The following is a 115,343-nucleotide window of genomic DNA, read 5'->3' on the forward strand; positions in this document are numbered from 1 at the left end:
ATACCCCCCCCCCCCCCCGCTCCCAAACCCCCCCCAAACCCCCCCCCCCGGCGGCCCGCGGGGGCCACCGCGGGGGCCCCCCCCCGGCCGAAGGGGTGCGTCTTGACGTCAGCCGTTGACGCAGGTGTTGCCGAACGCCGGGTTCAGCAGGGCGACGACGTCGACGGTGTTGCCGCAGACGTTGACCGGCACGTGCACCGGAACCTGGGCGGTGTTGCCCGACAGCACACCCGGGGAGTTGGCGGCGGCGCCGGACGCGCCGCTGTCGGCGGCGGCAATGCCCGCGCCACCGGCGATGGCAGCGGCGGCGGCAGCGGTGGAAAGGACCAGGCCCTTCGCGATACGCGACATGGAGAAATGCTCCTTGGGAGTCGAGACAACTTCGGGCGGGGATGCCCGGCGCAGTGTCAACGCCTCGCTCCGCCAAGGGTTGTGCCGCCAGTGGAGTGATCTCGCGAGGGGGCCGGCTTCACAATTCCGACATAGTTGCCCTGTTTATCCGTATTAGCACGTATGCCAGCTAGAGTTGCGGGCCTTGCGAAGCACCGCTGCAGCCAGCACATCGCATGGGGTGACCAGCTGACCTTCCGGCTCGTTTCCATCCGGGACGCGGCGTGGACCGGCGCACTCCTCGTCGCCCTCGACGCGCGGCAGTACGACGCGTACCCACCCGCAGTCCCGAGCGCCCCCGTCAGCGAGGAAGCCGCCGTATGCACCACTCAGCACCCGACCCTCGGCCGCCGGTCCTCCACCTCGCGCAGCCCGTCGACGGCGGGGTGGCCCGCGTGGTCCTGGACCTGACCCGGGCCCAGCTCGCGGCCGGCCTCGACGTCGTCGTGGCCTGCCCCGGTGGCGAACTGGCCGCCGGCGCAAGGGCGCTGGGCGCACGGGTACGGCACTGGCGGGCGAGCCGCGCACCGGGACCGTCGCTCCGGCGGGAGGTACGGGACCTCGCGCACCTGGTCGAAGAGGTACGGCCCGCACTGGTGCACGCGCACAGCGCCAAGGCCGGACTGGCCGGACGGCTCGCGGTGCGCGGGCGGATCCCGACCGTGTTCCAGCCGCACGCCTGGTCGTTCGAGGCGGTCGGCGGGTTCACCGCGCGACTGGCGCTGAGGTGGGAGCGATGGGGCGCGCGATGGGCGCACCGGGTGGTGTGCGTGAGCGACGCGGAGCGCGCGACCGGCCTGCGCGCCGGGATCCGCGCGGACTTCGCCGTCATCTCCAACGGCATCGACCCCGACCGCTTCCGCCCCGCGGCCACGGCCGCCGTACGCAGCGCTCCGGGCCTCGAACTCGCCCCGGCGGCACCGCTGGTGGTCTGCGTGGGACGGCTGTGCCGGCAGAAGGGCCAGGACGTCCTGCTCGCGGCCTGGGACGCCGTCCTGCGGGACCTGCCCAACGCCCGGCTCGTCCTCGTCGGCGACGGACCCGACCGCGAGGAACTGCGGGCCCGCGCCCCCCGGTCCGTGCTGTTCGCCGGCGCCGTGGCCGACCCCGCCCCCTGGTACCGGGCCGCCGATCTGGTCGTCCTGCCCTCGCGCTGGGAGGGCATGGCGCTGGCCCCGCTGGAGGCCATGGCCTGCGGGCGGCCCGTGGTGGTCACGGACGTCGACGGCGCCCGCGAGAGCCTGCCCCCCGCGCTCACCCGGCACTGCCTGGTCCCGCCGGAGTGTCCGGCGGCGCTGGCCGAGGCCGTCGCCGCGCTGCTGCCCGACGCCTCGCTGCGCGCATGGCTCGGTGACCGGGGGCGCCGGCACGTCCTGTCCACGCACGACGTGCGGCACACGGCCGAGGCGGTCGCGGACCTGTACCGCGAACTCCTCGGCGCCGCCGCCGTGTCCCCCGAGTGCAGGGAGTCCATCCACTCGTGACTGCGGAAAGCACCGTCCCCTCCCCCGGCGCGCTGCCGCGGGACCGCGGATTCCCGGCCGTCTCGGTCGTGTCGCAGCGCCTCGGCGGCGGCTTCCGGCTGCCCGCCCGGCGGCCGCCCGCACGGCCCGTGTCGGGGGTGCCGCTGCTCGCCGCGGATCTGACCGCCGCCCTGTGCGGCGCCGCGGTCCTCACCGCCGACCGGCCGCGCCCCCTGCTGGTGGCCCTGCTGGTGACCGGGGCGATAGTGCTGCGCCCGCGGCCCGTGCGGTGCCTGCCGATGGTCCTGGACGAACTGCCCGCCGTCTGCGGCCGGATCGCCGTGGTCTGGCTGGGGCTCACCGCGCTCGTGGCGGCGTACGCCCCGCAGCGCGCGCTGTCGGCCCGCGGCCTGCTCCTGGGCTGTGCGCTGCACGCGGCGATGAGCGGCGCGGGCCGCGGCCTCGTGCACTGGCGGCGGCGCCTGGCGCTGTGCCGCGACCCGCGCGCCGCCCTGGTCGTCGGCCCGGCCGCGACCGCGCAGCGGGTGGCCGCCGCCGTCCTGCGCCACCCCGGCTCGGGCGTACGGCCCGTCGGTGTCGTCGCCGGGCACCGTGACGGCCTGGCCGGCGGCGAGGGCCTGCCCGTGCTGACCACCGGCGAGGAGGTCGAGCGGGCGCTCATCCAGAACGGGGTGCGGGCCGTGCTGACCGTCGGGCCCGCCGTACGCGCCGAACAGGGGTCGCTGCTGCGGGCGTTCGCCGAGTCGGGCTGTGTGATCTGGGAGGTGGACGCGGACTCCCCGGCGTACGGGACACGCGACCGGATCGCCGGATACCCCTGCCGGCGCCTGGAGTTGGGCGCCGGGCGGCGCGGCGGCGCGGGCAAGCGGGTGCTGGACGTGCTGGTGTCCGGGACGCTGCTGGTGCTGGTCAGCCCGCTGCTGCTGGTGTGTGCGGCGGTACTGCGGATCACCGACGGGCCCGGGGTGGTCTTCCGGCAGGAGCGCATCGGCAAGGACGGGCGCCCCTTCACACTGCTGAAGCTGCGCACGCACCGCCCGGCCGACGCGCACGAGGCGGCCACCCGGTGGAGCGTGGCCGACGAGCGCGAGATGGGCCGCTTCTGCCGCTTCCTGCGCCGGACCTCGCTCGACGAGCTGCTCCAGCTGTGGAACGTCCTGCGGGGCGACATGAGCCTGGTCGGGCCGCGCCCCGAACGACCGTACTTCGTCGCGCAGTTCGACCAGGCCCACCCCGGCTACGCGGCCCGCCACCGGATGCGGACCGGCATCACCGGCCTGGCCCAGGTCCACGGACTGCGTGGTGACACCTCCATCGAGGACCGTGCCCGCTTCGACAACGCCTACATCGACGACTGGTCGCTGTGGCAGGACGTCTGCATCCTGCTGCGCACGGCGGCCGCGCTGGTGCGTTCGGCGGGGAGCTGACCGATGACGCTCGCACTGTCGCTGCCGTCGCGCCGGGCCGTCCGACTCTCCCCCGTGCTGGCCGTGGTCGCGGTGATCGCCCTGCTCGCGCTGCCGCTCTCGGCCGGCGAGGAGGGCGGCGCGGGCCCGGCCGACGTGGCCTCCGCGCTGGTCGTGCTCTGCTGCGCCGTGCGTCTGGTACGAGACCGGCGGCGCCCCCTGTCCCGTACCGCCTTCGTCCTGCTCGGCCTGCCGGTCGTCGGTCTCGCGGTCGCCGCGGCCGGGGCGTCCTCGCCGGGCGCCGGGATCGCCGGCCTCGGCCGCTACCTCCAGGTCTTCGTCCTCGTCCCGGCCGCCGTGCTCCTGCTGATCCGCGGCAGGTCCGACTTCCGGCTGCTGGCCTGGTCGTTCGTCGCGCTGGCCGGATGGCAGGGGGCGATCGGCGTCCATCAGTACGTCACCGGGACCGGCGCCTCCTACCAGGGCCAGGACCTCCGGGCGGTCGGCACCTTCGGGGCGCAGGACGTGATGGGGATGGCGACGGTGGTGTCGTTCGGGGTGGTGTGCGCGGTGGGCCTGGCGCTCGGCCGGGTCTCCGTCCGGGACCGGGTGGTCGCCACCGTGTGCGCCCTCGCCCTGCTGCTCCCGCTCGCCCTGTCCTTCAGCCGGGGCGCCTGGCTCGCCACGGCGGCGACCTGCTCCGTCCAGCTGGTGCTGGCCGGACTGCGGCGGGCTCTGAAGGTGGGGGCGGCGGTGGCGGCCGCCGCCGTGATCCTGGTGGGCGGCTTCGGGGTCGGTACGGCGATGCTGCAGGAGCGGATCAACAGCATCACGCAGGTCGTCGACGCGCCGGACCAGTCGGTGGTCGACCGGTACACGATGTGGGCGGCCGCGACCGGCATGTGGCGCGAACACCCGCTGACCGGCGTCGGTCTGAAGGGCTTTCCGGAGTACCGCGACGGCCATGCCTCGCTGGCGCTCTCCTCCGGCAGCGACACCGCGGGCGCGGGCGAGGCCTACCGCAGGCAGCCGCTGCTCTCCCCGCACAACATGTACCTGCTGGTCCTGAGCGAGCAGGGCCTCATCGGCCTGCTCACCCTCGCGGGCAGCTGGTCGGCCCTGCTGGCATGCGCACTGCGCAACCTGCACAGCCTGAGGCGGCCGCGCGACACCACCGGCTCCGGCCCCGCCCCTGCCCCCTCCCTCGACTGCGCCCTGATCTCCTGCGGCCTACTGATCTGGCAGCTGATCGACTTCGGCTACGCCGACATCGGCGGCCCGTCGACGGTACTGACCGCCGTGGGCTTCGGGCTGGCCGGGTGGTGGGCGCTGGCCGGGGACGGCGCCGAGGGACGTACCGGAACGGGACGCGGAGGCACCGGAACCGCACGGGACGACGCCGGGAACGGACTGGGCGGCGGCGGGACGGGACTCGGTGGCGGCGGGCGCGGACTCGGCCGTGGCGGCCGGGGTTTCGGGGACGACGGTGGTGTCCGGGAGGCCGCGGTCCGATGACGGTGTCCCCTTCGCACAGTTCACACGCTCCCGAACCGGAAACCGACGACGCGACGGGCGTGCCCTCGGCCCGGGGTGAGGCGGGTGCCGAGTCCGGGACGGGTGCCGAGTCCGGGACGGGTGCCGAGTCCGGGACGGAGGCCGACGAAGGTGCCGGGGCCGTCACCGCCCAAGTCGCCCCGTCCGCCCCGGTCTCGCGTGGGTTTCTGGCGCGGGCCACCCTCATCACCGCGTCCCTGTCGGTCGCCGGGGCGTTGCTCGGGCTGGTTCGGGATCAGTCGCTCGCCCGGTTGTTCGGGGCGGGGCGGGACACGGACGCCTTTCTGGTCGCCTGGACCGTGCCGGAGTTCGCGGCCACGCTGCTCATCGAGGAGGGACTGGCGTACGCGCTGATCCCGGCGTTCAGCCTGGCGCTGGCCCGCCGAGCCCGGGGCGCCCCCGGCAACCCCGTCCGCTCGCTGGTCGCCGGCACGCTCCCGAAGCTGTCGCTGGCCTTCGTCGCGGTGTCCGCGGTGCTCATCGGTGCCGCCCCGCAACTGGTCGCGATGCTGGCGCCGGGCCTGCCCGACCCCGCTCTCGCCGTCGACTGCACCCGGCTCACCGCGACCTGCGTGCTGAGCTTCGGGCTCGCCGGCTACTGCAGCGCGGCCCTGCGCGCACACCGCCGCTTCCTCGCGCCGGCGGCGATCTACGTCGCCTACAACACCGGCATCATCACGACGATGTTCGTCCTCGGCGGCCGCTGGGGGGTGCGCGCGGCGGCGCTCGGCGTCGCGATGGGCGGCCTCCTGATGATCGCCGTACAACTTCCGTTCCTGTGGCGGAGGTTGAGCCGTGCCGCGACACCCGCCCCGGCCGGTGACACGGCCGCCGGGGCACAGCCCGTGGGCGTGGCCCTGATCGCCACCGTGCTGCTGTTCGCCCTGTGCCGCCAGTCCCAGGTCCTGATCGAACGCTTCCTCGCCTCCCCTCTCCCGCCGGGCGCCATCTCCCACCTGAACTACGCCCAGAAGGTGGCCCAGATCCCGATGACGCTCTCGTTGATGCTGTCCACCGTCACCTTCCCGGTGGTGTCGCGGGCGCTCGCCGAGGGCGACACCGAGCGGGCCCGCACCCGGGTGGAGCGCGACCTGGCGCTGGCCTCGACCCTGGTGCTCGGCGGCGCCGCGGTCGTCGTGGCCTGTGCCCCGCAGATCGTCGAACTCCTCTTCCAGCGGGGCGCGTTCACGGCCCGGGACACGGCCGCGACCGCACAGGTGATGCGCGTGTACGCGCTCGGGCTGCTCGGCCAGACCCTCACCGGTGCCCTGGTCCGCTCCTACTTCTCGGCGGGCCGGGCCACCTGGTACCCGGTCGGCGCGATGGCCGCGGGCATCGCCGTGACCGCCTGGGCCGGCGCCCTGGCCGTGGGCCCCTGGGGCGTCACCGGGATCGCCGCCGCCAACGCCCTGGGCATCACCCTCACCGCCGCGCTGCTGCTGGCCGGCATACGCGACGCCGGACACGCCACCCCGCGCGGCGTCGCGATCCGTACCGGGACCGTGCTGCGCGAGCTGAGCCGCCCGTTGTGGGCCGCCGCCCTCGCCACGGCCGCCGGGGCGGTCGCCGCCGCGGCCCTCCCTACTCCCTCGGCCGGTCTCGCCGCCGGCGGCCTGACCACGGCCGCCGTTTTCGTCCTGCTCGGCCGGGTCCTGGGCGCCCTGGGCTTCGCCCCCGCGCTGCGTTCCCTGCGTTTCCTCCGTACCGTCACCCGAAGGGTCGCCGATGGCCTCTTCCGCTGATCACCCCCGCGTCGCCCGGCGCGCCGCCCCGCGCCCGGGCCCGGTCCCCTGGGTGGCGATGTACCACTCGGTGGGCGACTGCTCCTGCGACCCGTACCGGATCACGGTCACCCCCGACCGCCTCGACCAACAGCTGGCCTGGCTGCGCCGGCGCGGACTGCGGGGCGTCTCGGTGGCCGAGCTGCTCGCCGCCCGCGCCCGCGGTGAGGCGCGCGGCCTGGTGGGGCTGACCTTCGACGACGGGTACGCCGACTTCCTCGACCACGCCCTTCCGGTGCTGCGCCGCCGGAACTGCAACGCCACCCTGTTCGTCCTGCCGGGCAGACTCGGCGGGGACAACGCCTGGGACGTACTCGGCCCGCGCAAGCCGCTGCTGACCGCGGACGGCATCCGGCGGGCCGCCGCCGAGGGCGTGGAGATCGGCTCGCACGGCCTGACCCACGTCGACCTCACGCGCGCGGACGACCTCACGCTGAAGGCCGAGACCGTCGAGAGCCGGGCGGCCCTGGCGGAGCTGACCGGCACGCCGATCGAGGGCTTCTGCTATCCGTACGGCACGGTCGACCGGCGCGCCGTCGACGCCGTACGGGACGCCGGATACACCTACGCCTGCGCCATCGACCCGCGCCCCCTCAGCGGCCTCCACGCCCTCCCCCGGGTCCACATCGGGCAGAACGACACCGCCGTACGCCTCCTCCTCAAGTACCGGCTGCACCGGCTGCGCCGCCGTCCCGTCGAGGGGCTGCGGTGAAGGCCCTGCACATCATCACCGGCCTCGGCACCGGGGGCGCCGAGCAGCAACTGCGGCTGCTGGTCGGCCATCTGCCGGTGCAGAGCGACGTCGTCACGCTCACCAACCCGGGCCCGGTCGCCGAGGGGCTGGTCGCCGACGGCGTGCGGGTGGTCCACCTCGGCATGACCGGCAATCGCGACCTGGCCGCGCTGCCCCGCCTGGTCGGGGTGGTGCGCCAGGGCCGCTACGACCTCGTCCACACCCACCTGTACCGGGCCTGCCTGTACGGCCGGATCGCCGCCCGGCTCGCCGGGGTCCGCGCGGTCGTCGCCACCGAACACTCCCTGGGCGACTCGCAGATGGAGGGCCGGCGGCTGACGGCGGGCGTGCGCGCGCTGTACCTGGCCGGGGAGCGGCTGGGCCGGACGACCGTCGCCGTCTCCGCCACGGTCGCCGACCGCCTGGAGCGCTGGGGCGTGCCCGGCCGGCGCATCGAGATCGTGCCCAACGGCATCGACCTGGCCCGCTTCCGCTTCGACCCGGTGCGCCGCCTGCACACCCGCCGCCGGCTCGGCCTGCCCGACGAGGCGTACGTCGTCGGCGGTATCGGACGCCTCACCCCCGGCAAGCGCTTCGACGTGCTGATCCGGGCACTCGCCCGGCTCCCCGCCGACTGCCGGCTGCTGCTGGTCGGCGGCGGCCCCGAGGAGAGCGCCCTGCGCGCCGTCGCCCGCGAGGCGGGGGTCGCCGACCGGGTGCTGTTCACCGGCGAGCGGCCCTACGCCCCGGACGGCTCCCCCGGCCCCGACCTGCCGTCGCTCACCTCGGCCATGGACGTGCTCGCCTCCCCCTCCCCGGAGGAGGCCTTCGGACTCGCGGTCGTCGAGGCGCTGGCCGCCGGACTCCCGGTGCGCTACGCCTCCTGCCCGGCCGTCGAGGACCTGCCGCCCGCCGCCGCCCCGGACGCCCGCCGGGTCCGCGGCGGCCCCGACGAGTACGCCCGCGCGCTCGCCGCGACCCACACCGCCGGGCCCGGCCCCCGTACCGCCCCGGACGCCGCCCGCCACTACTGCGTCACCCGCAGCGCCGCCCGGCTCATGGACGTCTACACGGCGGCCGTCGCCGGCGGGATCCCTCCGACCCGATCCCCTCAGGGAGTCAGTTCCCCATGACCGAGAACACCAGCAGACAGCGCCGCGCCGCCCGCTTCCCGCGTGCGGTCCCGCCCTGGTCACTGCTCGCGGCCGGTGCCGTCCTCGGCGGCGTGCTCGGCGGCGCGTACGGGATGCTCAGGACGCCGACGTACACGGCCACCAGCTACCTCGTCGTCGTACCGACCGAAAGGTCCGACCCCGCCGACGCGCTGGGCTTCGCGCAGGCCTACGGGCGAGTCGCCACGCAGCTCGCCGTGCTCGGGGACGCGCAGCGGTGGGCCGGGGTGCCGGTGAGCACCCTCCAGAGCAGCGTGCGGACGCAGACCTCGCCGGACGCGCCGATGGTCTCGGTCTCGGCGACCTCCGCCCGCCCGGAGAGGGCCCGGGACATGGCCAACGCCGTCGCCCGCTCCCTGACCCGGCACGCCGACGCCACCAAGAGCGGCACGCACGTAGAAATCCTGCAGTTCTCCCGCGCCGTCGAGCCCACCACGCCGACCTCGGCCTCCCCGGAGGTGACCGGCCTGGTGGGCGCGAGCGCGGGCGGGCTGCTGGGCGGCCTGGTGCTCCTGGTACGGCCCCGGCGCGCCCCCGAGGAGGAGGAGATTCCCCGCGCGGTGACCGTGCCCGCCCCGGCCGTCGCCGCCGACGCGCACCGACACCTGTGACGACGACGCACGCACCCGCCGCGACCCGCACCATCGAGCTGGTCACCGACGACCGCGCCTTCGCCGCGCTGGCCCCGGCCTGGGACCGGCTGTACCGGCGGTGCGCGGCGGCGACCCCGTTCCAGAGCCACGCCTGGCTGTACTCGTGGTGGCTGTCGTACGGCAGACCGGGACGGCTCCGGCTGGTGCTGGTGCGGTCCGGCGGTGAACTGGTGGCCGCCGCGCCGCTGATGCTCGTGCGCCGCCCCCTGCCCACGCTGGTGCCGCTCGGCGGGGCGATCTCCGACTACGCGGACGTGCTGCTCGACGACACGGCCGGCTGGCAGGCCGTGGCCGCGCTCACCGAGGGGCTGTCGGCGGCCGCCCGCACCGCGCTGATCGACTTCCGCGAGGTACGGCCGGGCGGCGCGGTGGAGCGGGTCTTCGACCGCTGGAACGGGCCGCGCCGCCGGGTGCGGGACTCGGTGTGCCTGGAGCTGCCCGCCGTCCCCATGGACGAGCTGGTCTCCCGGCTGCCCCCGGGCAAGGCCCAGCGGGTGCGGGCCAAGCTGCGCAAGCTGCGGGCGCTGGGCGTGCAGCGGCACGTCGTGCGCCCGGACGGGGTGGACGCGGCGCTGCGCCGGTTGCTGGAGCTGCACCGGTTGCAGTGGCAGGGGCGGAAGGTGACGTCCGAGCACCTGCACCACCGGTTTCGCGAGCATCTGGTGCGGTCGGTGGGGCCGATGGTGCGGTCCGGGGACGCGGTGGTCACCGAGTTCCGGCTCGACGACGAGGTGGTGGCCGTCGATCTGACGCTGCTGTCGCGGCGCCTGGCGGGCGGCTATCTGTACGGCGCCGACCCGCGCCTGCGGGAACGCAAGGCGGACGTCGCGGTAATGCTGCTGGACGCCTGCGCCGAACACATCGGCACGGGCGGGCACGGCACACTGAGCCTGTTGCGCGGCAACGAGCCGTACAAGCAGCACTGGCGCCCCGAACCGGTCGCCAACCAGCGGCTGTTGCTGGCCCGGCGGCGCACCGCCCCGCTGCTGTCGGCGGCGCTGTGCGACGCCGCCGCGCGGCAGCGGGGCAAGACGGTCCTGCGCCACTGGAAGGAGCGCGTGGGGGGCGGCGGCCCCTGACCCGGACCGCGGTCCCTGGCTCGGGCGCCGCCGCCTGGCAGCACTACCCGTTGCGGGACCATCGGTTGACGGGGAAGCACAGCTTCCCGCCGAGCCAGTCCTCCAGCCAGTCCCCGAGGTCCGCCGGCGAGCACTCGGCCGGGGACTGCGGGGTCGGCTCGTCGGTGCGGCTGCCGGACAGGACGGACCGGTAGACCTCGGACGACTCGGGGTTGGCCCGGCACTGCCACACACCGTGCGGGCAGTAGTCGGTCACCGTGTTGTACAGCGGCCTGTGCTCGTCCATCCAGGCGAGCATGCGCCGTACGTACTCGGCGTTGTCGCCGTTGCGGAAGAGCCCCCATTCCGGATACGAGATGGGCTTGCCGTGGGCCTTCGCGAAGTCCACCTGATGCTGCAGGCCGTAGGGCTCACTGACCTGCTCGTCGAACGACAGCCCGGTCGGCTGGTCGTAGGAGTCCATGCCGATGATGTCGACCGTGTCGTCCCCGGGGTAGCACTCCGTCCAGGGAACGGCGTCCCGGCCACGGCTCGGCGCGAAGTCGAACCGGAACTTCTGCCCGGGCACCGACCGCATGGCGGTGACGATCCTGTTCCAGTACGCCTTCCAGGCCTCCGGGTCCGGCCCGCAGCGGTGGGTGTAGGTGATGCCGTTCATCTCCCAGCCGAGCACGACGATCGTGTCCGGCACCCGCAGCTCCACCAACCGTTCGGCCAGGGTCCGGAAGTGCTGGTCGAACTGCCCGTCGGCGCCCTGTCGCAGCAGTCGGCGGACCTCGTCGTCGGAGACGTCGTCCTCGTTGCGCTCCATCATCGGCACGTTGAGGACGAGCATCCGGTCGTCCTTCTCGCGCCGCCACTGCGCCCAGGGGTCCAGGAAGCCGGGCTCACCCTCGATGTCGCTCCAGTGGTTGCCCGGCAGATACGTGTGGGCGACCCGCAGCTCGGTCCCGCCCAGCCACTGGCTCATCTCGGCCATTCGGGAGAGGCCCAGGGGGCCGGAGTCGAGGAAGGCACCGAAGGCGGGGTGCGTCCCCGGGGCGGTCGTGGGGGCCGGGGTCCCGATCGGGGCCGAAGCCGGAGCCGGGGGGTCGGCGACCCGCACCACCCCCGCACCGGCGGCGAATACGGGCCCGGACGCCAGGGCCACCGCCGCCGCGACCGCCGCGACGACCGCTGCCGTCCGACCGGACCGGGGCCCTCGCTGCTGTGGAGCCATGCCCGCTCCTCTCTCCACTCGGCTCGGCGTGCCGCCCAGCCCGGTCCGTGACTGACACTCAGTCACTACTCAGCCGTATTCATACGATTTCCGCCAATGCGGATACGGCTTTCGTGTGTTTCGAGCGCCTGCACGGGTGACCGGCCTGGAAGAGAGAGATCCGGAAGAGAGAGGAGGCATCGGGGCGCGGGTGCCGGGCGACGGCGGCGTCCGGCACCCGACGCGCTACCGACGGGACGTGGCCCGGCCTCGCCGGTACAGGATCGTCCCGCCCACGATCAGCGCCGCGCTGACGGCCGAGGTCGCCGGCATGGCCTCACTGCCGGTGTGCGCCAGGGAGGGCGGCGAGCCGTGCTGGCCGTCGCCGGACGGGGTGTCGTCGCCGTAGCCGTAGACGGGCGGTTGGGTCGTGAACGGAGGCGCGGTGGGCGGTGAGCCGTGCTTATGCCACCCGCGGGCGTGGGCACGGCCGGAGGCGTGGAGGATGGCGCGGCGGGCAGGTCGACGTCGCCGGGGTGGTTCGCCCGGGGGGGCAGAGGCGCCGGGCAGCCCGGCTTTCGGCGGGATCTGCTGCGTACTCGACGCACTGGCACAGGAGTTGGCGAACGCCGGGTTCAGCGCGGACACCACGTCGACGTAGTTGCCGCAGGTGTTCACCGGCACGTCCACCGGGACCTCGACGTTGTTGCCGGACACGACGCCGGGCGAGCCACTGGCGCCTCCCTCCGCGTCCGCGTCGTCTTCCTGCTCGAAGAAGTGGGAAGGCCGGCCCCGGATCGAAGGATCAACGGTCCTAGGCCGGCCATGGCACAGCCGGAGCTGATGCCGGGGTGTCGTCAGTCGTTGGCGCAGGCGTTGCCCAGCGCGGGGTTCAGCAGGCCGACGACGTTCACCGTGTTGCCGCACACGTTGACGGGAACGTGGACGGGAATCTGGATGGTGTTGCCGGAGACAACACCCGGCGAACCCGTGGACAGCCCCTCGGCCCCGGAGTCCGCGAAGGCCGGGGCGGCCCCGCCCAGAGCGAGGACGGCGCCCGCGAGGACGGCAGCGCTCTTCTTCATGAACTTTCCCTTCTCTGCGGTCATGCCCCAATCGACGGTCGAAACCGAGCGAGCGCGGCTGGATCGGCTCGCACCATGACCCGCAGGCTGTAAAACGAGGGATAGACAAACGAAGAAACTACGGAACGCGCGCTGTCCGAGAATTCACTCGAACGCCTTCGGAGATTGACAGAAATGCACTAGAGGAAACGCTTCTTCTGGAAATGGAAAAATCCGCTCGGGCCGCCGTGTGTGAACTGCACGGCGGCCCGAGCGGATTGTGCCGGAGCGTGGCTCAGCCGGTGTTGCCCGAGAGGGCCGAGATGTCGTCCAGGATGTGCGAGAGCGGCTCGTCGCCCTTGGCCTGGGTCGAGTTCTCGGTGCACTGCTGGTTCTGCGGGGCCGACAGGACGGGGATGTCCTGGACGCCGACGTTGGCGATCACGGCGGCGACGCTCTGGACGTCCGCCTTGGCCGGGAGGCCGACACAGGGCTTGTTCAGCGAGCCCTGGACCAGCGAAAGCTGCGGGCTCATGTTGCCCTGGGTCACCGAGTTGCCGAACGACTCCGAGGCCCCGACACCGCTGGCGGAGGTGGTGCCGTTGTCGTCACCGATGGCAAGCGCCTGCGGCGCGATGGCCACCGACGCACCGACGACGGACGCGACGACCGCTGCCACGGCCATTGCCTTCTTGAGCATTTCACTGTCCTTTCCTGGCTCCCGGCCAATGCTGGCCAAAGAAGCACGTTCCTGCCACCGCATCAACCGGGTGTCCGAGGATTGGTTGCGCGGCGTCACCCGTTCGGATCGCGGGGGCCCATTCCCGCGTATGGGCCAATGGGGTGAATGCCAGCAACCAATGGCGGGCGGGGTCAGTTGAAACAGGACGCTCCGGTGGACGGGGTTTCTCCAGAAGGGAACAGCAAGTGATCAAGAAGGTTCTGGCTTCGGCCGCGGTCGCCGCTTCGTTCGCGGGCGTCGCTGCCGGCGCGTCTCCGGCGCTCGCCATCGGTGACGACAGCGGCACCACCTCCGCCAGCGGCGTCGGCGCGTCGCAGTCGTTCGGCAACTCCGCCACGTACGGCTCCATGAGCCCGCAGCTCGCCCTCATCCAGGGCTCGTTCAACAAGCCCTGCATCGGCCTGCCGGCGAAGGCGAACGTCCAGAGCCTGCTCGCCCTCGCCAACGTCGGCGTCCAGGACATCCCGATCCTGTCGGCTCCGCAGAACCAGCAGTGTGTCGAGAACTCGACCCAGGCCAAGGGCGACGAGCCGCTGTCGCACATCCTGGACGACATCTCGGCCCTGTCGGGCAACAGCTGACCGGACGTCAGCCGGGCCCGCCCACGGGCCCCGACCAGCGGGCCGCCGAGTTCTCGGCGGCCCGTTGTCGCGTTCCGGCCCGCTCGGGCGCGACGGTCGGCGCCGGCCGCACCCCCCTCCAGGGGCGCTTGTCCCTTGATCGGACTGCGCTGGTCCGAACGGGGCAAAGGCCGCATCCTCCGGCCCGCTCGGACCGTTGACGATCATGTATCTCCCTCCCCGGAGTTCCGCTTTTCGAAGGGAAAGAACATGAAGAAGCTGTGGGCCTCTGCGGCCATCGCGGCGACGGTCGCCGGCCTCGCGGCCACGGCCGCTCCCCAGGCGCTCGCGATCGGTGACGACAGCGGCACCACCTCCGCCAGCGGCGTCGACGCCAAGTCGGAGTTCGGCAACTCGGCCACGTCGGGTGACCTGAGCCCGCAGCTCTCGCTGGTCCAGGGCTCGCTGAACAAGCCCTGTGTCGGCCTCCCGGCCAAGGCGGACGTCCAGAGCGTCGCCGCCGTGATCGCCAACGTCGGCGTCCAGGACATCCCCGTCCTGTCGGCCCCGCAGAACCAGCAGTGCACCGAGAACTCGACCCAGGCCAAGGGCGACGAGCCGCTCTCGCACATCCTGGACGACATCTCGGCCCTCTCGGGCAACGGCGCCTGAGTCAGAGCTCACTCGCCACGGCGGGTCACCGGTCCTCCGGTGGCCCGCCGTTCGCGTGTCACTTGCGGTACAGCGCCTCGATCTCCCGCGCGTAGGCCGCCGTGACCGCGTGCCGCTTGACCTTCAGGGACGGCGTCAGCAGTCCGTTGTCCTCGGTGAACTCCCCCTCGACCAGGGTGAAGGCGCGGATCGACTCGGCGCGCGAGACGGCCTCGTTGGCGTAGTCGACGGCCCTTTGCACTTCGGCACGCAGCCGCGGGTCCCCCACGAGCTCGGACAGCGGGGTGTCGGTGGGCAGCTTGCGCACCGACAGCCAGTGGGCGACCGCCTCGGGGTCGAGGGTGACGAGGGCGGCGATGAAGGGGCGGTTGTCGCCGACGACGACGCACTGGCCGACCGGCGGGCGGCTGCGCAGCCGGTCCTCCAGGACGGCCGGGGAGACGTTCTTGCCGCCGGTGGTGACGAGGATGTCCTTCTTGCGGCCGGTGATGGTCAGATACCCGTCGTCGTCGAGGGAGCCGAGGTCGCCGGTGGCGAACCAGTCGTCCGTGAGGACCGCGTCCGTGGCCGCCGGGTTGTTCCAGTACGCGCCGAAGACCAGCCCGCCCTTGATCAGCACCTCGCCGTCGTCGGCGATGCGGACGGCCGCGCCGGGCACCGGCTGGCCGACCGTGCCGGGGCGGGGTTTCAGCGGAGGCACGATGGTGGCGGCGGCGGTGGTCTCGGTGAGGCCGTAGCCCTCGTAGACCATGATTCCGGCCGCGTAGAAGAACAGGTTGAGGTTGCGGTCGAGCGGGGAGCCGCCGCTGATGGCGTACCGCATGCGGCCGCCGAGTTCCGTGCGCACACGGCGGTAGACCAGCAGGTCGTACAGGGCCCAGGCGGCGTAGAGACCCGGCCCCGGGCCCTTGCCGGTGCCCAGGAACTTGTTCAGGTAGGCCTCGCCGAAGCGTACGGCGATCCGGTCGGCGCGGTCGAAGGAGGCGCCGCGGCCGATCTTCTCGGCGGTGGCGCGCCCGGTGTCGTGGATCCGCTCGAAGAGATAGGGCACCCCGACCAGGAAGGTCGGCCGGAACTCCTTGAGCGCCGGGCGCAGTTCGTCGGGTTTGACGCTGGGGAAGTGGCCGATCTCGATGCGTGCCATCAGGCAGGCGATCTGCAGGGTGCGGCCCATGATGTGGGCGAGCGGCAGGAAGAGCAGGGTCGAGGCGGTCTGGCCGGTGACCGCCTGGAAGACCGGGTGCAGCAGCTCGACCGTGTTGGCGGCCTCGGCGTGCAGGTTGGCGTGGGTGAGGACGCAGCCCTTGGGCCGCCCGGTGGTGCCGGAGGTGTAGCAGAGGGTGGCGACGGTGTCGGGGGTCAGGGCGGCCCGGCGCTTGCCGACCTCCTCGTCGGGAAGGTCCCGGCCGAGCGTGGTGAGGTCCTCGACGGCACCGGCGTCGAGGGTCCACACGCGCGGGGGTTCGGCGTGCCGGGCGGTGCCGGCGACGACGGTGGCGGTGTTGGCCTCGGTCTCGGTGACGACGTACCGGGCGCCGGAGTCGCGGACGATCCACTCCACCTGCTCGGCGGAGGACGTGGCGTAGATCGGGACGCTCTGGCCGCCGGCCGCCCAGATCGCGAAGTCCAGGACGGTCCACTCGTAGCGGGTACGGGACATGACGGCGACCCGGCCGCCCGGTTCCAGGCCCGCCGCGACGAGGCCCTTGGCGGTGTCCATGACGTCCCGGGCGAAGGCGGCGGCCGTGACCGGGCGCCAGCCGCCCTCCGTCCGGCGCCGCAGGACCACGGCGTCCGGTTCCTCGGCCGCGTTGATGAACGGCAGGTCGGCCGTCGACCCGGTGGTCCGGTCCGGTGCGAGGGCCGGGGTGCGGGCCTCGCGTACGACGCCGTGCTCGTCCCTGACGATCTCCACCCTGGTACGGGCCGCCAGGTCGGTGCGTTGCCCGGCCCGCTTCAGATCCTTGCGTACGCCCATCACGGCTCCCGGTCGCGACTGGTGCTGACGTGCTGCCGAACGTACTTACCGGATCGTCAACTTACTCGTGCGTAAGGGAGGGTCAAGGGATCCGACACCGCCGGTTCGCGTGTGCTACCCGCGGCCTCGGTCCGCCTCCTCGATCGCCCGGGCGAGTTCGCCCACGGCCTTGTCCTCGGTGCTGCGTGCCAAGTCGGTGGCGTGCCGGTGGAGTTCGCCCGGTCCGGGGGCGCCGGGCAGCGCGCTCCAGCGCTCGTCGCCCTGGCGCAGGGCGTCGGCGAAGTAGGCGGCGACCGCGGTGACCTGGAAGCGGGGGCTCGCGCTCCAGACGGAGTCGGCCAGGGAGCCGGTCTCCAGGGCGCCGGTCGCCTCGTGCGGGTCGCGGGTCTCGGGGTCGAGCCAGCGCACCGTGGCCGTGGCGAGGTGGCCGTCGGTGCCGGGCTTGGTGCGCACGGCGTACAGGGCGGTGACGGTGTGACCGGGGCCGACCTCGCCGCCGTCGACGTGGTCGTTGCGGAAGTCGTCGTCGGCGACCTGGCGGTCGTCGTAGCCGACGAGGCGGAAGTCGGCGACCGTGTGCGGGTCGAAGGCGACCTGGGCCTTGGCGTCGCGGGCGGTCAGCTCGATGTTCTGCGGGAGTTGGGTGCAGAAGACCTTGCGGGCGCTCTCGTCGTCGGACACGTACGCCGTGTGCCCGTCGCCCTTGTCGGCGAGGCGTTCCATCAGCGCGTCGCCGTAGTCGCTGCCGACGCCGACGCCGAAGAGGGTGATGCCGTGTTCGCGGCGGTCCGTGGCGATGCGCTCCAGGATCGAGTCCGGGTCGGTGTCCCCGTCGTTGGCGAGCGCGTCGGAGACCAGGACGACCCGGTTGGTCGCGCCCTTGCGCAGGCCCTCGACGGCGGTGGCGTAGCCGGTCTCGACGCCCGCGCCGAGGTTGGTGGAGGCCTGTGCCTCCAGGCCGCCGATCGCGTCGTGGATCTCCCCGCGGTGGCCGCCGAGCCGCGTCATCGGCAGGACCGTCTCGGCTTCCTCGCTGAAGGTGACGATCGCGACCGAGTCGTCGTCGCGCAGTTGGTCCGTCATCGTGTCGAGGCCCTGTTTGGCGAGGTCCAGGCGGCCGGGCTCGTCCATGGAGCCGGAGACGTCGATGACGAACGTGAGGGCGGCGGGCGGGCGTTCGCCGGTTCGCTGGGCGATGGGGGTCCCCCCTGTTCGAGCGGAGTCGAGAACTTGGGGGCGGGTGGCGAGGCCGACCCGGACCAGGGACCAGTTCGGCTCGCTGGTGCGGGCCCCGTCGACGGTGACGGAGAAGCCGTTGCCGTCCGGGCGGCGGTAGTCCTGGCGGAAGCTGTTGACGAACTCCTCGGGGCGGATCGTCGACGGGTCGGGCAGCCTGCCGTCGGCGAGCGTGCGGCGGGCGTAGCCGTAGGAGGCGGTGTCGACGTCGAGGGCGAAGGTGGAGAGGTGGTCGGTGACGGGCGCGTCGCTCTCGATGCCCTGCCCGAACCGGTTCTCCGCCGAGCCCTGCTTCTCGGCCGGGCCGGGGGCCGGATACCCCGTGTGGTTCGGCCCGTCGACGGAGCTCTTCTCACTGCTGCCGCCCCCGCCGGCGCAGGCCGTGAGCAGCAGTCCGCCCGCCGCCGCGAGCGCGACCAGCGCACTCCGTGTCCGCCGTGCTCGGTACCACTCCATCGCAGCTGCCCCCTGTGGGTCGACGTCGACTTCTGTGACTGTGACGTCGCGAGGGGCCGGATCGTGCGGCACGGGGCGTTGCGGATGCGTCTCGAAGCGGCCACGGACAGGGCCCGTCGAGACCGGTGGGTGATCCTCCGGTGACCTAGGAGACGATGTCCTTGCGGGCGAAACCCCGGAAGGCCAGGGCGAACAGCACGAGTGCGTACGTTATGGAGAGCGCGGTGCCCTGGATCATCCCGGACCACTCGGGGTGCGCCTGGACGGCGTCGGCCCAGGCGAACTGCCAGTGCGCGGGCAGGAAGTCGCGCCAGTGGCCGAGGGCGGTGACGGCGTCCAGGACGTTGCCGACGATGGTCAGGCCGACCGCGCCGCCGACCGCGCCGAGCGGGGCGTCGGTCTTCGTGGACAGCCAGAACGCCAGCCCGGCGGTGACCAGTTGCGACACGAAGACGTACGCCACGACCGCCACGAGGCGCTGCGCGGCGGTGCCCGGGTCGAGCGCGCCGCCGGTGGGGATCTCCAGCGGGCCCCAGCCGTAGGCGGCGGTGCCGACGGCGAGCGCGACCAGCGGCAGCAGCACCATGGCGGCGAGGCTGAGCCCGAGTCCCACGACGAGCTTGGACCACAGCAGCCGGGCCCGGGGCACGGGCGCGGCGAGCAGATAGCGCAAGGATGACCAGGACGCCTCCGAGGCCACCGTGTCCCCGCAGAAGAGGGCGACCGGGATGACGAGCAGGAAGCCCGCGGAGACGAACAGGTTCACCGCGGCGAAGTTGGCGCCGGACGCGGTGGCCGTGTCCAGCAGCGTCACCTGGTTGTTGCGGGCGCCCGGCTCGCCGCCGATGGCGAAGGCGACGAGCAGCACGAACGGCAGGGCGGCGAGGATCCCGCCCATGATGAGGGTGCGGCGCCGCTTCAGCTGCCGGACCAGCTCCACCCGCAGCGGCAGTGTGCGCCCGGCCCGGTAGCCGGAGGCCACCTCGACCGGCTCGGCGAGCGTGCTCATGACGTACCTCCGATGAGGGTGAGGAAGGCGTCTTCGAGGCGGCGGTGCGGGCCCACCGACTCGACGGGCACGTCGAGCCGGACGAGCTCGGCCACCAGACGCGATGCGCTGCCGCCGGGTTCGAGCCGGACGAGCAGCCCGTCCTCGGTACGGACGGCCGAGGCGACCCCCGGCAGCGCGCCCACCTTCTCGACGACCGGCTCCTCCGGCGCAACGGCGGTGCCGACCAGCAGCGTGTCTCCGGAGCCGACTATCTCCCCCACCGGGCCGGCCTGGATCAGCCGGCCCCGGTCCATCACGACCAGGTGCGTGCAGGACTGTTCGACCTCCGCGAGCAGGTGGCTGGAGACGATCACCGTCCGGCCGGCGGCCGCGTAGCGGATCATCACCTCGCGCATCTCGCGGATCTGGGGCGGGTCGAGGCCGTTGGTGGGCTCGTCGAGGATGAGGAGGTCGGGCAGGCCGAGCATGGCCTGGGCGATGGCCAGGCGCTGGCGCATGCCCTGGGAGTAGGTGCGCACCGCGCGGGCGAGCGCGTCGCCGAGGCCGGCGATCTCCAACGCCTCGTCGAGACGCGCGTCCTCGGCCGGGCGGCCGGTCGCCCGCCAGTAGAGCTCCAGGTTCTCGCGGCCGGACAGGTGCGGCAGGAAACCGGCGCCCTCCACGAAGGCGCCGACCCGGGACAGCACCGGCGCGCCGGGCCGGATCGCGTGGCCGAAGACGCGGATCTCGCCGCCGTCCGGCTTGATCAGGCCCATCAGCATGCGCAGGGTCGTCGTCTTGCCCGCGCCGTTGGGCCCGAGCAGGCCCAGCACCTGGCCCTTCTCCACGCGGAAGGACAGCTCGCGCACCGCGTACCGGTCCGCCGACTTCGCGTACCGCTTGCTCAGGTCGGTGATCTGCAGGGGGACCTCGGCCAGTGCGGGGTCGGGCGCGGGGCCCGCCGTGCGGCGGCGGCCGGTCAGCAGCAGGGCGAGCGCAACCGCGGCGCCGGCCGCGGGCAGCCACCACACCCAGGACGGCAGCGCGGCGGCCGCGGTCGTCACGCCGGGGGCGGTGGGCACGCTCAGGTCTCCCTTCAGGGAGACGGTGTACGTCGCCGGGGCGGCCGGGGAGGCGTAGCCGAGGTCCGTGGAGGCGAGGACCAGGCGCAGCCGGTGGCCCTTCTGCATCTCGTGGTCGATCGCCGGGAGGGTGACCGTGACGTCCTTGCCGGACTTGGCGCCCTCGATGCGCAGGGGTGCGACGAGCTGGGAGGGCAGCACCTGTCGGGTGCCGCCGGGCCCGACGTCGTACACCTTCCCGAAGAGCACGGCGTCGTCGCTGGTCGAGGTCACGTGGACGGTGGCCGTCGGCGATCCGGTGACCCTGAGGTCGGCGCGCAGCGGGGCCGAGTCGAACCGGGCGTACTGGCCGGGGAAGTCGAGGGAGACCCCGATGCCGAGCGCGGACAGCTGAGCGAGGCCGCCGGTGCCGCCGAGGCCGGGCAGGGCGGAGACGCCGGGCGGGCTGGCGCCGGCCGGGTTGGCGACGCGCTGCTCGCCGCCGGTCAGCGCGACGGCCCGCCTCCGGCTCGACAGGCCGGGGTAGGTGTCGGCGCTCGCGCCCCGCAGCTGGGCGGCGCCGTCGGTGGAGTCGATGCCGCCGGTGCGGGTGATCCGGAAGGCCGGGCCGGTGCCGGTGCTCCTGTCGCCCTTCAGATACCGGTCGAACCAGTGCGTCACGCGCGTCTGGACGCGCCCGGCTTCCAGGTCGCCGCCGTCGTGCCCACCGGCGAGCCAGTCGACGTCCACCGGGGCGCCGCCCGCGCGGATCGCCCGCGCGGCGGCGTCGGACTGGGCGAGGGTGAACAGGGAGTCGGTCTGACCCTGGATCAGCAGGGTGGGCACCTTGATGCGGTCGGCGACGGCGGACGGCGAGCGCTGCTCCAGCAGGGTGCGGGCGGCCGCGTCCGGGGTGCCCGACTCGGCGACGCGGTCGTACATCCGGCACAGCGCGGTCTCGAACTTGTCGCAGCCGCCGCCGGTGTTGAAGAAGATCCCGGCCCAGAGCTTCTTGAAGACGCCGTCGGGGAACAGGGCGTCCGCGAGGTTCCAGTACGTGATGGCCGGGGCGATGGCGTCCACCCGGTGGTCGTACCCGGCGGCGAGCAGCGAGATCGCGCCGCCGTACGAGGCGCCGGCCACGCCGAGGCGGGGGTCGCCCGGCCTGTCGAGCCGCACCTGGGGCTGCCGGGCGAGCCAGTCGATGAGGCGGGAGACGTCGGCGACCTCGTACCGCGGGTCGTTCAGCCCGATCTTCCCCGTGGACCGGCCGAAGCCGCGGGCGGACCAGGTCAGTACCGCGTACCCGTCCCGGGCGAGGTCCTCGGCCTGTTCCCGTACGTCCTTCTTGCTGCCGCCGAAGCCGTGCGCCAGCAGGACGGCGGGGCGGCGGCCGGCGGCGGTCGAGGTGAAGTACGAGGTGTCGATGCGCACCCCGTCGGGCATCGTCATGACCCGGTCGGCCCGGCGTACCCCGGGGGCGTCGTCGGAGGCGACGGCCGTCCAGGTACCGGCTCCGGCGAGCACGACGACGGCGGCCGCGGCGGCCAGCAGCCTCCGCGGCGCACGCAGCAGCCCCCGGAATCCGGGCACTCGAAGATCCATGCCTCAACGGTACGGGCCGCCACCGACATCGGCTCCAGCCGCCGGGCTGAACCCCCGCCCCTCCCCGAGGAGTAGAGGCCCGCTCCCGCATACCGCGAACGTGGTACGAAGGCACATGACAAGCTTCGCGATTCGCCCTGCCGGTTCCGTCGCCGAAGTCGCCGCCGCCGAGCACCTGTTCGACCAGCCGGTCCGCACCGAGTGGGCCGCGCGCTTCCTGACGGCGGGCGGTCACCATCTCTTCCTGGCCTACCCGGACGGCGAGCAGGCCCCCGTCGGTTTCGTCAGCGGCGTCGAGACCGTCCACCCCGACAAGGGCACCGAGATGCTCCTGTACGAGCTCGCGGTGGCGGAGCCGTACCGGCGCCGGGGCATCGGGCGAGCGCTGGTCGGGCGGCTCGCGGCGCTGGGCCGGGAGCTGGGGTGCTACGGGATGTGGGTCCTGATCGACGCCGGGAACGACGCCGCCCTTGCCACCTACCGCAGTGCGGGTGGCAAGGACGACGGGACGTGCTCGGTGGTGACGTGGGACTTCGTCTGAGGGCCGGTCAGGCCTGCGCGTCCTCCGGGATCGACACCAGCCAGCGGGTGTCGCGGCGCGGCCGGAGGTAGAAGGCCCAGTAGAGGGTGGCGACGGCGGTGATGCCGCCGGTCCACAGCAGGTAGGCGGTCTCCTGCTGGCTGAGGATGTACGCCAGGACGGCGATCAGCACGACCGGCATCGCGGGCCACAGCGGCATGCGCCAGGCGGGCGTGTGCTTGTGCGCGCCGCGGCGGGAGAGCAGGGCGGCGACCGCGACGAGCAGGTACATCCCGGTCACCGAGACGCCGGTGACGCCGTAGAGGGTGTCCAGGTTGACGAAGCAGAGCAGCGCGCCGGGGACGCCCACCGCGAGCGTGGCGACCCAGGGGGAGCCGAAGCGGCCGAGCTTGGAGAAGACGTTGTTGACCGGCTCGGGCCAGGCCTTGTCGCGGGCCGAGGCGAACAGGACCCGGGAGTTCTGGATGACCATGACGATGCCCGCGTTGATGATCGCGAGGGCCACGCAGAGGCTGACGAAGGTGCCGACCGCGGAGTTGGACCAGGCGGTGACCATGGAGCTGATGTCTCCGCCGGTCAGCTCCTTGATGTCGGAGGCGCCCATGGTGATGGCGACGACCGGGACCAGGATGATCACGGAGGAGATGGCGAGGGTGGCCAGGACCGTGCGGGCGACGTTGCGGCGCGGGTGCTCCAGCTCCTCGGAGAGGTAGACGGCGGTCGAGAAGCCCTGGGTGACGAAGAGGGCGATCGCGAGCCCGGAGACGACCAGCATGGCCGTCACGGTGTCCGTGTGCCCGTTCTCGCCCACCACCTGCATCGAAGTGAGGCTGCCGAGGCCCCGGTGGCCGTGCGTGAAGCCGAGCATGGCCACGACGCCGGCGGCGATGACCTCCAGGACCAGGAAGATGCCGGTGATCCAGGCGTTGGCGCGCAGGTCGAGCAGGCCGGCGAGGGTGGCGAGCAGCATCACGCCGGCGCCGGTCATCGCCGGGTCGAGGTGGACGATCGGCGCAAGGTAGTCGGCCGTGCCCATCGCGATCACCGGTGGCACGATCATGACGACCAGCAGGGACAGCACGAAGACCAACCAGCCGGCCAGCCGGCCGGCGAGCGTCGACACCATGGCGTACTCGCCGCCCGCGCTGGGGATGAGGGTGCCCAGCTCGGAGTAGCAGAACGCCACGGCGATACAGAGGAGGGAGCCGATGGCGATCGTCAGGGCGGTGGCGGTGCCGAGCGAGCCGAAGAGGTCGGGAACCACCACGAAGAGCGTGGAGGCGGGCGTCACGCACGACAGCGTCAGCAGGGTGCCGCCGACCACGCCGATGGAACGCTTGAGCTTCTGAGGACTGTCCGTGGTCCCCGCCGGGACGGCGGTCTCGACGGGGCGGAGCGTGTCGGTCATGCGGCGGTTCCGATCGACTCGTGCGGTGATGGTTCGGTAGGGAGCGCTATCGCCTCCGGCGGCTCGCGTCGTACGTCATTTCTCTCGCTCCCGGTGCCGAATGGAACCCCGACGAAAACCAGCGCGTCAATGGGTGTTTACCTACGAAATCCGAAGGTCAACCACGCCTGTGATCACGTTTCCGACGGTTTCCCTATGCCCCTGGCCCACTTGGGCCCATACGAGAATCGCAGGGTGGGCGTCAAAAAAACGTCAGTACGTCCGCTATCCGGACGCGGAAAATCCGGTCGCACCGGTGTCGGTGGGCCCCGATAGAGTCGCCGGGCACATACAACACACAGGAACATCGGGGTGGGGACACATGAAGCTGCGGCACACCGCGGCCTGCGTGGGCTTGGTGACGGCGGCACTGGTGACGACGTCCGCCTGCGGGGCCGAGGGCGCGAAGACGGCGGCCAAGGCCGTGGACAGCGCCGACAAGGTCATGGCGGCGCTGGCCCGGGCGACGGACCGGACGGAGAACCTCGGCTCGGCCAAGGTGCGGATCAGCACCGACCTGGGCTCGCCGACCGGTCCGATCGCCATGGACGGCACGTACTCCTGGGGCGACGGCTTCGCCTTCGACGTCGAGACGGACACCAAGGCAGCCCGGATGCAGTCGCTGACCAGCTCGCCGAAGGTCCGCACGCTCTTCGTGGGCGGCGCCTACTACTACGACATCGACCCGCAGCCCTCCGGCCCGCTCAAGGGCAAGGAGTGGATGAAGATCGACGGCTCGGCCTTGTTCGGCGAGAAGGGTGCCCAGGCGCTGGCCGGGGGCGCCGGCGGCGGCAGCCCGGTGGCCTCCATGAAGGCCCTGAAGTACGCCAGCGACGTCGACGACCTCGGCAAGGAGACCGTCGACGGGCAGAGCACGACCCACTACCACGCCGTGGTCAGGGCGGACCAGATGGGCAAGCTCAAGGACGTCTACGGCGACCAGGGCAACATTTTCAACCAGACGACCGGCGCCAATGGCCGGCTGGTGCTGGACGTCTGGGTGAACGGCAAGGACCTGCCGGTGCGCATGAAGGAGGTGATCGGGTCCGCGACCGTCACCATGGACTTCGAGAAGTTCGGCGGGACGGCCACGGTCAAGCCCCCGCCGGCCGCGCAGACCGGTGACCTCACCGAGACGATCAAGAAGCTCCACCAGCAGCAACAGCAGGGCTGAGCCCGACACGGCGGCGCCCCGTCCTCTCCCACGCGGAGGACGGGGCGCGCCGGACTGGCTCAGTGGTTGCGCGGGAAGCCCAGGTCGACGCCCGTCGGGGCCTCGGACGGGTCGGGCCAGCGCGTGGTGACGACCTTGCCGCGGGTGTAGAAGTGCGTGCCGTCGTTGCCGTAGATGTGGTGGTCGCCGAAGAGCGAGTCCTTCCAGCCACCGAAGGAGTGGTAGCCCACCGGCACCGGGATCGGCACGTTCACGCCGACCATGCCGGCCTCGATCTCCAGCTGGAAGCGGCGGGCGGCGCCGCCGTCCCGGGTGAAGATCGCGGTGCCGTTGCCGAACGGCGAGCTGTTGATGAGGGCCACGCCCTCCTCGTAGGTGTCCACGCGCAGCACGCACAGCACCGGGCCGAAGATCTCGTCCTGGTAGGCCTTCGCGCTGGTCGGGACCTTGTCGAGCAGCGAGATGCCGATCCAGTGGCCGTCCTCGTGGCCCTCGACCGTGTAGCCGGTGCCGTCGAGCACGACCTCGCAGCCCTCGGCCGCCGCGCTCTCGACATAGGAGGCCACCTTGTCGCGGTGGACCTTGGTGATCAGCGGGCCCATCTCGGAGGTCGGGTCGTTGCCGGGGCCGATCTTGATCTTCTCGGCGCGCTCGCGGATCTTCTCCACCAGCTCGTCGCCGACGGCGCCCACCGCGACGACCGCGGAGATGGCCATGCAGCGCTCGCCCGCGGAGCCGTAGGCGGCCGAGACGGCGGCGTCGGCGGCCGCGTCCAGGTCGGCGTCCGGCAGCACCAGCATGTGGTTCTTGGCGCCGCCGAGGGCCTGTACGCGCTTGCCGTTGGCGGAGGCGGTGGTGTGGATGTAGCGGGCGATCGGGGTCGAGCCGACGAAGGAGACGGCCTTGACGTCCGGGTGCTCGAGGAGGCGGTCGACGGCCACCTTGTCGCCGTGCACGACGTTGAAGACGCCGTCGGGCAGACCGGCCTCGGCCAGCAGCTCGGCGATCTTGAGGGACGCCGACGGGTCCTTCTCGGACGGCTTCAGCACGAAGGTGTTGCCGCACGCGATGGCGATCGGGAACATCCACATCGGGACCATCGCCGGGAAGTTGAACGGCGTGATGCCGGCGACGACACCCAGCGGCTGGCGGATCGAGGCCACGTCCACGCGGCTGGCGACCTGCGTCGACAGCTCGCCCTTGAGCTGCACGTTGATGCCACAGGCCAGGTCGACGATCTCCAGGCCGCGCGCGACCTCGCCGAGGGCGTCGGAGTGCACCTTGCCGTGCTCGGCGGTGATCAGCTCGGCGATCTCGTCGCGGTGGGCGTCGAGCAGCGCGCGGAACTTGAACAGGATGGTGGTGCGCTGGGCCAGCGAGGACTGGCCCCAGGTGGCGTAGGCGTCCTTGGCGGCGGCCACCGCCGCGTCGACCTCGTCCACGGAGGCGAACGCGACCTTGGTGGTGACCGCTCCGGTCGCCGGGTCCGTGACCGGCCCGTACGTACCCGAAGCGCCTTCGACGGTCTTACCGCCGATCCAGTGGTTGACGATCTTCGTCATGCCCGGTTACTCCTTCACAGATGGCGGCGTCGGGTAAAGACGTGCCGTTCGTACAGCTCACGTGCCTTGACCGCGGAGGATCGCGTCGCGGTCTCGGCCACAGGAACATCCCACCAGGCCTGCGCCGGAGGCGCGCCCGACACAGTGTCTGCGGTTTCGGTCTCCACGTAGACACAAGTGGGAGTGTCGGTGGCCCGCGCCTCGGCGAGTGCCGCGCGCAGGTCACGGACGGTCTTCGCGCGCAGAACGCGCATGCCGAGGCTGGCCGCGTTGGCGGCCAGGTCGACGGGGAGCGGGGCGCCTGTGTAGGTGCCGTCCTCGGCCTGGTAGCGGTAGGCGGTGCCGAACCGCTCGCCGCCCACCGACTCGGACAGCCCGCCGATCGAGGCGTACCCGTGGTTCTGCACGAGCAGCAGCTTGATCGCGACGCCCTCCTGCACGGCGGTCACGATCTCCGTCGGCATCATCAGATACGTCCCGTCGCCGACCAGCGCCCACACGGGCCGGTCGACAGCGGCGAGCTTCACACCGATCGCGGCCGGGATCTCGTAACCCATGCAGGAGTAGCCGTACTCCAGGTGGTACTGGTCCGCCGAGCGCGTCCGCCACAGTTTGTGCAGGTCGCCGGGGAGGGACCCGGCCGCGTTGATGATGATGTCGCTCTCGTCGACGAGCGCGTCGAGCACGCCCAGCACCTGCGGCTGGGTCGGCCGTATGTCCGGCTCGTCGGCCTCGTAGCAGGCCTCGACGCGCTGCTCCCAGCGCTCCTTGTCCTCGGTGTACTCGGCGACGTACGGGTCGGCGACCCGGTGCCGGTGGATGTCCAGCGCCTCGGTCAGCTCCTGCAGGCCGCTGCGGGCGTCCGCGATCAGCGGCGCGCCGGCCAGCTTGTGGCCGTCGAAGGGGGCGATGTTGAGGTTGAGGAAGCGGACGTCCGGGTTCTCGAAGAGGGTGCCGGAGGCGGTGGTGAAGTCGGTGTAGCGGGTGCCGACGCCGATCACCAGGTCGGCGGTGCGGGCGAGCTCGTCCGCGGTCGCGGTGCCGGTGTGGCCGATGCCGCCGACGTCCTGCGGGTGGTCCCAGCGCAGGGAGCCCTTGCCGGCCTGGGTGGCGGCGACCGGGATGCGGGTCGCCTCGGCGAACTCGGCGAGCGCGCCCTCGGCCCGGCTGTGGTGGACGCCGCCGCCGGCGATCACCAGCGGCCGTCGCGCCGCCCGGATCGCCCGTACGGCCTCGGCGAGCTCGGCCGGGTCCGCGCCCGGACGCCGTACGGCCCACACGCGCTCGGCGAAGAACTCGTCCGGCCAGTCGTACGCCTCCGCCTGCACGTCCTGCGGCAGGGCGAGGGTGACGGCGCCGGTCTCGACGGGGTCGGCGAGGATCCGCATGGCCTGGAGGGCGGCCGGGATCAGCGCCTCCGGCCGGGTGATCCGGTCGAAGTACCGGGACACCGGGCGCAGGCAGTCGTTGACCGACACATCGCCCGCGTACGGCACTTCGAGCTGCTGCAGGACCGGGTCCGCCGGGCGGGTCGCGAAGACGTCGCCGGGCAGGAGCAGGACCGGGAGGTGGTTGATGGTGGCCAGGGCGGCGCCGGTCACCAGGTTGGTGGCGCCGGGGCCGATGGAGGTGGTCACCGCGTGCGTGGACAGGCGGTTGGACTGGCGGGCGTAGCCGACGGCCGCGTGCACCATCGCCTGTTCGTTGCGGCCCTGGTGGTACGGCATGTCGGCGGCGTACTCGATGAGCGCCTGGCCGATCCCGGCGACGTTGCCGTGGCCGAAGATGCCCCAGGTGGCGCCGATCAGCCGGTGCCGGACGCCGTCCCGCTCGGTGTACTGGACGGACAGGAAACGGACGAGCGCCTGCGCGACCGTGAGCCTCGTCGTTGAGGTCATCGGTAACCCTCTGCACTTTCTAGGTGGGCCGGGTGGAAGCAGATCCGCCACTCCCGCGTCTCACCCGGACCGGACATCACGTTCAGGTAGTACATGTCGTGCCCGGGCTGCGCGATCGACGGGCCGTGCCATCCGTCGGGGACGAGGACGGCGTCGCCGGAGCGGACCTCGGCGAGGACGTCGGATCCGCCCTCACGGGAGGGGAATACGCGCTGGTACCCGAAACCGTTCGGGCCGTCGATCTCGAAGTAGTAGATCTCCTCCAGCTCCGACTCCTCGCCCGGCCGGTACTCGTCGTGCTTGTGCGGCGGGTACGAGGACCAGTTGCCGCCGGGCGTGATCACCTCGACGGCGATCAGCCGGTCGCAGTCGAAGGAGTCGGCGGAGGCGAAGTTGCGCACCCGCCGGGCGCAGGTGCCGCTGCCGCGGACCTCGACGGGAACCTCCGGCGCGGGGCCGTAGCGGGCGGGGAGTCGTCGCTCGCACTTCGCTCCTGCCAGGGCGAAGCGGCCTCCCGCGCCGGAGGCGATCTGGACCCGGGCGTCACGGGGCGCGTACGCGAAGTCCGAGACCTCGGCGAACACGTTCTTCCTGCCCAGGAGTTGGAACTCATTTCCCTCAGTGCGGACGGTACATCCGCCTTCCAGCGGAAGCACGATCCATTCGCTGTCACCGGTGGTGAACAGGTGCGTTCCGCCCGGGTCCAGCTCGACGATCCGCAGACTGCTGTGTGCCCATCCGGCCCGCTCGGGGTCGATGTCGACCACATACTGGGCGCCCGCGGTCGAGCCCTTGCACAGGTGCAGGTGATTGCTGGTCATGCGGCCCTCACAGCAGTCCTACGGCGGTGTCCACGGCGGCGGCCACGTCGCCGTCCGCCGGGTACAGCAGCGAGCGGCCGACCACCAGGCCGCGCACGGTGGGCAGTTGGAGGGCGCCGCGCCACTTCTCGTACGCGGCGTCCTGGTCCTCGGGCGAGTCGCCGATGTCGCCGCCGAGCAGCACGGCGGGCAGCGTCGACGTCGCCATGACCTGTGCCATGTCGTCGGGGTTGTCGGTGACCGGCACCTTCAGCCAGGTGTAGGCCGAACTTCCGCCCAGGCCCGAGGCGATGGCGATGGACCGGGTCACCGCCTCGGCGGACAGGTCGTTGCGGACCCTGCCCTGCGGGGTGCGGCCGCTGATGAACGGCTCGACGAAGACCGGGAGCCGCCGGGCCGCCATGTCGTCGATGGCGCGGGCGGTGGACTCCAGGGTCGTCAGGGAGCCCGGGTCGTCGTAGTCGATGCGCAGCAGCAGCTTGCCCGCGTCGAAGCCCAGGCGCTGGATGTCCTCGGGGCGGTGGCCGGTGAAGCGGTCGTCGAGTTCGAAGGTGGCGCCCTGCAGGCCGCCGCGGTTCATCGAGCCCATGACGACCTTGTGGTCGAGGGCGCCGAGCAGCAGCAGGTCGTCGAGGATGTCGGCGGTGGCGAGGACGCCGTCCACGCCGGGCCGCGACAGCGCCAGGCACAGCCGCTCCAGCAGGTCGGCGCGGTTGGCCATGGCCAGCCTGCGGTCGCCGACGCCCAGGGCGCCGCGGGCCGGGTGGTCGGCTGCGACGATCATCAGCCGGCCGTTCTCCTTGACCAGCGGTCTGCGGGCGCGGCGGACGGCGGCCTCGGCGATCGCCTCGGGGTGGTGGGTGCGGGTGTGCACCAGCGCGGACACGTCCACGCGCCCGTGCGCGGCGGCGTCCCCGCCCTCGTGGTGGGCGCCGCCCACCTTGCCGGCCCTCACAGCACCGCTCCGGCTTCGAGCGCGGCGGCCACCTCGTCGGGGGTGGGCATCGCGGAGGAGCATTCCAGGCGGGAGGCGACGATCGCGCCGGCCGCGTTGGCGTGTCGCATGATCGTCTCCAGGTCCCAGCCGGCCAGCAGTCCGTGGCACAGGGAGCCACCGAAGGCGTCTCCGGCGCCCAGGCCGTTGAGCACGCTCACCGGCAGCGGCGGCACCTCGGCCGACTCGCCCTCCCGGTTGACGGCGAGGACCCCCTTGGGCCCCTGCTTGACGACGGCGAGTTCGACCCCGGCGTCGAGCAGCGCGCGGGCCGCCGCATGGGGTTCGCGGACGCCGGTGGCGACCTCCACCTCGTCGAGGTTGCCGACGGCGACGGTGGTGTGGCGCAGTGCCTCGGCGTAGAAGGGGCGGGCCGCGTCCGGGTCGCTCCAGAACATGGGGCGCCAGTCGAGGTCGAAGACCGTCGTACCGGACTTGGCGCGGTGGGCGAGGGCCGCGAGGGTCGCCGTACGGCTCGGCTCCTCGCTCAGGCCCGTACCGGTCATCCAGAAGATGCGCGTGTCCCGGACGGCGTCGAGGTCCAGCTCGTGGGCGTCGATCGCCAGGTCGGGCGCCTTGGGCTGCCGGTAGAAGTACAGCGGGAAGTCGTCCGGCGGGAAGACCTCGCAGAAGGTGACCGGTGTGGGCAGCCCGGGGACCGGGGTGACCCAGCGGTCGTCGACACCGAAGCCGCGCAGGGCCTCGTGCAGGTAGGTACCGAAGGCATCGTCCCCGGTGCGGGTGATCACGGCGGTGTTCCTGCCCAGGCGGGCTGCGGCGACGGCGACATTGGTGGCCGACCCGCCGAGGAACTTGCCGAAGGACGACACCTGGGCAAGCGGGACCCCCGTCTGCAACGGATACAGATCCACTCCGATCCGCCCCATGGTGATCAGGTCGTACGCCATTCGGCTTCCCTTCGTCACGGCTCTCCCCCCGGTTTGTAGTCCCGCACCCTGAGCCCTGTCAATGTTTTGTCCAGACATTCGGACCAGAGCTTGACACCCCTTCCTCGGGAGCCGCACGCTGACGGCCATGACGCCGTTGTCACCGCAGTCCTCACTTTCCCGCATCCGCATCGGATCGGCCCCCGACTCCTGGGGCGTGTGGTTCCCCGACGACCCCAAGCAGGTGCCCTGGCAGCGCTTTCTCGACGAGGTCGCCGCGTCCGGGTACGAGTGGATCGAGCTGGGCCCGTACGGGTACCTGCCCACCGACCCCGCCGTGCTCGCCGAGGAGACGACACGGCGTGGCCTGAAGGTGTCGGCGGGCACGGTCTTCACCGGCCTGCACCACGGCGAGGCCGTGTGGGACAAGACGTGGGCGCATGTCGCGGACAACGCGGCGCTCGCCCAGGCGATGGGTGCGCGGCACCTCGTCGTCATCCCGTCCTTCTGGCGGGACGACAAGACCGGTGAGGTGCTGGAGCCGTCCGTGCTGACGCCGGAGCAGTGGCGCAACCTGACCTCGCTGACCGAGCGGCTGGGCCGGGAGGTGCGCGAGCGCTACGGCCTGGAGATCGTCGTGCACCCGCACGCCGACACCCACATCGACAGCGAGGAGAACGTCGTCCGGTTCCTGGACGGCACCGACTCCTCCCTGGTGTCGCTGTGCCTGGACACCGGGCACTACGCCTACTGCGGCGGGGACAGCGTCAAGCTGATCGAGACCTACGGCGAGCGGATCGGCTATCTGCACCTCAAGCAGGTGGACCCCCGGATCCTGGCCGAAGTGCGGGCGAACGAGACCCCGTTCGGCCCGGCGGTCGCGCGGGGCGTGATGTGCGAGCCGCCGTCCGGCGTGCCCGCGCTCGGCCCGGTCCTGGAGGCCGCACAGCGCCTGGACGTCGACCTGTTCGCGATCGTCGAGCAGGACATGTACCCCTGCGAGCCGGACAAGCCGCTGCCGATCGCGCGGCGGACGCGCGCGTTCCTGAGGTCCTGCGGGGCCTGACTCCCGCTTCCGCCGCATCCCGTGCCGTAGCACCCTGGGTGGTCCGGCGCGGGGTGCGGGAGGGCCGATGGCTGGTGGGATCGGGGCGCTGTCCGGGCAAGGGCCGGGCGGTAGTTGGGAGACCGTGACCGCCTCGCCGCATCCCGGTCTGCGCCCCGGGGTGATCAGTTACCGCGGGATCCGGCTCGCGCTCGACCGGCCGCGCCGGGCGCCTGGAGACACCCATCGGCGCGGCCACGCTGCTGCTCGGCTTCGAGCATCCCGTACGCATCTCACGCGTCGGCCGGCCGTCGGCGAGCACGGCGGCCGGTTCTTCGGCATCGAGGTACTGCTCGCCCCCTGGGCCGCGTTCACCCTGTTCGGCACGCCCCAGCACGAGTTGACCAACCGGTCCGTGGATCCGAATGAGTTGCCGCATCCGCTGGGTCACCCGGGCCATGGCACCGGCCCAAGTTCCGGGCGTCGGACGGGCGTCGGTGAACTCGCCTCCGTACTGGCCGTGTTGCCCACCTGGCCGGAGCGCTTCGACCTGCTCGACGACGCGCTGTCGCACCGGCCCCGGGCGGGCAGCCCCGCCTCGCCGAGGAGATCGGCTGGAGCGTACGGCACCTGGAGAACCGGTTCCGGGAGCAGATCGGGCTGGGGTCGAAGGCGGCGGCCCGGGTGCTGCGGCTGCAGCGGGCGCGGCGGATGCCGGCGGCGGGCCGCGGCCAGGCGGAGACGGCGGCGGTCTGCGGCTTCTACGACCAGGCGCACCTCAGCGGCGAGTTCAAGGCGATGACGGGCTGCACGCCCGGGGAGTTCGCCGCGGCCCGGCAACTGCCCCCGCGGTGCAGTTGCCGGCGCCGGACCGGATCCGGGGCGCGGCGACGAGGCTGGTGCTGGCGCCCGCACGTGGCCGGGGTGCGCGCGGTGCGGTTTTTCCAAGACCGGCGGGCACCGATCCGTGCAGGCTGATCACCCGACCGGCTGAAACCGGGGGACGCGGGGAGGCCGGCGGGTCGGGTTCGACGCGGCGGGCCCGGCCCGCCCCCGCTGTCAACGCGACGCGCCCTTGTACGGCCATACGCCTTTGCTTCACCTCTGTCACAAACACCCCTCTCCTGTCACACATGTCCCGGGTACGCGGGACCCGGGTCACACCCGGTCGACAGCTGCTTGCCCACGCTCACTCCGCGTCGTTCACGGGGCACAGGCTTTGTGATCGCCAGCGCAGCGCCCGGCTCCCCCGACGACCGCCCCTTGGTCGCCCCCGCGGTGCGCGCGGGGAGGTGCACGTCATGACCGACCGAAGGCTCTGGTCCTACAAGGAGATCGCCGCACACATCCGCGTGCAGCCGGACACCGTGCGCTCCTACCGCAAGCACGGTCTGCTGCCCCCGCCCGACCATGTGGAGGGCGGCAAGCCCTTTTGGTACGCCGACACCGTCCGGGCCTGGGTGGCGTCCCGGCCCGGCAACCGCGGCCGAAGAGGGGGCTGACCCACCGCCTACGGCACCGGGCCCCGCTCCCCCGCGGGGCACCGGCACCCCGGTCGGCCCCGTCCGGCGCCGCTCAGCTCCACGGCTCGATGACCGTGACACCCGCGCCGGGTGCCGTGCCCATCGCGGCGAGGGCGGCCGGGGCCGCGTCCAGGGGGATCGTCGAGGTGACCAGCAGATCGGGGCGCAGGACGCCCGCGCGGACCAGTTCCAGCATGCCGGGATAGGTGTGGGCCGCCATGCCGTGGCTGCCGAGGATTTCCAGTTCCAGGGCGATGGCGCGGGCCATGGGGACGGGGGTCGTGCCGTCCGGGGAGGGCAGGAGGCCCACCTGGACGTGCCGGCCGCGGCGGCGCAGGGAGTTGACGGAGGCCGCGCAGGTGGCGGGCGAGCCGAGCGCGTCGAGGGAGAGGTGCGCGCCGCCGCCGGTGAGGTCGAGGATCGCTGCCGCGGTGTCCGGGGTACGCCTCGCGTCCACGCACTCCGCCGCCCCGAACGTCCGCGCCAGGTCCATGGCTTGCGGCGAGACGTCCACCGCGACCACCCGCGCTCCCGAGGCCGCCGCGATCATCACCGCCGACAGTCCGACGCCCCCGCAGCCGTGCACCGCGACCCACTCCCCCGCCGCCACCCGGCCCTGCCGCACCACCGCCCGGAACGCGGTGGCGAACCGGCAGCCCAGGGAGGCGGCGGTGGCGAAGGACATCCCGTCCGGGACCTCGACCAGGTTCACATCGGCGTGGTCCAGCGCGACGTACTGCGCGAAGGAACCCCAGTGGTCGAAGCCGGGCTGGGTCTGCCGCTCGCACACCTGCTGGTCGCCCGCCGCACAGGCCGGGCAGCTGCCGCAGGCGCAGACGAAGGGCACGGTGACCCGGTCGCCGGGGCGCCAACCGGTCACCCCGGCGCCGGCCGCCTCGACGACACCGGCGAGTTCGTGCCCGGGGACGTGCGGGAGGGTGATGTCCGGGTCGTGGCCCATCCAGCCGTGCCAGTCGCTGCGGCACAGCCCGGTCGCCTCGACGCGCACCACGACCCCGTGCTCGGCCGGCCGCGGGTCCGCCACCTCCCGTACCTCGGCCGGCTCCCCGTAGCGCTCGAACACCACAGCCCGCATCGTCGTCGCCCCTCTGTCGGCTCGCTCGGCGAAACGCTAGCCGCGTGCGGTGACCTTGTCCTCCGTCTCTTCCGTCTCCTCCGTGTCCGCTGAGTTCTCCGTGTCGACTGAGTTCTGGTTCGACTCCCCCGCGACCGGGGCCGACTCGCCCTCGCTCAGTCCGAAGCGCTCGTGGAAGCGGCGCAGCGGGGCCGGGGCCCACCAGGTGGCGCGGCCGGTGAGGCGCATGATCGCCGGGACGAGCAGGCTGCGGACGACCATCGCGTCCATCACGACGGCCAGCGCGATGCCCAGGCCGAGCATCTTGGTGTTGGTCACGCGCGAGGTGCCGATCGCGACCATCACCACGGCCAGGATGACCGCCGCGGCGGTGATCAGCCCGCCCGTGCGCTGAAGCCCGTGGCGCACCGCCTCGTTGTGGTCGCCCGTGCGGTCGTACTCCTCCTTGATGCGGGAGAGCAGGAACACGCCGTAGTCCATGGAGAGGCCGAAGGCCACGCAGAACATCAGGACGGGCAGGGTCGTCTCGATGGAACCGGGGCTGGTGAAGCCGAGCGCGCCGGAGAGATGGCCGTCCTGGAAGACCCAGACCACCGCGCCGAACATCGCCGTCAGGCTGAGCGCGTTGAGCACCACCGCCTGCAGGGGTATCAGCACGCTGCCCGTCAGCAGGAAGACCAGGAACAGGGTGACGATCGCGATGAACGCGCCCGCCCACGGCAGGCGTTCGCCGATCGCATGCTTGGAGTCGACCAGGACGGCGGCGGTGCCGGTCACCTTGGTGTCGAACGGGGTCTTCAGATCCCGCAGGTCGCCCACCAGTCGCTGCGCCCCGTCGTCGACGGCCTCGCCCCTGGGCACCACGGTGAAGTAGGCCGCGTCGCCCTTGACCAGCGGGCCGTCGACCCGCGCCACCTCGGGCAGGGCGGCCACCTTCTGCTTGTACGCGCCGTACTGCGCCTCGGTGGCCTTGCCCTCGGCCAGGACTTCGAGGCCGCCGCCGGGACTGCCCGGGAAGCCGTCCCGGATGTGCTGCTGCACGACGTGGGACTCGGCCCCCGTGGGCAGCTGGCGGTCGTCCGCGGTGCCGAACTTCACCCCGAGGAAGGGCAGCCCGAGGATGATCAGGAGGGCCGTGGTGCCGATGGCGAAGAAGGGGGCGCGACGCATCACCAGCGTCGCCGTGCGCGCCCAGGCCGTGCCCTCCTCGCCGGAGGCCTTCGGCTCGCGCCCGCGGCGGAACAGGCGGCGCAGGTCGAGTGCGTTCACCCGGTGGCCGAGCAGCATCAGTGCCGCCGGGAGCAGGATCAGGGCGGCCGCGGCGGCCAGCAGCACCACCGCTATGCCCGCGTAGGCGAAGGAGCGCAGGAAGTACTGCGGGAAGAGCAGCATCGCCGCCAGGGACACCGCGACCGTGAGGGCCGAGAAGAGCACCGTACGGCCGGCCGTGCGCAGGGTGGTGCCGACGGCCGTCAACGGCTCGGCGCCGGTGGACAGTTCCTCACGGAAGCGGCGGACGATGATCAGGGCGTAGTCGATGGCGAGGCCCAGGCCGAGGGCCGTGGTGAGGTTCAGCGCGAAGACGGAGACGTCGGTGAGCTCGGTCAGGCCGCGCAGCACCGCGTTCGTGCCGAGGATGGCGACGATGCCGATGCCCAGCGGCAGCAGGGCGGCGATCGCGCTGCCGAAGACCATGACCAGCAGGACCAGGGTGATCGGCAGGGCGATCACCTCGGCCCGGGTCAGGTCCTCCTTGATGATCGTCTGCATCTCGTGCCGCACGGCGACGATGCCGCCGACCTTGACCCGCACCGGCCCGTGCGTGCCCCGGAAGGAGGGCGCGATGCGGTCCAGGGTCTCGCCCATCGTCTTCTCGTCGCCCGTGATGCGGGCGGCTATCAGCGCCTCGTGCCCGTCCGTGGCGCGCAGGGCCGGAGCCGACGAAGGATCGGCCTGCCAGTAGGAGCCGACGCCCGTGACGCCCTTCTCCTCGGACAGGCGCGCGACGAGGCGCTTGGCTTGGGCGGCGACCGCCGGATCGTCGACCGAGGCGCGGCCCGAGTCGACGAGGAGCAGGAGGTTGGGCTGGGAGTCGGGGAACTCGCGCTCCAGCGCCTTGGTCGCGTACGTGGACTCGGCGGCCGGGTCCTCCCAGCCGCCGCTGCCCAGTCGGTCGGCGACTCCGCTGCCCGCCAGCACCGCGAGCACGGTGAGGACGAGGGCCGCGAGCAGCGACAACCGGGGCCGGGCGGTCACGAGGCGAGTCCAGCCGCCGACCCGGGGCGGCTCGTCCCCGGTCCGCGGTGGCTTGTTGACTTCGGTCATCGTGGGGTGTCCCCTTCACCGTGACCTGTGCCTCCGTGCGCACACGGCTGCAGGGGTCGGCCATAGCCATAGACTGGCAAACACGAGAGATCGCTCGCGTTTCTCCAGAATGCGAGCGACCACTCGCGTTTGTCAATCGCGTCCGGAGAGCTGGGGACAACCACGTGCCCGACACCGAGAAGCCCGCGAGCCCGGGCAAGGAACAGCCGCGCCGCCGGCAGGCCCGGGGCGAGCGGCGCATCGCCCAGTTGCTGGAGGCGGCCGCCTCGGTCTTCTGCACGAGCGGCTACAGCGCCGCCAGCACCAACGCCATCGCCCGCGAGGCGGGCGTCTCGCCGGGCACGCTCTACCAGTTCTTCCCGAACAAGGAAGCGATCGCGATAGAGCTGGGCGACCAGCTCATGCACCGGATGCGCGAGACGTACGGCGAGGCGCTCGCGCCGGTCGACCCCGCCACACCGCTGGCGGAGGCCGTCGCCGCCGCCGTCGACCGCTTCATCGCCTTCAACACCGAGCACCCGGTGTTCTTCACGCTGATGCACGGCACCGACATCCCCGGCCGGATCGCCGAGGAACACGACGCCCTGCACTCGACCCTGGTCGGCCGCATCGAGGGACTGCTCTCCTCGCTCCTCCCCGACACGCCCCAGGAGGTCGTCACGCGCACCGCGCACGTCTGCCTCGGCATCTACAAGGCGGGCCTGGAACTCGTCCTCACCCACGAGGGCGCCGAGCGCGAGGCGTACATCCAAGAAGTGAAGAACGTCCTGATCCGCTACCTGGAACCGCTGGTCGGCGACCGCCTGGGCCGCGCCTGACCGCCAGAGCACGCGGCGCGCCCCGCAGTACGGCCCGGATCCTCTTGGGAAATACCCCCTAGGGGTATAGTGTGAGAAGTGCGGGCCCCACCGTGGGTCGCACCGGCACCACACGCCTCGACGAGGAGCAACGACATGACCGCACAGACCGAAACCCCGGGCTCCGTCACCACCGTCTACAAGGTGAGCGGGATGAGCTGTGGACACTGCGAGGGCTCCGTCTCCGGCGAGATCTCCCAGATCCCCGGCGTGAGCTCCGTGACGGCCGTGGCATCCAGCGGTGAGGTCACCGTCGTCTCCGCCGCCCCGCTCGACGAGGAGGCCGTCCGCGGCGCCGTCGACGAGGCCGGCTTCGACCTCGTCGGCCAGGCCTGAGACGCGTCGTCCCAGGTCTGAGACGCGGCGCCCAGGCCCGAGAAAGGCCCGCACAGCACGTCCCGCACCTGTTCTCCGACCGGGCCGCACCGACCAGCTCATACTGGCTCCGTACGGCCCGGTCCGTTGTCTGGAGTCCGGACATGACCAGCACCACCGCCCAGCCACCGATACAAGCCCAGACCCCCGACACCTCCGAGGTCGAGCTGCTCATCGGCGGGATGACCTGCGCCTCCTGCGCGGCCCGCGTCGAGAGGAAGCTCAACCGGATGGACGGCGTCACCGCCTCGGTGAACTACGCGACGGAGAAGGCCAAGGTCAGTTACCCCCAGGGGGTACAGGTCGCCGATCTGATCGCCACCGTGGAGAAGACGGGATACACGGCCGAGGAACCCCCGCCGCCGGAGCCCGAGACGTCGGCCGCCGCACAGACCCCGCAGGACCCCGAGCTCACCGCGCTGCGCCACCGGCTGGTCGTCTCCGCCCTCCTCGCCGCCCCGGTCGTCCTGCTCGCGATGGTCCCGTCCCTCCAGTTCGACTACTGGCAGTGGCTCTCGCTGACCCTCGCCGCCCCGGTCGTCGTCTGGGGCGGCCTACCCTTCCACCGGGCCGCCTGGACGAACCTGCGGCACGGCGCGGCCACCATGGACACCCTCGTCTCGGTCGGCACGCTGGCCGCGTTCGGCTGGTCCCTGTGGGCACTGTTCTTCGGCGACGCGGGCATGCCGGGCATGCACGACGAGTTCCGGTTCACGGTCTCCCGCATGGACGGCGCGTCCACGATCTACCTCGAAGTCGCCGCCGGCGTGGTCGCGCTGATCCTGCTCGGCCGCTATCTGGAGGCCCGCTCCAAGCGGCGCGCGGGAGCGGCGCTGCGGGCGCTGATGGAGCTGGGCGCCAAGGACGTCGCCGTACTGCGCGACAGCCGTGAGGTGCGCGTGCCGGTGACCTCCCTGGCCGTCGGCGACCGGTTCGTCGTACGGCCCGGCGAGAAGATCGCCACCGACGGCGTCGTGGTCGAGGGCGTCTCCGCGGTCGACGCCTCCATGCTGACCGGCGAGTCGGTGCCGGTGGACGTGAGCGCCGGCGCCACGGTGACGGGCGCGACGGTGAACGCCGGGGGCCGGCTGGTCGTCGAGGCCACCCGGGTCGGCGCGGACACCCAGCTGGCCAGGATGGCGATGCTGGTGGAGGACGCGCAGAACGGCAAGGCCGAGGTGCAGCGGCTGGCCGACCGGATCTCGGCCGTGTTCGTACCGGCCGTCATCCTGATCGCGCTCGGCACCTTCGGCGCCTGGCTGGCCGTCACCGGCGACACCGGCGCCGCCTTCACCGCCGCCGTCGCCGTCCTGATCATCGCCTGCCCGTGCGCGCTCGGCCTCGCGACGCCGACGGCGCTGATGGTCGGCACCGGGCGCGGGGCGCAGCTCGGCATCCTGATCAAGGGCCCGGAGGTCCTGGAGTCCACCCGTCGCGTCGACACGGTCGTCCTGGACAAGACCGGCACGGTCACCACCGGCCGGATGATCCTCCAGGAGGTGTACGCCGCCGAGGGCACCGACGAGAAGGAGGTGCTGCGGCTCGCCGGCGCCCTGGAGCACGCCTCCGAGCACCCGGTCGCCCGCGCGGTCGCGGCCGGCGCCGAGGCGCGGACCGGCACGCTGCCGGACGTCGAGCACTTCGAGAACGTCCCCGGGCGTGGCGTACGCGGCCGCGTGGCAGGCCACGAGGTGGCCGTGGGGCGCCTCTTCGACGGGCTTCCGGAGGAGTTGGCCCGCACCAAGGAAGAGGTCGAGAGGAACGGTCGTACGGCCGTCGTGGCCGGCTGGGACGGCATGGCACGCGGTGTCCTCGCCGTGGCCGACGCGGTCAAGGAGACCAGCGCCGAGGCGGTGCGCGACCTGCGCGCGCTGGGACTCACGCCGGTGCTGCTGACCGGGGACAACCGGGCGGTGGCCGAGGCCGTGGCCCACGCCGTGGGCATCGACGAGGTGATCGCCGAGGTGCTGCCCGAGGACAAGGTCGACGTCGTACGGCGACTGCAGGACCAGGGCCGGACCGTCGCCATGGTGGGTGACGGCGTCAACGACGCGGCCGCGCTCGCCACCGCCGATCTGGGTCTCGCGATGGGTACCGGCACGGACGCGGCGATCGAGGCGGGCGACCTGACCCTGGTGCGCGGCGACCTGCGGGTGGCGGCGGACGCCATCCGGCTGTCGCGGCGGACGCTGACCACGATCAAGGGCAACCTGGTGTGGGCTTTTGGATACAACGTGGCCGCGCTGCCGCTGGCCGCCGCGGGGCTGCTGAACCCGATGATCGCGGGGGCCGCGATGGCGTTCTCGTCGGTGTTCGTGGTGACGAACAGCCTTCGGCTGCGCAGCTTCCGCTGAGGCCGCCCGAGGTTACCGACAGTTCGTCGAAGCCGAAGTAAGAGTCCCCCTAGAGTCCAACGCGCGCCTCACATAAGCTCTTCACAAGGCTCGCGCATCATCCTTACGCTTGAGCTCCGATCGTCGTATCGGGGCTCTTGCGCATCTATCGGACATATGCAAGAGACGCAGATCACAGTGATGTGAACGTAACCATCGAAGGGGTTCGAAGGTCTAAGTTGACGGTGTCAGACAGCGTCTTGGGGGAGGCTGACTGGCATCTGAGGATGTCTTGGGGGACTTCCTCGGAGTTGCGTTGCCGGGGCGCGTACATCGGGAAGCTTTGAGCGGCCCTCCCGATCCGTGCGGGTCCCGGCAGATCGCACCGCATCACTGGAGCACGACCCGAGTACGGCGAGTTTTGCTCGTTGTGCTCACAACAGCGATTCAGGCGCTGTCCTCGCAAGCGCCCGGCCGGATCCCGTGGGGGGAATCCGCACCGGGACATGGGAAGGCGCCCTGGACGTCGGCCCGTGGGGGGACCGGCGCCAGGGCGCCTTCTGTTTTGTTTATGGGCTCGGTTCGCCTCCGGGGCGCCAAAGCCTGTGTCGAGAACGCGAGCGCACGGAGGCCCGAAGGGCTGAGCACGGTCGCGTTCTCGACACAGGCGCGCCCCTTCGGCTCACTCGCCGGGTTGGCCGCGGTGGCCGTACAAGAATTAGGCGGAGCCTTTGGCTCAGCGCTCCTCGACCGGAATGAAGTCGCGCTCGACGACGCCCGTGTAGATCTGGCGCGGGCGGCCGATACGGGAGCCCGGCTCCTTGATCATCTCGTGCCACTGGGCGATCCAGCCCGGGAGGCGGCCGAGGGCGAACAGGACCGTGAACATCTCGGTCGGGAAGCCCATGGCGCGGTAGATCAGGCCGGTGTAGAAGTCGACGTTCGGGTAGAGGCTGCGCGAGACGAAGTAGTCGTCGGAGAGCGCGTGCTCCTCCAGCTTCAGCGCGATGTCCAGCAGCTCGTCGGACTTGCCGAGGGCCGAGAGGACGTCGTGCGCGGCGGCCTTGATGATCTTGGCGCGCGGGTCGAAGTTCTTGTAGACCCGGTGGCCGAAGCCCATCAGACGGACGCCGTCCTCCTTGTTCTTCACCTTGCGGATGAAGGAGTCGACGTCGCCGCCGGAGTCGCGGATGCCCTCCAGCATCTCCAGCACGGACTGGTTGGCGCCGCCGTGCAGCGGGCCCCACAGCGCGTTGATGCCGGCCGAGATCGAGGCGAACATGTTGGCCTGCGACGAACCGACCAGGCGGACCGTCGAGGTCGAGCAGTTCTGCTCGTGGTCGGCGTGCAGGATCAGCAGCTTGTCGAGCGCGGCGACCACGGTCGGGTCGAGGTCGTACTCCTGCGCCGGGACCGAGAAGGTCATGCGGAGGAAGTTCTCCACGTAACCGAGGTCGTTGCGCGGGTAGACGAACGGGTGACCGATCGACTTCTTGTACGCGTAGGCAGCGATCGTCGGAAGCTTGGCGAGCAGGCGGATCGTCGAGAGGTTGCGCTGCTTCTCGTCGAACGGGTTGTGGCTGTCCTGGTAGAAGGTCGACAGCGCCGAGACGACCGAGGACAGCATCGCCATCGGGTGGGCGTCGCGCGGGAAGCCCTTGTAGAAGTTCTTGACGTCCTCGTGCAGCAAGGTGTGCTGCGTGATGTCGTTCTTGAAGACGGTGAGCTCGTCGATGGTCGGCAGCTCACCGTTGATCAGCAGGTAGGCCACCTCCAGGAACGTGGAGCGCTCGGCCAGCTGCTCGATCGGGTAGCCGCGGTACCGGAGGATGCCCGCCTCGCCGTCGAGGTAGGTGATCGCGGATTTGTAGGCGGCCGTGTTGCCGTACCCGCTGTCCAGAGTCACCAGACCGGTCTGGGCGCGGAGCTTCCCGATGTCGAAGCCCTTGTCGCCGACGGTGCTGTCGATCACCGGGTAGGTGTACTCGCCGTCGCCGTACCGCAGTACTACAGAGTTGTCGCTCACGTCTTCCCTCACCGACGTAGTGCCTCATCTTCGAGGTGCCCTGACTGTCTCTACCATCCCCCATTTGGCTCAGGAGAGTGCACTCGGGGTCGACCATTGGGCCTATTGGCGGCACTCAGTGCCGCCAACCTGCTCATCCTGCCCGGTTGTTTCCCCAACTGGAAGGTCTCTGTGACCTTCACGACTCATTTGATCGATCATTTTTTGCGATGCGGGAGTCGAGGCCGAGGTCAGCGGCCGTCCAGGCGGAAATCGAGGGCCGTACAACGGCGTCCCGCCGACACCGTGCGCACCGCCTGACCGATCGCCTTGCGTGAACCCACGAGGACAACCAGCTTCTTGGCGCGGGTCACGGCGGTGTACAGCAGGTTCCGCTGGAGCATCATCCAGGCGCCCGTGGTGACCGGGATCACCACGGCAGGATATTCACTTCCCTGCGAGCGGTGGATGGTCACCGCGTACGCATGCGCCAATTCATCCAGTTCGTCGAATTCGTACGGAACCTCCTCGTCCTCGTCCGTCAGCACCGTGAGGCGCTGGTCGACCGGGTCGAGCGAGGTCACCACGCCCACGGTGCCGTTGAAGACACCGTTGCTGCCCTTCTCGTAATTGTTGCGAATCTGGGTGACCTTGTCGCCGACGCGGAAGACCCGGCCGCCGAACCGCTTCTCGGCGAGGTCGGGGCGACCGGGCGTGATGGCCTGCTGGAGCAGGCCGTTCAGGGTCCCGGCACCGGCGGGGCCGCGGTGCATGGGCGCCAATACCTGTACGTCCCGGCGCGGGTCGAGACCGAATTTGGCCGGAATCCGACGGGCGGCGACGTCCACGGTGAGCCGCCCAGCCGCCTCCGTGTCGTCCTCGACGAAGAGGAAGAAGTCCTTCATCCCGTCGGTGACCGGATGCTGCCCGGAGTTGATCCGGTGCGCGTTCGTCACCACGCCCGACTCCTGGGCCTGGCGGAAGACCCTGGTGAGGCGGACGGCCGGGATCGGGCCGCCGTCGGCCAGCAGGTCCCGCAGCACCTCGCCGGCGCCGACGCTGGGCAGCTGGTCCACGTCCCCCACGAACAGCAGATGACCGCCCGGCGGCACCGCCTTCACCAGCTTGTTGGCGAGCAGCAGGTCCAGCATCGAGGCCTCGTCGACGACCACCAGGTCGGCATCGAGCGGGCGGTCCTTGTCGTACGCCGCGTCGCCGCCCGGCTTCAGCTCCAGCAGCCGGTGGACGGTGGAGGCCTCGGCCCCGGTGAGCTCGGCCAGCCGCTTGGCGGCCCGTCCGGTGGGCGCGGCCAGCACGACCCGGGCCTTCTTCGCGCGGGCCAGCTCCACGATCGAGCGGACGGTGAAGGACTTGCCGCAGCCCGGCCCGCCGGTCAGCACGGCCACCTTCTCGGTGAGCGCCAGCCGGACGGCGGCCTCCTGCTCGGGGGCGAGCTCGGCGCCGGTACGCCCCTTGAGCCAGGACAGGGCCTTGTCCCAGGCCACGTCCCGGAAGCCGGGCATCCGGTCCTGGTCGGTGCGCAGCAGCCGCAGCAGCTGGGCCGAGAGGGAGAGCTCCGCGCGGTGGAAGGGGACGAGATAGATGGCCGTGACCGGCTCCCCGCCGTCGGGTCCGGGCACCTTCTCCCGTACGACACCCGGATCCGCGCCCTCCTCCGGCGGCTCGGCCAGCTCGGCGAGGCACTCGATGACCAGGCCGGTGTCCACCTGGAGGAGCTTCACCGCGTCCGCGATCAGCCGGTCCTCGGGCAGGAAGCAGTGGCCCTGGTCGGTGGACTGCGACAGCGCGTACTGCAGCCCCGCCTTCACCCGCTCCGGGCTGTCGTGCGGGATGCCGACGGACTGGGCGATCTTGTCGGCGGTGAGGAAGCCGATGCCCCACACGTCGGCGGCCAGCCGGTAGGGCTGGTTCTTGACGACCGAGATCGAGGCGTCGCCGTACTTCTTGTAGATGCGCACGGCGATGGACGTCGACACCTCGACGGTCTGGAGGAAGAGCATGACCTCCTTGATCGCCTTCTGCTCCTCCCAGGCGTCGGCGATCTTCCTGGTCCGCTTGGGGCCGAGCCCCGGGACCTCGATGAGCCGCTTGGGCTCCTCCTCGATGATCCGCAGGGTGTCCAGGCCGAAGTGCTGCGTGATGCGGTCGGCGAAGACCGGCCCGATGCCCTTGACCAGCCCGGAGCCGAGGTAGCGTCGGATGCCCTGGACGGTGGCCGGCAGGACGGTCGTGTAGTTCTCCACCGTGAACTGCTTGCCGTACTGCGGGTGGGAGCCCCAGCGGCCCTCCATGCGCAGGGACTCGCCGACCTGCGCGCCGAGCAGCGCGCCGACGACCGTGAGGAGATCGCCGCCGCCCCGGCCGGTGTCGACCCGGGCGACCGTGTAGCCGTTCTCCTCGTTGGCGTACGTGATCCGCTCCAGCACGCCTTCGAGCACGGCAAGCCGACGCTCCGCGGTCCCCGCGTCATTGGACATGATCCGACCGTACCGCCAGGGTCCGACAGCGGTGGGGCACGTCGGCGGCGGGGGTCCGCTGCCGGGCCGCGATACGGCAACCTGACAAGGGTCGGCGGGCGGGCGGTCCGGGCGACCGCCGCCTCAAGTCAACTCTCAGGGGAGCCATTTCATGGACGACTACGACCTCCTGGTCGTGGGATCGGCCAACGCCGACCTGGTGATCGGCGTCGAACGGCGCCCGGGCGCCGGGGAGACGGTGCTCGGCGGCGACCTCGCCGTGCACCCGGGCGGCAAGGGCGCCAACCAGGCGGTCGCGGCCGCCCGGCTCGGGGCCCGTACGGCCCTGCTGGCCCGGGTCGGCGACGACGCGCACGGCCGGCTGCTGCTCGACGCACAGCGGGCGGCCGGGGTCGACACGGCGGGCGTGCTGGTGGGCGGGGCGCCGACCGGGGTCGCGCTGATCACGGTGGACCCCTCCGGTGACAACAGCATCGTGGTGTCACCGGGTGCGAACGGCCGGTTGACGCCCGGGGACGTACGGGCCGCGGCCGGCCTGTTCCGCGCCTCCCGGGTGGTCTCGGCGCAGTTGGAGATCCCGCTGGAGACGGTCGTGGAGGTCGTGCGCGCTCTGGCCCCGGGCAGCCGCTTCGTACTGAACCCCTCCCCGCCTCGCCCGCTGCCCCCACAGGTGCTGGCGGCCTGCGACCCGCTGATCGTGAACGAGCACGAGGCGAGGGCCGTCCTGGACGGGTCCGGGGTGGGCGAGGAGCCCGAGGACTGGGCGCGGTCGCTGCTCGCGCGGGGCCCGCGGTCGGTGGTCGTGACGCTCGGCGCACGGGGAGCGCTGGTCGCCTCCGCGGAGGGCATGACACGGGTGCCGTCCCTGCCGGTGGCCGCCGTGGACACCACCGGCGCGGGCGACGCGTTCACCGCGGCGCTCGCCTGGCGGCTCGGGACGGGCGCCACCCTCGCGGAGGCGGCGGGCCATGCGGTCCGGGTCGGGGCGGCGGCCGTGACGAAGCGGGGGGCGCAGGAGTCGTTCCCGACGGCTGCGGAGGTTGACGCACTGGGGGCGGTGGCTGAGGTCGAGGCGCTGTGACGGGGTGAGCTTCGGGGCCGCACTCCGGCCATCGAGAACCGTGCCGCACACCGGCCGCAAAAGCTTCGAGGGGACCCGGTCCGTCGACCAGGTCCCCTCGGCTCTTCCCCTCCGTATCAGAACCCCCGCGATCCCCCCGGATCCCCCTCCAGAAGTTCTGATGCCAGGTACGACCCACCATCCGCGGGAAGGGTTGCACGGGATTCCGAAGATTTTTTCAGGCGGCCGCGACCCTGTGCAGGCGGTCCAGCAGGGCCAGGTCCTCCGGTGTCAGACGCAGTGCCCCGGCAGCCACGTTCTCCTCCAGGTGGGCGGGGTCGCCGGTGCCGGGGATGGGCAGCACGTGAGGGCCTCGGTGCAGGGTCCAGGCCAGCCGGATCTGTGCCGGGCTCGCCCCGTGGGCGCGGGCGACGGAGCTCAGCTCCTCGGAGTCGGGGGCGTTGCGCGCCCCGGCGGTCCGGCCGGGCCCGGCCAGGGAGTAGAACGGGACGAAGGCGATGCCCAGGTCGCCGCAGTCGCGCACGAGGTCGTCGTACTCGGGCCGCACGCCCAGGCCGTACATGTTCTGCACGCACACCACGGGCGCGATGGCCCGCGCCTCCGCCAGCTGGTCGGGGGTGACGTTGGAGAGGCCGAGGTGGCGGACGAGGCCGGCCGCGCGCAGCTCGGCCAGGGTGCCGAAGCGCTCGGCGATCGAGTCGGCGCCGACGACGCGCAGGTTCACCAGGTCGAGGTGGTCCCGGCCGAGCTGACGCAGGTTCTCCTCGACCTGGCCGCGCAGCTCGCCGGGGGTGGCGTCGGGGAGCCACTGGCCGGAGGGGTCGCGGCCGGGGCCGACCTTGGTGGCGATGAAGAGGTCATCGGGGTAGGGGGCCAAGGCCCGGTTGATCAGCTCGTTGGCGGAGCGCAGGGCGGAGAAGTAGAAGGCGGCGGTGTCGATGTGGTTCACCCCGAGGTCGACCGCCCGGCGCAGCACGCCGAGCGACTGGTCGCGGTCGCTCGGCGCGGCGCCCGCGGCGAACGCCTCGCCGTCCTGTGTCAGCCGCATCGCGCCGAACCCGATCCGGTTGACCCACTGGTGGCCGAGCCGCCAACTGCCCGCCGTCGCAGCGGTGATCGTCTGTTCCGTCATGGTGCAAGGGTGTCCGGGGCGTAGGCTCGCCGCCATCGATTCGGGTATGGGTGAATCCGAGGGCGGACATGGAGACCGAACTGGCCTTCTCGGCTGCCGATCTGGCGCGGCTGCGGTTCGCGGTCTCGCCGATGTGGGAGATCGGCACCAGCTTCAAGCTGCTGTCCTCCGGCCGCGCGCACCCCGTGCACCGTCCCTGGACCGAGCAGGTGCGGCCCCGGGTGGCGGCGGCCGGCCTCGACCGAGGCTGGCTGACCGAACTCGTCCCACTCTCCGGTTACGTCCCGGACTTCCTCAACCCGACACTGGCCGGCCCCGCCCCCGCGCTGACCGACGAACTGACCGCCGTGGGGGCGACCCCCGCCGACCGGGTGCGCCAGGACCTCGAACGCCTGGAGCGCGAACAGGGGCGCCTCGGCCCCCGGCTGCGCGCCCTGCACGCCGATCCGCCCGCCCGCCTCCCCCGTCTGACGGAAGAGATCGCGGCCTACTGGGAGCTGGCGCTCGCCCCCTACTGGGCGCGGATACGGTCCGTGCTGGACGCCGACGTACGGCACCGGGCCCGCCAGGCCGCCGAGCACGGCACCGCGCACACCCTCAACGACCTGCACGAAACGGCGCGTTGGGACCAAGACCGGTTGCGGTTGCGGCAACGGCGTCGGGGCGGGTCGCGGGCCGTCACGGGCGCCGGGCTGGTGCTGATCCCCTCGGCCTTCAGCGGCCCCGGCCTGCTCACCCGGGTGGCGCCGCCGGATCCGCCCCAGCTCGCCTATCCGGCGCGCGGCACGGGCGCGTTGTGGGAGTCGCGGCCCGTCACCGGCACCGGCGCCCTGGCCGCCGTACTCGGCCGCTCTCGCACCCGCCTGCTGGCCGAGCTGGACGCCCCGGCCTCCACCACCGAACTCGCCCGCCGCACCGGTCTCTCCCCCGCCGGTGTCTCCCAGAACCTCACCGCCCTGCGCGACGCGGGCCTGGTCAGCGCGCACCGGGCGGGCCGCGCCGTGCTCTACGCCCGCACCGGGGTGGCGGACGCCCTGCTGGCCGCGTCCGCCTAGGCCCCCGCGGGTTCGTGTCCCTCGCCCGCTCGGCGGACGACGTGCTCCACGAACCGCGCCGCCGTCTGCGCCAGCACCTCCCTGCCGTCCCGTTCCCACAACTCCTCGTTGAACAGCTCGACTTCGACGGAGCCGGTGTATCCGGCCGCCGCCACGTACCCCGTCCACTCCCGCAGGTCGATGGCGCCGTCGCCGATCTGTGCGCGGCCGTTGAGTATGCCCGCCGGCAGGGGGGTGGTCCAGTCCGCGAGTTGGAAGGAGTGGATGCGGCCGCCCGCGCCCGCCCGCGCGATCTGCGCAGGGGCGGTGTCGTCCCACCAGATGTGGTACGTGTCCACGGTCACGCCGACCTGGTCGGCGGGGAAGCGCTCGGCGAGGTCGAGGGCCTGGGCGAGGGTGGAGACCACGCAGCGGTCGGCGGCGTACATGGGGTGCAGGGGCTCGACGGCCAGCCGCACCCCGTGCTCGCGTGCGTACGGCCCCAGTTCGGCCAGCGCCTCCGCGATCCGCTCCCGGGCCGCGCGCAGGTCCTTCGACCCGGCCGGCAGGCCGCCGGAGACCAGCACCAGGGTGTCCGTGCCGAGCGCGGCCGCCTCGTCGACGGCCCGGCGGTTGTCGGCCAGGGCCGCCGCGCGGGCGTCGGGGTCGATCGCCGTGAGGAATCCCCCGCGGCACAGGGTCGTCACCGTCAGGCCGGCGTCGCGGACCAGTTCGGCCGTGGCCTCGACCCCGTACTCGCGGACCGGCTCCCGCCACAGCCCCACCTGGCTCACGCCCAACCCACGGCAGGCGTCGACCAGTTCGGGCAGCGACAGCTGCCTCACCGTCATCTGGTTGACGGAGAAGCGCTCCAGGCCGGTGGTGGCCGCGTTCACTGGGTCACCCCGTACAGGGACAGCAGGGTCTTCATGCGCTCCTCAGCGAGCTTCGGGTCCGGGAACAGGCCGAGTCCGTCGGCGAGTTCGTAGGCGCGGGCGAGGTGTGGGAGGGAGCGGGCCGACTGGAGGCCGCCGACCATCGTGAAGTGCGTCTGGTGGCCCGCGAGCCAGGCCAGGAGGACGACGCCCGTCTTGTAGAAGCGGGTCGGGGCCTGGAAGAGGTGCCGGGACAACGCGACGGTGGGGTCGAGGAGTTCGCGGAAGCCCGCCGTGTCGCCAGTGTCCAGGACGCGGACCGCCCGCGCCGCCGGCGGCCCCAGCGGGTCGAAGACGCCTAGCAGCGCGTGGCTGAAGCCCTGCTCGTCGCCCGCGATCAGCTCGGGATAGTGGAAGTCGTCCCCCGTGTAGCAGCGCACGCCCTGCGGCAGTCGGCGGCGCAGGTCGATCTCCCGCGCGGCGTCCAGGAGGGAGATCTTCACGCCGTCGACCTTGTCGGGGTGCGCGGCGACGACCTCCAGGAAGGTGCCGGTGGCCGTGTCGAGGTCGGACGAGCCCCAGTAGCCCGCCAGCACCGGGTCGAACATCGGGCCGAGCCAGTGCAGGATCACGGGCTCGGATGCCTGGCGAAGGAGGTGCCCGTAGACGTCGAGGTAGTCCTCGGCGCCCCGGGCCGTGGCGGCCAGCGCGCGGGAGGCCATCAGGACGGCCCGCGCGCCCGCCTCCTCGACGAGCGCGAGCTGCTCCTCGTAGGCGGCCCGGATGTCGGCGAGGGATCCGCCGGTGATCTGGTCGGTGCCGACGCCGCAGGCGATCCGGCCGCCGACCGCCCTCGCCTCGGCCGCCGACCGCCGGATCAGCTCGGCCGCGCCCGCCCAGTCCAGCCCCGTCCCGCGCTGGGCGGTGTCCATCGCCTCGGCGACCCCGAGCCCGTGGGACCACAGATGGCGGCGGAAGGCGAGGGTGGCGTCCCAGTCGAGGGCGGCGGGCGAGTCCGGGGAAACGTCGGCGAAGGGGTCGGCGACGACATGAGCCGCCGCGAAGACCGTACGGGAGGTGAAGGGGGTGCCCGGTGCGGTCGCGAGCGGCTCGGTGCGCGGTGCGTAGGTGCGCAACCCGCCGTGCTCGTCGGGGAGTCGGACGGTCACGGCGCGATCTCCGGTACCTCGATGCGGCGACCCTCGGCCGAGGACCTCAGGCCCAGCTCGGCGAGCTGGACGCCGCGGGCGCCGGCGAGCAGGTCCCAGTGGTAGGGGGCGCCGGCGTAGACGTGTTTGAGGAACAGCTCCCACTGGGCCTTGAAGCCGTTGTCGAACTCGGCGTTGTCCGGCACCTCCTGCCACTGGTCGCGGAAGGCCTCGGTGGCCGGGACGTCGGGGTTCCAGACGGGCCTGGGGGTGGCGGAGCGGTGCTGGACGCGACACCCGCGCAGGCCCGCGACCGCCGAGCCCTCGGTCCCGTCGACCTGGAACTCGACCAGTTCGTCGCGGTCGACCCGGACCGCCCAGGAGGAGTTGATCTGGGCGACGGCGCCGCCCTCCAGCTCGAAGATGCCGTAGGCGGCGTCGTCGGCCGTCGCGTCGTAGGGCTTGCCCCGCTCGTCCCAGCGCTGCGGGATGTGGGTGGCGGCGAGGGCCTGGACGGAGGTGACCCGGCCGAACAGCTCGTGCAGGACATACTCCCAGTGCGGGAACATGTCGAGGACGATGCCGCCGCCGTCCTCGGCGCGGTAGTTCCAGGAGGGGCGCTGGGCGGGCTGCCAGTCGCCCTCGAAGACCCAGTAGCCGAACTCGCCGCGGACGGACAGGATCCGCCCGAAGAAGCCGCCGTCGACGAGCCGCTTCAGCTTCAGCAGTCCCGGCAGGAACAGCTTGTCCTGGACGACGCCGTGCCGGACGCCCTTGCGGCGGGCCAGGCGGGCGAGGTCCAGCGCGCCCGCCAGTCCGGTGGCGGTGGGCTTCTCGGTGTAGATGTGCTTGCCCGCGGCGACGGCCTTCCTGATCGCCTCCTCGCGGGCGGAGGTGACCTGGGCGTCGAAGTAGATGTCCACGGTCGGGTCGGCGAGCACCGCCGCCACGTCCGTGGACACGTGCTCCAGCCCGTGCCGCTCGGCGATCTCGCGCAGGGCGTGCTCCCGGCGGCCGACCAGCACCGGCTCCGGCCAGAGCACGGTGCCGTCGCCGAGGTCGAGGCCGCCCTGGTCGCGCAGGGCGAGGATCGAGCGGACGAGGTGCTGGCGGTAGCCCATCCGCCCGGTCACGCCGTTCATGGCGATACGCACCGTCTTGCGTGTCACGGCATTCCCCTCTCTGGCGTGCGACGCCTGGATTGCCCGGTCTTCCCCGATGTCCCCGGTCTTGCGGACGACGAGTCACGCAGCAAGCGCTTTCTAGCCAGGCAAACTAGCCTCGGATCCGTGACCCGGACAAGGCCGTGTCCACATCGAGTTGTTCGAGGGGGCGAACAACGAGGGTCGAGGGCCGTAAGGTTCGCTCGAACTGCACCTACCGAGGCCGTGCAACCGAGACCTGTGCGCGGCCTGTGTAAGACGTCGTACGCCGCACGTGGACGTACGACGAGAAGCGCGACCAAAGGACGACGAGATGACGGTGACCCTGGCGGACGTGGCGGCCCGCGCCCAGGTCTCGCCCGCGACGGTGTCGCGCGTGCTGAACGGCAACTACCCGGTGGCCGCCTCCACGCGCGAGCGGGTGCTGCGGGCGGTGGACGAACTCGACTACGTCCTCAACGGCCCGGCGAGCGCGCTGGCCGCGGCGACCTCGGACCTCGTCGGCATCCTCGTCAACGACATCGCGGACCCCTTCTTCGGCATCATGGCCAGCGCGATCCAGGGCGAGATCGGCGGCCCCGGCGGGCGCGCGGGGGGCGAGCGGCTGGCCGTCGTCTGCAACACCGGGGGCTCGCCGGAGCGCGAGCTGACCTATCTGACCCTGCTCCAGCGGCAGCGGGCCGCGGCGGTGGTGCTGACCGGCGGGGCCGTGGAGGACGCCCCGCACGCGGCGGCGGTGGCGGCCAAGCTCCGCAAGCTGACGGAGGCGGGTACGCGGGTCGTGCTCTGCGGACGCCCACCGGCCCCCGACACCCAGGCCGTCGCCCTCACCTTCGACAACCGCGGCGGCGCCCGGCAGTTGACCGAGCACCTCATCGGCCTGGGCCACCGGCGCCTCGGCTACATCGCGGGCCCCGAGGAGCGGACCACGACCCGGCACCGGCTGGAGGGACACCGGGCCGCCCTGGAGGCCGCGGGCATAGCCGAGGACCCACGCTGGACGGTGCACGGCCGCTACGACCGGCGCTCCGGCTACGAGGCGACGCTGGAACTGCTGCGCAGGGACCCGTCCCTGACCGCGGTGGTCGCCGCGAACGACTCCGTCGCCCTGGGCGCGTGCGCGGCCCTGCGGGACTCCGGCCTGCGCATCCCCGACGACGTCTCCGTCGCCGGCTTCGACGACCTACCGTTCAGCGTCGACACGGTGCCGTCCCTGACGACGGTGCGCCTCCCGCTGTCCGAGGCCGGGGCCCGCGCCGGCCGCATCGCGATGGGCCGCGAGCAACCGCCGCCCGGGGGGATCGCGACGGTGCGCGGGGAACTGATGGTGCGGGGGTCCTCGGGCGGGCCCCGGAAGTAGCGGGCCCCGGAAGCAGGCGCGTACCGAGCCCGAGCGAGGACGAGGCCGTCATCGGCGTGTTCCTTCAGTCCCTCACCGAGTCCGTCGACTGCGCGGACTGCGGTGCCGTCGCCCGGTGGCACGGCGTCCACGTGCTGCTCGACGACGACACGCTGCGGTGGGACACCGAGGTCGCCTGCCCGGAGTGCGGGGCGGCGATGGTCGTGTGCGGCAGGCGGATACCGGGCGAGGTGCGGGAGCGGATGCTGGCCGCGCAGGGGAGGGCGGTGCTGCGGCTGGGGGCCTCTCCGGTCGACCGGAGGGCCGTCCTGCGGGTGCTCCGGAAGACCCTCGGGCTCGGGTTGGCCGAGGTCAAAGGGGTGCTGGAGCAGGTGCTTGGCGGGGAGTACGGCGGGACCCGGCCCGAGACGGAGCTGCTCGCGCGGCGGCTGCGGGCCGCGGGCGTCGACGCCGTCGCGGACGACCGGGTGTCCCAGCCCCACGACGCCGAAGACACCCACGACACCCGCTGACGCCGACGGCACCCCACGGCACCCACCGCACCCACCGCACCCACCGCACCCAGTAGACCGCCGCACGGGCATGGACGCGCCGGGCCCCGGCGGCTTAGCCTCGGAGCGACGGTATCTCTGACTGAGTCAACCATCCGGGGAGCCGACCGACCATGAGCGTCCAGGACATCCGCGCCTTCAACCGCTTCTACACGAACGTCATCGGCGCCCTCGACTACGGCCGCCACCTCTACGCCCCGTACACCCTCACCGAATCCCGCGTGCTGTACGAACTGGCGCACTCCCCACGTACCGACGCGGCGGACCTGCGCGCCGAGCTCTCGCTGGACGCCGGCTATCTGAGCCGGATCCTGAACAAGTTCGAGCAGGACGGGCTGGTCGAGAGGTCGGCCTCGGAGAAGGACCCGCGCCGCCGGCACATCGCGCTCACCCCGCGCGGGCGGGAGGCCGCCGAACTGCTGGACGAGCGCGCGCGGGAGACGGTCGGCTCGCTGCTGGGGACCGTGCCGCCGGCCGACCGGCCCCGGCTCGCGGAGGCGATGCGCACGATCCGCGCCATCCTCGGCGAGGGGCGCGGCGGGGAGCCCCAGGACGTCGTGCTGCGCGAGCCCGGCCCAGGCGACCTCGGCTGGATCGTGCAGCGCAACGCCGCGCTGTACGCCGCCGAGTACGGATGGAACGCCGACTACGAGGGGCTGGTCGCGCGGATCGTCGCCGACTTCGCGCAGGACCACGACCCGCATCTGGAGCGGGTCTGGATCGCCGAGAGCGGGGGCGGGCGGCCCGTGGGGTGCGTGATGTGCGTACGGGACGAGGCCCCGGGCACGGCCCGGCTGCGGCTCCTGCTCGTCGAGCCCGACGCGCGCGGGCTCGGCATCGGCGACCGGCTGGTCGAGGCGGTCGTCGACTTCGCCCGCGGCGTCGGCTACCGCGAGCTGGTCCTGTGGACCAACGACGTGCTGTCCTCCGCCCGCCGTATCTACCAGCGCCACGGCTTCGCCCTCGTCGGCGAGCAGCCGCACCGCTCCTTCGGAAAAGACCTGAACGGTCAGGACTGGCGCCTGGATCTGCACGAATCGGGCGAGTGACCGGTAGTGTCGCTGAGCATGAAGCTGGCCTTCTCCACCCTCGGTGTCCCCGGCCTGCCCGTACCGGAGGTACTGGCGCTCGCGACCGCGCACGGCTACCACGGAGTCGAGCTGCGCGCCCATCCGGAGGAGCCGGTGAACCCGGGCCTCGGACCGGCCGAACGGGCGGACGTGGCCGCCGAGTTCAAGGCCGCGGGGGTCGAGATCCTCTCGGTCGCCGGATACACCCGCGTCGCCGCGCCCGGCGAGGACGGACCCGTGGTCGAAGAGGTCCGGCGGCTCCTCGACCTGGCCCACGACCTGGGCGCCCCCTTCGTCCGCGTCTTCCCCGGCGCCGCCCCCGACCAGTCGCGCGAGGACGCCGACGCCACGGCCGCCCGCCGGCTGGGCACCGCCGCCGAGCACGCCTCCGCCCTCGGCGTCCGCATCCTCGTCGAGACCCACGACTCGCACCGCACCGGCGCCGACGCGATCCGCGTCCTGGGCCGGGTCGGCCACCGCCAGGTCGGCGCGCTGTGGGACGTGATGCACACCTGGCTGGGCGGCGAGCAGCCCTCGGAGACGTACGCGGCGCTCTCCCCGTACCTCGGATACGTCCAGGTCAAGGACATCGCCTCGGCCGAGGACACCACCCCGCTGCCGCTCGGCCGGGGCGTGCTGCCGCTGACCGAGTGCGTGGACGTGCTCTCCCGGCACGGCTGGGACGGCTGGCTGTGCTGGGAGTACGAGAAGCGGTGGTACGAGGCGGTGACCCCGCTTCCGGAGCTGCTGGGCGCGGGCCGGGACCACCTCGCCCGGCTGCTCAGCGACGCCGCCTGAGGCACTCCCGGGGCCGTCACACGAATATCGGCTGGTCGGGGCGGCGGGTGCCCGGTTAGTCTCCGCCGGTGACTCAGCCACCCTCCGCGCCGCGCCCCGTCATGCCCTCATGAGCCTGACGCGTTCCCTCATCGACGTCGGGCCGCTGCGCACCTCCCCCGTCTTCCGGCGGCTGCTGATCGGCCGGACGGTGTCCTCGCTCGGCGGCTTCCTGACCATGGTCACCGTCATGTACCAGGTTTGGGACATGACCCGCAGCACGGCGTGGACCGGTGCGGTCGGGCTGGCGCAGGCGCTGCCGATGGTCGCCTTCGGCCTGTTCGCCGGGGCGTGGGTGGACCGGGCGGACCGGCGGCGGATCTATCTGACGGCGACCACCGGCCAGGCGGCCTGCTCGGTCCTGCTGGCCGTGCAGGGCTTCACCGGCCACGTCCCGGTCGCCGCCGTGCTCGCGCTGGTCGGCGCGCAGTCCTGCTTCGGCGCGCTCGGCGCCCCGGCGGCGGGCGTGTTCGTGCCCCGGCTGCTGCCCAAGGACCAGGTGGCCGCCGGACTGGCCCTCAACCAGATCACCGCCCAGTCGATGATGCTGGTCGGCCCCGCGCTGGCGGGCGTCCTGCTGGGCTGGCTGGGCATCGGCGCCTGCTATCTGCTGGACGCCCTGAGCTTCGGTCTCTCCTTCTACGGCGCCTTCGGCCTGCCCGCGCTGCCGCCCGAGGGCGAGCCGTCGCGGTCGGGGCTGCACGGTGTGCTGGACGGGCTGCGCTTCCTGGCCGGGCACCGGGTGGTGCGCGGGGCGCTCGTCACCGACCTCGCGGCCACCGTCCTGTCCTTCCCCGTCAGCCTCTTCCCGCTGGTCAACGCCGAGCGCTTCGGCGACGACCCCCGCACGCTGGGCCTGTTCCTGTCGGCGATGGCGGTCGGCGGCATAGGGGCGACGGCCCTGTCCGGCGCGGTGACCCGGCTCGGCCGGCCGGGCGCGGTGATGCTGTGCGGGGCGGGAGCGTGGGGCGCCGCGCTCGTCCTGTTCGGGCTGTCCACCGACCCGTGGGTGGGCCTCGGGCTGCTCGTCCTGGCCGGCGCGGCCGACGCCACCTCCGTGGTCTCCCGTTCCACGATCGTGCAGACCCGTACCCCCGACGCCCTCCTGGGCCGGGTCACGGCGGCCGAGACGATCGTCGGGCAGGCGGGCCCCAGCCTCGGCAATGTCCGCGGCGGTCTGATCGCCGGCTGGTCCTCCGGCACCACCGCCCTGATCAGCGGCGGCCTGATGTGCGTGCTGGCGGTCGCGGCGGTGGCCGCGTCGACACCCGAACTGCGCGACGGGGCCACGCCCGGGTCGTGAGCCGCGGCCGGACTCAGGCGGCCGCCAACCGCCCGAACGCCTCGTGGAACCCCGGGAACGTCTTCCGTACGCACCCGGGGTCGTCGTAGGACATCCCCGGCACCCGCAGCCCGGTCACCGCAAAGGACATGACGACGCGGTGGTCGCCGTACGAGGTGATCCGCACGTCGGGCCGGGGCTCGCCCGGCCGGATCTCGATCGTCCACCGATCGGATCACGCGCTCCACAACACCCGCCGACCGGACCGCACACCAGTGCCTCCATCGACCGAACCGCACGCCGAGCCTTCCGCCGACCAGCCCACGCACCGAAGCCCCCACCAACCGGGCCGAGCCCGCCGCAACCCCGACCGAGCGGCCCGCCTGGTGTCGCAGGCGTCTCCCTCGGCTCCCCCTCACCAACTTCCGGGAATCGGGGCGTGGTGGGGAACCCGGGCCCGTTCGGGGGCGTCGAATCGGCAGGCTGTCGGACGAGTCTTCGCAGTACGGTGTCGGCCCTCGCTGCTGGCTGCGATCGCTGACCACCCTCTCCGCCGTACTGCGGCCGACAGCACGCCGTCATCGGCGCGCCCCCCTCCAACTGCGCCGATGGCGGCCCCTCGACGGTTACTGTGCGGTGCCTTGACTGGCAGAAACTTCCCGGATATTGGTGATTCCTCGGAAGTTTCCTTCAGCGTTCTCCTCCGGAAGGAGCGCACGTGCACGACTCCGGCACGGGAAGCACCGCGACCCCCTCCAGACGCGCCGTCCTCGCCGCGACCGCGGGCCTCACCGCGGCCCTGGGCGTCGGCGGAGCCGCCCACGCGGCCACCACCTACGCGACCACCCACACCGACCGCCGCCTCCGCGTCGTCATCGCCCGCATGAGCCTGGAGGAGAAGGTCGGCCAGCTCTTCGTGATGCGGGTGTACGGCCACTCGGCAACCGCCCCCGACCAGGCCGACATCGACGCCAACCTCAAGGAGATCGGCGTACGCACCGCCGCCGAGCTCATCGCCAAGTACCGCGTCGGCGGCATCATCTACTTCACCTGGACCCACAACACCCGCGACCCGCACCAGATCGCCACCCTCTCCAACGGCATCCAGAAGGCGTCGCTCGACCAGCCGCGCGGCCTGCCCCTGCTCATCGCCACCGATCAGGAGCACGGCATCGTCTGCCGGGTCGGCAAGCCGGCCACCCTCTTCCCGGGCGCGATGGCCATCGGCGCCGGCCGTTCCCGCGGCGACGCCCGCACCCTCGGCCGGATCTCCGGCACCGAACTGCGCGCCATGGGCATCAACCAGGACTACTCCCCCGACGCCGACGTGAACGTCAACCCGGCCAACCCTGTCATCGGCGTACGCTCCTTCGGCGCCGACCCGGACGCGGTCGCCGGTCTGGTGGCGGCCGAGGTGAAGGGATATCAGTCGTCCCGGGTGGCGGCCACCGCCAAGCACTTCCCCGGGCACGGCGACACCGCCGTCGACAGCCACTACGGCTTCCCGGTCATCACGCACAGCCGCGACCTGTGGGAGCGGCTGGACGCGGTGCCCTTCCGGGCGGCGATCGAGGCCGGCATCGACTCGATCATGACCGCGCACATCCAGTTCCCGGCCCTCGACGACTCCGGCGACCCGGCCACCCTCTCCCACCCGATCCTCAGCGGCATCCTGCGCGAGGAACTCGGCTACGACGGAGTGGTGGTCACCGACTCGCTGGGCATGGAGGGCGTACGGACGAAGTACGGCGACGACCGGGTACCGGTGCTCGCCCTGAAGGCGGGCGTCGACCAGCTCCTCAACCCACCGACCCTGGACGTGGCGTGGAACGCCGTGCTCAAGGCCGTGCGCGACGGTGAGCTGACCGAGGCACGGCTGGACGAGTCGATCCTGCGCATCCTGCGCCTGAAGGCGAAGCTCGGCCTGCTCGACGACCCGTACGTGAGCGACGCGCGCGTCGACCGGGTGGTGGGCACGGCCGGACACCGGGCGGCGGCCGACCGCATCGCCGAGCGGACCACGACCCTCCTGGTCAACGAGGGCGGGATCCTTCCCCTCTCCCGCAGTACGCACCCCAGGATCCTGGTCGTCGGCGCCGACCCGGCCTCCCCCTCGGGCACCACGGGCCCGCCGACCACCGTCCTGGCCGGCGCCCTGACCGAACTGGGCTTCACGGCCACCGCCCTGTCGACCGGCACGGCCCCCTCCGCCGCGACCATCGCCAAGGCCGTGGCGGCCGCGCAGGACGTGGACGCGGTGGTGGTCGGGACGTACAACGTCACGGCGGGCGGCAGTCAGAAGACGCTGGTGGAGCGGCTGCTCGCGGCGGGACGGCCGGTCGTGGCGATCGCCGTCAGAAACCCCTACGACGTGGCCCAACTCCCCACCGTGCAGGCGTTTGTGGCGACCTACTGCTGGACCGACGTCGAACTGCGCGCGGCCGCACGGGTGCTCGCCGGTCGGGTCGGCCCGCGCGGGCGGCTGCCGGTGCCGGTACAGCGGGCGGACGATCCGACGCAGGTGCTGTATCCGATCGGCCACGGACTGACGTACCAGACGTACGCCACAGACCGGGCGTAACGCCGCCAACTGGCGGAAACCCTCCCACTTGTCTGGCGTGTGCCCGCCGACGCGGGCCACGCTGGGCAGGGGCGTCTGGGGGGATGGCGATGCGCGGGACGTATTCCGTGGGGGCGGTGTGCGCGCTGCCGGTACTGCTCGTCGCCCTACTGACGGGCTGCCAGCGCGGAACCGGCTCCGCCGGTCAGGACGGGCCGGTCGGCAACCCGGCGACCGGCGCGTCCTCCGCCGGCTACGGCGCCCAGTTCCTCGCGGTCGACGAGTGCAGCTCCTTCGGCACCACGAGCTTCGGCGAGGTGCCGTGCACCAGCGAACGCGCCGCCGCCCGCGTCATCGCCCGCTACGACGGCGCGGTGGGCGACGGCCCCCTGTGCCCCGCGACCACCGACTTCGTGCTCCACATCAGCGAACAGCACCCCTCCCGCGACGAGGACGGCGACGGGGCGGTCCCCCAGGGCTACGCCTGCATGCGCAACCTGGAACCACCGCACCCGGGCGACCCCGGCGGCGGGGGCGGCCCCCGCACCATCGTCGGCGACTGCGTCTACGGCTCGGGCGGCGGCCAGGTCCGCGAGACGGCCTGCGACGGATCGGGCCCGCACAAACCCCAGTACAAGGTCACCGCGGCGGTGGCCGACCGCCCCCAGTGCCCGGACTCGACCTCCCTGTACGTCCAACTCGGCGGCGCGGAGCCGGTGGGCTGCGCGCGGCGGGTGTGACCGGGCCGGTTCACGTGCCGGGGAACGCGCGGCGGCCGACCCCGGCGGCGTGTTCCGCTGACGATCGTGCAACCATCCGACATACGTCGTGCGTCCGTACATCAGTACGTTCATAGCTGGAGCGCGGCTGGTGCAGCGCCGCGGTACGGGAGGGACGACAAGTGAACAGTGGTGGCAGTAGTGACAGGGGTGGCATACGGCGACGGCTCGCGCTCGTCATGGCCGTGCTGGCCGCGTCCGGAGTGCTCGCGCTCGTGGCACCGGGCAGCGCCCAGGCGGCCACGGAGGGCGCCTGCACCGGACGCAAGGTCAAGACACTGCCCTTCTCCACCGGCACCGTCGCCGTCTACAAGCACGACGGTTACGTCTGCGCGGTCACCTTCCCGAAGAACCCCGGCAGCCGGCGCCTGATGTCGGTCAGCGTGCAGGCGCGCGGCAACCGCCCGGTCGTCGACAAGGGCCGCTTCACCCGCCGGGCCGGCCCGGTGACGGTGCACGCCGGCCACCGGTGCGTGTGGGTGAAGGGCTCGGTGGGCCAAGGGACGGTCAGCTCCGGCTGGATCCTGTGCTGAACCTGCGGCCTGCCCTGCGATAGCGCAATTCCCCCTGGTGTGACGGCAGTTGCTCCGATAGCTTCCGGCGCACATATGTCTCACAGGGGAGTGTGCATGCGCAAGGCGCTCAGATGGCTGCTCGCGCTCATGGTGTTCATAGGCACGCTGAGCACGGCGGGGGCGGCCACCGCGGCCCAGCCGGAGGCCACCGACATCAAGGACCGCCTCCTGGCGATACCGGGCATGAGCCTGATCCAGGAGAAGCCCTACACCGGATACCGCTACTTCGTCCTGAACTACACCCAGCCGATCGACCACCGGAACCCGTCCAAGGGCACGTTCCAGCAGCGGATCACCGTGCTGCACAAGGACGTCAGCCGCCCGACGGTCTTCTACACCAGCGGCTACAACGTCTCCACGACCCCGAGCCGCCGTGAGCCGACCCAGATCGTGGACGGCAACCAGGTCTCCATGGAGTACCGCTTCTTCACCCCGTCCCGCCCCGATCCGGCCGACTGGTCCAAGCTGGACATCTGGCAGGCGGCGAGCGACCAGCACCGCATCTTCGCGGCGCTGAAGTCGGTCTACTCCAACAAGTGGATCGCCACCGGCGGTTCGAAGGGCGGCATGACCGCCACGTACTACGAGCGCTTCTACCCGCGGGACATGGACGGCGTGGTCGCTTACGTCGCCCCCAACGACGTCGTCAACAACGAGGACTCGGCCTACGACCGCTTCTTCGCGAACGTCGGCACCAAGGAGTGCCGCGACCGGCTGAACGCCGTCCAGCGGGAGGCGCTGGTGCGCCGCGAGCCGCTGGAGAAGAAGTACGCGCAGTACGCCGCCGACAACGGCCTCACCTTCACCACCGTCGGCAGCCTCGACAAGGCGTACGAGGCCGTGGTCCTCGACTACGTGTGGGGCTTTTGGCAGTACAGCCTGCTGAAGGACTGCGACACGATCCCCGCGAAGGCGGCGACCGCGACCGACGACGAGATCTGGAACTCGGTCGACACGATCTCCGGCTTCTCCGCCTACGCCGACCAGGGACTGGAGCAGTACACGCCGTACTACTACCAGGCGGGCACCCAACTGGGCGCCCCCACCATCCACTTCCCGTACATCGAGAAGGGCCTGATCCGCTACGGCTACCAGCCGCCGCGGAACTTCGTGCCGCGGTCGATCCCGATGCGCTTCCACCCGGGCGTGATGCGGGACGTGGACACCTGGATCCGGCACCACGCCACGCACATGGTCTTCGTCTACGGCCAGAACGACCCGTGGGGCTCGGAGCGCTTCCGCCCGGGCAAGGGCGCCCGTGACGCGTACGTCTTCACCGCCCCCGGCCTGAACCACGGGGCGAACGTCGCCGGCCTGGTCCCCGACGAGAAGGCCCTCGCCACGGCGCGGATCCTGCAGTGGGCGGGCGTCGCCCCGGCCGCGGTCCGGGCGAACCCGTCGGCGGCCAGGCCGCTGGCCCGCTACGACGCGAAGCTGGACGTGCGGGACGTGGAGCGCGAGCCCGCGCTGCGCCCGTAGGTCCCCGCCCCGGCGCGGCGGTCACCTCGTGGCCGTCGCGCCACCGCGGTCAGCCGGCCACGCCCACCGGCTCCTCCGGCTCCTCCGGTTCCGCCTGGCCGACGAAGCTGTGCCACAGGTCGGCGTAGCGGCCGCCGCGGGCCAGCAGGTCCTCGTGGGTGCCGTCCTCGGCGACCCGGCCGTGGTCCATGACCACGACGCGGTCCGCGCGGGCGGCGGTGGTGAGGCGGTGGGCGACGACGAGGGTGGTACGGCGGCCGGTCAGCCGGTCGGTGGCCTGGTTGACCTGGGCCTCCGTGGCCAGGTCGAGGGCCGCCGTCGCCTCGTCGAGGAGCAGCACGTCCGGGTCGACGAGTTCGGCCCGGGCGAGCGCGATCAGCTGGCGCTGGCCCGCCGAGAGGTTGCGGCCGCGCTCGGCGACCTCGTGCAGATAGCCGCCGTCCAGGGTGGCGATCATGTCGTGCGCGCCGACCGTCCGGGCCGCCGCCTCCACCTCGGCGTCGGTGGCGTCGGGGCGGCCGTAGGCGATGGCGTCGCGGACGGTGCCCTGGAAGAGGTACGCCTCCTGCGGGACCACGCCGAGCCGGTGCCGGTACGAGGTGAGGTCCAGGGCCCGCAGGTCCTGGCCGTCGGCCGTGACCCGGCCGTCGGTCGGGTCGTAGAACCGGGCCACCAGCTTGACCAGCGTCGACTTGCCGGCGCCGGTCTCACCGACGAAGGCGACCGTCTGGCCGGCCGGAATCGTCAGGTCGATGCCGGTGAGCGCCGCCTCGTCGTCACCGTAGGCGAAGCTCACGTCCTCGAAGGCGATGTCCCCGCGCAGGGAGGGGACGTCGAGCGGCCGCTCGGCGGACTTCGTGGACGTCGGCTCCACCAGCAGCTCCTGGATGCGGCCCAGCGACACCGTCGCCTGCTGGTAGCCGTCGAAGACCTGGGAGAGCTGCTGGACGGGGGCGAAGAACAGGTCGATGTAGAGCAGATAGGCGACCAGCGCGCCGGTCGTCAGCGTCGCCGCCTCCACCCGGCTCGCGCCCGCGATCAGCACCGAGGCCGCGGCCACCGAGGACAGCAGCTGGACGAAGGGGAAGTAGACGGATATCAGCCACTGGCCGCGGATACGGGCGGCGCGGTAGCTGTCGCTGCGCTCGGCGAACCGCCGGCCGCCGTCCCGCTCGCGCCGGAAGGCCTGCACGATCCGCAGCCCGGACACCGTCTCCTGCAGGTCGGCGTTGACCAGCGACACGCGTTCGCGGGCGAGTTCGTACGCCTTCACGCTGGCCCGGCGGAAGAAGTAGGTGGCGACGACCAGCGGCGGCAGCGTCGCGAAGACGACGAGTGCCAGCTGCACGTCGAGCACCAGCAGGGTGCCCATGATGCCGAAGAAGGTGACGACCGAGACGAACGCGGTGACCAGGCCGGTCTGGAGGAACGTCGACAACGCGTCGACGTCCGTCGTCATCCGGGTCATGATCCGGCCGTTCAGCTCGCGCTCGTAGTAGTCGAGGCCGAGGCGCTGGAGCTGGGCGAAGATCTTCAGCCGCAGGGAGTACAGGACCCGTTCGCCGGTGCGGCCGGTCATCCGGGTCTCGCCGATCTGTGCCGCCCACTGGACGAGCACGGCGAGCAGGCCGAGCAGCGACGCCGCCCAGACGGCGCCGAGGGCCATCCTGGTGACGCCCTGGTCGATGCCGTGCCGGATCAGGATCGGCAGCAGCAGGCCCACGCCCGCGTCCACGGCGACGAGCACCAGGCTGGCCAGGAGCGGGAGGCCGAAGCCGCGCAGCAGCCGGCGCAGGCCGTAGGAGCTCTCCGGCCGGAGTGCGTGTGCCTCGTCGATGTCGGGGGTGTCGACGGCGGGGGGCAGGGCGTCGACCAGGGCGAGGAGTTCCGGGGTCGCCGGGGTCCCGGACAGCGCCAGGTCCTTGCGCTCGCGGTCGCCGGTCCACAGGCGGGGGGTCACCCCCCGCTCGGCGTCGAACTCGGCGTCCAGCTCCTCGCGGACCGAGGTGTCCTCCGCGGGGGCGGCGGGCAGGGTGTGGCCCGGGGAGACGCCGCCGAGCTCGTCGGGGTCGGTGAGCAGGCGGCGGTAGAGGGCGGAGCGTTCCTGCAGTTCCTCGTGGGTGCCGATGTCGGCCAGGCGGCCGGCGTCGAGGACGGCGATGCGGTCGGCGAGGTTCAGGGTGGAGCGGCGGTGGGCGATGAGGAGGGTGGTCCGGTCCCGCATGACGTGGCTGAGCGCCTCGTGGATCTCATGCTCGACGCGGGCGTCCACGGCGGAGGTGGCGTCGTCGAGGACGAGCAGGCGCGGGTCGGTGAGCAGGGCGCGGGCGAGCGCGATGCGCTGGCGCTGGCCGCCGGAGAGGGTGAGGCCGTGCTCGCCGACCGTGGTGTCGTAGCCCTCGGGCAGCTCGGCGATGAAACGGTCCGCCTGGGCGGCGCGGGCGGCCTTCTCGATCTCCTCCTGGGGCGCGTCCGGACGGCCGTAGGCGATGTTGGCGCGGACGCTGTCGGAGAAGAGGAAGGAGTCCTCGGGTACCAGGCCGATCGCGGCCCGCAGGGAGTCCAGGGTCAGCTCGCGCACGTCGTGGCCGCCGACCAGGACCGCGCCGTGGGTGACGTCGTAGAAGCGGGGCAGCAGCAGGGAGACCGTCGACTTGCCGGAGCCGGAGGAGCCGACCACCGCGAGGGTCTCGCCGGGGCGGATCTCGAAGCTCAGGCCCCTGAGAACGGGGCGCTCGTGGTCGTACCCGAAGGACACGTCGTCGAACTCGACGGTCGCCGGGGCGTCGGCGGGCAGTTCCTTGGTGCCGTCCTTGATGGTCGGCTCGGTGTCGATCAGCTCCAGGACCCGCTCGGTGCCCGCACGGGCCTGCTGGCCGACCGTGAGGACCACGGCCAGCATGCGGACCGGTCCGACCAGCTGGGCGAGGTAGGTGGAGAAGGCGACGAAGGTGCCCAGGGTGATGTGCCCGCGTACGGCGAGCCAGCCGCCCAGCGCCAGCATGGCGACCTGGCCGAGCGCGGGCACGGCCTGCAGGGCGGGGGTGAACTTGCTGTTCAGGCGTATGGTGCGCAGCCGCCCGGCGAACAGGCGGCGGCCGACCTCGCGCAGCTTGCCGGTCTCCTGCTCCTCCTGTCCGAAGCCCTTCACCACGCGTACGCCGCTGACGGAGCCCTCGACCACGCCCGCGACGGCCGCGGCCTGGGCCTGCGCGTACCAGGTGGCGGGGTGCAGGCTGGTGCGGCTGCGGCGGGCTATCCAGCCCAGCGCGGGGGCCACGGCGAGGGCGACCAGCGTCAGCGGGAGCGACAGCCAGGCCATGATCACCAGGGAGATCAGGAAGAGCAGCAGGTTCCCGATGGTCATCGGGAGCATGAAGAGCAGGCCCTGGATCAGCTGGAGGTCGCTGGTGGCACGCCCGACCACCTGGCCGGTGGACAGCTCGTCCTGACGCCGTCCGTCGAGCCGGGTGATGGTGTCGTACATCTCCGTCCGCAGGTCGTGCTGGACGTCGAGGGCGAGACGGCCGCCGTAGTAGCGGCGGATGTAGGCGGAGGCGTAGACGAGGACCGCGGCGCCGATCAGGGCGCCGGCCCAGGGAGCCATGGCGCGGGTGTGGTCGCCGATCACGTCGTCGATGATCACCTTGGTGATCAGCGGGACCAGGGCCATGACGGCCATGCCGGCCAGGGAGGAGCCAAGCGCGAGGACCACGTCCTTCGGGTAGCGCCAGGCGTAGCCCGCGAGTCTGCGCGCCCAGCCCTGTGTCTCCCCCTGCTGCGCTGCCACGCCGATGCCCTCCGTTGGTTGTGGTCTCCCGGAAGACACCAACGCACAGCGAAGCGGATTTCATCCCTCCGCAACAAATCGCTCCGCTGGGTCCGGCCGTTTTCACAGCGCGGCACCGTTGTGGCTGGTCGCGCCCGCGCGGCGGAGCCGCACATCGATACAGCCCCGCGCCCCTAGGGAGTTGTCCTTACCCGCAGGTAGGAGAACCGCGTCGTCTGCGCGGCGTTCTGGTTGTCGTCGCTGACCAGCAGGACCTTCAGACGGCCGGTGTGGTCACGTCCCGTGATCGTCATGCCCTCGATGTTGTCCAGCAGGGGGTTCGGCTGGGTCTGTTTGGCGGTGGCGCCGAGGGAGGGGCAGTCGGCGATGTCCGCCAGCAGGGTCTTCTTGATCAGCCGGGCGCCGTCCTGGCCGGTCAGGTTCTCGACCCCGCTGGTGTCCGTGGCGTGCCGCGGGTCGGCGAGGTAGAGGCGGACCGTGTTGCCGACGCCCGCGGTGAAGCCGCGCTCCAGGACGAGGAGCCGGACGTCGGGGTGGCCTGGATCTCGGGGACACCGAGACCGGCGTCGGTGCGGTAGGCGTACTGGGCGGCGAGCTCGAAGCGGCCGTGGTCCCGCTTCCAGGTCTGGAAGCGGACGATGCCCGCGGAGTCACCGGAAATCGCGTACTCCATGGAGGCGAGGAGCGTACGTCCGCCGGGGAGCAGGGTCAGGCCCTCGAAGGTCTGGTTGCCGGTGGCGCGGCCGGCCGGGGCGACCTGGAGCGAGGCCGGGACCGGGAGGCGGTCGCGGATCTTGCCGTCGCGGGAGTAGCGGCGGACGGAGGCTCGGTCTCGGAGGTGATCAGTCGGGTGCCGTCCCGGTCGATGACGAGCCCCTCGGAGTCGAGGTCGGCGCCCTTCTCGTCGGCCAGGTGGACGGCCGAGGTCGGCCGGAGGGTCTTCCGGTCCAGGCCGAAGAGGCAGGAGCGGTCCTCCAACGCGGCCAGCGATCCGTCGCTGTCCACCGCGAGGGCGGAGAAGTTGCCGACGAAGGTGCCGTTGTACGTCGTCTTGTCGAGCGCGTCGGAGAAGCGGTCGATGGAGACGGCGGGCGAACAGGCGTTGTTCGCGACGGAATCGGCACTGGCGGGCCCGGCGGCGGACAGGCAGGTGGCCGCCGCCAGGCCGGCGGGGAGCGTGGCGAGTACGGTTCTCGGGCGCATGGGCGTCACCGTAGGGCGGCCCGATGACGGGCAGGAGACCGCCTCATAAAGCGTCAGCCCTGCGGCGGCACCGCCACGTGGGCCTCGCTCGGCGAGCTGGTCGGGGTGTAGCGCGCGGCGGCGGACGTCGTCGGCACCAGGTCCTTGTGGATGGCCTTGGCCACGTTCTGGATGGTGGTGACGCCGTAGTCCATGGTGCTGTTGTCCTGCGTCAGCACGGTGATCATGTAGTCGTGGCCGGCGCCGTTGAAGGTGCCCAGGCTGTGCACCCGCCAGCCGTGCGTGGAGCGCTGCAGCCAGCCGTTCTTGACGTGCACCGCGACCGAGGAGGGCGCCCCGGCGGGCGTGCCCCAGCGCTGCGACGAGATGACCTGGCCCATCAGCTTCAGGATGTAGGCACGGGAGTTGTCGCTCAGCACGGTGTTCTTGGCGGTGACGAGCTTGAGCAGCTTCTGCTCGTCGGTGACGTTCTCCTGGGTGAGACCCCAGTAGCCGTCCGTGCCGGGCGTGGTCCTGGTCATGCCGGCGGCGGCCAGGAAGCCCTTGATCTTCGTCATACCCAGCTGCTTCCACAGCCTGCTGGTCGCGGTGTTGTCCGACTTGGTGATCATGGCCGTGGCGAGCGACTGCTCGGTACTGGTCAGGTACCGGTTGTGCTTCTTGGCGTCCCACAGCAGCGTGGCGAGAACCGTGACCTTGACCGTGCTGGCCGAGTCGTACGCGGTGGTCGGGCGCAGGGTGCAGGTGGTCTTGGTGGAGCGGTCGTACAGGCCGACCGCGACCGTGCCCCGGCGGTTCGCGAGCGCCGCCGTGATGTCCTTCTTCAGCTTGTCGGCCAGGCCCGCCTTGGCGGAGGTGCAGCTGACCGTGGGCGTCGCCGCGACGGCCGGCGCGGCCGCCGCCACGCCCGATATGAACATCCCGGCGGCAAGGCCCGTGCCGAGCACACGGGTACGCCGGGACATGCGGTGAGTCATGGAGGTTCCCCATCCCCTTGAACGTCATCGAGCGCACCCCTGCACGCTCGTCTCCCATGACTCGCTGACGCGGTCGAAAGTTGTACGCGCGTTCCCGATGCGCGAGTTCGATCGAGAGGATGCGGCAATGATTTGAACATGCCAGAGGAGAGAGGGACCGGTGAGTCCGGTCACAAGGTGGCGGGGCGGCTGTACGCGGCACTGAGCGTCCTGCACGTGGTCGCCGCGTCCGGGCGCAGGCTGCCCGGCGCGGAGAGGTTCACGGGCAAGGACAGTCCGCAGGGGCGGATACAGGGCCTGCGGTCGGATCCGTACGACGACCTGCTGAGGGCGCACGGCCGGCCGGGCGACCACGGGAAGGCGGCGGCCGAGGCGTTCCGGGCGATCCCGGGCCTCCTGCCACCGCGGAGCGCGCTCCACGACACCATCGGCGCGAAGGAACTCGACCAGTTCACGGCCGGGTACGAGACCCAACTGGCGGAGTACCGGAAGAGCTACGGGGCCCTGCTACCGGACTGACCTCCCGGCCCCCGCCAGCCCTTGCCAACGCCGCAGCGTCGCCGCCGGACGGGCCGAGACGCTCAACCCCCGTGGGGCGCCGGTAAGACGGGCACGCGAGCCCGTGCAGCGCGGTGAAGCAGGAAGCCCCCGGAAGGTCGGACGACCCAGGCCGGTACCCCTGGCCTTCGGGCCAGGGAGCACGTCAATTGGCGAGCACCTCGTTGGCATCTCCCGCCGATCGCACTAGTGCTACTTGTTCGCTCACACCGGTGAAGTCGATCTTGGGTCCGGGCGTGTCCGGCTCCGCCGACAGGAGCATGGGAAACGCCTCGGCGCATCCGTCGAGGCGTCCCAACTCCCTTTCACGGAGAGCCACATGAAGCTTCGTTCCTGGTCCCTGGCCGCCGCCCTCGCCCTGACCGCCCTGGTCGCGCCCGCCCACAGCGCCGCCGCGGCGGCCGCCCCCTCGTGCCCCGACGGCTCGGTGTGCTTCTGGAGCGACGAGGACTTCGACGGCGACTACTGGGAGTGGACGTCCCGCAGCGGCTACCGCGACATGCCGCCCAACCTCCATGACCACGTGGGCTCGTTCGTCGCCTCCACCCGCGCCTGCTTCATCAACTGGTCCCCGGTCGAAAAGCGCGACGTCTTCAACGGCGACTGGCGCTCCCGCTACCAGGGCGACTTCGGCGGGCGTATCGACGGGGTGGGGCCGGGGGCCTGCTGAACCGCCGGAGCTGATCCGCTGCCGGGCGAGAAACTCGCCCGGCCTTCTCCGCTGGTCGATCCGGGCGCGTACGAGGGCGTCGACGGCCCCGCGCGGAGCCACCTTCGGTCTCTCCCGCTCGTCGCGTACTCGGTCGACTTTCCTGCCGGACGCCTGATAGGCGGCCTCGAACGCGATCCACGCCTCGTAGGCCACGAGCATCCCCTCAAAGGGGCCCGGCTTCGCTCGGACTGTTGCCGAAAGACCAGGGGTGGTTCGTGACTCCCGATCCACAGTTCGAGCCGGGCATGTTCGGCCCTGTATTGCGCGGCCAGTTCGACCACGTCGTTGCCGACGATGTTGCTGCCGATGACCTGCACCCCGAGGTTGAGTGCGGGCGATGCCGTCGGGGTGCACAGCCGATCAGGCAGCCCGCTGGACGGCTGCAGACCTCTCAGCCACTCCCAATCCTCCGCCACTACAACCTTCTTCGTCCCGCGGGCTCTCCCCGGAGCCCGCTGTGAAGTCGAGGTGCCCACCAGGTCAGTTCAGGTGCGTCGGCGCGAACATCCGCAGCAGCGCCGGGAGTACGACCACCGAAGGGCCCGGTGACGACAGCGCCTTCGCCAGGTCGGACTCCAGGGTCTCGGGGGTCGTGCGGATGCCCGGGACGCCGAAGGACTCGGCGAGTGCCGCGTAGTCGGGGCGGGTCAGCTCCGTCGCCGTCGCCTCGCCGAAGGCGTCCGTCATGTACTCGCGCAGGATGCCGTAGCCGCCGTCGTCGACGATCAGCCAGGTGACCGGGAGGCCGTACTGCTTCGCCGTCGCCAGTTCGGCGATCGAGTACAGCGCGCCGCCGTCGCCGGACACCGCCAGCACGGGGCGGGTCGGGTCGGCGGCGGCCGCGCCCAGCGCCGCCGGGAAGCCGTAGCCGAGGCCGCCGGCGCCCTGGGCCGAGTGCATCAGGTTCGTGTGCCCCGGGTCGAAGGCCGACCAGGCCCAGTAGGACAGGATCGTCATGTCCCAGAAGGACGGGGAGCCGGCCGGCAGGGCCCGGCGGACGGACGCCAACAGATCCTGTTCCAGGGTGAGTTCCTGGGACGCGATGCGCTCCGCGACGCGGGCGAGCACGTCCCGCACCCGCTCGGGGGCCGTCGGGTCCGTGCGCTCCGGCACCGTCTCCAGCAGCGCCTGCAGCGCGAGGCGCGCGTCCGCGTGGATGCCGAGCGCCGGGTGGTTGGACTCCAGCTTGCCGAGGTCCGCCTCGATCTGGATCACTCGGCCCCTGGGCTTGAACGTGTAGTAGTTGGAGGAGAGTTCACCAAGGCCCGAGCCGACGACGAGGAGTACGTCGGCGTCCTCCAGGAAGTCCGTGGTGTGGCGGTCCTCCAGCCAGGACTGCAGGGACAGGGGGTGCGTCCAGGGGAACGCCCCCTTGCCGCCGAAGGTGGTGACGACGGGGGCGTCGAGCCGCTCGGCCAGCTGCCTCAGCTTGCCGGACGCGTCCGCCCGTACCACTCCCCCGCCCGCGATGATCGCCGGCCGGACGGCACGCGCGAGCAGGTCGGCGGCCACGGCGGTCAGTTCGGGGCGCGGGGCCGGCTGGTCGGGGGTCGCGTCGACCCCCGTCACCACCGGCAGCGAGGTCTCGGCGAGCAGCACGTCCTGCGGTATCTCCACCCACACCGGCCCGTGCGGGGCGGTCAGCGCCGACTTCCAGGCCGCCGCTATCGCGGACGGGATCTGGGACTGGGTGCGGACCGTGTGAACCGACTTGACCACGCCCCGGAACGAGGCTGCCTGGTCCGGGAGTTCGTGCAGATAGCCGTGCCGGCCGCCGCCCAGGCCGGCGGTGGGGATCTGGCTGCTGATCGCCAGGACGGGGGCGCTGGCGGCCGCCGCCTCCTGGAGCGCGGCCAGGGAGGTGAGGGCTCCCGGGCCGGTCGACAGCAGCAGTGGCGCGGCCTCACCGGTGACCCGGCCGTACGCGTCCGCCGCGAAGCCCGCGTTGTTCTCCACCCGCAGACCGATGTACCGCAGATCCGAGCGGCGCAGCGCGTCGAACATGCCGAGGGCGTGCTGGCCCGGCAGGCCGAAGACGGTCGTCGCGCCGAGACCGGACAGGGTCTCCACGACCAGGTCTCCGCCGTTGCGGCCAGTCGTCACGTGGCGCGAAGCGCCTCCATGAGGGGTGGCGGCCGGGCGACGGGAGGGAGGGTTGAGCGCGGCCTCCGTCTGCGCGGGCGTCGGGCGAAGCACCAGGTCGTGGTCGTGGGTCACTTGGTCTCGGTCTCCTCGGGAATCAGGAGTTGCGGGCCGCCGCGATCTGGCGGCTCATGATGGTGGTCAGTTCGTACGCCGTGTGCGAGGCCGCCACCGACGTGATCTCCGCGTGGTCGTACGCGGGGGCCACCTCGACGACGTCCGCCGACACCAGGTTGCACGACGCCAGACCGCGCAGGATCTCCAGGAGCTCGCGGGAGGTCATGCCGCCGGCCTCCGGGGTGCCGGTGCCGGGCGCGTGCGCCGGGTCCAGGCAGTCGATGTCGATGGAGATGTACAGCGGGCGGTCGCCGATGCGCTGGCGCAGCTGGTCGGCGACCTCGTCGGCGCCGCGGCGGTAGATGTCCGCGGAGGTGACGATGCCGAAGCCCATCTTCTCGTCGTCGGTCAGGTCCTGCTTGCCGTACAGCGGGCCGCGGGTGCCGACGTGGGAGAGCGCCTCGGTGTCGAGGATGCCCTCCTCGACCGCGCGGCGGAACGGGGTGCCGTGCGTGTACTCGGCGCCGAAGTAGGTGTCCCAGGTGTCGAGGTGGGCGTCGAAGTGGAGCAGGGCGACCGGGCCGTGCTTCTTGGCGACCGAGCGCAGCAGCGGGAGGGCGATGGTGTGGTCGCCGCCCAGGGTCATCAGACGGGCGCCGGTGCCGAGCAGCTCGTCGGCGGCGGCCTCGATGGTGTCCACGGCCTCGTTGATGTTGAACGGGTTCACGGCGATGTCGCCGCCGTCCGCGACCTGGGCGAGGGCGAAGGGGGAGGCGTCCTGCGCCGGGTTGTAGGGGCGCAGCAGCCGGGACGCCTCACGGATGGCGTTGCCGCCGAAGCGGGCGCCCGGCCGGTACGAGACGCCGGAGTCGAACGGCACGCCCACGACGGCGACGTCGGCGGTGCCGACCTCGTCGAGGCGGGGCAGCCGGGCGAAGGTCGCGGGACCCGCGTACCGCGGGATGCGGGAGGAATCGACGGGACCGCGGGGCGTCTCGTTGCTGCTCATCGTGAAATGCCTTCTTTCCTGCGCTTTGCTGCGCATTCACTGCTTTCCATATGACTTTACTGGTGAGCCGGGACCGGCTCGGACGCGAGTTCGGGGGTCCGCCCGGCGAGACGCTCGCGCCAGGTGGCGAGGACGGCCGCGTCGGTGGGCTTCGTGGCCAGGGAGACGGCGACGTAGGCGACCAGGGAGGCGGACAGGCCGAGGTAGACGGGCTCGTTGGCGAGGATGCCGTAGCCCGCCATCAGGCCGATCACCGCGAGGCCGCCGACGATCACCGAGGCGAGGGCGCCCTGCACGGTGCCGCGCTTCCACAGCAGGCCGCCGAGGATCGGCACGAGCAGGCCGGCGACGAGCAGGTTGTAGGCGACGGTGAGCGCCTCGACCACGTTGTTCAGCGCGATCGCGGTGCCGATCACGGCGACGCCCATGAGCAGGATGAAGGCGCGGTTGCCGGACACCTCGTCGTGCGCGGCCTCGCCGCCCTCGCCACGGCGCACGGCACCGCGCAGCCGCGACCAGATGTCGTTGTTGGCGACGGTCGCGCAGGCGATCAGCGCGCCGGAGGACGTGGACATCACGGCGGCCAGGGCGGCGGCCAGCACGAGGCCGCGGACGCCTACCGGAAGTTCGTCCTTGACGATGGTGGCAAAGGCGTCGTCCGGGCTGCCGAGCTTGGGGTAGAGCACCTTGGCGGCCGTGCCGATGACGGCACCCGCCAGGGCGTACACCAGGCAGTAGGTGCCCGCGACCGTGCCGCCCCACTTGGCCGTCCGGTCGCTGCGGGCGGTGAACACGCGCTGCCAGATGTCCTGGCCGATGAGCATGCCGAACGTGTAGATCAGCACGTACGTGAAGATCGTCTCGCCGCCGATGCCCAGCGGGTCGAAGTACTCGGTGGGCAGCTTGGCCTTCATCTCGGAGAAGCCGCCGGCCTTGACGACCGCGATGGGCAGCAGGAGCAGGAGCACGCCGATCGTCTTGACCACGAACTGCACCATGTCGGTGAGCGTGATCGACCACATGCCGCCGAGCGTGGAGTAGGCGACGACGATCGAGCCGCCGAGGACGATCGCGACGGTCCGGTTCATGTCGAAGAGGACGTCGAAGATCGTGGCGTACGCGATGGTCGAGGTCACCGCGAGCATCAGGGTGTACGCCCACATGACCACGCCGGAGATCACGCCCGCCCGGCCGCCGTAGCGCAGGTCCAGCATCTCGGAGACGGTGTAGACCTTGAGGCGGGCGATGCGGGCGGAGAAGAAGACGGAGAGCGCCAGCAGGCCGAGGCCGATGGTGAAGACCATCCAGGCGCCGGAGAGGCCGTACTGGTAGCCGAGGCCCACGCCGCCGATGGTGGACGCGCCGCCGAGGACGATCGCGGCCATGGTGCCGGAGTACATGGCGGGCCCGAGGCGGCGCCCGGCCACCAGGAACTCGCTCTTGGACTTGGCGCGGCGCATGCCCCACCAGCCCATGGCCAGCATGCCGGCCAGATAGACGACGATCACTGTGTAGTCGACGGCCATGTGGGGCCCTCCTTCGCGCACATCCCGGTGGCGTGTCGTGCAGAAACGTGGGGGTTCTCCTGGGAGGTCGGCAGGGCTCACGGGGACATCCGCCCGTACCCGTGGCTGCCGGCCCGGACTTGACACTAGGTGGCCGGAAAGCGGCTGCGAAGTGTACGTTTCATCCATTCGAGCAGCGCGGGATGGAGGGTACGCACACCATGCCGGACACGTCTGCACCAGCAGTCCCACCCACCCCACCGGTCCCGCTGACCGCGCTGCTGGCGAGGGAGGACCTCGCCCTGCGCCAGATCGCGGGCCCCGCCGCCGACGGGGTGGTGATCCACTGGGCGCACACCTCGGAGATGGCCGACCCGTATCCGTATCTGCTGGGCGGTGAGCTGCTGCTGTCGGCGGGGGTCCACGTCCCGGAGACGGCGGACCGGGCCGGGACCCTGGGCGAGTACTTCGACGGCTACGTCTCCCGGATCGTGGCGGCGGGCGGCGCGGCCCTCGGCTTCGGTCTCGCGCCGGTCCACGACACGGTTCCGCGGGCCCTGGTCGAGGCCTGCGAGGCGCACGGACTCCCGCTCCTGGAGGTGCCGCCGCAGACCACGTTCTCGGGCGTGGCCCGCGCGGTCTGGCAGCTGATGGCGCAGGCCCGCCTGGCGGAGCTGCGCCGGGTGACGGAGGCCCAGCAGAGCCTCGCGGCCGCCGCATCCCGCCCCGATCCCGTCCCGTCGGTCCTGCGCCAGCTCGCCCAGCGCGTCGGCGGCTGGGCCGCGCTGTACGGACCGGACGGCGCCGAGATCGCGGGGGCCGGGCGGGCGCCGGGAGACGAGGCACGGCAGGCACTGACCGTCCTGACCGGGGTGGTCCGCCCGACCCCCACGCCGCCCCGCATCCCGAGCACCGGCCCCGCCACCGACCGCCCGGCCGCCCCCGACGGCCCCACCACGGCCCGCCCGCCGGCCGATCGCCCCACGACCGGTCACGGCTCGCCGGCCGACCGCCCCGCTCCCGCGTCCGCCACCGACACCGTCGCCGGCAGTCGGCTCGCCGCCTACGCCCTCGGTGCCGGGCAGGGATTCGTGCTCGGGGTCGCCGCGCCGCAGCGGGAGCCCGGGGATCACACGATCGCGTCCGTGGCCGCCGTGCTGCTCTCCCTGCTGACCGGCGAGCACCAGAGCGGCGCCGGAGCGGCCCGCGCCGCCGCGCTCGTACGGCTGCTCCTCGGGGTGCCGCCGGCCGACGTGGCGCCGCTGCTCGGGGCCGAGAGCTGGCTGGTGGTGCACGCCCGGCCCGAGGGCCGGCCGCCCGACGCGATGGCCGCCTCCGCGCTGGGGGCAGCCCTCGGATCGGCGCTGGTGGACCTGGCCAAGGACGTCGTACGGGTCCTCGTGCCCGCCGACCGCGCGCCGACGCCGCAGCCCGGCTGGATCCTCGGCGTCAGCGCGGCCGTGCCCCCGCCGCAGTGGCCGTCCGCCGACACCCAGGCCGCCCGCGCCCTGGCCCGCGCGCGGGCCACCCGCACCGCCCTGGTCCGCCACGGCACCCGCCCCGGCCTCGACGAACTCGTCCCGCCCCGGGAGGCCGAGGCGTACGCCCGCTCCGTCCTCGCCCCGGTCGCCGCCGTCCCGGCGCTCGCCGAGACCCTGCGCACCTGGCTGTCCCTGCACGGCAGTTGGGACCGGACCGCGGTGGCCCTGTCCGTGCACCGCAACACCGTGCGGCAGCGGATCGCCCGCTGCGCCGCGCTCCTCGACGCGGACCTCGACGATCCGGACGTACGGATGGAGCTGTGGTTCGCGCTGAAACACCTGTGAGCGCGACGGAAGTGAGGCGGGCGCGAACCGGGGAGTGACCCGCGTCCCAGCGAGCGATACGTCGGGGAAACGCGCAGCGCCCTGCCCCACAATGGGGGGCATGCCGATACCCGGGACACCCAGCCGCGCCGAGCTCGTCGACCACCTCGTGAAGACCCGCATCGCGGGCGACGTGGCCACCCCGCGCGAGAACAACCTGAACCACTACCGCAGGCTGGCCAACGGCGACCGCAACTTCTGGTTCGGACTGGAGCTCGGGGACCGGTGGCGGGACGAGCAGGACGTCCTCGCGGTGATGGCGGAGCGGGTCGGCGTCAACGACGATCCCGAGTACCGGTACGGACAGGACACCATCGATCCCGAGTTGACCGTGGACGCCCTGGGCCGGCTGGCGGGCCGGCTGCGGAAGGCGGCCGACGGGCAGCAGCGGGTGCTGTTCGCCACCGGTCACCCCGGCGGCCTGCTGGACGTGCACCGGGCCACGGCCGCCGCGCTGCGCGCCGCCGGCTGCGAGATCGTGGTCATCCCGGAGGGGCTGCAGACGGAGGAGGGGTACGTCATGCAGTTCGCGGACGTGGCCGTCCTCGAACACGGGGCCACGCTGTGGCACACCCACTCCGGTGAGCCGATGCGGGCGATTCTGACGGGCCTTGAGCGCGCGGGCCGCCCGCTGCCCGACCTGGTCGTCGCCGACCACGGCTGGGCCGGATACGCGGGTCAGGCGGGCGTCGACTCCGTCGGCTACGCCGACTGCAACGACCCGGCGCTGTTCCTCGCCGAGTCGGAGGGCACCGTCCAGGTGGCGGTGCCGCTCGACGACCATGTGCTCAGCCCGCGGCACTACGACCCCATGACGGCGTATCTGCTCGCCGAGGCGGACCTGGCCTGAGCCGGGGCGCGAGACAAAGAACGTGATGTGCGGCCCCTCTGACGGGGCCGCACATCACGCTCTCACTGTCGTTGGGCACCGGCCTCAGTGGCCGCCACCGCCACCACCGCCGCCGCCGCCGTGGCCTCCGCCACCGCCGCCGCCGTTGCCGCCGCCACCGTGGCCACCGCCACCGTAACCGCCGCCACCGCCGCCGTGGCCTCCGCCACCGTAGCCGCCGCCACCGTGGCCACCGCCGCCGTAGCCGCCGTGGTCACCGCCGTAGCCGCCGTGGTCACCGCCGTAGCCGCCGTGGTCTCCGCCGTAGCCGCCGTGGTCTCCGCCATAGCCGCCGTGGTCTCCGCCATAGCCGCCGCCGCAGCCGTCATCGTTCCACCAGCTGTATCCGCCGTGGTGGCCGCAGCCGCCGCCGTAGTCGCTGCTGGCCGAAGCGGTGCCGGCCGCGCCGATCGCGGCCCCGCCGGCCATCAGAATGCCGGCGGCGGACGCCGCGAGGAGACGCCTCACGCGTTGTGCTCGCATGGGATAAACCTTCCGTTCCATCGTCTCTCGCGATACCAGACGGGATGCGCGAGGTGGATGGCCGTCACCGCAAGCAGAGAGCTGCGGCACGGTCTCAGGTGTCGCCGCGTATTCAACTGAAGCGCACGGGCTCACCGCCGACGCCTTCAGTCCGCCCGCGCAACGTTTCGCGGGCGCTCACTGCGGCCGGGTCCCACACCACCGGAACCGGGTCGGCCGGGCGTGCCGTGCAATGCGGCTTTCACTCATAGAGCCTAGTACCCCACCCGCAACTCGTCACCTCGGGCAGCCTCTCGCGTCACAGGGGCCCACCTCGGTCGTCACGCCGCATCGCGGTCCGGCCGAGTTCTCATCGAGGGACGCGGACGACGCCTTCCTGGATGACAGAGATGGCGAGCCGACCGTCCTGGGTGTATATCCGGGCCTGCCCGAGACCACGACCGCCGTGCGCGGACGGGGAGTCCTGGTCGTAGAGCAGCCACTCGTCGGCGCGGAACGGCCGGTGGAACCACATCGCGTGGTCCAGCGAGGCCCCGACGACGTCGCCGACGGCCCAGCCGCCGCGGCCGTGCGCGAGCAGCACGGAGTCGAGCAGGGTCATGTCGGAGACATAGGTGGCGAGGACGACGTGCAGGAGCGGGTCGTCGTCGAGCTTGCCGTTGGTGCGGAACCACACCTGCGAGTGCGGCTCGCGCGGCTCGCCGAACTTCCCGAACGGCGGCTCCTCGACATAGCGCAGGTCGACGGCCTCGCGCGCCTCCAGGAACCTCTCCACGACCTGGGGCGGCAGGTGGGCGTACCCGGTCATCCGCTCCCGGGAGGTGGGCAGCGTCTCGGGATCCGGCGCGGGCGGCATGGGGGCCTGGTGGTCCAGACCCTCCTCGTCCGTCTGGAAGGACGCCGAGAGATGGAAGATCGGCTGCCCGTGCTGGACCGCGACCACCCGGCGGGTGGTGAACGAACGCCCGTCGCGGATGCGGTCGACCGTGTAGACGATCGGGGCTCCCGGGTCACCGGGGCGCAGGAAGTACGCGTGCAGGGAGTGCGCGTGCCGGTCCGCGGGCACCGTACGCCCGGCGGCGACCACCGCCTGGGCCGCCACCTGCCCGCCGAAGACGCGCGGGACGACGGCGGCCCGGGACCGGCCGCGGAAGATGTCCTGTTCGAGCTGCTCCAGATCGAGCAGCTCAAGCAGGGACTGAAGTGCCTGGCTCATACGTCACTTGTACCGTGCACGGATGTCGCAGGCCTTACGGAGCCGTGTCACAGGCCCATGTCCTTCGCGATGATCGACTTCATGATCTCGCTGGTGCCGCCGTAGATGCGGTTGACGCGGTTGTCGGCGTACAGACGAGCGATCGGGTACTCGTTCATGTAGCCGTAGCCACCGTGCAGCTGGAGGCAGCGGTCGATGACGCGGTGGGCGACCTCGGTGCAGAACAGCTTGGCGGAGGCGGCCTCGGCCGGGGTCAGCTCACCGGCGTCCAGGGCCTCCGTCGCGCGGTCGGCGACGGCCTCGGCCGCGTCCACCTCGGCCTGGCAGGCGGCCAGCTCGAACTTGGTGTTCTGGAAGTGGGCGACGGGCTTGCCGAAGACCGTGCGCTCCTGGACGTACTGCTTGGCGAACCGGACCGCGGCCTTGGCCTGCGCGTAGGCGCCGAAGGCGATGCCCCAGCGCTCGGAGGCCAGGTTGTGGCCGAGGTAGTAGAAGCCCTTGTTCTCCTCGCCGAGCAGGTCCTCGACGGGCACCTTGACGTCGACGAAGGCCAACTCGGCGGTGTCGGAGGTGCGCAGCCCCAGCTTGTCCAGCTTGCGGCCGACGGAGTAGCCCTCGGACTTGGTGTCGACGGCGAAGAGGGATATGCCGAAGCGGCGGTCCTCGGCGGTCGGGGCGGAGGTCCGGGCGCAGACGATGACCTTGTCGGCGTGGACACCGCCGGTGATGAACGTCTTGGCGCCGTTGAGGACGTAGTGCGTGCCGTCCTCGCTGAGCTTGGCGGTGGTCTTCATGCCCGCGAGGTCGGAGCCGGTGCCCGGCTCGGTCATCGCGATGGCCCACATCTCCTCGCCGGTGACGAACTTCGGCAGGTAGCGCTTCTTCTGCTCGTCGTCGGCCAGCATCTTGATGTACGGCAGGGCGAGCAGGACGTGCACGCCGGAGCCGCCGAACTGGACGCCCGCGCGGGCGGTCTCCTCGTAGAGGACGGCCTCGAACTTGTGGCTGTCCATGCCCGCGCCGCCGAACTCCTCGGGCACGTTGATGCCGAAGATGCCCAGCTCGCCCAGCTTGTAGTAGAAGTCGCGAGGCGCCTGGCCGGCGGCGAACCACTCGTCGTACACCGGAACGACCTCGGCCTCGATGAAGGCGCGCAGGGTCTCCCGGAACGCCTCGTGATCCTCGTTGAACACCGTACGGCGCACGCCGCCCACCTCCATCTGTCTAAGCGCTTGCTCAGGCAACCGTACCGGCCGGTAGGGCGAGCGTCCAGGGTGCGCCAGGGGTAACGCTCGTCACGCCCCCACGGCCTCGAACGCCCCCCGCGCCATCCGGTGCAGCAGCGCCGCCGTGGCCTCGCGCCCCGGCAGCGAGCCCGACCGCCCCAGGTGAGGGGTGGAGTTCAGCAGCCCGAAGACGGAGTGCACCGCGGAGCGGGCGGTCGGCTCCGACAGCGCGGGGTAGACCTGGCGGACGACCTCCACCCACAGCTCGACGTACTGCCGCTGGAGCTGGCGCACCAGCTTGCGGTCACTGTCCCGCAGGCGGTCCAGCTCGCGGTCGTGCAGGGTGATCAGGGGACGGTCGTCGAGGGCGAAGTCGATGTGGCCCTCGATGAGGGAGTCGAGCACCTCGGCGGGCCCGGCCGAGCCGTCGGCCTCCGCCAGGCGGTGCTTCGCCCCCTTGAGCAGCTGACCGCTGATGCCCACCAGCAGCTCGGCGAGCATCGCGTCCTTGCCGGCGAAGTGACGGTAGAGACCGGGACCGCTGATACCGACCGCGGCGCCTATCTCGTCGACCCCGACCCCGTGGAAACCGCGCTCGGCGAAGAGGCGAGCGGCCTCCTTGAGGATCTGCTCACGGCGGGTGGGGGCGTCGGTTCTGGTGGCCATGTCGGCAATTCTAGACAGGGAGGTTAGCGCTCGTTAACCTGTGGGAAATGGTTAACGCTCATTAACAGTCGATCACTGGGTGAGGGGACCGGAGGATGCAAGAGGCACCGGAGCTGACGAGCGCGGCAGATCCCGCGTCGGAGGCCTGGCGGGCCAATGAACAGGCCCACCTCGCGCTCGTCGACGAGCTGCGCGGCAAGCTGGCCGCCGCGGCGCTCGGCGGCGGGGAGAAGGCGCGCGCCCGCCACACCGCGCGCGGGAAACTGCTGCCCAGGGACCGGGTGGACACCCTTCTCGACCCGGGCTCGCCGTTCCTGGAGCTGGCCCCCCTCGCCGCGGACGGGATGTACGACGGGCAGGCACCGGCCGCCGGCGTCATCGCGGGGATCGGCCGGGTCAGCGGACGGGACTGCGTGATCGTCGCCAATGACGCCACCGTCAAGGGCGGCACGTACTACCCGATGACCGTGAAGAAGCACCTGCGGGCCCAGGAAGTCGCCCTGGAGAACCGGCTCCCCTGTGTGTACCTCGTCGACTCCGGAGGTGCCTTCCTGCCCATGCAGGACGAGGTCTTCCCGGACCGCGAGCACTTCGGGCGGATCTTCTACAACCAGGCCCGGATGTCCGGCGCCGGCATCCCGCAGATCGCCGCCGTGCTCGGCTCCTGCACCGCCGGTGGCGCCTACGTCCCGGCCATGAGCGACGAGGCCGTGATCGTCCGCAACCAGGGCACGATCTTCCTGGGCGGTCCCCCGCTGGTGAAGGCGGCCACCGGTGAGGTCGTCACCGCCGAGGAGCTCGGCGGCGGCGAGGTCCACTCGCGCGTCTCCGGTGTCACCGACCACCTCGCCGAGGACGACGCCCACGCGCTGCGGATCGTGCGGAACATCGTCGCCACCCTGCCCGGGCGCCGGGCGCTGCCCTGGGGGGTCGAGCCGACCGTCGAGCCGAAGGTCGATCCGTACGGGCTGTACGGCGCGGTTCCCGTCGACTCCCGCACCCCCTACGACGTCCGCGAGATCATCGCGCGCGTCGTCGACGGCTCCCGCTTCGCCGAGTTCAAGTCGGAGTTCGGGCAGACCCTGATCACCGGCTTCGCCCGGATCCACGGGCACCCGGTCGGGATCGTCGCCAACAACGGCATCCTGTTCTCCGAGTCCGCCCAGAAGGGCGCCCACTTCATCGAGCTGTGCGACCAGCGCGGGATCCCGCTCGTCTTCCTGCAGAACATCTCCGGCTTCATGGTCGGCAAGGACTACGAGGCGGGCGGCATCGCCAAGCACGGCGCCAAGATGGTGACGGCGGTCGCCTGCACCCGGGTGCCGAAGCTGACGGTCGTGGTCGGCGGCTCGTACGGCGCGGGGAACTACTCGATGTGCGGCCGGGCCTACTCCCCCCGCTTCCTGTGGATGTGGCCCAACGCCAAGATCTCCGTCATGGGCGGCGAGCAGGCCGCCTCGGTCCTCGCGACCGTCAAGCGCGACCAGCTGGAGACGCGCGGCGAGTCCTGGCCGGCCGAGGACGAGGAGTCCTTCAAGGCGCCCATCCGCGCCCAGTACGAGCGCCAGGGCAACGCCTACTACGCGACCGCCCGGCTCTGGGACGACGGGGTCATCGACCCCCTGGAGACCCGGCAGGTGCTGGGCCTCGCGCTGACCGCCTGTGCCAACGCGCCCCTGGGTGACCCCCAGTTCGGCGTCTTCCGGATGTGAGGAGGGGACCCGTGTTCGACACCGTGCTCGTGGCCAACCGCGGCGAGATCGCCGTCCGTGTCATCCGTACGCTGCGCTCGATGGGCGTGCGCTCCGTCGCCGTCTTCTCCGACGCCGACGCGGACGCGCGGCATGTGCGGGAGGCCGACACGGCGGTACGGATCGGTCCGGCGCCGGCCGCCGAGAGCTATCTGAACGTCGAGCGGCTGCTGGAGGCCGCCGCCCGCACCGGCGCCCAGGCCGTCCACCCTGGATACGGCTTCCTCGCCGAGAACGCCGGCTTCGCCGAGGCGTGCGCGCGGGCGGGGCTGGTCTTCATCGGCCCGCCCGCCGAGGCCATCTCCCTGATGGGCGACAAGATCCGCGCCAAGGAGACGGTGCGGGTGGCCGGGGTGCCGGTCGTCCCCGGCTCCAGCGGCAGCGGGCTCACCGACGCCCAGCTCGCCGACGCGGCCCGGGAGATCGGCATGCCGGTGCTGCTCAAGCCGTCCGCCGGCGGCGGCGGCAAGGGCATGCGGCTGGTGCGGGACGCCGACCTGCTGGCCGAGGAGATCGCCGCCGCCCGCCGCGAGGCCCGCGCCTCCTTCGGCGACGACACGCTGCTCGTGGAGCGGTGGGTCGACCGGCCCCGGCACATCGAGATCCAGGTGCTGGCCGACGGTCACGGCAACGTCGTGCACCTCGGTGAGCGCGAGTGCTCGCTGCAGCGCCGGCACCAGAAGATCGTCGAGGAGGCGCCCAGCGTGCTCCTCGACGAGGAGACCCGGGCCGCGATGGGCGAGGCCGCGGTGCAGGCGGCCCGGTCCTGCGGGTACCGGGGCGCGGGCACGGTGGAGTTCATCGTGCCGGGCGGCGACCCGTCCTCGTACTACTTCATGGAGATGAACACCCGCCTCCAGGTGGAGCACCCGGTCACCGAGCTGGTCACGGGGCTCGACCTGGTGGAGTGGCAGCTGCGGGTGGCGGCGGGCGAGCCGCTGCCGTTCGCGCAGCCGGACATCCGGCTGACCGGGCACGCGGTCGAGGCCCGTATCTGCGCCGAGGACCCCGCGCGCGGGTTCCTGCCCTCGGGCGGCACGGTCCTCAGGCTGCGCGAGCCGCAGGGCGACGGGGTGCGCACCGACTCCGGGCTCGCCGAGGGCACCGAGGTGGGCAGCCTGTACGACCCGATGCTGTCCAAGGTGATCGCCTACGGCCCCGACCGCGACACCGCGCTGCGCCGGCTGCGGGCGGCGCTCGCCGAAACGGTCACGCTGGGCGTGCAGACCAACGCCGGGTTCCTGCGCCGGCTGCTCGCCCATCCGGCGGTCGTGGCGGGCGAGTTGGACACGGGTCTGGTCGAGCGGGTGGTCGACGACCTCGTCTCCACGGACGTACCGGAGGAGGTGTACGAGGCGGCCGCGGCCGTGCGACTGGACGCGCTGCGTCCGAGCGGGGGCGGCTGGACCGATCCCTTCTCCGTGCCGAGCGGCTGGCGCCTCGGCGGCACGCCGAAGCCGGTGGGCTTCCCCCTGCGGGTGAGCGACCCCGTGGAGTACGCCCCGCGCGGCACCCACACGGTCACCGAGGACGCGGTCTCCGTCACCCTCGACGGCGTCCGCCACACCTTCCACCGCGCCGCCGACTGGCTGGGCCGCGACGGCGACGCCTGGCACGTGCGCGACCACGACCCGGTGGCCGCGTCCCTCACCCGGGCCGGGCACGCCGGCGCCGACTCGCTCACCGCGCCCATGCCCGGCACGGTCACCGTGGTGAAGGTCGCCGTCGGCGACGAAGTGACCGCGGGCCAGAGCTTGTTGGTGGTGGAGGCGATGAAGATGGAGCACGTCGTCTCCGCCCCGCACGCCGGCACCGTCGCCGAACTGGATGTCTCCCCCGGCACCACGGTCGCCATGGACCAGGTGCTCGCGGTGATCGCACCCCACGAGGAGGCGGCCCAGTGACCGTCGACCAACTGCCCATGGTCGTACCTGCCCAGGACCTGCCCGCGCGGGTCCGGATCCACGAGGTCGGCGCGCGCGACGGGCTGCAGAACGAGAAGTCGACCGTGCCGACCGAGGTCAAGGCGGAGTTCATCCGCCGGCTGGCCGACGCGGGCCTGACGACGATCGAGGCGACGAGCTTCGTCCACCCCAAGTGGGTGCCCCAACTGGCCGACGCCGAAGAACTCTTCCCGCGGGTGAGCGACCTCCAGGTGGCCCTGCCGGTACTGGTGCCCAACCAGCGCGGCCTGGACCGAGCCCTGGCGCTCGGCGCCCGCCGGATCGCCGTCTTCGCCAGCGCCACGGAGTCCTTCGCGAAGGCCAACCTCAACCGCTCGCTGGACGAGTCCCTCGCGGTGTTCGACCCGGTGGTGCGGGGCGCGAAGGACAAGGGCGTGCACGTGCGTGGCTATGTCTCCATGTGCTTCGGCGACCCCTGGGAGGGCGCGGTCCCCATCCACCAGGTGGTACGCGTCTGCAAGGCGCTGGTGGACATGGGCTGTGACGAGCTGAGCCTGGGCGACACCATCGGCGTCGCCACGCCGGGCCACGTCCTCGAACTGCTCTCCGTGCTGAACGAGGAGGGCGTGCCGACGAACGTCGTCGGCGTGCACTTCCACGACACGTACGGCCAGGCGCTCGCCAACACCTACGCGGCGCTCGAACACGGTGTCACCACCATCGACGCCTCCGCCGGGGGCCTCGGCGGCTGCCCCTACGCCAAGTCCGCCACCGGCAACCTCGCCACCGAAGACCTCGTGTGGATGCTCCAGGGCCTCGGCATCGAGACCGGGGTCGACCTCGGCCGCCTCACCGAAACCAGCGTGTGGATGGCCGAGCGGCTGGGCCGGCCCAGCCCCTCCCGCACCGTCCGCGCTCTTTCCCACAAGGACCAGTGATCAGCATGGACCACCGTCTCTCCCCCGAGCTGGAGGAACTCCGCCGCACGGTGGAGGAGTTCGCGCACGACGTGGTGGCGCCGAAGATCGGCGACTTCTACGAGCGGCACGAGTTCCCGTACGAGATCGTCCGCGAGATGGGCCGCATGGGTCTGTTCGGGCTGCCGTTCCCGGAGGAGTACGGCGGCATGGGCGGCGACTACCTGGCGCTGGCCCTGGCGCTGGAGGAGCTGGCCCGGGTGGACTCCTCGGTCGCCATCACGCTGGAGGCGGGCGTCTCGCTGGGCGCGATGCCGATCCATCTGTTCGGCACCGAGGAGCAGAAGCGCGAGTGGCTCCCGCGTCTGTGCTCGGGCGAGATGCTGGGCGCCTTCGGCCTCACGGAGCCGGACGGCGGCTCGGACGCGGGCGCGACCCGTACGACGGCCCGTCTCGACCCGGAGACCGACGAGTGGGTGATCAACGGCAGCAAGTGCTTCATCACCAACTCGGGTACGGACATCACGGGTCTGGTGACGGTCACCGCGGTCACCGGCCGCAAGCCGGACGGCAAGCCGCTGATCTCGGCGATCATCGTCCCGTCGGGCACGCCCGGCTTCACGGTGGCGGCCCCGTACTCGAAGGTCGGCTGGAACGCCTCGGACACCCGTGAACTGTCCTTCCAGGACGTCCGCGTGCCCGCCGCCAACCTGCTCGGCGAGCCGGGCCGGGGTTACGCGCAGTTCCTGCGGATCCTCGACGAGGGCCGCATCGCCATCGCGGCGCTCGCGACGGGCCTCGCGCAGGGCTGTGTGGACGAGTCGGTCAAGTACGCCAAGGAGCGCCAGGCCTTCGGCCGGCCGATCGGTGCCAACCAGGCCATCCAGTTCAAGATCGCCGACATGGAGATGAAGGCCCACACGGCCCGCCTCGCCTGGCGCGACGCGGCCTCCCGGCTGGTGGCGGGCGAGCCGTTCAAGAAGGAGGCGGCCCTGGCCAAGCTGTACTCCTCCACGATCGCGGTCGACAACGCCCGTGACGCCACGCAGGTGCACGGCGGCTACGGCTTCATGAACGAGTACCCGGTGGCCCGCATGTGGCGCGACTCCAAGATCCTGGAGATCGGCGAGGGCACGAGCGAGGTGCAGCGGATGCTCATCGCGCGGGAGTTGGGGCTCGTGGGCTGAGTTCCCGGGCCCCGGGGCCCCGACTGCTGACGGGTCGTGACACGAGGCGCCCCGCCCTCTGGACATCAAGTGAGGTTAGGCTAACCTACCTTCGATATGTCCGGCGGGCGCCTCGCCCCGTTCGAAAGCAGTCATACCCATGCCCCATGCCCGTGCCACCCACCTCACTCGCCGCGGCATCCTCGCCGCGGGCGGCGCCCTCGGCCTCGGTGCCGCGCTCGCGGCCTGCGGTGACGACGACGGGAAGAACAAGGGCTCGGACGACGGGACCAAGGCGGCCAAGTCCGGTCCCTGGACGTTCAAGGACGACCGCGGACAGACCGCCAAGGCCGACAAGGTGCCCTCGAACATCGTCGCGTTCGTCGGTGTGGCCGCCGCGCTGTACGACTACGGCGTCCAGGCCAAGGGCGTCTTTGGCCCCACGAGGACCAAGGACGGCAAGGCGGACGTCCAGGCCGGCGACATGGACATCAGCAAGGTGACCGCCCTCGGCAACGAGTGGGGCCAGTTCAACATCGAGAAGTACGCCTCCCTCGCGCCCGACGCGCTCCTCTCCACGATGTTCGACGACGCCGGCACCCTCTGGTACGTGCCGGAGGAGTCCAAGAAGAAGATCGAGGCGGTCGGCGCCCCGAGCGTCGGCATCTCCGTCTACGACCGCCAGCTGACCGAGCCGCTCCAGCGCATGCTGGCGCTCGCCGAGTCGCTCGGCGGCGACGTCGGTTCGGCGAAGGTCACGCAGGCCAAGAAGCGCTTCGAGGATGCCGCGGCCCGGCTGCGCGCCGCCGCCAAGGCCAAGCCCGACATCAAGGTGATGGCCGGTTCCGCCAGCCAGGACCTGTTCTACGTCTCCGGCACCAACCTCTCCGTCGACCTGGAGTACTTCAAGGCCCTCGGCGTGCACTTCGTCGAGCCCCCGGAGAGCGCCAAGAAGCAGGGCGGCGGCTGGTACGAGTCGCTGAGCTGGGAGAACGTCGACAAGTACGACGCGGACATCATCATGATGGACAACCGCACCTCGGCCATCCAGCCCGCCGACATCACCGAGGGCACCTGGCAGAAGCTGCCCGCGGTGAAGGCGAAGCAGGTCATCGCCCGCAATCCCGAGCCGATCCTGTCCTACGACAAGTGCGCCCCGCTCCTGGAGGAGCTCGCGACGGCCATCGAGAACGCGAAGAAGGTCAGCTGAGGAGGCACCGTGACCACCGCCGTAGCCGCCCCGTTCCGTTTCTTCTCCCTGCAGGTCGTACGGACGAGGCGGCTCGGCCCGTCTCTGGTCCGGGTCACCTTCGCCGGTCCCGATCTGCACGCCTTCCACTCCCGGGGCCGCGACCAGTCGCTGTCGCTGTTCCTGCCGCACCCCGGCCAGGCCGAACCCCTCGTACCCATCAAGCTGGGCGACGGCTGGTGGGCCGCCTGGCGCGAACTCCCGGACGACGTACGGGCGGTGATGCGCTCGTACACCCTGCGGGCCCTGCGCCGCGAGCCCGGCGAGCGCGATGAGATCGACATCGACTTCGTCCTGCACACCCCGGCCGGACCCGCCTCGCACTGGGCCTCCCGGGCCGCCGCCGGTGACCGCGTGCTGCTGCTCGGCCCGGCGATCGCCGACAACCGCGCGATCCGCTTCCGGCCGCCCGAGGACACCGACCTCGTCGTCATCTGGGGCGACGAGACCGCCGTACCCGCCGCCTCGGCGATCCTGGAGTCCCTGCCGGCCGGCACCCGTGCCCGCGCCTGGCTGAAGGTGCCGCACGCCGGGGACGTCCAGCACCTCGACACCGCGGCCGACGTGGACCTCACCTGGCTCGTGGGCGACCAGGACTCCCCCAGGGCCGTCGACGCCGTGCGTTCCGCACAACTCCCGCCCGCGGAAAGCCCGTACGTCTGGATCGCGGGCGAGTCCGGCCGGGTGAAGGAGCTGCGCCGGCACTTCGTCGGCGAGCGCGGCATCGACCGGCGGCGCGTCACCTTCGTCGGCTACTGGCGGCTGGGAATGAGCGAGGAGCAACTGCGCGAGTCCGCATGACCGCCGTCGGAGTGACGGCGGTCACCGGAGGGGCGCGTCTCCGCTCGATCAACTTAGGTTAGGCTAACCTAAGTTGATCGATCCGCGTCCCTCTCCCCATCCCGCACGGACCGTCCCCCCGGAGGACCCCCACATGCGCTCGCACCTGCTCAATGACCTCACCGCGGAGCACTATCGCCGCTCCGTGACCGAAGGAGTCGAGCGGGTGGCGGCCAAACTCGCCACCACCGGCCGTCCGTTCACCGGCGTCACCGTCGACGCCCTCGCCCCCCGCATCGAGCAGATCGACCTCGACCGCCCCCTGCACGACACCACCGCGGCGCTGGACGAGCTGGAAGAGGTCTACCTCCGCGACGCGGTCTACTTCCACCACCCCCGCTACCTCGCCCACCTCAACTGCCCCGTCGTCATCCCGGCGGTGCTCGGCGAGGCCGTGCTCTCCGCGGTCAACTCCTCCCTGGACACCTGGGACCAGTCGGCCGGCGGCACCCTCATCGAGCGCAGGCTCGTCGACTGGACGGCCGCCCGCATCGGCCTCGGCCCGGCCGCCGACGGCGTGTTCACCTCCGGCGGCACCCAGTCCAACCTCCAGGCCCTGCTGCTGGCCCGGGAGGAGTCCAAGCCGGGGCGGGCAGGGTGGGAAAGCGGGGTCAACCCCGGGAAACTGCGCGTCTTCGCCTCCGCGGTCAGCCACTTCAGCGTCAAGAAGTCCGCCAAACTCCTCGGCCTGGGCACCGACTGCGTCGTGTCGATCCCCGTCGACCACGACAAGCGGATGCAGACGGTCGCCCTCGCCCATGAACTGGAGCGCTGCGAGCGGGACGGCCTGGTCCCGATGGCCGTCGTCGCCACCGCCGGCACCACCGACTTCGGCTCCATCGACCCGCTGCCCGAGATCGCCGAGCTGTGCGCCCGGCACGACGTGTGGATGCACGTGGACGCCGCCTACGGCTGCGGACTGCTCGCCTCCCGCAAGTACCGGGACCGCATCGACGGCATCGAGCGCGCCGACTCCGTCACCGTCGACTACCACAAGTCCTTCTTCCAGCCGGTGAGTTCGTCCGCCGTCCTGGTCCGCGACGCCGCCACCCTGCGGCACGCGACCTACCACGCCGAGTACCTCAACCCGCGGCGCATGGTGCACGAGCGCATCCCCAACCAGGTCGACAAGTCCCTGCAGACCACCCGCCGCTTCGACGCGCTCAAGCTGTGGATGACCCTGCGCGTCATGGGCGCCGACGGCATCGGCGAACTCTTCGACGAGGTCTGCGACCTGGCCGCCGAGGGCTGGCAGCTGCTGGCCGCCGACCCCCGCTTCGATGTCGTCGTCGAGCCCACCCTCTCCACCCTCGTCTTTCGCTGCATCCCGGCGGCCGTCACCGACCCGGGCGAGATCGACCGCGCCAACCTGTACGCCCGCAAGGCCCTGTTCGCCTCCGGCGACGCCGTGGTCGCGGGCACCAAGGTCGACGGCCGCCACTACCTGAAGTTCACCCTGCTCAACCCCGAGACGACGACGGCCGACATCGCGGCCGTCCTCGACCTGATCGCCGGCCACGCCGAGCAGTACCTGGGAGAGTCCCTTGACCGCGCGTCCTGAAGCCCCGCTCCGCACCCACGACTTCGTGGGAATCGGACTCGGCCCCTTCAACCTCGGCCTCGCCTGCCTCACCGAGCCCGTCGCCGAACTCGACGGTGTCTTCCTGGAGTCCAAGCCCGACTTCGAGTGGCACGCCGGCATGTTCCTGGACGGCGCCCACCTGCAGACCCCGTTCATGTCGGACCTGGTCACCCTGGCAAACCCGACCTCCCCGTACTCCTTCCTCAACTACCTCAAGGAGAAGGGCAGGCTGTACTCGTTCTACATCCGCGAGAACTTCTATCCGCTGCGGGTGGAGTACGACGACTACTGCCGCTGGGCCGCCTCGAAGCTCTCCAGCATCCGCTTCGGCACGACGGTCACCGAGGTGACGTACGAGGACGAGGTGTACGTCGTCCGTACCGAGGCCGGCGAGACGTTCCGGGCCCGTCATCTGGTGCTCGGCACCGGCACGGTCCCCTTCGTCCCCGAGGCCTGCCAGGACCTGGGCGGCGACGTCATCCACGCCGCGCAGTACATGCACCGCAAGGCGGAACTGCGGGCCAAGAAGTCCCTCACGATCGTCGGCAGCGGCCAGAGCGCCGCCGAGATCTACTACGAGCTGCTCTCCGAGATCGACGTCCACGGCTACGAGCTCAACTGGGTCACCCGCTCCCCGCGGTTCTTCCCGCTGGAGTACACGAAGCTGACCCTGGAGTTGACCTCCCCGGACTACATCGACTACTTCCGCGCGCTGCCCGAGGAGACCCGCTACCGGCTGGAGAAGCAGCAGAAGGGCCTGTTCAAGGGCATCAACTCGGACCTGATCGACGCCATCTTCGACCTGCTCTACCAGAAGAACGTCGAGAGCGGCGACCGCCCGGTCCCCACCCGGCTGCTCACCAACTCCACGCTGACCGGCGCCCGGCACGAGGACGGCTCGTACACGCTCGACTTCCACCAGGACGAGCAGGACAAGGACTTCGAGATCCGCACCGAGGGCCTGATCCTGGCCACCGGCTACCACTACCGCCCGCCGGCCTTCCTCGAACCGCTGACCGACCGCCTCCGCTTCGACGGCCACGGCCGCTTCGACGTCGCCCGCAACTACTCCATCGACACCACGGGCCGCGGCGTCTTCCTCCAGAACGCCGGCGTCCACACCCACAGCATCACGTCCCCCGACCTGGGCATGGGCCCCTACCGCAACGCGTACATCATCCGCGAACTGCTCGGCACCGAGTACTACCCGGTCGAGAAGACGATCGCGTTCCAGGAGTTCGCCGTATGACCGTCTTGAGCACCATGTTCACCTTCCGCCCCCTCGACCCCCTGAAGGACGCCGAGTTGCTGCACGGGTGGGTCACGCATCCCAAGGCGGCGTTCTGGATGATGCAGGACGCCAGGCTGGAGGATGTCGAGCGCGCCTACATGGAGATCGCGGCCGACGAGCATCATCACGCGCTGCTCGGGCTGCTCGACGGGGAGCCCGCCTTTCTGATGGAGCGGTACGACCCGGCGCACCGGGAGCTGGTGGGGCTGTACGAGCCCGAGCCGGGGGACGTCGGGATGCACTTCCTGGTGCCGGCGACCCAGGCGCCCGTGCACGGGTTCACCAGGGCCGTCATCACCGCCGTGATGGCTCGGCTCTTCGAGGACCCGGCGACGCGCCGGGTGGTCGTGGAGCCGGACGTGCGCAACAAGGCGGTGCACGCCCTCAACGCGGCCGTCGGATTCGTGCCCGAGCGGGAGATCCGGAAGCCGGAGAAGGACGGGCTGCTGAGCTTCTGCACGCGCGAGGGGTTCGAGCGGGCGGTGGCCGCATGAGCCTCGCCGACGCCGTGGCCCATCTGTCCCCCGAGCGCTGGGAGACGGCCAATCGCCTCCTGATACGCAAGGCGCTCGCCGAGTTCGCCCACGAGCGCCTCCTGACCCCGCAGGCGGACGGGGACGCGTACGTCGTCCGCAGCGACGACGGCCGCACCCGCTACCGCTTCACCGCCGTCCGCCGCGCCCTCGACCACTGGCAGATCGACGCCGGGTCCGTCTCCCGGCACCGCGACGACACCGAACTCCCGCTGTCCGCCCTCGACTTCCTCATCGAGCTGCGTCAGTCGCTGGGCCTGAGCGACGAGATTCTCCCGGTCTACCTGGAGGAGATCTCCTCCACCCTCTCCGGCACCTGCTACAAGCTCGCCAAGCCGCGGATGCCGGTGGCCGAGCTGGCGCGCGGCGGCTTCCAGGCGATCGAGACCGGGATGACCGAGGGCCACCCCTGCTTCGTCGCCAACAACGGGCGGCTCGGCTTCGGCATCCACGAGTACCGGTCGTACGCCCCGGAGGCCGCGAGCCCGGTCCGGCTGGTGTGGCTGGCCGCGCACCGCTCCCGGGCGGCGTTCACGGCCGGCGCGGGGATCGAGTACGAGTCCTTCGTCCGGCAGGAGCTGGGCGAGGAGACAGTCGAGCGCTTCGACGGCGTCCTGCGGGACAAGGGGCTGGACCCGGCCGGCTATCTCCTCATCCCGGTCCACCCCTGGCAGTGGTGGAACAAGCTCACCGTCACCTTCGCCGCCGAGGTGGCCCGCGGGCACCTGGTCTGCCTGGGCGAGGGCGACGACGAGTACCTGGCCCAGCAGTCCATCCGGACGTTCTTCAACCGGTCGCACCCCGAGAAGCACTATGTGAAGACGGCCCTGTCCGTGCTCAACATGGGCTTCATGCGCGGGCTGTCGGCCGCCTACATGGAGGCGACCCCGGCGATCAACGACTGGCTGGCCCAGCTGATCGACAGTGACCCGGTGCTGAAGTCGACGGGTCTGTCGATCATCCGCGAGCGGGCGGCGGTCGGCTACCGGCACCTGGAGTACGAGGCGGCGACGGACCGCCACTCGCCGTACCGCAAGATGCTGGCCGCGCTGTGGCGCGAGAGCCCGGTCCCCTCCCTCCGGGAGGGCGAGTCGCTCGCCACGATGGCCTCCCTGCTCCACGTGGACGACGACGGCGCGTCCTTGGCCGGCGCGCTGATCGAGCGGTCCGGGCTGACGCCGAAGGAGTGGCTGCGGCAGTACCTGCGGGCGTACTACACGCCCCTCCTGCACAGCTTCTACGCCTACGACCTGGCCTACATGCCGCACGGCGAGAACGTGATCCTGGTCCTGGAGGACGGCGTGGTGCGACGCGCGATCTACAAGGACATCGCCGAGGAGATCGTGGTCATGGACGCGGACGCGGCGCTCCCGCCCGAGGTGCGGCGCGTGCGGGCCGAGGTCCCGGAGGACATGAAGCTGCTGTCGATCTTCACGGACGTCTTCGACTGCTTCTTCCGCTTCCTCGCCTCGATCCTCGCCGAGGAGGGGATCCTGGCCGAGGACGCGTTCTGGGGCACGGTCGCGGAGGTCACCCGGGAGTACCAGGAGTCGGCGCCCGAACTCGCCGACCGGTTCCGGCAGTACGACATGTTCGCGCCCGAGTTCGCGCTGTCCTGCCTCAACCGGCTCCAGCTGCGCGACAACCGGCAGATGGTGGACCTGGCGGATCCCTCCGGCGCGCTCCAGCTCGTCGGGAACCTGAGGAACCCCCTCGCGGGGCTCTGACCCGGTCGACGGTCGTCCACGGACGGACGGGCGCCCCGGAGTACGGTCCTCCGGGGTGCCCGTCAGCCTTGGGTCAGCGCGTCGGCCAGGGCACCTGGGGTGACTTGTAGTAGGTCATGCCGAGCGCGTCCCACCGGGGACCCTGCGCGGCCAGCCGCACCCGGTAGGCGTTCCAGTCGTGCGTGGCCGCCGGCGACCAGCCCAGTTCGGCCACGCCCGGGAGCCGGGGGAAGGCCATGTACTCGATGTCGGCGGACCGGGTGATGGTCTCGGTCCACAGCGGGGCCTCCACGCCCCGGACGGCCGAGGCCGGGGCGCCCGGCAGATAGGCGCCGGGGTCCCAGTCGTAGGACCGCTTCACCTCGACCAGTCCGGCCCAGTCCTGGCCCAGGGGCGTGTCCGCCGTGTACTTCATGTCGAGGTAGACGCGGTCGGCCGGGGACAGGACCAGCCCGGTGCCGTTGCGCGCGGCCTGGACGACCTGGGCCTTCTCCTCGGCGCTGGTGTCGTCCAGGCCCCAGTACTGGGCGAGTGCCCCCTTGGCGGGGGTGGCGCCGGTCAACTGGTGCCAGCCGATCACCGTCTTGCCGTACTTGGCGACGATCGGCTGCACCCGGTTCATGAACGTCACGTAGTCGGCGTGGCTGGTGGAGTGCGCCTCGTCGCCGCCGATGTGGAGGTAGCGGCCGGGGGTGAGCGCGGCCAGCTCGCGCACGACGTCGTCCACGAAGTCGTACGTGACCTGCTTCGGCACGCACAGCGAGCTGAAGCCGACGTCGGTGCCGGTGTAGAGCGGGGGTGCGACGCCGTCGCAGTTCAGTTCGGCGTACGAGGCGAGGGCCGCGTTGGTGTGGCCGGGCATGTCGATCTCGGGGACGACCTCCAGGTAGCGGGAGGCGGCGTAGCGGACGATCTCCTGGTAGTCGGCCTTGGTGTAGAAGCCGCCCCGGCCGCCGCCGACCTGGGTGGAGCCGCCGTAGGTGGCCAGGCGCGGCCAGGAGTCGATCGCGATGCGCCAGCCCTGGTCGTCGCCGAGGTGCAGGTGCAGCTCGTTGATCTTGTAGAGGGCCAGCTGGTCGATGTACCGCTTGACCTGGTCCACGGTGAAGAAGTGCCGGGAGACGTCGAGCATCGCGCCCCGGTAGGGGAAGCGGGGGGCGTCCTGGACGGTGCCGCCCGCGACCGGCCAGGGGCCGGGCTGTACGGACTTCTTCTCCACGGCGGCGGGCAGCAGCTGGCGCAGGGTCTGCACGCCGTGGAAGAGGCCGGCGGGTGCGCTCGCGGTGATGGTGACGCCGCCGCGGCCGCTGTCGAGCCGGTAGCCCTCGGCGCCGAACGTGTTGGCGGCGAGCCGGAGTTGGATGCCGCCGCTGCCCTTGTCGGTGACCGGCAGCGGGTAGCCGGTGGACGGCCGCAGGAGGCCGGCCAGGTACTCGCCGACGCGGCGGGCCTCGCCGGTGCCGCTGACGCGGATGGAGGTGTCGCGGGTGATGCGGTAGGGGGATCCGCCCGGGGTGACCGACGCGGGTGCCGGTACCACCCGGTCGAGCGGGCTCGTGGTCGCCTTGGCGGGTGCCGCCGTGGCGCCGACGGTGAAGACGCCCGCGGCCGCCAGGAGGAGCAGGGACCCGAGGATGCGTGCCGTACGGGGAGTCGTGCTGTGGTGCCGTCTCACATGCGCTCCCTTCAGGATTGGTAGAGACCACTCTCCCGCAGATCCGGTGAAACAATCCCCCCATGGCGGAAATCATCCAGAAGGACGGCACGTGGGCGTTCGACGCCGACGCCCTGCGACTGACCCCCGGACGGGACAAGAACGTCAGCCTCCTCCGCAAGACGCTGGGTGAACTGGTCGTCCCGCTGGGCGCGTTGGCCGGGATCTCGTTCGAGCAGGGCAAGAGGTCGGGGCGGCTGCGACTGCGGCTGCGCGACGGCGCCGACCCGCTGCTGCAGGCGACCGGGGGCCGGCTCACCGAGCCGCACGCCCCCTACCAGCTGACCGTCGAGTCCGACCGCTACGGCGTCGCCGAGTACTTCGTGGACGAGGTCCGCAACGCCCTGCTGCTGGACGAGGTTCCGGCCGACCCGGTGTCCGGGTATCTGCTGCCCGGCCCGTCCGTGCCGCTGTCCGTCTCCGCCGGGGACGGCACGGCGGGCTTCGACGGCGAGCACGTGCGCCTGGAGTGGAACTGGAAGACGGAGGACGCCAAGGCCGCCGCCGGGGCCCGCTCGCTGGACGTCACGGAGATCACGGGCGTGGAGTGGCAGCCGGCCGCCGGGCTGGAGAACGGCCACCTGCGCTTCACGGTGCGCGGCGCGCCCACCAAGGCGCCGCCGAAGTACGACCCCAACGCGGTCGAGCTGTGGGGCTTCAAGAAGGACCCGCTGATGGCGCTGGTGGCGGCGGCCGTGCAGGCGCGGCTGCCGCATCCGTCGGGCGCCGCCGTGGCCGACGTACGACCCGAGCTGCCCGAGCTCCCGGCGCAACGGTCCGCGCCCCCGGCCGAGGACGACCACGACGCGCTGCTGCGGCGGCTGCGGGAGCTGGGCGAGCTGCACCGCACGGGCGTGCTGACCGACGAGGAGTTCACGCTGGCCAAGCAGGCGGTCCTCAAGCGCATGTGAGGACCGCCGGCCCGGCGTGGAACGCCGCCGGGGCTACTTCGCCCGGCGGGCCACCGTGAAGTGGTCGATGCGGTCGCCGCTCTCGGCGATGCCCTGGACCTTCAGGGTGGTGTAGTGGCCCTTCGGCGCGGGGGTGACGTCCACGCGCAGGAAGGAGTAGTTCAGGTAGCGGACGCGGGACCAGGTGACGGTCTCGTTCTGCTTGCCGTCCTTGAGGTTGATGAACGAGGCGACGGAGTCGACCTCGTGCTCGTGGCCCTCGTAGGAGTCCGGGGCGCTGAAGGCGTACAGGCTGCGGCCGGCCGCGCCCGCCGTGACGTACACCACGCCCTCGGTCTCCGAGTACGCCGTGCCGCCGATCGGCAGCTTCTTGGTGACCTCGTTGCCCTTGATGACGTCGGTGCGCTCGTACTGGTGGTTGTGCCCGTTGATGACCAGGTCCACCTGGTACTTGTCGAACAGCGGCACCCACTCCTGGCGCACGCCCCCTCCGAGGCGTGTGCGGTGGAGGTGCAGTAGGCGCAGTGGTGGAAGAACACGATGACGAAGTCGATGTCCTTCGAGGCGCGGAACTTCTTCAGCTGCCCCTCGAACCATGTCGTCTGGGTTCCGCCGGAGATGCCCAGGTTTGCCGGGATCTCGAAGGAGACGTCGTTGGGGTCCAGCGAGATTACCGCCGTGTTGCCGTAGACGAAGGAGTAGACGCCCGGCAGGTTCTTCGGGTCCGGACCGTTGTCCGGGAGCGTCCAGCGGGCCTCCTCGCCGCCGTAGCCGTTGGGCGAGTACCAGGCCTCCATGTCGTGGTTGCCGTAGCTGACCATCCACGGGATCTGCTTGGCGACCGACTCGGTCTGGTACAGGAACTGGTCCCAGGTGCGCGAGTCGAAGCCGGTGTCGGTGGTCTTGCCCTGGCCGGCCGGGTCGCCGTAGGCGATGTCACCGGCGTGCAGGTGGAAGGCCGGGTTCTGGCCGAGGATCAGGCTGTCGTTGGCCAGGGCGTGGTAGCTGACACCCTGGTCGCCGAAGGCCGTGAAGGTGAACGGCGCCTTGTGGGCGGGGGCGGTGGTGAAGGTGCCCACCGTGCCGGCGAGGTGCGGCTGGGCCGGGTCGAAGCCCTGGTGGCCGACGCCGTAGTAGTAGGTCCTGCCGGGGCGCAGGTGGGTGAGCTGGGCGTGCAGGTAGTACTGCGTGTGGTCGCCGCTCGCGCCGACGCCGGCCGGGGTGTAGAGGGTGCGGACCTCGGCCTCGATCTTGCGGGACAGGTCCCAGGGGTGGGCGCCGATGCGGATGAAGGGCTTCTTGACCGCGACCGGGACCTGCCACGAGACCGTCATCTCGGTGCGCGGGTCGCTGCCGTAGGCGAGGTGGCGGCCGAAGGGGGCGACCAGGGCGCCGTCGACGCTCTCGGTGGCCGGGGCGGTGGACCGGGTCGGGACGGCGGCCTGGGCGGTGCCGCCCTGCACGAACGCGCCACCCGTGACGGCGCCCAGCGTGACGGCGCCGCCCCTGATCATCGTGCGCCGCGAGAATCTGGCGCGCAGGTACTCATGCTGCTCGGCCATGCTCATGCGCGCGGCCAGCTTCTCGGGTACTCCCATGCGAGGAATGTCCATGGCGTCTGAAACTCGTGGCTCAGGGCGACGAGACGCAAGACACAGGATGGACAGATCACGAACAGGGGTCCATGAGGGATTCAATGTTCGACCAAAGCTTTTCCAGAAGCACCTGCCCGGAATCGGGCAGGATTCTTGCGAATATCGCGCCGGTACCTCAGGATCTACCGGGTGCACGATGAACTGGTTGATCACCTCACGCGATCCACGCCCCTCAACCGGGGCGAGGCGCTGCGTGTCATCCAGGACGTGCTCGCGTTCTTCGACGAGACGACCGAGGACTACGTCCGTCGCCGCCACCGCGAGCTCCAGGCCCAGGGCCTGGTGAACGCGGCGATCTTCGACAGGATCGAGGCGGACCTGAAATACCGGGCGGTGGCGCCGCCGGAGCTGACGCTCAGGCAGCTGCGCCGCATGGTCTACGGCTGAGACGCCAGGCTGAGAGATACCTATACATGTGCGGAATTGTCGGATACATCGGGAAGCGCGACGTCGCGCCGCTGCTCCTGGAAGGCCTGCAGCGCCTGGAGTACCGCGGATACGACTCCGCGGGCATCGTCGTCACCTCCCCGAAGACGGCCGGCCTGAAGATGGTCAAGGCCAAGGGCCGGGTGCGCGACCTGGAGGCCAAGGTCCCGGCGCGCTTCAAGGGCACCACCGGCATCGCCCACACCCGCTGGGCCACCCACGGCGCCCCGTCCGACGTGAACGCCCACCCGCACATGTCGGCCGACCAGAAGGTCGCCGTCGTGCACAACGGCATCATCGACAACGCCTCCGACCTGCGCCGCAAACTGGAGGCGGACGGCGTCGAGTTCCTCTCCGAGACCGACACCGAGGTCCTCGTCCACCTGATCGCCCGCTCCCAGGCTCAGACCCTGGAGGAGAAGGTCCGCCAGGCGCTCCGGCTCGTCGAGGGCACCTACGGCATCGCCGTGATGCACGCCGACTTCTCGGACCGCATCGTGGTGGCGCGAAACGGCTCCCCGGTCGTCCTCGGCATCGGCGAGAAGGAGATGTTCGTCGCCTCGGACATCGCCGCGCTGGTCACCCACACCCGCCAGATAGTCACCCTCGACGACGGCGAGATGGCCACCCTCAAGGCCGACGACTTCCGCACGTACACCACCGAGGGCACCCGGACGACGGCCGAGCCGACCACCGTGGAGTGGGAGGCGGCCTCGTACGACATGGGCGGCCACGACACGTACATGCACAAAGAGATCCACGAGCAGGCCGACGCCGTGGACCGCGTGCTGCGCGGCCGCATCGACGACCGCTTCTCCACCGTGCACCTCGGCGGCCTGAACCTGGACGCCCGCGAGGCGCGCAAGATCCGCCGCGTGAAGATCCTCGGCTGCGGCACCTCGTACCACGCGGGCATGATCGGCGCCCAGATGATCGAGGAGCTGGCCCGCATCCCCGCCGACGCCGAGCCGGCCTCCGAGTTCCGCTACCGCAACGCGGTCGTGGACCCCGACACGCTGTACGTCGCGGTCTCCCAGTCCGGTGAGACGTACGACGTGCTGGCCGCCGTGCAGGAGCTGAAGCGCAAGGGCGCGCGGGTCCTCGGCGTGGTCAACGTGGTCGGCTCCGCGATCGCCCGCGAGGCGGACGGCGGTATCTACGTGCACGCCGGGCCCGAGGTGTGCGTGGTGTCCACCAAGTGCTTCACGAACACGACGGTCGCCTTCGCGCTGCTCGCCCTGCACCTGGGCCGCACCCGTGACCTCTCGGTGCGCGACGGCAAGCGGATCATCGAGGGCCTGCGCCGGCTGCCCGCACAGATCACCGAGATCCTGGAGCAGGAGGACGAGGTCAAGAAGCTGGCCGAGCAGTACGCCGAGGCCCGCTCGATGCTCTTCATCGGCCGCGTCCGGGGCTACCCGGTGGCCCGTGAGGCCTCCCTCAAGCTCAAGGAGGTCTCCTACATCCACGCCGAGGCCTACCCGGCCTCCGAGCTCAAGCACGGCCCGCTGGCGCTGATCGAGCCCGCCCTGCCGACCGTGGCGATCGTCCCCGACGACGACCTGCTGGAGAAGAACCGCGCCGCCCTGGAGGAGATCAAGGCCCGCAGCGGCCAGATCCTCGCGGTGGCGCACCAGCCGCAGGAGAAGGCCGACCAGACGATCGTCGTCCCGAAGAACGAGGACGAGCTGGACCCGATCCTGATGGGCATCCCGCTCCAACTCCTCGCCTACCACACGGCCAAGGCCCTGGGCCGCGACATCGACAAGCCGCGCAACCTGGCCAAGTCAGTGACGGTGGAGTAGGAAATCCCCGCGCCGGCGGCAGCGATAATCGAGCAACCCCTGCGGCGAGCAACCACGTCCGCGAAAGCGGCGCCGGTTCAGGCGCAAAAAGGGGAACGGACCCCCTGTGCGCCACCAGCCACGGGGGGTCCGCTCATATCCACCGGGGCCGCCCAACTCCCCGGTATCGCTGCCGTTTCAGCCGGTGGCCGTCACCCCCCGGCCGGCAGCGCGTCGCGGAAGGGCCGTGGGCCAGTGGGCGAGGGCCGCGGTGGCGCCGTACCAGGCGACCGCTCCGGCGGCGACGGCGCACCAGCCGCCGACCTTGGTCAGGCTGCCGCTGTCCGCGAAGCGGGCGACGGCGAGCAGGAGCATGGACACGAACAGCAGTCCGTAGGTGCCCTGGACGAGCCTGTCGCCGCCCGCCACGGTCAACGACAGCGCCACGAGGGCGAACAGGAGCAGGAAGAGTCCGGCGGCGTTGTCCGACATCTGGTTCCCGGCCGAGACCGCCCAGGTGAACCAGAGGGCGCCGAGCGCCGAGAAGGCCGTACCGGTGGCCGAGTCGCGGTCACGGAGGGCCAGCAGGCCGGCGACGAACAGTGCGACGCCGCCGACGTAGTGGGCAAGGGATACGGCGTCTGCCGCCGTCACGCCGTCGATCACATCGGTGTTGCCGAGTCCGAACGCCAACAGGGTGATACCCAGGGCGAGTCGGCCGACGGTCGTGGTGGTGCTTCCCGCAGAGACGTCGTTGTCCACGGCGGGCTCCCTTCATGCATGTGCAGGTGCGCGGTGACCGATATATGCCCTTCACAAGGGCACAAACACATCTACGCATGAGTAGATTTAACCGGTCCGCAAAGGGAGTTGACCGCGGGCGAGAGGGCTACGGGATGACCACCACGGGCCGCCGGGCCCGCTTGGCGAGCCGCCCCGCGACGGATCCGAAGATGCGTCCGACGATCCCGTGGGTGGACCCCACGACGATCGCGTCGGCCTCGTACTCCTTGCCCACCTCTTCGAGCTCGTGGCAGATGTCACCGCCGCGCTCGACGAGGATCCAGGGCACCTCCGCCAGATAGTCGGCGCAGGCGAGCTCCAGGCCCAGCACCTCGGTGCGGTGGTCCGGCACGTCGACGAAGACGGGTGGCTCGCACCCCGCCCACACCGTGGTCGGCAGCCGGTTGGCGACGTGGACGATGATCAGGCCCGAGCGGGAGCGATGCGCCATGCCGATCGCGTAGGCGAGGGCGCGCTCGCTGGACGTCGAGCCGTCGAAGCCGACGACGACGCCGTGCTTGAAGGCGGGATCGCAGGAGGGACGTGACTCTTCCGCCGCCAGGGGATCGGCCGCCGTGTGGTCGGCGACCGGCCGCTTGCGGTCCGCGGGTTCGAAGAATTCGTGACCGGCCATGGGTGTCTCGGCGTTGTGATCCTCGTGGATGGGACGGCAATGTGCGCGGAGCTGTGTCCGGGAAACATCTTCCCGACCCCATACCCCCAAGGGTACGGCGGCACGCCTCCTTCGCCCAGAGCCCTCACATTCCCCCGGTTTCCGGGTCGCTCGAACCGGGGGACCCCATCGCGGGGTTCCAGGGAGCATGCACGAGGGGGCGCCCGTAACGCAATGGTTGCTGCCCCGTACAGGCGGTTTGCACGGGATTCAACAACGCGTGGCCCCGCCTGCGGTGACCGACCGATCGAACACGCGTTGATCCGGGGTGAGCCACCGCGACAGGGAGTACGTGATGTCCGGACCCCGACACACCACCGAGCCGCGTTCCACGCCGGACACCGTCAGCGACGTGGTCCGCTGGGCGGCTTTCAGCTGCGTCCTCGTCCCCGTCGTCCTGCTCTGGTACGGCACCTCGCTGGCCGGCGCCGCGGGTACCGCGTTCGGCCTGGCCGCCGTCACGGGAGTGTGTCGGATTCTCCTGCGCCACTCCGAACGCTGCGCCACGCAAAGAGGCGGACGTCACACCAAGGGCAATAGACCGGTCGACTGACCGGTTTCCGCGCACACGGACGCTTCTTTTCAGCCAACTTCTGGACAGTGTGCAAGAGGGCACCCAACCACCCCCCAACCCCCGTTCCACCTGCACGGAAAGGGTCCAGGCGGCCCTGCGCACCCTACGCGGTTTAGCCACCGCGACAAGGCGCACTTCCCCGCACGGCCCACGAGTGCAACGCTTCGTGATCGAATGCTTCACGCCAAGTTGTCATGTCGACTTTGTACCGAGTGTCGATCTGGTCATCGCGACAACGCGGGACCCAGTAGATTCGATCTTGACTGTCTTACGGCGGGGGACTCGTGCAGGACCAAGGGGAAACGTGCAGGAGCGACACAACCGAGGAGCCGCGACCACCGAGGGGGGCTTAGCAGGATGAGCCACGACTCCACTGCCGCGCCGGAAGCCGCGGCCCGGAAGCTGTCCGGGCGACGCCGCAAGGAGATCGTCGCGGTGCTGCTGTTCAGCGGCGGCCCCATCTTCGAGAGTTCCATACCGCTCTCGGTGTTCGGCATCGATCGCCAGGACGCCGGAGTGCCGCGCTACCGCCTGCTGGTGGCGGCCGGCGAGGAAGGCCCGCTGCGGACCACAGGGGGCCTGGAACTCACCGCGCCGCATGGCCTGGAGGCGATCTCGCGGGCGGGCACCGTCGTGGTGCCGGCCTGGCGGTCGATCACCTCGCCACCGCCCGAGGACGCGCTCGACGCGCTGCGCCGGGCGCACGAGGAGGGGGCGCGCATCGTCGGACTGTGCACCGGCGCCTTCGTCCTCGCGGCGGCGGGCCTGCTGGACGGCCGGCCCGCGACCACGCACTGGATGTACGCACCGACGCTGGCCAAGCGCTACCCGTCGGTGCACGTCGATCCGAGAGAGCTGTTCGTCGACGACGGGGACGTCCTCACGTCGGCGGGTACGGCGGCCGGGATCGACCTGTGTCTGCACATCGTGCGGACGGACCACGGCAACGAGGCGGCCGGCGCGCTCGCCCGTCGCCTGGTGGTCCCGCCGCGCCGGTCCGGCGGTCAGGAGCGCTACCTCGATCGGTCTTTACCGGAGGAGATCGGCGCCGACCCGCTCGCCGAGGTCGTCGCCTGGGCGCTGGAGCATCTGCACGAGCAGTTCGACGTGGAGACGCTGGCGGCACGCGCCTACATGAGCCGGCGCACCTTCGACCGCCGCTTCCGCTCGCTCACCGGGAGCGCTCCCCTGCAGTGGCTGATCACCCAGCGGGTGCTGCAGGCACAGCGGCTGCTGGAGACGTCGGACTACTCGGTGGACGAGGTGGCGGGCCGGTGCGGATTCCGTTCGCCGGTGGCCCTGCGCGGCCACTTCCGCCGCCAGCTGGGCTCGTCCCCGGCGGCCTACCGCGCCGCCTACCGGGCGCGGCGGCCGCAGGGCGAACGGCACAGCGACCCGGAGTCCGCGGCGTCCATGGCCGGTGCGCCCGGACTGCCGCCGGGACCGATGGGTCCACCGCCCGCCATGCTGCATCCGGAGAGCCCGGTGCCGATGCAGACACGACGTACGGCCACGCTCGGCCTCTCGCCTAGCCTGCCGGGACCGCGCAGCGCCAGCTGAGCGAAGAACACCGAAGAACACCGCAGAACACCGAAAAGGGGGTCCGGGGCTGAGTCCCGGACCCCCTTTTCTTGTACCCGTCCGCGTGGGCCGGGAAATCGACCGCCGTCCGGGGGCTCCGCTCCGGGCGGCAGCGCGCCGTAAGGTTAGACACATGAACGATCGCATGGTGTGGATCGACTGCGAGATGACCGGTCTCTCGCTGTCCGACGACGCTCTCATCGAGGTGGCCGCGCTGGTCACCGACTCCGAGCTGAACGTGCTGGGCGAAGGGGTGGACATCGTCGTCCGTCCCCCGGACTCGGCACTGGAGACGATGCCGGAGGTGGTGCGTCGGATGCACACCGCGTCCGGACTGCTCGACGAGCTGGCCGGCGGTACGACGCTGGCCGACGCCGAGGCGCAGGTCCTGGCGTATGTCCGGGAGTGGGTGAAGGAACCCGGCAAGGCCCCGCTGTGCGGCAACTCCGTGGGCACCGACCGCGGCTTCCTGCTGCGGGACATGCCGACCCTGGAGGACTACCTCCACTACCGGATCGTCGACGTCTCCAGCATCAAGGAGCTCGCCCGGCGCTGGTACCCGCGGGCCTACTTCAACAGCCCCGAGAAGAACGGCAACCACCGCGCCCTCGCCGACATCCGCGAGTCGATCGCGGAACTGAGGTACTACCGCGAGGCCATCTTCGTACCGGAGCCGGGCCCGGACTCGGACACCGCGAGGACGATCGCCGCCAAGCACGTCCTGCCTGCTCAGCAGGCGTGACGGGGGCCCGCGCGGGGCTACTGGAAAAGCCGTGCGCGAGCACCCCTTCGGACCCTGTACACTTTTTCTCGGCCGGTCGGGGAAAACACGGAACCGAACCGCCGGTCGTGGTGGGTGTAGCTCAGCTGGTAGAGCACCTGGTTGTGGTCCAGGATGCCGCGGGTTCGAGTCCCGTCACTCACCCTGAGTAATCAGCCGGTGACCCAGTCGAAAGACTGGGTCACCGGCTGATTCGTTTTCCGGGCCCACGCCCCTGCCCATCCGGCCGCGCCTGCGAGGCTCGTGTCCGAGACCCGAAGCACCGAGGCGCCCAGGCGCGGCGACGCCTAGGACGACGTACGCACCACCAGCTCCGCGGGCAGTACCAGGTGCCGTCGCTCCAGCTCCCGGGACGCGGCCGGGCGGCGGTCGGCGATCTCCGTCAGCAGCAGGTCGATCATCGCGCGGCCCATCTCGTCTATGGGCTGGCGGACGCTGGTGAGCGGCGGGTCCATGTGGCGGGCGATGGCCGAGTCGTCGTAGCCGACCAGGGCCACGTCGTCAGGGATGCGGCGGCCCGCCTCGCGCAGCACCTGGCGGGCGCCGGCCGCGGTGACGTCCGAGCCGGCGAAGACCGCGTCCAGGTCGGGGCGGCGGGCCAGCAGCTCCGTCATCGCGCGCCGGCCGCCCTCCTCGGTGAAGTCGCCGGACTCGATGAGGAGTTCGTCCACCTCGTGGCCCGCGTCGCGCAGGGCGTCGCGGTAGCCGGCGACGCGGCGCTGGGCGCCGTACACGTCGAGGCGCCCGGTGATGTGGGCGATCCTGCGGCGGCCGCGGGAGAGCAGGTGCTCGACCGCCGAGCGGCCGCCGCCGTAGTTGTCCGAGTCGACCGAGGTCAGCTTCTCCGCCGCCGAGCGGGGGCCGCTGATCACGGCCGGGATCTCCAGCTGGGCGAGCAGGTCGGGCAGCGGGTCGTCCGCGTGGACCGAGACCAGCAGGACGCCGTCCACCCGGTGCGCGGCCAGGTACTGGGCGAGCCGCTGCCGCTCCCGGTCGCTGCCCGCGAAGATCAGCAGCAACTGCATCTCGGTGTCGGAGAGTTCCGCGCCGACGCCGCGCAGCATGTCCGAGAAGTACGGCTCCGCGAAGAAGCGGGTCTCCGGCTCGGGGACGACCAGGGCGATCGCGTCCGTGCGGTTGGCGGCCAGGGCGCGGGCCGCGGTGTTGGGCACGTAGCCGAGCTCGGCGACCGCCGCCTCGACGGCCGCGCGGGTCGCCTCGCTGACCCGGGGCGAGCCGTTGATCACCCGGGAGACCGTGCCGCGGCCGACGCCGGCCCGGGCGGCGACCTCTTCGAGGGTCGGCCGACCACCACTGCGCCCCCGCGTTCCGTGGCTTGCCATGGGCCCCGCCTCCCTCGACCGTTCATGTGGCTGGCCTGGAATCTAACAGTCGCACCGCGACGGTGATCGTCGCTCGGGCGCCCCACCCGGGTCGGCCAACGGGCCGATAACTGAACGCATCTCGCCGCGCTCACTCCCTTGACACCCCCGCGGGAAGCGGCGACTCTTCAACACATCACTTGTGGGAGCGCTCCCACAGTACCTGACACATACACATCCCGCACGTTCCCCGCCCGAGCCGCAGCGAGTACGAACGGGCCCAACAGTGCAGTTGGCCGGGGGGTCGGCACGTCAGGCAACAGGAGGACGCAATGCGCACGAGCACCCGCCGGTCCCACAGGCTGGTGGCCTTCGCGGCCGTCGCCGCGCTGGCCACGGGACTGCTGGCCGGCTGCGCCAACGACTCGGACGACGGCTCGTCCAAGTCGGACGGCGGCGGCAACGGCAGTGGCAAGGGCAAGACCACGTTGACCATCGGGACCTTCGGCGTCTTCGGCTACAAGCAGGCCGGCCTCTACGACGAGTACATGAAGCTGCACCCGGACATCAACATCAAGGAGAACGTCACCACCCGTACAGACGTGTACTGGCCGAAGGTGCTCACCCGGCTGCAGGCCGGCTCCGGCACCGACGACATCCAGGCCATCGAGGTCGGCAACATCACCGAGGCCGTGCAGACGCAGGGCGGCAAGTTCGTCGACCTCGGCAAGGACGTCGACAAGTCCCAGTGGCTGGACTGGAAGAACGCCCAGGCCACCACGAAGGACGGCAAGCTGATCGGGCTCGGCACGGACGTCGGCCCGATGGCCATCTGCTACCGCAAGGACCTGTTCAAGAAGGCCGGCCTGGAGACGGACCGGACCAAGCTCGCCGCGCAGTGGAAGGGCGACTGGGCCAAGTACGTCGACCTGGGCAAGGAGTACATGAAGAAGGCGCCCAAGGGCACCAAGTTCGTGGACTCGGCCTCCTCCGTCTACAACGCGGCCCTCGGCGGCGGCAGCGAGCGGTACTACGACAAGGACGGCAACGTCATCTGGGACAAGTCCGACGGCGTGAAGAAGGCCTGGGACGTCGCGATGACCGTGGCGACCAGCGACATGTCGGCGAAGCTGAAGCAGTTCGACAAGCCTTGGGACCAGGGCTACGCCAACGGCACCTTCGCGTCGGTGGCCTGCCCGGCCTGGATGATCGGCTACATCGAGCAGAAGTCCGGTGACTCCGGCAAGGGCAACTGGGACGTGGCGGCGGCGCCGACCGCGGCCAACTGGGGCGGCTCCTTCCTCGGCGTGCCGACGGCGGGCAAGCACCAGAAGGAGGCCGTCGAACTGGCCAAGTGGCTGACCGCGCCCGAGCAGCAGGCCAAGGTCTTCGCCAAGCAGGCCAGCTTCCCGTCGACCCCGTCGGCGTACACGAGCCTGAAGCCGGCGGCGGACACCACGGCGTACTTCTCCGACGCGCCGATCACGCAGATCTTCGCCGACTCGGCCAAGACCATCCCGGTCCAGTACTTCGGCATCAAGGACCAGCCGATCAACACCGCGCTCACCGACGTCGGCATCCTCCAGGTCGAGCAGAAGGGCAAGAGCCCCTCGGACGGCTGGAACGCGGCCGGTAAGGAGATCAAGGACGTGCTCGGCCAGTGACCAACCCCAAGCAGGCTCTCGCGCAGCCCGCGTCGAGCCCTGACGCCGCGTCCGGCAAGCAGCCGGGCGCGGCCCCGGGCGCGGACGGTCGCGGTGCGCCGGCCGACGCCGACTCCTGGCGCAGCCGGCTCTACCGCTGGGACATGAAGGCGTCGCCGTACGCGTTCATCGCCCCCTTCTTCCTGCTCTTCGGGGCCTTCTCACTGGTCCCGCTGCTGTACACGGCCTGGTACTCGCTGCACGACGTGCAGCTGTCCGCGCTGGACCACCAGACCTGGGCGGGCCTGGACAACTACAAGAACCTGTTGTCCTCGGACTTCTTCTGGAACGCCCTCGGCAACACCTTCACCATCGGCGTGATCTCGACCGTGCCGCAGCTGATGGCGGCGCTCGGGCTCGCGCACCTGCTCAACTACCGGCTGCGCGGCTCCACCGTGTGGCGGGTCGTGATGCTCACCCCGTACGCCACCTCGGTGGCGGCGGCGACGCTGGTGTTCACGCTGCTGTACTCCTGGGACGGCGGCATGATCAACTGGATCCTGCACTTCTTCGGCGTGGATCCCGTCAACTGGCGGGAATCCGACTGGGGTTCGCAGTTCGCGGTGTCCTCCATCGTGATCTGGCGGTGGACCGGCTACAACGCGCTGATCTACCTCGCGGCGATGCAGGCGATCCCGACCGACCTGTACGAGTCGGCGGCGATCGACGGCGCCAACCGCTGGCAGCAGTTCCGGCACGTGACGATCCCGCAGCTGCGGCCGACGATCCTGTTCACGGTGGTCGTCTCCACCATCGGCGCGACCCAGCTCTTCGGCGAGCCCCTGCTGTTCGGCGGGGTCAGCGGCTCGAAGGGCGGTTCGGAGCACCAGTACCAGACGCTCGGCCTGTACATGTACGACCAGGGCTGGATCATCGGCAACCTCGGCAAGGCGTCCGCGATCGCCTGGTCGATGTTCTTGATCCTGCTGGTCGTCGCCGCGGTCAATCTGCTGCTCACCCGACGGCTGAGGAAGTCCCAATGACCACCAGTGAACTGACCCTGCCCACGACGGCCGAGGCCCGGCCGAGGCGCCGCCGGATGCTGGGCGCGGGCAAGCAGCTGAACGCGGGCCCGGTCACCTATGTCGTGCTGACCGTCTTCGCGCTGGTCTCGCTGGCGCCCCTGGTGTGGACGGCGGTCGCGGCCTCGCGCACCGACCGGCGGCTGGCGCAGACCCCGCCGCCGCTGTGGTTCGGCGGGAACCTGTTCAGGAACCTCCAGTCCGCGTGGGACGAGGCCGGTCTCGGCACCGCGATGCTCAACTCCACGTTCGTCGCGGGCATGATCACGGTCAGTACGGTCCTGTTCTCGACGCTGGCCGGGTTCGCCTTCGCCAAGCTGCGGTTCCGGTTCTCGAACGTCCTGCTGCTGCTGACGATCGGCACGATGATGATCCCGCCGCAGCTGGCCGTCGTACCGCTGTATCTGTGGATGTCCGACCTCGGCTGGTCCAACCAGCTGCAGACGGTCATCCTGCCCAGCCTGGTGACCGCGTTCGGCACGTTCTTCATGCGGCAGTACCTGGTGCAGGCGCTGCCGACCGAGCTGATCGAGGCGGCCCGGGTGGACGGGGCGAGCAGTCTGCGGATCGTGTGGCACGTGGTGTTCCCGGCGGCGCGGCCGGCGATGGCCGTGCTCGGCCTGCTGACCTTCGTGTTCGCCTGGAACGACTTCCTGTGGCCGATCATCGCCCTGAACCAGCAGAACCCGACCGTGCAGGTCGCGCTGAACTCGCTCGGCACCGGCTATGTGCCGGACCAGGCGGTGATCATGGGGGGCGCGCTGCTCGGCACGCTGCCGTTGCTCGTCGCCTTCCTGCTGTTCGGCAAGCAGATCGTGGGCGGGATCATGCAGGGCGCGGTCAAGGGCTGACCCGCGGCCAGGCCTCCAGGGGGCCGAACCACCGCCACCTCGGCCCCCTCTTCCTCCCCCTCTTCCTCCCCTTCTTCCTTCCCTCCCCTTCTTCCTTCCTCTCCCCCTCCCCATTCGCCCGTCGGTCTCCACGGCCGATCTCCCATGGGAGCGCTTCCATGTCTGAACCCGTTACCCCCGTGACCTTTCCTCCCGCCTTCCTCTGGGGCGCCGCGACCTCCGCGTACCAGATCGAGGGAGCGGTGCGGGAGGACGGCCGCACCCCCTCGATCTGGGACACCTTCAGCCATACGCCGGGCAAGACGGCCGGTGGCGAGTCCGGTGACATCGCTGTCGACCACTACCACCGCTACCGCGAGGACGTGGCGCTGATGGCGGAGCTGGGCCTGACCGCGTACCGGTTCTCCGTCTCCTGGTCCCGGGTGCAGCCGACGGGGCGGGGCCCGGCGGTCCAGGTGGGCCTGGACTTCTACCGGCGGCTGGTCGACGAGTTGCTCGCGCACGGCATCCAGCCGGCGATCACCCTCTACCACTGGGACCTGCCGCAGGAGCTGGAGGACGCGGGCGGCTGGCCGGAGCGGGACACGGCGCTCCGCTTCGCCGAGTACGCGCGGATCGTGGGCGAGGCCCTCGGCGACCGGGTGGAGCAGTGGATCACGCTCAACGAGCCGTGGTGCAGCGCCTTTCTGGGGTACGGCTCGGGGGTGCACGCTCCGGGACGTACGGAGCCGGAGGCGTCGCTGCGGGCGGCCCATCACCTGAACCTGGCCCACGGGCTGGGTGCTTCGGCCCTGCGCTCGGTGATGCCGGCCCGCAACTCGGTCGCGGTGAGCCTCAACTCCTCGGTGGTGCGCACGGTGTCGCGAGACCCGGCGGATCTCGCGGCGGCGCGGAAGATCGACGACCTGGCCAACGGGGTCTTCCACGGGCCGATGCTGCACGGGGCGTACCCGCGCACGCTGCTGTCGGCCACGTCGTCGGTGACGGACTGGTCGTACGTGCGCGACGGCGACCTCGCGGCGATCCACCAGCCGCTGGACGCGCTGGGCCTCAACTACTACACGCCGGCGCTGGTCTCGGCGGCCGGGTCGGTGGCCTCCGGCCCGCGCGTGGACGGGCACGGGGCGAGCGACCACTCCCCCTGGCCGGGCGCGGACGACGTGGCCTTCCACCAGACGCCGGGCGAGCGCACCGAGATGGGCTGGACGATCGACCCGGCAGGCCTGCACGAGCTGATCATGCGGTACAGCCGGGAGGCGCCGGGCGTGCCGCTGTACGTGACGGAGAACGGCGCGGCGTACGACGACAAGCCGGACCCGGACGGCCGCGTCCACGACCCCGAGCGCATCGCCTATCTGCACGGCCACCTCGCGGCGGTCCGCCGCGCCATCACCGACGGCGCGGACGTGCGCGGCTACTACCTGTGGTCCCTGATGGACAACTTCGAGTGGGCGTACGGCTACGGCAAACGGTTCGGCGCGGTGTACGTGGACTACTCGACCCTGGAGCGCACCCCGAAGTCGAGCGCCCACTGGTACGCCCGAGCAGCTCGGACGGGGGCACTGCCGGAGGTGGGGGCGGGGATGTAGGGGGGTCTCGGGGGCCCGAGCGCCGACGCCCGCGTGCCCCGGCCGAAGGTGGGGGACGTTCGGCCGGGGCGCGGGCCCCGTTGGATCGGTGGTTCGGGTCAGCCGATCGTGGCGAAGGCCTTCGAGAAGGCGAACTTGTCCTGGGCTATCGAGCTGCACGTGGCGTCGGCGGTGGGCTTGGGGCCGCCGGTGCACTGCTTGTCGCGGGTGGCGGACCACATCGACAGCCAGGCGATGCCCTTGGACTTGGCGAAGCTCGCCAGCTGCGTCGCGTCGTCGACCTTGAAGACCTCGGTGGAGACGTCGTTGACGCCGATCATCGGGGTGACGGCGACCGTCTTCCAGGCCGCGCTGTCGGACAGCCCCAGCACGCTCTTGACCTGGGCCTGGGTCGCGGTGGCGGCCTGCTCGGCGTACGTGCCCATGTCGCCGCTGTACGAGGCGCCGTAGTCCATCGCCATGATGTTGACCGTGTTGATCTTCACGCCGTTGGACTTGGCGTTGGAGAGCAGGTTCACGCCGTCCTGGGTCAGCCCCTCGGGCATGACGGGGAGGGTGAAGGAGACGTCCAGGTTCGGGTGCTGCGCCTGGAGTTTGGCGATGGCCTGGGCGCGGCGCGTGTTGGCCGCCGTGTTGGGCAGCGCCCCGCCCTCCACGTCGAAGTCGACCTTCGTGAGCTTGTAGGCGTCCACGGCCTTGCCGTACGCCGCCGCCAGCGCGTCCGCCGAGGAGCAGGTCGTGGCCAGTTCGGAGCCGGAGGCGCCGCCGAAGGAGACCCGGACGTCGCCGCCCTTGGCGCGCAGGGAGCCGATCTGGGCCGCCACGCCGTCGCTGCCCAGGTCGGTCACGCCGCCCCACTTGGGCGTGCAGCCGCCGCCGTCCGTGACGAAGGCCAGGTTGTAGTTCTTCACGCCGGTCGCGTCCGCGGCGGCGAGGAGGTCGAAGGCCGGGTAGAGGGACGTGTCGACGTACGGGGCGAAACCGGCGGAGGTGGTGGTGCCGCTGCCGGTGCCGGTTCCCGTGCTCTGGGAGGGGGTGGGCGTGGGGGTCGGGGTCGACGGGCGTGTGGTGGAGGACGACGGGGTGGGGGCCGCCGTCGGGGCCTGCGACTGCGTCGGGCGGCCGCTCGGCTCGGGCGTCGCGGTGTCGTCGGCGGAACACTTCGCGTTGTCGATGCGACAACCGGTCGGCGCGCCGGTGCCGTTCACCACGAAGCCGACGGTGACCGACTTTCCGGGCGCCAGCCCGTCCGTGTCCCACTTCGGCGGCTTCACGGTGACGTGCTGCCCGCTCACGCTCGACTCGCCGTTCCACAGGGAGCTGAGCTTCGTGCCGGCCGGCAGGTCGAACTCCAGCGTCCAGTCCTTCTCCGCCCGGTCGCTGTTGTTCGTGACGACGTACTGCCCGGTGTACCCCGTCGACCAGTCGCTGGTCCTGGTGTACGCGGCGCCGACCCCGGCGGCGTGCGCGATACCGCTGAACATGACCGCTCCGCCGCCGACCACGGCCGCGGCCACCAGACCGCCGATCGTCTTGTTCCTGCCACTGATCCTGCGCCGGTGGATACTCATGCGCGTGCCTGCCTTCGCTCTTCCGGGTGGGGTGCGGCAGCACGCTAGCGGCCGAGAATCGGACAAACTGCCTGATCGGGGCGGCCGTTGAGGATCTTAGGGTGCGCTTAAGGAAGGGATCGGGAACGGTTAAAGGTAGAGACCAATCTGCGGGCGCGGCGGCGGCGCACGGCGCCCCGGTGGCCCCTGCGCACCGGCTCGCGCCCGTCCAGCTGGATCCAGATCCGCACCTCGGTGCCGCCCAGCACCGACGAGCCGATCCGCACGTCACCGCCGGTGGACTCGGCGAGCCGGCGCACGATGTCCAGGCCGAGGCCGGTCGAACCGTCGGTGCCGGAGCCGCGGCCCCGGGCCATCGCGGCCTCGGGGTCGGGTATGCCGGGGCCCGCGTCCGAGACCAGCACGATCACCGCGTCCTCCCCGTTGTGCACGTCGACCGCGAAGGCCGTGCCCTCCGCGGTGTGCCGGAAGACGTTGCCGAGCAGGGCGTCGAGGGCCGCGGCCAGGTCGGCGCGGGCCACGGGTATGCGCACCGGCCGGTCCACGCCGGCCACCCGCCACTTGCGGCCCTCGTCCTCGGCCAGCGCGGACCAGAACTCCATCCGCTCGCGGACGACTTCGCCGGCATCGCAGCCGGCGCCGGGACCGGCGGCCGCGGTCTGCGGCTTGGCCTCCCGGGCCGTACGGATGATCGTGTCGACCTCGCGCTCCAGCTGGGCCACGGCGGCCCGGGTCTGCTCGGCGGCCGCGCCGTCGCCCAGTGAGGCCGCGTTCAGCCGGAGGACCGTGAGGGGGGTGCGCAGCCGGTGGGAGAGGTCGGCCGCCAGCTCCCGCTCGTTCGCCAGGAGTTGGACCACCTGGTCGGCCATGGAGTTGAACGCCACGGCGGCCAGCCGCAGTTCGTTCGGCCCCTCCTCCGGCACTCTCGCCCCGAGCTTGCCCTCCCCGAGCTCGTGCGCGCCCTCGACGAGCCGCTGGGCGGGCTGCACCATCCGTCCGCCCAGCCGGTCGGCGACGGCGACCGAGCCGAGGATCAGCGCGACGCCGACCGCGGCGAGGACCGCCCAGGCCGTACCCACGCCGTTGCTGACCTCGGACTCGGGGACGTACACCTCGACGACGGCTATCGCCCCCGAGCTCAGCGCGACAGGCTGGAGCAGGGTGGAGCCGCCGGGCACCTCCGTGGTCGAGGCGCGGCCCAGTCGGCGCACCGTCGCGATGTCCCGGTCCGCGGCGCGCTGCCGGCCGAGGTCGACGGCCGCCGTGGCGTCGACGGCGGGTATGTGCACGGCCATCCCCGCGTCCGAGCCCGCGGAGGCGACGACCCGCTCCAGCTTGTCCCGGTCGGTGGTGATGGACAGCGCCGGGGCGAGGGCTGCGGCCTCGCGCTCGGCGTTCGAGAAGGCGCGGTCCCGGGCCATCTCCTTGATGACCAGTCCGAGCGGGACCGCGAAGGCGACCACGACCATGGTGGTGACCGCCAGACAGACCTTGACCAGTGCCCATCTCATCGCGACGGCTCCGCTCCCTGGGGCGGTTCGAGCTTCACGCCGACGCCGCGCAGGGTGTGCAGATAGCGCGGGCGGGCTGCGGTCTCCCCCAACTTCCGCCGCAGCCAGGACAGATGGACGTCGATGGTCTGGTCGTCGCCGTACGACTGCTGCCAGACCTCGGCGAGCAGTTCCTTGCGCGGGACGACGACGCCGGGCCGGCCGGCCAGGAAGGCGAGCAGGTCGAACTCGCGGCGGGTCAGGTCGAGCCGCACGCCGTCGAGTTCGGCCTGGCGGCGCAGCGGGTCGACGGTCAGGCCACCGACCCGGATCACGGCGGAGGGCGGGGCCTCGCCGGTGGTCGCGCGGGCGCGGCGCAGCACGGCGGCGATGCGGGCCGACAGGTGTTCGACCGAGAACGGCTTCGTGAGGTAATCGTCCGCGCCCGCGTTGAGCAGCCGGACGACCTCCGTCTCGTCGTCGCGCGCGGTGGCGATGATGACGGGCACGTCGGTGATGCCGCGCAGCATCTTCAGGGCCTCGGACCCGTCCAGATCGGGCAGGCCGAGGTCCAGGATGACCACGTCGAAACGGAAATGGGCGACCTCGCGCAGCGCCTCCAGCGCCGTGCCGACGCTGCGCACGGTGTGCGAGGCGTCGGTCAGATGCCGGATGAGCGCCGAGCGTACGAACTGGTCGTCCTCGACCACGAGCACACTTGCCATGCGCCGCACCGTACGCCATGCGGCCGATACCGGTCCGGCGCCTGTGGATAACTCCGACCATGTGCGTCCGGTGGGACACGTGAGGCAGTATGGCCCGCGATGCGCAAGGGACTCGTACACGTACTGGCTTGGTCGCTCGCCACGGGCGCGGCGGTCACGCTGTCGTGGTGGGGTGTCCACACGGTCATGGCGGGGACCGCCTACGATCCGCCGCGCGCCCTGCCCATCACGGCGGCCGACGCGACCACGCAGCGGTCGAAGCCGCTGGCGTCGTCGACGGCCCGGCCGCCGGCCGCGTCCGAGAGTCCCTCCGGCAAGCCGTCCGCGTCCGCCACGCCGACGCCCTCGCGCACCCCGACCCGCAAACTCAGCCCCTCCGCCGGCTCCGCCGGGCAGATCAAGGGTTATGACACCGACGGCGGGCGCGCGGTCTTCGACCTGGGCACGACGAGCGCGACGCTGGTCTCGGCGACGCCGGGCACCGGCTGGTCGATGCAGGTGTGGAAGACGGAGTCGTGGATCCGGGTGGAGTTCAGCAGGGGCGCGGACCGGGTGTCGGTGTTCTGCACGTGGCACGACGGGCCGCCGCGGGTGGAGATCGGCACCTACTGAGCGGCCCTGCCTCGCGCGGGACTTGAGCCCGTCGCGGTCAGCGGAACACGGAGGGCGGCGGGGCCGGTGAGGCGACCGCCGCGGAGTCCGTCACGGGGACGGCCCCCCCGGTGAAGTCGGTGAGGGACCTGCCGTGTTCGACCCGGGCCGGGTGCGGGTCGGAGGCGGCCCGGCGGGTCAGTTCGGCGACCGGCAG

Annotated in this window: 94 protein-coding genes, 1 tRNA gene and 3 pseudogenes (1 of these 98 cut by a window edge); 55 read left to right on the forward strand and 43 right to left on the reverse strand. The window is 71.7% G+C overall.

Annotation, left to right across the window (positions count from 1 at the left end; translation table 11 throughout):
* Positions 1–108: 108 nt before the first annotated feature.
* Positions 109–351, reverse strand: a complete 243-nt coding sequence (locus ACWGKT_RS02145) for a chaplin (protein WP_235459542.1) — start codon at positions 349–351, stop codon at positions 109–111.
* A 359-nt stretch (positions 352–710) separates the two neighbouring features.
* Here ACWGKT_RS02145 and ACWGKT_RS02150 point away from each other — a divergent pair, with 359 nt between their 5' ends.
* The 8 genes from ACWGKT_RS02150 to ACWGKT_RS02185 are packed head-to-tail and all read left to right on the forward strand — an operon-like array spanning position 711 to position 10,252.
* Complete coding sequence (locus ACWGKT_RS02150) at positions 711–1,874, forward strand: glycosyltransferase (protein ID WP_453272109.1); 1,164 nt, start codon at positions 711–713, stop codon at positions 1,872–1,874.
* Complete coding sequence (locus ACWGKT_RS02155) at positions 1,871–3,301, forward strand: exopolysaccharide biosynthesis polyprenyl glycosylphosphotransferase (protein ID WP_453272110.1); 1,431 nt, start codon at positions 1,871–1,873, stop codon at positions 3,299–3,301. Before ACWGKT_RS02150 ends, ACWGKT_RS02155 begins: the two co-directional genes overlap by 4 nt.
* A 3-nt stretch (positions 3,302–3,304) precedes the next feature.
* Positions 3,305–4,795: an O-antigen ligase family protein gene (locus ACWGKT_RS02160; RefSeq protein WP_453272111.1), complete on the forward strand. Its 1,491-nt coding sequence runs from the start codon at positions 3,305–3,307 to the stop codon at positions 4,793–4,795.
* The gene (gene murJ, locus ACWGKT_RS02165) at positions 4,792–6,576 is read left to right on the forward strand and encodes a murein biosynthesis integral membrane protein MurJ (RefSeq protein WP_453272112.1); all 1,785 of its coding nucleotides are present in this window, start codon (positions 4,792–4,794) and stop codon (positions 6,574–6,576) included. The genes ACWGKT_RS02160 and murJ overlap by 4 nt, the downstream gene beginning before the upstream one ends.
* Complete coding sequence (locus ACWGKT_RS02170; RefSeq protein ID WP_453272113.1) at positions 6,560–7,327, forward strand: polysaccharide deacetylase family protein; 768 nt, start codon at positions 6,560–6,562, stop codon at positions 7,325–7,327. Before murJ ends, ACWGKT_RS02170 begins: the two co-directional genes overlap by 17 nt.
* Positions 7,324–8,481, forward strand: coding sequence for a glycosyltransferase (locus ACWGKT_RS02175; protein ID WP_453272114.1), 1,158 nt, complete (start codon positions 7,324–7,326; stop codon positions 8,479–8,481). Before ACWGKT_RS02170 ends, ACWGKT_RS02175 begins: the two co-directional genes overlap by 4 nt.
* Entirely contained in the window at positions 8,478–9,131 is a 654-nt protein-coding gene (locus ACWGKT_RS02180) for a lipopolysaccharide biosynthesis protein (protein ID WP_453272115.1), read from the forward strand. The genes ACWGKT_RS02175 and ACWGKT_RS02180 overlap by 4 nt, the downstream gene beginning before the upstream one ends.
* Entirely contained in the window at positions 9,128–10,252 is a 1,125-nt protein-coding gene (locus tag ACWGKT_RS02185; RefSeq protein WP_453272116.1) for a GNAT family N-acetyltransferase, read from the forward strand. Before ACWGKT_RS02180 ends, ACWGKT_RS02185 begins: the two co-directional genes overlap by 4 nt.
* A 43-nt stretch (positions 10,253–10,295) precedes the next feature.
* Here the strand turns inward: ACWGKT_RS02185 and ACWGKT_RS02190 are convergent, their stop codons facing one another.
* From ACWGKT_RS02190 to ACWGKT_RS02205, 4 genes are all read right to left on the reverse strand, one after another.
* Entirely contained in the window at positions 10,296–11,471 is a 1,176-nt protein-coding gene (locus tag ACWGKT_RS02190; protein ID WP_453272117.1) for a glycoside hydrolase family 26 protein, read from the reverse strand.
* Positions 11,472–11,696: 225 nt separating this feature from the next.
* The gene (locus ACWGKT_RS02195) at positions 11,697–12,377 is read right to left on the reverse strand and encodes a chaplin (RefSeq protein WP_453272118.1); all 681 of its coding nucleotides are present in this window, start codon (positions 12,375–12,377) and stop codon (positions 11,697–11,699) included.
* Positions 12,308–12,559, reverse strand: a complete 252-nt coding sequence (locus tag ACWGKT_RS02200; protein WP_453272119.1) for a chaplin — start codon at positions 12,557–12,559, stop codon at positions 12,308–12,310. Before ACWGKT_RS02200 ends, ACWGKT_RS02195 begins: the two co-directional genes overlap by 70 nt.
* A gap of 250 nt (positions 12,560–12,809) precedes the next feature.
* Positions 12,810–13,214: a rodlin gene (locus tag ACWGKT_RS02205; protein ID WP_453272120.1), complete on the reverse strand. Its 405-nt coding sequence runs from the start codon at positions 13,212–13,214 to the stop codon at positions 12,810–12,812.
* 227 nt (positions 13,215–13,441) lie between these two features.
* Here ACWGKT_RS02205 and ACWGKT_RS02210 point away from each other — a divergent pair, with 227 nt between their 5' ends.
* Positions 13,442–13,837 (forward strand): rodlin, encoded by a 396-nt coding sequence (locus ACWGKT_RS02210; protein ID WP_235461013.1) that lies wholly within the window; start codon positions 13,442–13,444, stop codon positions 13,835–13,837.
* 249 nt (positions 13,838–14,086) lie between these two features.
* Positions 14,087–14,488 (forward strand): rodlin, encoded by a 402-nt coding sequence (locus ACWGKT_RS02215; RefSeq protein WP_356148500.1) that lies wholly within the window; start codon positions 14,087–14,089, stop codon positions 14,486–14,488.
* A gap of 58 nt (positions 14,489–14,546) precedes the next feature.
* Here the strand turns inward: ACWGKT_RS02215 and ACWGKT_RS02220 are convergent, their stop codons facing one another.
* The 4 genes from ACWGKT_RS02220 to ACWGKT_RS02235 all read right to left on the reverse strand — a co-directional run bounded on the left by ACWGKT_RS02220 (position 14,547) and on the right by ACWGKT_RS02235 (position 21,815).
* Positions 14,547–16,466 carry an AMP-dependent synthetase/ligase gene (locus ACWGKT_RS02220; protein ID WP_453272121.1) on the reverse strand — a complete coding sequence of 640 codons (1,920 nt, stop codon included), beginning with the start codon at positions 16,464–16,466 and terminating at the stop codon, positions 14,547–14,549.
* Positions 16,467–16,580: 114 nt separating this feature from the next.
* Positions 16,581–18,158 (reverse strand): YfbK domain-containing protein, encoded by a 1,578-nt coding sequence (locus ACWGKT_RS02225; RefSeq protein WP_453272122.1) that lies wholly within the window; start codon positions 18,156–18,158, stop codon positions 16,581–16,583.
* Between the two features lie 145 nt (positions 18,159–18,303).
* The gene (locus ACWGKT_RS02230; protein ID WP_356148507.1) at positions 18,304–19,167 is read right to left on the reverse strand and encodes an ABC transporter permease; all 864 of its coding nucleotides are present in this window, start codon (positions 19,165–19,167) and stop codon (positions 18,304–18,306) included.
* Complete coding sequence (locus ACWGKT_RS02235; RefSeq protein WP_453272123.1) at positions 19,164–21,815, reverse strand: alpha/beta fold hydrolase; 2,652 nt, start codon at positions 21,813–21,815, stop codon at positions 19,164–19,166. The genes ACWGKT_RS02230 and ACWGKT_RS02235 overlap by 4 nt, the downstream gene beginning before the upstream one ends.
* 115 nt (positions 21,816–21,930) lie before the next feature.
* Here ACWGKT_RS02235 and ACWGKT_RS02240 point away from each other — a divergent pair, with 115 nt between their 5' ends.
* A complete protein-coding gene (locus ACWGKT_RS02240; RefSeq protein WP_453272124.1) occupies positions 21,931–22,356 on the forward strand; it encodes an N-acetyltransferase family protein in 426 nt (141 codons plus the stop codon).
* A 7-nt stretch (positions 22,357–22,363) separates the two neighbouring features.
* Here the strand turns inward: ACWGKT_RS02240 and ACWGKT_RS02245 are convergent, their stop codons facing one another.
* Positions 22,364–23,764 (reverse strand): APC family permease, encoded by a 1,401-nt coding sequence (locus ACWGKT_RS02245; protein ID WP_356148515.1) that lies wholly within the window; start codon positions 23,762–23,764, stop codon positions 22,364–22,366.
* Positions 23,765–24,125: 361 nt separating this feature from the next.
* Between ACWGKT_RS02245 and ACWGKT_RS02250 the strand changes: the two genes are divergently transcribed.
* Complete coding sequence (locus tag ACWGKT_RS02250; protein WP_453272125.1) at positions 24,126–24,977, forward strand: hypothetical protein; 852 nt, start codon at positions 24,126–24,128, stop codon at positions 24,975–24,977.
* A gap of 59 nt (positions 24,978–25,036) precedes the next feature.
* On the opposite strand, the gene mmsA is transcribed toward ACWGKT_RS02250, so the two are convergent.
* Genes mmsA through iolC form a run of 5 tightly spaced genes read right to left on the reverse strand, consistent with a single transcriptional unit; the run spans position 25,037 to position 31,160 of the window.
* Positions 25,037–26,539 (reverse strand): CoA-acylating methylmalonate-semialdehyde dehydrogenase, encoded by a 1,503-nt coding sequence (mmsA, locus tag ACWGKT_RS02255; protein WP_453272126.1) that lies wholly within the window; start codon positions 26,537–26,539, stop codon positions 25,037–25,039.
* A 14-nt stretch (positions 26,540–26,553) separates the two neighbouring features.
* Positions 26,554–28,437: a 3D-(3,5/4)-trihydroxycyclohexane-1,2-dione acylhydrolase (decyclizing) gene (gene iolD, locus ACWGKT_RS02260; RefSeq protein WP_453272127.1), complete on the reverse strand. Its 1,884-nt coding sequence runs from the start codon at positions 28,435–28,437 to the stop codon at positions 26,554–26,556.
* A complete protein-coding gene (iolB, locus tag ACWGKT_RS02265) occupies positions 28,434–29,258 on the reverse strand; it encodes a 5-deoxy-glucuronate isomerase (protein ID WP_356148523.1) in 825 nt (274 codons plus the stop codon). Before iolB ends, iolD begins: the two co-directional genes overlap by 4 nt.
* A 7-nt stretch (positions 29,259–29,265) precedes the next feature.
* Positions 29,266–30,150, reverse strand: a complete 885-nt coding sequence (locus tag ACWGKT_RS02270; RefSeq protein WP_453272311.1) for a Cgl0159 family (beta/alpha)8-fold protein — start codon at positions 30,148–30,150, stop codon at positions 29,266–29,268.
* A 59-nt stretch (positions 30,151–30,209) separates the two neighbouring features.
* Positions 30,210–31,160 (reverse strand): 5-dehydro-2-deoxygluconokinase, encoded by a 951-nt coding sequence (gene iolC, locus ACWGKT_RS02275; protein WP_235458361.1) that lies wholly within the window; start codon positions 31,158–31,160, stop codon positions 30,210–30,212.
* Between the two features lie 127 nt (positions 31,161–31,287).
* On the opposite strand from iolC, the gene ACWGKT_RS02280 reads away from it, so the two are divergent.
* The 3 genes from ACWGKT_RS02280 (at position 31,288) to ACWGKT_RS02290 (ending at position 33,686) form a co-directional block, all read left to right on the forward strand.
* Positions 31,288–32,205, forward strand: a complete 918-nt coding sequence (locus tag ACWGKT_RS02280; protein WP_453272128.1) for a sugar phosphate isomerase/epimerase family protein — start codon at positions 31,288–31,290, stop codon at positions 32,203–32,205.
* Between the two features lie 633 nt (positions 32,206–32,838).
* Entirely contained in the window at positions 32,839–33,162 is a 324-nt protein-coding gene (locus ACWGKT_RS02285; protein WP_453272312.1) for a helix-turn-helix domain-containing protein, read from the forward strand.
* Positions 33,163–33,485: 323 nt separating this feature from the next.
* Positions 33,486–33,686 (forward strand): helix-turn-helix transcriptional regulator, encoded by a 201-nt coding sequence (locus tag ACWGKT_RS02290; RefSeq protein ID WP_356148533.1) that lies wholly within the window; start codon positions 33,486–33,488, stop codon positions 33,684–33,686.
* A gap of 73 nt (positions 33,687–33,759) precedes the next feature.
* Here the strand turns inward: ACWGKT_RS02290 and ACWGKT_RS02295 are convergent, their stop codons facing one another.
* Positions 33,760–34,803, reverse strand: coding sequence for a zinc-dependent alcohol dehydrogenase family protein (locus tag ACWGKT_RS02295; protein ID WP_453272129.1), 1,044 nt, complete (start codon positions 34,801–34,803; stop codon positions 33,760–33,762).
* Between the two features lie 36 nt (positions 34,804–34,839).
* A complete protein-coding gene (locus tag ACWGKT_RS02300; protein ID WP_453272130.1) occupies positions 34,840–37,128 on the reverse strand; it encodes an MMPL family transporter in 2,289 nt (762 codons plus the stop codon).
* 164 nt (positions 37,129–37,292) lie between these two features.
* Between ACWGKT_RS02300 and ACWGKT_RS02305 the strand changes: the two genes are divergently transcribed.
* The 3 genes from ACWGKT_RS02305 (at position 37,293) to ACWGKT_RS02315 (ending at position 40,714) form a co-directional block, all read left to right on the forward strand.
* Positions 37,293–37,946, forward strand: a complete 654-nt coding sequence (locus ACWGKT_RS02305) for a TetR/AcrR family transcriptional regulator (protein ID WP_453272131.1) — start codon at positions 37,293–37,295, stop codon at positions 37,944–37,946.
* Between the two features lie 135 nt (positions 37,947–38,081).
* Entirely contained in the window at positions 38,082–38,321 is a 240-nt protein-coding gene (locus tag ACWGKT_RS02310; RefSeq protein ID WP_235458367.1) for a heavy-metal-associated domain-containing protein, read from the forward strand.
* Positions 38,322–38,464: 143 nt separating this feature from the next.
* Complete coding sequence (locus ACWGKT_RS02315) at positions 38,465–40,714, forward strand: heavy metal translocating P-type ATPase (protein ID WP_453272132.1); 2,250 nt, start codon at positions 38,465–38,467, stop codon at positions 40,712–40,714.
* A gap of 715 nt (positions 40,715–41,429) precedes the next feature.
* Here ACWGKT_RS02315 and ACWGKT_RS02320 read toward each other — a convergent pair.
* Entirely contained in the window at positions 41,430–42,719 is a 1,290-nt protein-coding gene (locus ACWGKT_RS02320; protein WP_356148544.1) for a citrate synthase, read from the reverse strand.
* Between the two features lie 230 nt (positions 42,720–42,949).
* Complete coding sequence (gene recD2 / locus ACWGKT_RS02325; RefSeq protein WP_453272133.1) at positions 42,950–45,196, reverse strand: SF1B family DNA helicase RecD2; 2,247 nt, start codon at positions 45,194–45,196, stop codon at positions 42,950–42,952.
* A gap of 151 nt (positions 45,197–45,347) precedes the next feature.
* On the opposite strand from recD2, the gene ACWGKT_RS02330 reads away from it, so the two are divergent.
* Positions 45,348–46,277 carry a ribokinase gene (locus ACWGKT_RS02330; protein ID WP_453272134.1) on the forward strand — a complete coding sequence of 310 codons (930 nt, stop codon included), beginning with the start codon at positions 45,348–45,350 and terminating at the stop codon, positions 46,275–46,277.
* 217 nt (positions 46,278–46,494) lie between these two features.
* On the opposite strand, the gene ACWGKT_RS02335 is transcribed toward ACWGKT_RS02330, so the two are convergent.
* A complete protein-coding gene (locus tag ACWGKT_RS02335; RefSeq protein ID WP_453272135.1) occupies positions 46,495–47,409 on the reverse strand; it encodes an oxidoreductase in 915 nt (304 codons plus the stop codon).
* A gap of 68 nt (positions 47,410–47,477) precedes the next feature.
* Between ACWGKT_RS02335 and ACWGKT_RS02340 the strand changes: the two genes are divergently transcribed.
* Positions 47,478–48,464, forward strand: a complete 987-nt coding sequence (locus ACWGKT_RS02340) for a DUF5937 family protein (protein ID WP_453272136.1) — start codon at positions 47,478–47,480, stop codon at positions 48,462–48,464.
* On the opposite strand, the gene ACWGKT_RS02345 is transcribed toward ACWGKT_RS02340, so the two are convergent.
* Genes ACWGKT_RS02345 through ACWGKT_RS02355 form a run of 3 tightly spaced genes read right to left on the reverse strand, consistent with a single transcriptional unit; the run spans position 48,461 to position 51,635 of the window.
* Positions 48,461–49,294, reverse strand: a complete 834-nt coding sequence (locus ACWGKT_RS02345) for a sugar phosphate isomerase/epimerase family protein (protein WP_453272313.1) — start codon at positions 49,292–49,294, stop codon at positions 48,461–48,463. The two genes, ACWGKT_RS02340 and ACWGKT_RS02345, sit on opposite strands and share 4 nt — an antisense overlap.
* A 41-nt stretch (positions 49,295–49,335) precedes the next feature.
* Complete coding sequence (locus tag ACWGKT_RS02350) at positions 49,336–50,487, reverse strand: dihydrodipicolinate synthase family protein (protein ID WP_356148559.1); 1,152 nt, start codon at positions 50,485–50,487, stop codon at positions 49,336–49,338.
* On the reverse strand, positions 50,484–51,635 hold the full coding sequence (locus ACWGKT_RS02355) for a Gfo/Idh/MocA family protein (RefSeq protein ID WP_453272137.1): 1,152 nt from the start codon (positions 51,633–51,635) through the stop codon (positions 50,484–50,486). Before ACWGKT_RS02355 ends, ACWGKT_RS02350 begins: the two co-directional genes overlap by 4 nt.
* A 307-nt stretch (positions 51,636–51,942) precedes the next feature.
* On the opposite strand from ACWGKT_RS02355, the gene ACWGKT_RS02360 reads away from it, so the two are divergent.
* The 5 genes from ACWGKT_RS02360 to ACWGKT_RS02380 all read left to right on the forward strand — a co-directional run bounded on the left by ACWGKT_RS02360 (position 51,943) and on the right by ACWGKT_RS02380 (position 56,750).
* Positions 51,943–52,989, forward strand: a complete 1,047-nt coding sequence (locus ACWGKT_RS02360; protein WP_453272138.1) for a LacI family DNA-binding transcriptional regulator — start codon at positions 51,943–51,945, stop codon at positions 52,987–52,989.
* A gap of 56 nt (positions 52,990–53,045) precedes the next feature.
* Positions 53,046–53,501, forward strand: a complete 456-nt coding sequence (locus ACWGKT_RS02365; RefSeq protein WP_453272139.1) for a hypothetical protein — start codon at positions 53,046–53,048, stop codon at positions 53,499–53,501.
* 152 nt (positions 53,502–53,653) lie between these two features.
* The gene (locus ACWGKT_RS02370; RefSeq protein ID WP_356148571.1) at positions 53,654–54,589 is read left to right on the forward strand and encodes a bifunctional helix-turn-helix transcriptional regulator/GNAT family N-acetyltransferase; all 936 of its coding nucleotides are present in this window, start codon (positions 53,654–53,656) and stop codon (positions 54,587–54,589) included.
* Positions 54,590–54,607: 18 nt separating this feature from the next.
* Complete coding sequence (locus tag ACWGKT_RS02375; RefSeq protein WP_356148574.1) at positions 54,608–55,408, forward strand: sugar phosphate isomerase/epimerase family protein; 801 nt, start codon at positions 54,608–54,610, stop codon at positions 55,406–55,408.
* Between the two features lie 109 nt (positions 55,409–55,517).
* Positions 55,518–56,750: an MFS transporter gene (locus ACWGKT_RS02380; RefSeq protein WP_453272140.1), complete on the forward strand. Its 1,233-nt coding sequence runs from the start codon at positions 55,518–55,520 to the stop codon at positions 56,748–56,750.
* Positions 56,751–56,763: 13 nt separating this feature from the next.
* On the opposite strand, the pseudogene ACWGKT_RS02385 reads toward ACWGKT_RS02380, so the two are convergent.
* Positions 56,764–56,949: pseudogene (locus ACWGKT_RS02385) on the reverse strand (3-phosphoshikimate 1-carboxyvinyltransferase); the annotation flags it as partial.
* A 498-nt stretch (positions 56,950–57,447) separates the two neighbouring features.
* Here ACWGKT_RS02385 and ACWGKT_RS02390 point away from each other — a divergent pair.
* The 4 genes from ACWGKT_RS02390 (at position 57,448) to ACWGKT_RS02405 (ending at position 62,122) form a co-directional block, all read left to right on the forward strand.
* Positions 57,448–59,310: a glycoside hydrolase family 3 protein gene (locus ACWGKT_RS02390; protein ID WP_453272141.1), complete on the forward strand. Its 1,863-nt coding sequence runs from the start codon at positions 57,448–57,450 to the stop codon at positions 59,308–59,310.
* A gap of 89 nt (positions 59,311–59,399) precedes the next feature.
* Positions 59,400–60,029 (forward strand): hypothetical protein, encoded by a 630-nt coding sequence (locus ACWGKT_RS02395; protein WP_453272142.1) that lies wholly within the window; start codon positions 59,400–59,402, stop codon positions 60,027–60,029.
* A 218-nt stretch (positions 60,030–60,247) separates the two neighbouring features.
* A complete protein-coding gene (locus tag ACWGKT_RS02400) occupies positions 60,248–60,601 on the forward strand; it encodes a hypothetical protein (protein WP_356148653.1) in 354 nt (117 codons plus the stop codon).
* Between the two features lie 96 nt (positions 60,602–60,697).
* The gene (locus ACWGKT_RS02405) at positions 60,698–62,122 is read left to right on the forward strand and encodes a S28 family serine protease (protein ID WP_453272143.1); all 1,425 of its coding nucleotides are present in this window, start codon (positions 60,698–60,700) and stop codon (positions 62,120–62,122) included.
* Between the two features lie 49 nt (positions 62,123–62,171).
* Here ACWGKT_RS02405 and ACWGKT_RS02410 read toward each other — a convergent pair whose 3' ends face one another.
* From ACWGKT_RS02410 to ACWGKT_RS02420, 3 genes and pseudogenes are all read right to left on the reverse strand, one after another.
* Entirely contained in the window at positions 62,172–65,912 is a 3,741-nt protein-coding gene (locus tag ACWGKT_RS02410; RefSeq protein ID WP_453272144.1) for an ABC transporter ATP-binding protein, read from the reverse strand.
* 173 nt (positions 65,913–66,085) lie between these two features.
* Positions 66,086–67,115 (reverse strand): annotated as a pseudogene (locus tag ACWGKT_RS02415) (esterase-like activity of phytase family protein).
* Positions 67,116–67,168: 53 nt separating this feature from the next.
* Positions 67,169–68,092, reverse strand: a complete 924-nt coding sequence (locus ACWGKT_RS02420) for a serine hydrolase (protein ID WP_453272145.1) — start codon at positions 68,090–68,092, stop codon at positions 67,169–67,171.
* A gap of 138 nt (positions 68,093–68,230) precedes the next feature.
* Between ACWGKT_RS02420 and ACWGKT_RS02425 the strand changes: the two genes are divergently transcribed.
* Positions 68,231–68,611, forward strand: a complete 381-nt coding sequence (locus ACWGKT_RS02425; RefSeq protein ID WP_453272146.1) for a hypothetical protein — start codon at positions 68,231–68,233, stop codon at positions 68,609–68,611.
* Positions 68,612–68,969: 358 nt separating this feature from the next.
* Complete coding sequence (locus tag ACWGKT_RS02430; protein ID WP_235456168.1) at positions 68,970–69,320, forward strand: peptidase inhibitor family I36 protein; 351 nt, start codon at positions 68,970–68,972, stop codon at positions 69,318–69,320.
* Positions 69,321–69,842: 522 nt separating this feature from the next.
* Here the strand turns inward: ACWGKT_RS02430 and ACWGKT_RS02435 are convergent.
* The 3 genes from ACWGKT_RS02435 to ACWGKT_RS02445 are packed head-to-tail and all read right to left on the reverse strand — an operon-like array spanning position 69,843 to position 74,096.
* Positions 69,843–71,579 (reverse strand): thiamine pyrophosphate-binding protein, encoded by a 1,737-nt coding sequence (locus tag ACWGKT_RS02435; protein WP_453272147.1) that lies wholly within the window; start codon positions 71,577–71,579, stop codon positions 69,843–69,845.
* Positions 71,580–71,601: 22 nt separating this feature from the next.
* Positions 71,602–72,570 (reverse strand): agmatinase, encoded by a 969-nt coding sequence (speB, locus tag ACWGKT_RS02440; RefSeq protein WP_235456170.1) that lies wholly within the window; start codon positions 72,568–72,570, stop codon positions 71,602–71,604.
* 56 nt (positions 72,571–72,626) lie between these two features.
* Positions 72,627–74,096: a sodium:solute symporter gene (locus tag ACWGKT_RS02445; protein ID WP_453272148.1), complete on the reverse strand. Its 1,470-nt coding sequence runs from the start codon at positions 74,094–74,096 to the stop codon at positions 72,627–72,629.
* A 200-nt stretch (positions 74,097–74,296) separates the two neighbouring features.
* On the opposite strand from ACWGKT_RS02445, the gene ACWGKT_RS02450 reads away from it, so the two are divergent.
* Both ACWGKT_RS02450 and ACWGKT_RS02455 read left to right on the forward strand, forming a co-directional pair.
* A complete protein-coding gene (locus tag ACWGKT_RS02450) occupies positions 74,297–75,901 on the forward strand; it encodes a helix-turn-helix domain-containing protein (RefSeq protein ID WP_453272149.1) in 1,605 nt (534 codons plus the stop codon).
* 100 nt (positions 75,902–76,001) lie between these two features.
* Positions 76,002–76,790: a phosphatase gene (locus tag ACWGKT_RS02455; protein WP_356148610.1), complete on the forward strand. Its 789-nt coding sequence runs from the start codon at positions 76,002–76,004 to the stop codon at positions 76,788–76,790.
* A gap of 84 nt (positions 76,791–76,874) precedes the next feature.
* Here the strand turns inward: ACWGKT_RS02455 and ACWGKT_RS02460 are convergent, their stop codons facing one another.
* From ACWGKT_RS02460 to ACWGKT_RS02475, 4 genes are all read right to left on the reverse strand, one after another.
* Complete coding sequence (locus ACWGKT_RS02460) at positions 76,875–77,312, reverse strand: hypothetical protein (protein WP_453272150.1); 438 nt, start codon at positions 77,310–77,312, stop codon at positions 76,875–76,877.
* A gap of 349 nt (positions 77,313–77,661) precedes the next feature.
* Positions 77,662–78,528: an acyl-CoA thioesterase II gene (tesB, locus tag ACWGKT_RS02465; protein WP_453272151.1), complete on the reverse strand. Its 867-nt coding sequence runs from the start codon at positions 78,526–78,528 to the stop codon at positions 77,662–77,664.
* Positions 78,529–78,575: 47 nt separating this feature from the next.
* On the reverse strand, positions 78,576–79,733 hold the full coding sequence (locus ACWGKT_RS02470; protein ID WP_356148619.1) for an acyl-CoA dehydrogenase family protein: 1,158 nt from the start codon (positions 79,731–79,733) through the stop codon (positions 78,576–78,578).
* A 90-nt stretch (positions 79,734–79,823) separates the two neighbouring features.
* Positions 79,824–80,420, reverse strand: coding sequence for an SACE_7040 family transcriptional regulator (locus tag ACWGKT_RS02475; protein WP_453272152.1), 597 nt, complete (start codon positions 80,418–80,420; stop codon positions 79,824–79,826).
* A 95-nt stretch (positions 80,421–80,515) separates the two neighbouring features.
* Between ACWGKT_RS02475 and ACWGKT_RS02480 the strand changes: the two genes are divergently transcribed.
* From ACWGKT_RS02480 to ACWGKT_RS02525, 10 genes are all read left to right on the forward strand, one after another.
* Positions 80,516–82,132: a carboxyl transferase domain-containing protein gene (locus ACWGKT_RS02480; RefSeq protein WP_356148624.1), complete on the forward strand. Its 1,617-nt coding sequence runs from the start codon at positions 80,516–80,518 to the stop codon at positions 82,130–82,132.
* Between the two features lie 11 nt (positions 82,133–82,143).
* Positions 82,144–84,075, forward strand: a complete 1,932-nt coding sequence (locus ACWGKT_RS02485; RefSeq protein WP_453272153.1) for an acetyl/propionyl/methylcrotonyl-CoA carboxylase subunit alpha — start codon at positions 82,144–82,146, stop codon at positions 84,073–84,075.
* Positions 84,076–84,092: 17 nt separating this feature from the next.
* Positions 84,093–85,013, forward strand: a complete 921-nt coding sequence (locus tag ACWGKT_RS02490; protein WP_356148656.1) for a hydroxymethylglutaryl-CoA lyase — start codon at positions 84,093–84,095, stop codon at positions 85,011–85,013.
* 5 nt (positions 85,014–85,018) lie between these two features.
* Positions 85,019–86,179 (forward strand): acyl-CoA dehydrogenase family protein, encoded by a 1,161-nt coding sequence (locus tag ACWGKT_RS02495; protein WP_453272154.1) that lies wholly within the window; start codon positions 85,019–85,021, stop codon positions 86,177–86,179.
* 139 nt (positions 86,180–86,318) lie between these two features.
* Positions 86,319–87,368, forward strand: coding sequence for an ABC transporter substrate-binding protein (locus ACWGKT_RS02500; protein WP_453272155.1), 1,050 nt, complete (start codon positions 86,319–86,321; stop codon positions 87,366–87,368).
* A 9-nt stretch (positions 87,369–87,377) separates the two neighbouring features.
* Entirely contained in the window at positions 87,378–88,208 is an 831-nt protein-coding gene (locus ACWGKT_RS02505; protein ID WP_453272156.1) for a siderophore-interacting protein, read from the forward strand.
* A gap of 133 nt (positions 88,209–88,341) precedes the next feature.
* The gene (desA, locus tag ACWGKT_RS02510; RefSeq protein ID WP_453272157.1) at positions 88,342–89,808 is read left to right on the forward strand and encodes a lysine decarboxylase DesA; all 1,467 of its coding nucleotides are present in this window, start codon (positions 88,342–88,344) and stop codon (positions 89,806–89,808) included.
* Positions 89,792–91,078 carry a lysine N(6)-hydroxylase/L-ornithine N(5)-oxygenase family protein gene (locus ACWGKT_RS02515; RefSeq protein ID WP_453272158.1) on the forward strand — a complete coding sequence of 429 codons (1,287 nt, stop codon included), beginning with the start codon at positions 89,792–89,794 and terminating at the stop codon, positions 91,076–91,078. The genes desA and ACWGKT_RS02515 overlap by 17 nt, the downstream gene beginning before the upstream one ends.
* The gene (locus ACWGKT_RS02520) at positions 91,075–91,614 is read left to right on the forward strand and encodes a GNAT family N-acetyltransferase (protein WP_453272159.1); all 540 of its coding nucleotides are present in this window, start codon (positions 91,075–91,077) and stop codon (positions 91,612–91,614) included. The genes ACWGKT_RS02515 and ACWGKT_RS02520 overlap by 4 nt, the downstream gene beginning before the upstream one ends.
* Complete coding sequence (locus tag ACWGKT_RS02525; RefSeq protein ID WP_453272160.1) at positions 91,611–93,380, forward strand: IucA/IucC family protein; 1,770 nt, start codon at positions 91,611–91,613, stop codon at positions 93,378–93,380. The genes ACWGKT_RS02520 and ACWGKT_RS02525 overlap by 4 nt, the downstream gene beginning before the upstream one ends.
* A 73-nt stretch (positions 93,381–93,453) precedes the next feature.
* On the opposite strand, the gene ACWGKT_RS02530 is transcribed toward ACWGKT_RS02525, so the two are convergent.
* Positions 93,454–95,055, reverse strand: coding sequence for a beta-N-acetylhexosaminidase (locus ACWGKT_RS02530; RefSeq protein ID WP_453272161.1), 1,602 nt, complete (start codon positions 95,053–95,055; stop codon positions 93,454–93,456).
* A gap of 62 nt (positions 95,056–95,117) precedes the next feature.
* Here ACWGKT_RS02530 and ACWGKT_RS02535 point away from each other — a divergent pair, with 62 nt between their 5' ends.
* Positions 95,118–96,005, forward strand: a complete 888-nt coding sequence (locus ACWGKT_RS02535; protein WP_453272162.1) for a DUF4429 domain-containing protein — start codon at positions 95,118–95,120, stop codon at positions 96,003–96,005.
* A 33-nt stretch (positions 96,006–96,038) separates the two neighbouring features.
* Here ACWGKT_RS02535 and ACWGKT_RS02540 read toward each other — a convergent pair.
* A pseudogene (locus ACWGKT_RS02540) lies at positions 96,039–97,603 on the reverse strand (fibronectin type III domain-containing protein).
* Between the two features lie 186 nt (positions 97,604–97,789).
* On the opposite strand from ACWGKT_RS02540, the gene ACWGKT_RS02545 reads away from it, so the two are divergent.
* Positions 97,790–98,047, forward strand: coding sequence for a hypothetical protein (locus ACWGKT_RS02545; protein ID WP_356155376.1), 258 nt, complete (start codon positions 97,790–97,792; stop codon positions 98,045–98,047).
* A 26-nt stretch (positions 98,048–98,073) separates the two neighbouring features.
* Complete coding sequence (gene glmS, locus ACWGKT_RS02550) at positions 98,074–99,891, forward strand: glutamine--fructose-6-phosphate transaminase (isomerizing) (RefSeq protein ID WP_356155379.1); 1,818 nt, start codon at positions 98,074–98,076, stop codon at positions 99,889–99,891.
* 177 nt (positions 99,892–100,068) lie between these two features.
* On the opposite strand, the gene ACWGKT_RS02555 is transcribed toward glmS, so the two are convergent.
* Together ACWGKT_RS02555 and ACWGKT_RS02560 are read right to left on the reverse strand one after the other, a co-directional pair.
* Positions 100,069–100,632, reverse strand: coding sequence for a GPR1/FUN34/YaaH family transporter (locus ACWGKT_RS02555; protein ID WP_235456192.1), 564 nt, complete (start codon positions 100,630–100,632; stop codon positions 100,069–100,071).
* Positions 100,633–100,759: 127 nt separating this feature from the next.
* On the reverse strand, positions 100,760–101,287 hold the full coding sequence (locus ACWGKT_RS02560; protein ID WP_235456193.1) for a universal stress protein: 528 nt from the start codon (positions 101,285–101,287) through the stop codon (positions 100,760–100,762).
* Between the two features lie 334 nt (positions 101,288–101,621).
* Between ACWGKT_RS02560 and ACWGKT_RS02565 the strand changes: the two genes are divergently transcribed.
* From ACWGKT_RS02565 to ACWGKT_RS02580, 4 genes are all read left to right on the forward strand, one after another.
* The gene (locus ACWGKT_RS02565; RefSeq protein ID WP_453272163.1) at positions 101,622–101,879 is read left to right on the forward strand and encodes a hypothetical protein; all 258 of its coding nucleotides are present in this window, start codon (positions 101,622–101,624) and stop codon (positions 101,877–101,879) included.
* Positions 101,880–102,257: 378 nt separating this feature from the next.
* Entirely contained in the window at positions 102,258–103,460 is a 1,203-nt protein-coding gene (locus ACWGKT_RS02570; RefSeq protein ID WP_356155385.1) for a helix-turn-helix domain-containing protein, read from the forward strand.
* A gap of 154 nt (positions 103,461–103,614) precedes the next feature.
* Positions 103,615–104,223, forward strand: coding sequence for an oligoribonuclease (orn, locus tag ACWGKT_RS02575; protein WP_356155388.1), 609 nt, complete (start codon positions 103,615–103,617; stop codon positions 104,221–104,223).
* Between the two features lie 110 nt (positions 104,224–104,333).
* Positions 104,334–104,406, forward strand: a tRNA-His gene (locus tag ACWGKT_RS02580).
* Positions 104,407–104,549: 143 nt separating this feature from the next.
* Here ACWGKT_RS02580 and ACWGKT_RS02585 read toward each other — a convergent pair.
* Entirely contained in the window at positions 104,550–105,605 is a 1,056-nt protein-coding gene (locus ACWGKT_RS02585) for a LacI family DNA-binding transcriptional regulator (RefSeq protein ID WP_453272164.1), read from the reverse strand.
* Positions 105,606–105,916: 311 nt separating this feature from the next.
* Between ACWGKT_RS02585 and ACWGKT_RS02590 the strand changes: the two genes are divergently transcribed.
* The 4 genes from ACWGKT_RS02590 to ACWGKT_RS02605 all read left to right on the forward strand — a co-directional run bounded on the left by ACWGKT_RS02590 (position 105,917) and on the right by ACWGKT_RS02605 (position 110,749).
* Positions 105,917–107,248, forward strand: a complete 1,332-nt coding sequence (locus tag ACWGKT_RS02590; protein WP_235456199.1) for an ABC transporter substrate-binding protein — start codon at positions 105,917–105,919, stop codon at positions 107,246–107,248.
* Complete coding sequence (locus ACWGKT_RS02595) at positions 107,245–108,270, forward strand: carbohydrate ABC transporter permease (RefSeq protein WP_453272165.1); 1,026 nt, start codon at positions 107,245–107,247, stop codon at positions 108,268–108,270. The genes ACWGKT_RS02590 and ACWGKT_RS02595 overlap by 4 nt, the downstream gene beginning before the upstream one ends.
* The gene (locus tag ACWGKT_RS02600) at positions 108,267–109,160 is read left to right on the forward strand and encodes a carbohydrate ABC transporter permease (RefSeq protein WP_453272166.1); all 894 of its coding nucleotides are present in this window, start codon (positions 108,267–108,269) and stop codon (positions 109,158–109,160) included. Before ACWGKT_RS02595 ends, ACWGKT_RS02600 begins: the two co-directional genes overlap by 4 nt.
* 158 nt (positions 109,161–109,318) lie before the next feature.
* Complete coding sequence (locus ACWGKT_RS02605; RefSeq protein ID WP_453272167.1) at positions 109,319–110,749, forward strand: GH1 family beta-glucosidase; 1,431 nt, start codon at positions 109,319–109,321, stop codon at positions 110,747–110,749.
* Between the two features lie 98 nt (positions 110,750–110,847).
* Here ACWGKT_RS02605 and ACWGKT_RS02610 read toward each other — a convergent pair whose 3' ends face one another.
* The 3 genes from ACWGKT_RS02610 to ACWGKT_RS02620 form a co-directional block, all read right to left on the reverse strand.
* Positions 110,848–112,320, reverse strand: coding sequence for a glycoside hydrolase family 18 protein (locus tag ACWGKT_RS02610; RefSeq protein WP_453272168.1), 1,473 nt, complete (start codon positions 112,318–112,320; stop codon positions 110,848–110,850).
* A gap of 107 nt (positions 112,321–112,427) precedes the next feature.
* Positions 112,428–113,831, reverse strand: a complete 1,404-nt coding sequence (locus ACWGKT_RS02615) for a sensor histidine kinase (protein ID WP_356155403.1) — start codon at positions 113,829–113,831, stop codon at positions 112,428–112,430.
* Positions 113,828–114,535, reverse strand: a complete 708-nt coding sequence (locus ACWGKT_RS02620; protein WP_356155406.1) for a response regulator transcription factor — start codon at positions 114,533–114,535, stop codon at positions 113,828–113,830. The genes ACWGKT_RS02615 and ACWGKT_RS02620 overlap by 4 nt, the downstream gene beginning before the upstream one ends.
* Before the next feature lie 99 nt (positions 114,536–114,634).
* On the opposite strand from ACWGKT_RS02620, the gene ACWGKT_RS02625 reads away from it, so the two are divergent.
* The gene (locus ACWGKT_RS02625; RefSeq protein ID WP_356155409.1) at positions 114,635–115,147 is read left to right on the forward strand and encodes a hypothetical protein; all 513 of its coding nucleotides are present in this window, start codon (positions 114,635–114,637) and stop codon (positions 115,145–115,147) included.
* A gap of 37 nt (positions 115,148–115,184) precedes the next feature.
* Here the strand turns inward: ACWGKT_RS02625 and ACWGKT_RS02630 are convergent, their stop codons facing one another.
* A protein-coding gene (locus tag ACWGKT_RS02630) for a spermidine synthase (protein ID WP_453272169.1) crosses the window boundary here: on the reverse strand, positions 115,185–115,343 show its 3' portion. 711 nt of this gene lie beyond the right edge of the window; the window shows 159 of its 870 coding nt (coding positions 712–870); its start codon lies beyond the right edge, outside the window — the gene reads right to left on this strand; the stop codon is at positions 115,185–115,187.

The organism is Streptomyces sp. NPDC054794 (assembly GCF_053611585.1).

Coding starts and splice junctions, on each gene's coding strand:
- ACWGKT_RS02145 (WP_235459542.1), bottom strand. CDS start 351: ATGTCGCGTATCGCGAAGGGCCTGGTCCTTTCCACCGCTGCCGCCGCC.
- ACWGKT_RS02150 (WP_453272109.1), top strand. CDS start 711: ATGCACCACTCAGCACCCGACCCTCGGCCGCCGGTCCTCCACCTCGCG.
- ACWGKT_RS02160 (WP_453272111.1), top strand. CDS start 3,305: ATGACGCTCGCACTGTCGCTGCCGTCGCGCCGGGCCGTCCGACTCTCC.
- murJ (WP_453272112.1), top strand. CDS start 4,792: ATGACGGTGTCCCCTTCGCACAGTTCACACGCTCCCGAACCGGAAACC.
- ACWGKT_RS02170 (WP_453272113.1), top strand. CDS start 6,560: ATGGCCTCTTCCGCTGATCACCCCCGCGTCGCCCGGCGCGCCGCCCCG.
- ACWGKT_RS02180 (WP_453272115.1), top strand. CDS start 8,478: ATGACCGAGAACACCAGCAGACAGCGCCGCGCCGCCCGCTTCCCGCGT.
- ACWGKT_RS02190 (WP_453272117.1), bottom strand. CDS start 11,471: ATGGCTCCACAGCAGCGAGGGCCCCGGTCCGGTCGGACGGCAGCGGTC.
- ACWGKT_RS02200 (WP_453272119.1), bottom strand. CDS start 12,559: ATGACCGCAGAGAAGGGAAAGTTCATGAAGAAGAGCGCTGCCGTCCTC.
- ACWGKT_RS02205 (WP_453272120.1), bottom strand. CDS start 13,214: ATGCTCAAGAAGGCAATGGCCGTGGCAGCGGTCGTCGCGTCCGTCGTC.
- ACWGKT_RS02215 (WP_356148500.1), top strand. CDS start 14,087: ATGAAGAAGCTGTGGGCCTCTGCGGCCATCGCGGCGACGGTCGCCGGC.
- ACWGKT_RS02220 (WP_453272121.1), bottom strand. CDS start 16,466: ATGGGCGTACGCAAGGATCTGAAGCGGGCCGGGCAACGCACCGACCTG.
- ACWGKT_RS02225 (WP_453272122.1), bottom strand. CDS start 18,158: ATGGAGTGGTACCGAGCACGGCGGACACGGAGTGCGCTGGTCGCGCTC.
- ACWGKT_RS02230 (WP_356148507.1), bottom strand. CDS start 19,167: ATGAGCACGCTCGCCGAGCCGGTCGAGGTGGCCTCCGGCTACCGGGCC.
- ACWGKT_RS02235 (WP_453272123.1), bottom strand. CDS start 21,815: ATGGATCTTCGAGTGCCCGGATTCCGGGGGCTGCTGCGTGCGCCGCGG.
- ACWGKT_RS02240 (WP_453272124.1), top strand. CDS start 21,931: ATGACAAGCTTCGCGATTCGCCCTGCCGGTTCCGTCGCCGAAGTCGCC.
- ACWGKT_RS02245 (WP_356148515.1), bottom strand. CDS start 23,764: ATGACCGACACGCTCCGCCCCGTCGAGACCGCCGTCCCGGCGGGGACC.
- ACWGKT_RS02250 (WP_453272125.1), top strand. CDS start 24,126: ATGAAGCTGCGGCACACCGCGGCCTGCGTGGGCTTGGTGACGGCGGCA.
- mmsA (WP_453272126.1), bottom strand. CDS start 26,539: ATGACGAAGATCGTCAACCACTGGATCGGCGGTAAGACCGTCGAAGGC.
- iolD (WP_453272127.1), bottom strand. CDS start 28,437: ATGACCTCAACGACGAGGCTCACGGTCGCGCAGGCGCTCGTCCGTTTC.
- iolB (WP_356148523.1), bottom strand. CDS start 29,258: ATGACCAGCAATCACCTGCACCTGTGCAAGGGCTCGACCGCGGGCGCC.
- iolC (WP_235458361.1), bottom strand. CDS start 31,160: ATGGCGTACGACCTGATCACCATGGGGCGGATCGGAGTGGATCTGTAT.
- ACWGKT_RS02280 (WP_453272128.1), top strand. CDS start 31,288: ATGACGCCGTTGTCACCGCAGTCCTCACTTTCCCGCATCCGCATCGGA.
- ACWGKT_RS02290 (WP_356148533.1), top strand. CDS start 33,486: ATGACCGACCGAAGGCTCTGGTCCTACAAGGAGATCGCCGCACACATC.
- ACWGKT_RS02295 (WP_453272129.1), bottom strand. CDS start 34,803: ATGCGGGCTGTGGTGTTCGAGCGCTACGGGGAGCCGGCCGAGGTACGG.
- ACWGKT_RS02300 (WP_453272130.1), bottom strand. CDS start 37,128: ATGACCGAAGTCAACAAGCCACCGCGGACCGGGGACGAGCCGCCCCGG.
- ACWGKT_RS02310 (WP_235458367.1), top strand. CDS start 38,082: ATGACCGCACAGACCGAAACCCCGGGCTCCGTCACCACCGTCTACAAG.
- ACWGKT_RS02315 (WP_453272132.1), top strand. CDS start 38,465: ATGACCAGCACCACCGCCCAGCCACCGATACAAGCCCAGACCCCCGAC.
- recD2 (WP_453272133.1), bottom strand. CDS start 45,196: ATGTCCAATGACGCGGGGACCGCGGAGCGTCGGCTTGCCGTGCTCGAA.
- ACWGKT_RS02330 (WP_453272134.1), top strand. CDS start 45,348: ATGGACGACTACGACCTCCTGGTCGTGGGATCGGCCAACGCCGACCTG.
- ACWGKT_RS02335 (WP_453272135.1), bottom strand. CDS start 47,409: ATGACGGAACAGACGATCACCGCTGCGACGGCGGGCAGTTGGCGGCTC.
- ACWGKT_RS02340 (WP_453272136.1), top strand. CDS start 47,478: ATGGAGACCGAACTGGCCTTCTCGGCTGCCGATCTGGCGCGGCTGCGG.
- ACWGKT_RS02345 (WP_453272313.1), bottom strand. CDS start 49,294: ATGACGGTGAGGCAGCTGTCGCTGCCCGAACTGGTCGACGCCTGCCGT.
- ACWGKT_RS02360 (WP_453272138.1), top strand. CDS start 51,943: ATGACGGTGACCCTGGCGGACGTGGCGGCCCGCGCCCAGGTCTCGCCC.
- ACWGKT_RS02370 (WP_356148571.1), top strand. CDS start 53,654: ATGAGCGTCCAGGACATCCGCGCCTTCAACCGCTTCTACACGAACGTC.
- ACWGKT_RS02375 (WP_356148574.1), top strand. CDS start 54,608: ATGAAGCTGGCCTTCTCCACCCTCGGTGTCCCCGGCCTGCCCGTACCG.
- ACWGKT_RS02380 (WP_453272140.1), top strand. CDS start 55,518: ATGAGCCTGACGCGTTCCCTCATCGACGTCGGGCCGCTGCGCACCTCC.
- ACWGKT_RS02395 (WP_453272142.1), top strand. CDS start 59,400: ATGCGCGGGACGTATTCCGTGGGGGCGGTGTGCGCGCTGCCGGTACTG.
- ACWGKT_RS02400 (WP_356148653.1), top strand. CDS start 60,248: ATGGCCGTGCTGGCCGCGTCCGGAGTGCTCGCGCTCGTGGCACCGGGC.
- ACWGKT_RS02405 (WP_453272143.1), top strand. CDS start 60,698: ATGCGCAAGGCGCTCAGATGGCTGCTCGCGCTCATGGTGTTCATAGGC.
- ACWGKT_RS02420 (WP_453272145.1), bottom strand. CDS start 68,092: ATGACTCACCGCATGTCCCGGCGTACCCGTGTGCTCGGCACGGGCCTT.
- ACWGKT_RS02425 (WP_453272146.1), top strand. CDS start 68,231: ATGCCAGAGGAGAGAGGGACCGGTGAGTCCGGTCACAAGGTGGCGGGG.
- ACWGKT_RS02430 (WP_235456168.1), top strand. CDS start 68,970: ATGAAGCTTCGTTCCTGGTCCCTGGCCGCCGCCCTCGCCCTGACCGCC.
- speB (WP_235456170.1), bottom strand. CDS start 72,570: ATGAGCAGCAACGAGACGCCCCGCGGTCCCGTCGATTCCTCCCGCATC.
- ACWGKT_RS02445 (WP_453272148.1), bottom strand. CDS start 74,096: ATGGCCGTCGACTACACAGTGATCGTCGTCTATCTGGCCGGCATGCTG.
- ACWGKT_RS02450 (WP_453272149.1), top strand. CDS start 74,297: ATGCCGGACACGTCTGCACCAGCAGTCCCACCCACCCCACCGGTCCCG.
- ACWGKT_RS02455 (WP_356148610.1), top strand. CDS start 76,002: ATGCCGATACCCGGGACACCCAGCCGCGCCGAGCTCGTCGACCACCTC.
- ACWGKT_RS02460 (WP_453272150.1), bottom strand. CDS start 77,312: ATGCGAGCACAACGCGTGAGGCGTCTCCTCGCGGCGTCCGCCGCCGGC.
- tesB (WP_453272151.1), bottom strand. CDS start 78,528: ATGAGCCAGGCACTTCAGTCCCTGCTTGAGCTGCTCGATCTGGAGCAG.
- ACWGKT_RS02475 (WP_453272152.1), bottom strand. CDS start 80,420: ATGGCCACCAGAACCGACGCCCCCACCCGCCGTGAGCAGATCCTCAAG.
- ACWGKT_RS02480 (WP_356148624.1), top strand. CDS start 80,516: ATGCAAGAGGCACCGGAGCTGACGAGCGCGGCAGATCCCGCGTCGGAG.
- ACWGKT_RS02490 (WP_356148656.1), top strand. CDS start 84,093: ATGGTCGTACCTGCCCAGGACCTGCCCGCGCGGGTCCGGATCCACGAG.
- ACWGKT_RS02495 (WP_453272154.1), top strand. CDS start 85,019: ATGGACCACCGTCTCTCCCCCGAGCTGGAGGAACTCCGCCGCACGGTG.
- ACWGKT_RS02500 (WP_453272155.1), top strand. CDS start 86,319: ATGCCCCATGCCCGTGCCACCCACCTCACTCGCCGCGGCATCCTCGCC.
- desA (WP_453272157.1), top strand. CDS start 88,342: ATGCGCTCGCACCTGCTCAATGACCTCACCGCGGAGCACTATCGCCGC.
- ACWGKT_RS02520 (WP_453272159.1), top strand. CDS start 91,075: ATGACCGTCTTGAGCACCATGTTCACCTTCCGCCCCCTCGACCCCCTG.
- ACWGKT_RS02525 (WP_453272160.1), top strand. CDS start 91,611: ATGAGCCTCGCCGACGCCGTGGCCCATCTGTCCCCCGAGCGCTGGGAG.
- ACWGKT_RS02535 (WP_453272162.1), top strand. CDS start 95,118: ATGGCGGAAATCATCCAGAAGGACGGCACGTGGGCGTTCGACGCCGAC.
- glmS (WP_356155379.1), top strand. CDS start 98,074: ATGTGCGGAATTGTCGGATACATCGGGAAGCGCGACGTCGCGCCGCTG.
- ACWGKT_RS02560 (WP_235456193.1), bottom strand. CDS start 101,287: ATGGCCGGTCACGAATTCTTCGAACCCGCGGACCGCAAGCGGCCGGTC.
- ACWGKT_RS02565 (WP_453272163.1), top strand. CDS start 101,622: ATGTCCGGACCCCGACACACCACCGAGCCGCGTTCCACGCCGGACACC.
- ACWGKT_RS02570 (WP_356155385.1), top strand. CDS start 102,258: ATGAGCCACGACTCCACTGCCGCGCCGGAAGCCGCGGCCCGGAAGCTG.
- orn (WP_356155388.1), top strand. CDS start 103,615: ATGAACGATCGCATGGTGTGGATCGACTGCGAGATGACCGGTCTCTCG.
- ACWGKT_RS02585 (WP_453272164.1), bottom strand. CDS start 105,605: ATGGCAAGCCACGGAACGCGGGGGCGCAGTGGTGGTCGGCCGACCCTC.
- ACWGKT_RS02590 (WP_235456199.1), top strand. CDS start 105,917: ATGCGCACGAGCACCCGCCGGTCCCACAGGCTGGTGGCCTTCGCGGCC.
- ACWGKT_RS02600 (WP_453272166.1), top strand. CDS start 108,267: ATGACCACCAGTGAACTGACCCTGCCCACGACGGCCGAGGCCCGGCCG.
- ACWGKT_RS02605 (WP_453272167.1), top strand. CDS start 109,319: ATGTCTGAACCCGTTACCCCCGTGACCTTTCCTCCCGCCTTCCTCTGG.
- ACWGKT_RS02610 (WP_453272168.1), bottom strand. CDS start 112,320: ATGAGTATCCACCGGCGCAGGATCAGTGGCAGGAACAAGACGATCGGC.
- ACWGKT_RS02615 (WP_356155403.1), bottom strand. CDS start 113,831: ATGAGATGGGCACTGGTCAAGGTCTGTCTGGCGGTCACCACCATGGTC.
- ACWGKT_RS02620 (WP_356155406.1), bottom strand. CDS start 114,535: ATGGCAAGTGTGCTCGTGGTCGAGGACGACCAGTTCGTACGCTCGGCG.
- ACWGKT_RS02625 (WP_356155409.1), top strand. CDS start 114,635: ATGCGCAAGGGACTCGTACACGTACTGGCTTGGTCGCTCGCCACGGGC.